This window comes from Burkholderia sp. 22PA0099 (genome assembly GCF_047497165.1).
Lineage (GTDB): Bacteria > Pseudomonadota > Gammaproteobacteria > Burkholderiales > Burkholderiaceae > Burkholderia.
This window is the reverse complement of record NZ_CP163164.1, coordinates 1,488,359-1,601,592: the sequence shown is the minus strand read 5'-3', so window position 1 is coordinate 1,601,592 and position 113,234 is coordinate 1,488,359. Positions and strand designations below refer to the sequence as shown.

Below are 113,234 nucleotides of genomic sequence, written 5' to 3'. Positions count from 1 at the left end.
CCGTCGAACACCGCGCACAAGCCCATCAGCAACGCCAGCCCGGCCGTGACGCGACGCGGGCGCACGATGTCCGCCGTCGGCGCGGGACGCAGCAGACGCCACGCGATCGACGCGCCGAACACCACGGCAAACACGCTGTTCGCAAGCGCCATCGCGGGCTGCCCGCCTCCGGCCACCGCCACGCCGCCCAGCACCAGCCCAAGCGCGACCACCGCGCCGGCCAGCGCCGGCCGATTCGGCTGCACGCCTGCCAGCCGCTGGCAGCCGGCGTAAAAGCAGGCAAGCGACGCGGCGCCGGCCAGCCCGGCCAGCACCAATGCGAACGGCGCGGCCACCTGCCGATGCGGCAACGGCAGCAGCACCGAAACGCTGATCAGCGCGGCGCAGGCGGCCCATTCACGCACGCCGGGCAGCCGGGCGCGCCACAACGAGGCGTGCAGCACTAGCGCGACGATACCGATCGAGGCGGCGAAAACGAGGAAAGGCGGGACAGGATCTGACATTCGGGTAGCGGCGGATCAGGCGCGACGGGGCTGAGGCCGGCCGGCGGCTCGCGCTCGGCGAACCCGCTTTCGGCAAACGACATGCAATGGCTCTGACGCGCCCCGGACACCCATGTGATTCTCTCGGTCTGTTGTCTTGTGAATGGCTTCGGCCGGCCGGCGCGGTCGATACGCGCGGTCACGGCAATCGGATTCGATGCGCGTGCAACGGTGTGCGCATCCCGCCTGGTCGGAGCGAAACCCGGCATCGTCGGCACGATCGCAGACGACGCGACGTGATTGTAGGGGGGCTTGCGGGCCGGTGGACGCCATGCCAAGAACTTTAACAATCTTTCGCCGGCGGACATGGACGTACCGAAAGCGGCCCGCCCGCCGAGGATTACAAGGACATTTCACCCGGGTCGTGAACAGCGGCGCGGCGGCCGATTGCACGGCACCGCGAACCACGCTACCCTAACTCCGATTCAGAAAGTCGGAGTGGACATGGCACATATCAGTACAGGGGTCGAATACGGGCTGCATTGCCTGCTTTATCTGATCGAACCGGCGCCGGGCATGCGCGAGGCCAGCGTGCGCGATCTCGCGGAATTGCAGGGCGTGCCGGTGGATTTTCTCGCCAAGCTGTTCACCAAGCTGCACAAGGCCGGGCTGGTGATCGCCACCGAAGGCGCGAAAGGCGGCTTCGCGCTGGCGCGGCCGGCCGAGCAGATTTCCGTGCTCGACGTGGTCAGCGCGATCGACGGCGATAAAGCGCTGTTCGAATGCCGCGAGATTCGCGACCGCTGCGCCGTGTTCGAGGGCGCCAAGCCGGCGTGGGCGACGAGCGGCGTGTGCGCGATCCACTCGGTCATGCAGCAGGCGGAAAAGAAGATGCGCGAATCGCTGGCCTCGCAATCGCTGGCCGAAATCGCCGGGCGGGTGTCGTCGAAGGCGCCGCGCAGCTTCGGGCCGCAGGTCGTCAAGTGGTTCGAGGATCGCGCGAACTCGCGGCGGCGCGAGCGGAGCGGCGGTTCGCCGGCCTGAGCGGGGGCGCCGGGGCGGTGGCCGCGCGGCGCGATTCGGGTCGATACAACGAAGAACAAAGGGCGGCACATGATGTGTCGCCCTTTTTACTGGATGTCGGGTTGCTGCGCGGGCCGTGCTTTGGCCGGTGGTTCGCCTTCGCTCAGGCCCGCCCTTTCACGCCACCACAATCCGCTGCGGATCGGCCGCGGCCAGCGCCTCGGCGCGGTTCGCCGCCGGCGGGTAGATCCATTCCGAATTGATCTGCGTCTTCAGCGCCTTGGCCTGCGCGCCCTCCATCTTCACGACGCGATCCCAGCCCTCCGTATACACCGCGCCCCACGGGCCGAGATCGAGACACGTCACGTACTTCGGCTGGCTGTACGGCAGCGGCGCCTCGCCGAGCAGATCGGCGGCCGCGTTGTGGCCGGCCGAGCGGCCGAGGTTCATTGCGTGCTGGCACGACATGGCCGCGTGGTTGCCGACCTCGTCGGTGGCCGCGTAGGCGCAGTCGCCCGTTGCGTACACCGCCTCCACGCCCGTCACCTTCAAATCGCGATCGACATGCAGGCGGCCGAAACGGTCGTGCTCGCCCGGCACTTGCGCGGTCAGTGCGCTGGCGCGCGCACCGGCCGTCCAGACGACGGTTTGCGCGTCGATCCGCTCGCCGTTGGCCAACGTCACGCCCTGCGCATCGACGAACGCCACGCCCGAGCCGAGCTTCCAGCGCACGCCCAGTTCCGTCAGCGCGCGCGTGATGACCGGGCGCGGGCCGGGGCCGAGGTCCGGCCCGAGTTCGGCTTCGCGGTCCACCAGGATCACGTCGACGTCCGCCGCGTCGCCGAGGATCGCGCGCAGGCGCGCCGGCAGTTCGGCGGCCGTTTCGATGCCGGTGAAGCCCGCGCCCGCCACCACCACGGTGTTGCGCGACTTGGCCGCAGGCCGCCCGGCCAGCGCGTGCAGGTGCGCTTCGAGCGCGGCGGCGTCCTCGACCTGATCGACGTTGAACGCGTGCGACACGAGGCCCGGAATCTCCGGACGGAACAGCCGGCTGCCGGCCGCCAGCACGAGCCGGTCGTAGCCGAGGCGCAGGTGTTCCGCACTGGCTTCGACGCCGCTCACGCCGACTTCGCGCCGCGCGACGTCGATCGCCTCGACACGCCCCGCCACGAAGCGCACGCCCACCGCGTCGAACAACGGCTGCAACGGCGCGCGCATCGCACGCGGATTGCGCTCGTAGAGGCGCGGGCGCACATGCAGCTCGGCGGCCGGCGCGACCAGCGTGATCTCGATATCGGTGCGGGCGCGCAGATCGAGCAGGCGGGCCGCCGCCAGCGCGCTCCACATGCCGGCGAAGCCGGCGCCGATCACCAGAATGCGTTTCGACATGATGTTCTCCTGTTGGACGAGATGGGGCGGAATCGCGCCAACCGCGACCGCGCCTCGGTTTCGAATAACTCGGATTCTATTGATCGCAGTTCATGAGAGCAAGCGGCGATCGAAGAAGCAATCAACAAAAGATTGTTGCGGCTTCCACACCCTCATCGAAACACACTATTCCGACTTGATAAATCGTAGTTGCGCAGTCGCAGGAAATGTCGCCGCCGTGCGACAATCGCTGTCCATCGAGCCGGCCGGCTCGTCCACCGGGCATCCCGATGAGCCAACGCGACCTCAAACTCGACATCGACCGCCGCCTGCAACTGCCCGTTTATTTGCAGATCTGCGAGCGCTTCCGGCAGGCGATCGGCGCGGGCCATCTGCGCCCCGGCGATCGCGTGCCGGCCGTGCGCGGGCTCGCCACCGAGCTGAACACCGCGCGCGGCACGATCGAGATGGCGTATCGGATCCTCGTCGACGAAGGCTATTTCCAGGTGCGCGGCGCGGCCGGCACCTATGTGTCGCCGTCGCTGCCGGCGGCCGCGCTGCGCCAAGCGGCGCGCGGCGCAGCGGGTGCGGCGAGCACGCCAGGTGCGGCAGACATACCGGGCACATCGCGCGCGGCGGACAAGGCGCGTCCCGTCATCGCCCCCCAGTACGACCCGGCCGGCACCCACGGCGGCGAAGCCTTGCCGCTGCAGCCGGGCCTGCCCGCGCTCGACGCGTTCCCGCGCAAGGTCTGGAACCGGCTCGTCGCCTACCGGCTGCGGCGCGCCGATCCCGCTGCGCTCGGCTACCCGTCGCCGCTCGGCTTGCCCGTGCTGCGCGAGAAGATCGCGACCTACCTCGGCGTGTCGCGCGGCGTCGAATGCACGCCCGATCAGGTGTTCGTGACGAGCGGCTATCGCGCCACGCTCGAGCTCGTGCTGCGCGCGCTGGCCTCGCCCGGCGACCGCATGTGGTACGAGGACCCGGGCTACCTGCTGGCGCGGCGCTTTCTCGGCGACGCCGGCATGCGGCTCGTGCCGGTGCCGGTGGATGCGCAGGGCATCGACGTCGAACGCAGCGTGGCGCTCGCGCCCGATGCACGCTTCGCGGTGGTCACGCCGTCGCATCAAAGCCCGCTCGGCGTGACGCTCGCGCTGCCGCGCCGCATGGCGCTGCTCGATTGGGCCTCGCAGGCCGGAAGCTGGATCGTCGAGGACGACTACGACAGCGAATTCCGCTACGTCGGCCGCCCGCTGCCCGCGCTCAAGCGCCTCGATCGCCACGACCGCGTGATCTATTGCGGCACGTTCAGCAAGGTCATGGTGCCGGGGCTGCGGCTCGCCTATGTGGTCGCGCCCGAGCGCGCCGCCGCGCGGATGCGGCAGATCTACCAGGGCATGAACGCGGGGCCGCCCGCGCTGTTGCAGGCGGGCGTGGCCGACTTCATCGCGCAGGGCCATTTCGCGCGACACCTGAAGCGGATGCGCGCGCTCTACGCCGAGCGGCGCGTGTGGATGGCCGACGCGTTGCGCGAAGCCTTCGGCGCGCGGCTCGATTTCGAATTGCCGCCGGGCGGCATGCAATTGGCGGCGACGTTCGCCGGCCATGCGTCGGCTGACGACGTGGCGTTCGCGGCAGCCGCGCGCGAAGCGGGGCTGGGGCCGAGCGCGCTGTCGGCGTGGTACGCGAACGGCCGCGCGAAACACACGCCGCGCGGCTTCGTGATCGGCTTCGCGAACGTCGCGAGCCGCGAGCAGGCGCACGCGTATGCGCGCACGCTGCTGCAGGCGCTTGAGGCTCAATGCGCTTAGTCTGCTCGGTTCGCCCGGTTCGCCCGGTGCGCTCGGTGCGCCCGGCCGACCCAAATCGCTCAGTTCCCCGAACGATGAACCGAGCCGCGCCTCAGCGCGCCACCACCACCGGCTCGGCGAACGGCGCGTACCGCGCGAGCGCCGCACGCTCGCGCGCGAGTTCGGCCTGCACCGCCGCCTCGCCCATCACCAGCCCTTGCAGCGGGAAGAAGTGCACGTCGCGAATCCCGATCGAGCCGAGCGCGTAGCCCAGGTACGGCGTCAGGAAATCGGCCTGCCGCGCGTTCGGCCCGCTGTGCACGCCGCCCGAGCCGACGATCACGAAGCTCGGCCGGTCGCGCATCAGGCCGATCTTGCCGTCGGGCGTCGAGCGGAACGTGCGATGGATGCGCAACACGTAATCGATCCAGAGCTTCAACGCGGCCGGCACCGTGAAGTTGTGCATCGGCGTGTTGATGACGAGGCAATCGGTGGCCTCGATCTCGCCGATCAGTTGCTCCGACAGCGCGAACTGCGCCGGGTCCGGCTCGCGCGAGGTGATCGCCACGGCATAACCGGCATCGACGGGCGGCAGCGGCGCGCCGGCCAGATCGCGTTCGATCAGGCCGAACGGTCGGCCGACCGCCGTCTCGCGTTCGCGCAGCGCCGCGATCGCCTCGTGCGCAAGCCGGTAGCCGTGGCTGGCCGCGCCATGCGGGCTGGCGTTCAGAAACAGCAGCTTCATCGTGCGTCCTCCTGCGTGGCGTGCGCCGCGAGCGGCTCGACGAAATGCATGCCGCGCGCCAGCAAGCCGTTGCGGAAATAGAAGCGCTGCGCGTGCGCCATGTGCAGGCCCGTGTCGAGCACGAAGCGCGCGCAGCCGCCGTCGCGGGCGATCGCGCGCACCGCGTCGAGCAGTTGCGCGCCGATGCCGTGCCCCTGCGCTTGCGGATCGACGACCAGGTCGTCGACATACAGGAAGCGGCCGTAGATCAGGTTGGTCTGGTAGCGATAGCCGGCCAGGCCGAGCAGTTGGCCGCCACGGCTGGCGGCCAGCAGCCGGTAGCTTTCGGATTGCTGCCGCGCGAGTTGCGCGACGAAGGCCTTGGCGTCGTCCAGATGCGGACGCAGCACGCGCATCAGCGCGAACGCGCCGGCCTGCTCGGCCGGCGTATCGAGATGGCGGAATTCGACAGCGGGGTTCATGCACGCTCCATCGTTCAGTGACGAACCACACGATAGCGCCGCCACGTCATGGCCCATAGAGCCAGAAAACGATCAAAACGACCGGGACATCGGGGAGCGCGCGATCGACCGCCTGGGCCGAGCCCGCGCGAAGGCTACGCCCTCAAAACGGCGGCACCGGGTTATGCCCCGACGACAGCACATACTTGCCGCCGCGCAACTGGTACACGGCCGTCTGGTGAATCTGGCGCGAGCGCGTGCCGTCGTCGGTGTCGGTCGATTCCACGCCGTCGAAGCGGATCTGCATCTCGCTGCCGCCATTGCCGCCGGTCACCAGCGCGAGCTTGCCGCTGATGTCGAAGCAGGCGGGCGGGTTGCTCGCGTCGGTGCCGACCGCCACGTCGGTGTCGCTCGCGGCCGCGCCCTTCGCCGCGCCGGGTTGCTGCAGCGCCGTTTCGCAATCGCCGCTCGCGCCGAGGTTGTTGCCGTCCACCGGCACCGTGCTCGCGTAAGTCGCGATGCGGCCCGGCGCGACGCCGTACACCGACGCCCACGTCCCGCAAAAGCCCTGCCAGCATCCACCGCCAGTCAGGACCACGCCGAACTCGTCGGCGCCGATGCGTGCGACGCTGGTGTCGCCGTAGGTGCCGGCCACGCCGAGGTAATCCACGCCGTCCACGCGCTTGTCGAGCAACCAGCCGGTCGCGTCGCGGCGGAAGAAGTACGCGCCGAGCCACGCGCCCGAGGCGTAGCTGTCGTCGCGCACGCCGGTGTCGGCCACGCCCACGCCTTCGGTCAGCATCACCGCGTGCGTGTCGTCGAGGCGGATCACCTGGCGCGGCGCGATCTCGACGCGGGTGGTTTCGGTCTTCGGTGCGGCGGCATGGGGCAGGCGGCCGGAATCGTCGCGCACCGGCAGCTCGACTTCCACCACGCGCGCGTTCGCGTCGTTGGTATCGCGCCACGCCGGGAACACCACATGCATCAGATCGGCGCGCTTCAGGCCTTGCGAGAACGCGCCGCTGCCGGAGGCCGCGTCGGGCGACGAGGCCTGCGCGGCGTCGGCCGCCGAGGCGATCGATGCTGCCAGTGCCGCCGCCGACGATGCGGGCGACACCGCCGATGCCGCGCTGCCCGGCGCGGGCGCGGTGGCGCCGCTTGCGCCGTTCGCGTCGTGCTTGCCGCATGCGCCGAGCAACAGCGATGCGCCGAGCAGCAGGGCCGGCATCGCGCCGCGCATCGAGGCGGCGGATTCGGCAGCGCCGGAAGGGAACGAACGGGACGGGCTGGCAGGATTCATCGGCGGAACGGGTCGGGGATCGGGTCGATGCAGCAGGCAAAAATACGGCAAAAGCGCCGCAAAAAGCGGTTCGCACAGCGCGCGGATGTTACCAGATATTTCGGCCCAAAACGGGGCGCTGCCTGTCCGAAACGGGCCGAACCCGGCATCGCGCCCCATGCGCAAATCACTTGTCCATCAAGGGTTTAACCGACTTCGATGCGCCCACTCCGCACGTGTCGTTTGCCATCGAGCGGCCCGCCCCCGCCCCTGCTCCACCGCATTTCCTCATCCCCCCGCCCCAACCGCAGCGACGGATTTCCCGCCCCGCTCCGTTCAAGTCAATACGACGCCGCTGCCGCGCGTCGTTTTGATGTCGATGTCGATCCAGGGAGAAAACCATGAACCAAATAAAACGACTGTTCCATCCGGCCCGGCTTGCCGCCGCGCTCTGCTTTACGCTCGCCACCAGCGCCTTCGCCCAGGCCGTGATCATCGCGCCGATCGCGCCGCCCGCGCCGCGCTACGAAGTGGTGCCGGGGCCGCGCACCGGCTATGTCTGGGATCACGGCCGCTGGCGCTGGGAACACGGCGCCTACGTGTGGGCGCCGGGCCACTGGCAGCCGGTGCGTGTCGGCTACCACTGGGTGCCGGGCCATTGGGTCGCGCATGGCCCGAACTGGCATTGGGTGCCGGGCCACTGGGCCTGATCCGCGCCACATCGCCGTCCGTCCCGACATGCCAAGGAATCCCCAATGAAACTGATCGCCATTCTCGCGCTCGTCGCGGCCACCCTGTCCGCCTGCGTGGTGGTGCCCGTTCGGCCGGTTCATGTGCGCCCGGCCGCGGTCGTCGTATATTGATCGCGCGCGGAACGCGCCGCGCCGCAACGCGCGCCCGCGTTCCGCCGCCCGTTCGCCATGAGCGGACCGACTGCCGCCATGCTCGCGCCCGCCGCGCTGCCGCGCCGCCATCGTCAGCCATCCTTACGGTTGGCACGGGGCCGCGCGAGCGCAGCGCCGGCCGAGCTTGCGTCACCCGTCGACTTGCAGGGAGCCGATTGCCTTGAAGCCATCCCGGCGCGCCTCGCCGCGCGCCCTACCGCCGCCGCGCCCGTGCCCGCGCACGCCGCGCCGGATGCCATCCGCCCTGCCGGATCGGGAGCCGCGAACGTGAGCGAACGCGATCCCGACGCCGAACTCGTCGCGCGTGTCGGCCAGCGCGACCCGGGCGCCGTGCGCGCGCTGGTCGCGCGCAAGCTGCCGCGCCTGCTCGCGCTCGCGACGCGGCTGCTCGGCGACCGCATGGAAGCCGAGGATGTCGCGCAGGAAGCGTTCATCCGCATCTGGAAACAGGCGCCGCGCTGGAAGGACGGCGAGGCGCGCTTCGATACCTGGCTGCACCGCGTGGCGCTCAATCTCTGCTACGACCGGCTGCGCAGCCGGCGCGAGGAACCGCACGACGAGATGCCCGACGAACCGGACCCGCAGCCGCGCGCCGACGCACGGCTCGAAACGCTCGAACGCGACGCCCGCGTGCGCGCGGCGCTCGAGGCGCTGCCCGCCCGGCAACGTGAAGCGCTCGTGCTCCAGTACTATCAGGAACTGTCGAATATCGAAGCGGCCGGCCTGATGGGCATCACGGTGGACGCGCTGGAGAGCCTGCTCTCGCGCGCCCGGCGCAATCTGCGCGCGCAACTGGCCAACGACGGCCGCAGCGAGGAAATCTGATGACACCCGAACGATTCCGCATCATCGTCGAAGCCTACGGCGCGGATTCGCGCCGCTGGCCCGACGCCGAACGCGACGCCGCGCGCGCCTGGGCCGGCACACATCGCGAGCAGGCGGGCGCGCTGCTCGCCGAAGCCGCCGAGCTCGACGGCTGGCTGGTCGGCGACACCATCGCACCGGCCAGCTCGGCGCTGATCGAACGCATCGTCGGCACCGCGCCCGCCGCACGGCGGCCCTGGACACGCGGCCGGCTGTGGTGGTCGGGCGCGGCGGTGGTCGGCATCGGCGCGGCCGGCGCGCTGGCCGGCGCGCTCACGATGTCGGCCGCGCTGCTCACCAGCATGCAGTCGGCCAGCCACGAAAGCAGCTACCTGACCACCACCTTCGGCGGCTCGCCCGACGACTGGAGCGGCGAATGAACGGCCGCACCGGCACCGTGGTGCTCATCGTCTCGATCGTGCTGAACGTGTTCCTGCTCGGCGCGATCGCCGGCGGCGCCTATCAATGGTTCGCGCGCCACCCGGGCGGCATCGCGGCCGTCAAGCCGGGCGCGAAGATCGCGCTGCGCTTCGCGGCCGACGGGCTGCCGCCCGAGCGCGCCGAGCAATTCCGCGAGGCGCTCGCCTCGGCGCGCCACGAAAGCCGCATCTTCGTGCGCGAGGCGCGCGAGGGCCGGCGCGACGTGCTCGATCTGCTGGCCGCCCCGCAAGTCGATCGCCCGGCCGTGGACGAAGCGCTGGCCCGCACACGCCAGGCCGATTCGTACCTGCGCGCGCAGGTCGAAAGCAACGTGGTGGATTTCGCGCAATCGCTGTCGCCCGACGAACGGCAACGCTTCGTCGACGGCCTCCGACGCAGCGGCCAATGGCGCATGCCGGCCGCGCGCAACGGCAAGCCGTCGCCCGAATGACGCGGGCGGCCTCAGGCCCGTTCGAGCCGGTAGCCGTAGTTGTAGACGGATGAAATCACGAGCCCGTTCCTGGGCCGCAAGCCCAGGCGCCGGCGCAACGTGCTGATATAGGTAGACAGCGTGGCATCGTGCTTGCGATCGACCACGCCCCACACCTGCTTGATCATCGCGTCTTTCGACAGGACCTGGCCGGCGCTTTCGAACAGCATCAGCGCCAGATCGAATTCGCGCACCGACAATTCAACGGGCGCGCCCTCCACCGTCGCGAGCTGCGTGCCGGTATCGAGCGCAACCTTGCCGAACTCCACCACCCTCGCCCGCCGCGCCTGCCGATAGCACTTGCGCGCCTGCGCGCCCACTCTCGCAATCAGTTCGCGTTCGCGCAGCGGCTTCGCGAGGTAGTCATCCGCGCCGTTGTCGAGGCCGAACACGATGTCGTCCTCGCCATCGTGCTGCGTGATCATGATGATCGGCAGCGCGTCGGAAAACTCGGCACGCGCCCAGCGCATGACCTCGATGCCCGACATGCCCGGCACATCCCAGTCGAGCAGCAGCACATCCACCCGCGTCGACCGTACGAGCTCGACGAAGCGTTCACCATCGTGGCATATCACCGTCTGGTAGCCGGCCTTCTCCAGCCAGCGCGCCACGACGCACGCCTGCGCCACGATATCTTCCAGGATTGCGATTCTCATGTTTCGGACTCCTTCAATCGGCTGCCGAACGCGCTGGCAAATCGCCCGGCGCGCTCGGCAAAAAAACGAACCGCCACGCGCGATAGGTGTCCCGATCGGCGAACTGCGCATAGCGGGCGGGAAACCCGCGCCGCTTCAGTGGCCGGCCGGCCGCTTCGCTGACCACGCCCATGACCCCGCCATCCGGCGCCTTGATGATTCCCCACGCGGCCGTTGCGTCGAGCGGGTCGGGATAGAGGCGCCGCAGATACCGCCCCGCCGGCAAAGTCCGGCGATCGTCCAGCAGCGCGTCGAGCGACGCCGGATAGCGGGTCTGGCCCGCCGCGCTGTAATAGCGGCCGATCGCGGCGCGATACTGATCGCCGACGAACAGCAGCCGGGCTTCGCGATCGCGCTGCTGAACAGTGCGCCAGACACGGGCGGCCTGGGTCATCCCTAACCCGATCACGGCAACCAATATCAGCACACCGAAATAAATAATGCCGCGCTGCGTGCGTGGGCCGCGTGCGCATCGGCGCAGATTACCATGTCGCATAATGGCTTCCATCGAGCGCGCGCCCCGTGGCACCGCTCCTCACATCCGCCACGCCGCCCGTGTCGCCGGCCAGCACCCGCCAGGAATTGCGCTTTCCCGTGATCGGATCGAGCGGCACGTCGCGCAGGTAGTGCATGTCCACCAGCGTTTCGAGCGAGGCCGGGTTGTCACCCGTATCGGCCCGAAAATCGTCGATCGACTGACGCAGCGTATTCAGGTTGTGCCGCAGCACGGTTTCCCGGGCGCGGTCGCCCTGCTTCAGATAATTCGGCGCCACCAGCGCGGTCAAGGTAGCGATGATCGCCAGGACCACGAGCATCTCGATCAGCGTGAAGCCCGCCGCGCGGCGGGCGCGGCTACCATTGGTCATACGGGATGCCATTGAGGCCCTCCTTGCGACTGGCCGAGCGGACATCGAAGACATCATCACCCGAGGAAAAATCGGCAGGATCGCTCGCATAACTGCGTGTTTCCCACATCGCGTCGGCCGCCTTGCCGCTGCAGTCGCACATCGGATCGTCAGGAATCCTGCGCAGGAAAACCAGCCGCGCACCGCCGGCCGAACGCTTGTCCTCCACGCCATCCACGAGCGTGCGCAGATCGGGCGGATAACCGCTCTCGCCGACAGCGCGCTCGATCCGGCCTTCGTCCGACGCGGCCTTGTAGGCATCGAGCGCCGACCGGATCGTGATCAGCGCACGGTTCAGCGCCGCTTCGTCCTGGCGGCGCTTGACGATCTCGGCCAGCGGCAAGGCCACGGTGGCGAGCAAGGCCAGCAGCGTCAGCGCCACCATCATTTCGATCAGCGAGAAGCCGCGCGCACGTCGCCGGGCGGTCATGCGCGCGTGCGCATCATGCCGCCGCCCGGCTTCTCGCGGTCGTCCGGCGCCTCGCCGCGCATGCCGGGCTCGCTGCCCGGCTGAGAGTCGGACTTCGAAGGCGCGAACGGAGGGGCCGGTTCGATCGGCGTGTCGAGATCCGGGCCGCCCGGCACCGCGGCGCCGGATTCGTGTGTCAGGGCTTCGGTCGTGATGTGTGTTTCAGTGCCGGACAGGAACGGCGTCACGGCCGAGGCCGGCAGGTCGAGATTGCGCTCGATATGCGGCGTGATCAGCAGCACGATCTCCGTGCGCTCCTGATTGCGTCCGTGCGCACCGAACAGCCGGCCGATCAGCGGCAGCCGCGACAGCCCGGGCAAGCCCGTCACGCTCTCGATCTCATTGCGCTTGACGAGCCCGGCCAGAACCTGCGTTTCGCCATTGCGCGCCGTCATCAGGGTTTCCGCATTGCGCGTGCCGAGCGAATAGGCCACCAACCCGCTTTTGGTGGTCTCCTTCGACAGAATGCTGCTGACCTCCAGGTTGACCTTCACGCTCACTTCATCATCGAGGCTGATGCGCGGCTCGACCTTCACCATCAAGCCCACATCCTGGTAACTCACCGATTCCGTGACGACGCCGTTCGCATTCGTGGTCGTGACGATCGGCACGCGCTCGCCAATCCGGATGCTCGCCTTCTCCAGGTTGCGCACGCGGATTTTCGGATTGGCGAGCGTGCTGGTCTTGCCCTGCTTCTGCAGCATGTCGATCGCCAGCGACAGCGCACCGGATTCGCCCGACACGCCAATCCGATCACGGTTCAGGCGCAGCAGGTCGCCGAGCGTCGGCGCAACGCCCTCCGCAGCGGCCAGCGCGTCGAAGCGAATGCGGCCCGGATATTCGACACCGAGATCGAGGCTGTCGTTGACGTTGACTTCCAGCACCTCCACATCGAGCGTGACTTCGGACTGCGCAATATCGAGCGCCGCCACGATGCGTTCCGCCACCTCGATCGTCTCGGGCGTGTCGCGCAGGACGATCGCGTTCACGCGTTCGTCCACGTAGATGTCCTTCGGCTTGATCATCTGGCGCAGCGCGGTCATGACCGATTTCGCGTCGGCGTGGGACAGAAAGAACGTCCGGATCGCGAATTCGGTATAGGTGCGGATTTTCTCCGGCTGCGCCGGGTAGACGAGCAGCGTGTGCGCGTCGATGACGGTCTTTTCGAGCCGGTTCGTGCGCAGCAGCAGGTTGATGGCGTCTTCGGCCGTGGTGCGCTCGGCGAACAAGGTCGTGGGCTGCGTCGTGTCGACATCGCGATCGAACACGACGTTCACGCCGGACACGCGCGAGATCACGTCGAAGATCGCCGCGATCGGCTGCTGCCTGAAATTGAGCGAAACCGGCTTGCGCAACGCGTCGGATAGTTGCGGACGCAATGGATGGCTCGCCTGCGGCGTCCCGGGCGCTGCATGCCCCGTGAGGCCGGACGCGGCGCGTTGCGGCGACAGCAGCAGGTCGAGGCGCTCGGCGATCGTTGCGGGGGGTGCCCCGGCTGTCGTGAGCGGGGGGCTCGCGCACCCGGCCAGCGCAAGCGCGGAAATCAGGATCCCTAAACTGACAGTTGGTTTCATTACTGTGTGGCCAAAAAAGTTTCGCTGCGAAATTCAGGGCGTGGGCGAGGCCGGCGCAAGCTCGACCTTCACACCGTCACGGATCATCACGACCGGGCCGGTATCGTCCAGGGCCTTGAGCAAGTAACCATCGGCAATCTCGCCGCCCGGGAGCACCGCATCAGGAACGCCGCAGCCATGCCCGCACAGCAGGAAGGTCTTGCCGCCGCCCTCCAGCACGACGATGCGCTGCCCCGGCGCGCGCCATTCGCCGGCCACGCTGAACGGCATGACCTGCTGCTGCGGCGCGGAAGCCACGTCGATCGGGTCGGCCAGATCCGGTGGCGCCTCAACGGGCGGCGCCGCGCCGGCTTCCTCGGCGCCGAGCGATGCCCAACGCTGGGCGGGAAAGAGATCGACGGGGCGGGACGGATCGGCGCTCGCCTGCGCGAAGCCGGCGCTCGCGGCAGCGGCTGCCAGCCATCCGGCCGCCAGGCGAATCATGAGCGGGCGCGTCACGTGTCGGGCCCCAGCATGCTGACCTGCAGGGCGGCGTTGATGTCCGCGCTGTCGATGCCGTCACGTTCGATCGTCACGCTCTCGATGCGCACCATCGGCTGGCCGGCGATCGCCCGGATCGCTTCGCGCAGGCCGAGGTAACTGCCATGCAACGCGATATCTATCGTCAGGCGCCGCAGCTTTCCCTTGACCTCCGCTGCGCTGCGGTAGGTTGCGTTCTTCCGTTCGAGCCCGTTCTGCGCGAGGATTTCGAACAGTGCATAGGCCTGCGTCCCGCTCTGCAGTTGCTGCACTTGATCGAGCGTCATCCCGCCGGTGCCGGCTTTCGCGGCCGGCACCGGCAACGCCGCGAACTGTTTCGCCAGCCCGTCGCGCATCGCGGCGAGCCGCACATGCTCCGGTTGCAGGTAAAGCGCATGCAGGCCCAGCAGCGCGACGGCCGAGGCGGCGGCGAGCAGGCCGGGCACACCCAGTTTCCGGGTGGCCACATAGGCGCCCCAGCGCAGGCGCGCGGCAAGCAGCGTCACGTTCAACATGTCGGGGGGCGTCATGGATGTTCGAGGCTCAGGCTGAAATAGAAGACCGGTTTGCCGTTCTCCGTGGCGGCCCGGTGTTGGAGCAGGCCGGTCCTGCGGTCGGGATGACGGTCGTTCAGGCGATCGACAAACATGTAGATCTGCGCCAGATCCGCCGCGCCGCCTTCGATACGCGCCTGGCGGCCGGCCTTGTCCACCGTCAGCGATTTCAATGCGACATGCGGCGTCCAGGCGTGTTCGATCCAGTCGATCACCGGCAAGCCCGAGTTCGTCTGGTTCGATTGCTGCGCGGCAAGCAGGCTCGCGATGCGGCGCTGCTCGGGCGTCCGGGCTTTCGCCAGCCGCTGCTCGCGTTCGAGGCTGCGCTGTCGCACATCGATCCGCTGCGAGAGCCGATCGACGGCGTCACGCACGGTATCGACACGCGTCCATTCGCGCCCGACGATCGCCATCACCATCAGGGCACAGCACAGGGCAATGGCCGCCGATGGCGTGATCCGCGCGCGCGTCGCAACAAAGTTCAATCCAGTGGTCCGCTTCATGCCGGCGTCGCCGGCGAGCAATCCATCGGCTCGACCGCCGCGATGTCGGCACCCGGCAGCGCACCATCGAACTCGACCGCGCCGATATCTCCGCACGGCGGCAATCCGGCCATCAGGGCCGCTGCGGCAAACCAGTCACCGTCGCGCGGCAACGTGACGACATCGCGCCACTGCCCCCCGCGCCGGAACACGCACGTCGCCACCGTCTGCTGGCAAAGCGCGAACGCGAAATCATCGCGGTCCCGCCAGGCGGGGTGCGCATCGAGCGACGCCGACAATGCGTCACGCACGCTCGCGAGCCGCCAGCCGGCGGCGCGGCTGGTCTTTTCCATTTCCATGAGGAATCCTTCGCTTATTCCAGCGGCAAGACGTGTCCGCCCCCAGCGTTCGTGTTCGATCAGGATGCGCAACGCGCCGCGCTGCGCGTGCTCGGCGAACCGCATGCCGGCGTATGCGCGCCACGCGGCATCCGAGGTCAGACCATCCTGCCAGGGCAACACCACGCCGTGCGCCCACGGATGCCCGACGACGATCCGCAGCCGATTGCAGATCGACAGGCGCGCTTTCGGCAGGCCGGCCAGCGCACTCGACAGGGCCTCGGCCACATGGCCCGTGTGCGCGACGACGACATGCGCGGCCCCGAAGCTTCGCGGCCTCCGGCCGGCATGCAGCCAGAGGCTCAGCGTGCCGGCATCGATCAGCGCGGTGGCGTCAATCCAGGGTGATCGCACGCTGCACCTCCTGGCACGTCGTCATGCGTGCGCACACTGCCGCCAGTGCGGCCTGGCGCATCGACCGGAAATCGGTGCAGGCATCGAGCGCGCGCGTGCGTTTTTCGATCGAGCGCTCCAGCAGCGCCGCCTTCATGGGCGCATCGAGCATCAGCACCTCGGCCAGCCCGATCCGGCCGTGATAGCCGGTGCCGCGGCACCGCTCGCAGCCCGCACCCGGCGTCACCTCGCGCCGGAGCACCTCGAGCGCCGCGCCGGCCAGGTCAGCGCCGTCCGTGGCGGCGTCACCGCAGCCCGGGCAAATGCGTCGTACCAGCCGCTGCGAGACAACACCGTTGAGCGCTTCGAGAAAGGTCGAGGGCTCCACGCCCATGTAGATGAAGCGGTCGATCACGCTGAAGCCGTCGTTCGCGTGGACGGTGGACAGCACGCGGTGGCCGGTGAGCGCGGATTGCACGGCAATCGACGCGGTGTCCTCGTCGCGGATCTCGCCGACCATCACCGTGTCGGGATCGTGCCGCAGGATCGAACGCAGCCCGCGCGCAAACGTCAGCCCCTTGCGCTCGTTGACGGGAATCTGCACGACGCCGTTCAGCGGGTACTCGACCGGGTCCTCGATCGTGATGATCTTGTCCTCGCCGGTATTCAGCTCGGACAACACGGCATAGAGCGTGGTGGACTTGCCGCTGCCGGTCGGGCCGGTGATGAGCATGAGCCCGTGGGGACGATGCGCGAGCAAGCGCATGCGGCGCGCGGTGAGCGCATCGAACCCGAGCATGTCGAGGCTGATGCTGTCGCCGCGCTGCGACGTGTCGAGCACGCGCAGCACGGCGTTCTCACCGTGCGTGCCCGGCATGATCGACACGCGGAAATCGATATCGCGCCGTTGCATCATGACCTTGAAGCGGCCGTCCTGCGGCACGCGCCGTTCCGCGATGTCGAGCGCGGCCAGCACCTTGATCCGCGAGAGCGTCTGCGTCGCCGCGTCGATGCCCGGTACGCCGCGAACCGGCTGCAGCACACCGTCGATCCGGTAGCGGATCGCCAGCCCGTCCGCCGTCGATTCCAGATGGATATCGCTGGCGCGGCTCTGCAGGGCGTCGTACAGCGTCGAATTGACCAGCCGGATGATCGGGCTTTCGTCCCTGGCGATGCTCGCCAGCGAGATCGATTCGGGACGCTGAGCGTGGGTCTCGCCCGAGGCGGCATCGATCGTGATGCTGTCGATCGAGCGCTCGTTCGACTCGATCTGCGCCAGCCGCCGCTCGACTTCGCCGGGCAGGCTCATCGTGATGCGCACCGGCGCCGCGCCGAAACGGGCGAGCAATTCGTCACGCACGCTGCGCGACAGCGGATCGGCCAGGACCATGACCGGTGTGCCGTCACGCTCGACCGGCAGGACCCGCAGCGCCAGCGCCTCGTGCAGCGAGAGCAGATCGAAGCGCGTGGCGGCGGTGCGCAACGCATCCGCGTCGATCGGCTCGATGCCGCAGCACACGGCCACCTCGGCAAGCCGGCTCGGGTCGGCACCCAGCAGCGCGTCGGCATACGCCATGAAGTCGGCACCGGAGTGCATCGATTCGCACTGCCAATCCTGGATGATCTGTTGCGGTTTCACGTTGTCTTGTCCCGTTGGTCGGCGCGATCCGGCACGCATGCCGTGCCCGGCCGGATTGTCATCCGATGCTGCCGGCCAGCTCGAAGATCGGCATGTAAAGCAGCAGCACCACCGCGCCCACGGTCGCGCCGACGGCCAACATCAGCACCGGCTCGAGGACCTGGCTGATGAGATCGATCGCGCGGTCGAGCCCGCCGTCGTGAAACTGCGCGATGTGCTCGCACATCCCGCCCAGATCACCGCCCTGCTCGCCCACGCGCAACAGGCGCGCCGCGACGGATGTCGTCAGGGCGTGAGCCGCGAACACGGTCGACACCGGCCGGCCTGCACGAAGCTCGGCCAGCGCAGCCGCGAGGCGCGGCTGAAACAGGTCGGGCAGCACCTTGCCGGACAGTGCGAGGGCGTCGATCACGGGCGTGCCGCCTGCGATCAGCAACCCGGCGGTGCGGTAATAGCGCGTCAGCGTGAACAGCAGGCAAACGTCGCGCAGCTTTGGCGCGCGCCACATCAGCCGTTGCACCAGGCGCCTGGTGCATGACGCGCGTATTGCGAGCCCGCCGCCCAACCCCGCCGCGGCCAAGGCCACGCCCACCGCCGCGCCGTGTTCGCGCAGCAGCCTGGCCCACCCGAGCATCACGCGGGCGGCGGGCGGCAACACCGTCAGCGACTCGAACACCACCGCGAAACGCGGAATCACGAAGAACGCCATGAACAGCAGGATCGCGGCGCCCACGCCGATCACGACGGCCGGATAGATCAACGCGCCCACCGCGCGCTTGCGCATCTGCGCGATCCGCACTTCGTATTGCTGGTAGCGTTTCAGCACGGCAGGCAACTGGCCGCTCCCCTCCGCCGAGGCGATCGTCGCGACCAGCAGCTCGGGAAACACCCCGGGCTGCCGCGCGAGTGCCGCGGAAAGCGGCTTCCCCTCGACCATCACGGCGAGGATGCCGTCGATCACATGCTGCGATGCACGGCCGGCGTCGGTCCTGTCGCGCAATGCCTCGAGCGCTTCGACCAGCACCAGGCCCGCATCGAGCAAGGCCGACAGCTCCTGCAGAAACAACGCGAGCGCGAACCTCGGCGCCCGCTTGCGGCCACCGGGCCGCGCGCGGCGCAGCGCGATCACCACGCCGCCCTGAGCAGCAATCCGCGCCCGCGCCTCGGCCTCGCTCGCCGCCTCGATCGTCTGCCAGGCCAGCGTGCCGCCCGCCAGCACGCGGAGTCGAAACGCAGTCACGGCGAAGGCCGCCAGGCATCGAGCGCCACGAGGCTGGCGCGCCGGTCGCGGGTCAGCAACCGGTATGCGCGCCAGACGCGCGCCGCATACGTCTTGCGCGCCGGCGCACGCGCAACCGACGAACCCGCGTTATAGGCGCCCACGGCATTCCAGGTATAGCCGTGGCGTTCGATGAATCCGGCGAGGATCGACGCGCCGGTATCGACCGACGTGCAAGGCTCGTCGATCAGACGCTTGCGCGTGATCCCGGCCCTGACCAGCCGCGGCAGATGCGAGCTGTTGATCTGCATGAGCCCGATGTCCACGGTGCCGTTGGCGTTGTAGTGAATCGCGCGGGCATTCATCGCCGATTCGACCTTCGCGATCGCGACCAGCAGCAGCGGATCGATGCGGTGCCGCTCGCCCGCCGCCGTGAAGCAATTCGCCGCCGAGGCAGCGGGCGCGGCGGCGGCCAGCGACGCCGCCACGACGAGCCCACGCCCCGCGCGCTTACAGGCCATGGACGAGATCGGCATCGACGCCGCTCCCTCCCACGCGGCCGTCACGTCCGAGCGAGACGATCTCCGCTTCGCCGTCGCGGCCCGGCACATTCCACTGGTAGGGGCGGCCCCAGCCGTCTGTCGGCACGGCCTTCGCGAGGTAGGGGCCATTCCAGCCGGCCGCGTCCTGCGGCGGCGTGACCAGCGCATCGAGCCCCTCCTCGGCACTCGGATAGCGGCCCGTATCGAGCCGGAACTGCGTGGCGGCATCGCCGAGCGTCTTGAGCTGCGCTTCGGTCGTGCGCACCTTGGCCTTGTCGACCTGCGTGAAGAGCTTCGGCCCGACATACCCCGCCAGCAGCGCAATGATCAGCAAGACCACCAGCAATTCCAGCAAGGTAAATCCCCGCTGCCGCTGCGCTGTTTTCCCTCTTCGAATGCCTACGTTCACGTTGTCTGTCCTCGATTGACCTGCCGATGCACCGGGCGGGCGCTGCCCCCCCTTGCACGACGCCGTCATTGTCCGAGGCAGGTTCGGACACAACAACCTTCCTGAAGACATTCTCAAGTTCCAAGTTCAGCACTCCTTTCCTATTTCGAGATTCATTCAATTTGCATTCAGATTGATTGGCGCCGGCGGCCAAAGCCAAAACAATGCGCGCGTCTGCTCAGACACTCTTTCACATCATTAAGGATGACGATCAAATTGCGCTTCAATCAATCCCATGCCCGTCAATCGAGCATCGCGAGCCTGCCCGGCCGATCGCCCAGGCTGGCGTTTGCCACGATCGCCACGGCCAGCCTGCTTTGCTTCGCGCATTCGGCCAGCGCCGCGCCGGGCACGCCCAGTCTTCGGCAATACGAAATCACCTCGAAGCCGCACGGCTTCGTCGAGATCGATCTGCAACGGGCCGGCGCCGCGCCCTACAAGGATCTCGTCAAGCTCAACAAGAAGGTCGACGTGCCGTTGCCCTTCGATATCTGGAGCAATGGCACCGCGGTCAAGGCGGTGGCGGTGGTGGACGGCACGATCGACAGCGCCTCGGAAATCAAGCTGACACCCGGCGGCGCGCAACGCGGAACCGTGGTGGCCAACGTCAAGACAGCGGGCGTGAAAAAGTTTCAGGTTCGCGTGTTCGATGCGGACGGCGCCTCGGCCGACAGCGCACCGCTCGACGTGACCGTGTTCGATACGATCCCGGAGCTGGCCGATACGCTGCCGGACAACGCCAGCAAGACCAACAAGCCGTTTGCAAAAGACAAGGATTCGGTGGTGGCAGCCTACTTCGCGACCTGGTCGATCTACGACCGCAAGTTCAGTGTGGACAACGTGCCGGTCGAGAATCTGACGCACCTGCTGTACGCCTTCGTTCCGATCTGCGGTGGCGAAAACATCAACGGCTCGCTTGCGCACGACGGGCCGAATGCATTCCGCGCGCTGCAACAGACCTGCCGGGGATTGCCCGATTACAGCGTGGCGATTCATGACACATGGGGCGAAATCGGCGTGACGCTGCCGGGGCAGACGGCCAACTCGCCGCTCAAGGGCGTGCTCGGCCAGATGATGGCCGCGAAGAAGCGCAATCCGGATCTGAAGATCCTGCCGTCGATCGGCGGCTGGACGCTGTCCGACCCGTTCTTCCAGATGCACGATCCGGCCAAGCGCAAGGTGTTCATCGATTCGACCGAACAGTTGCTGCGTACCTGGAAATTCTTCGACGGCGTGGATATCGATTGGGAATTCCCCGGCGGCAAGGGCGCCAATCCCGCGCTCGGCAATCCGGCCACGGATGGCGCGCTTTACGTCACGCTGATCAAGGAACTGCGGCAGATGCTCGATCGCCTCTCGGCGGAAACCGGCAAGACCTACGAGCTGACATCGGCGATCGGCTCGGGCCGGGACAAGATCGGCGTGGTGAACTACAAGGAAGCGTCGAAGTACATGAACTATGTCTTCGACATGAGTTATGACTTCTACGGCGCATTCAGCCTGACGAATCTCGGCCATCAAACCGCGCTGTATGCGCCGGCATGGCGGCCCGACACGGACTACACGGCGGACAATTCCGTTGCAGCGCTGCTCGCGCAAGGGGTGGATTCGAAAAAACTCGTCCTCGGCGCGGCAATGTACGGCCGTGGCTGGACGGGCGTGTCGGGCTACAGCGACGGCAACCCGTTCTCGGGTACCGCCACCGGGCCGGTTCCGGGCAGTTGGGAGCCGGGTGTCGTCGATTACAAGGCGATTGCCTCGAAGATGGTGGGACCGAACAACGCCGGCATCAACGGCTACGAATACCATTACGACCAGACGGCGGAAGCCCCTTATGTCTTCAACAAGAGCACGGGCGAACTGGTGACGTTCGATGATGCGCGCTCGGTGCTCGCGAAGGGCGACTATGTGCGCAAGCATCAGTTGGGCGGCCTGTTCGCATGGGAAATCGATGCGGACAACGGCGACATCCTGAACGCGATGCACGAAGGCCTCGGTCACGATCAGGGCGGCACGCACAACCACGCGCCGATCGCAAACGCGGGAACGGACATGACGGTAACCGGCCCCGCTACCGTGACGCTCGATGCCTCGAAATCGCACGACCCGGACAAGGACGCCCTGTCGTACCGATGGGAGCAGACCGGCGGCGCACCGCTAACCATCAGTCATCCTGACGGTGTGAAGGCCACGGTGGCGATCCCGGCCGTGCAGCAGGACACGCGCTTCGTGTTCCGCGTCACGGTGACCGACACGGCGGGCCTGAAGAGCAGCGCGCAGATGGCCGTCACGGCGAAGGCCGACGCGTCGGTCAAGCCGCCCCCGGCCGAGAACCGCCCGCCGGTCGCGCGGCTCACGGGGCCGGCAGAGGCGAACGGCGGCCAGTCCGTCACGCTGTCGGCCGCGCAATCCACCGATCCGGACGGCGATCCGCTCACGTTCCAGTGGACGGTTCCGGCGGGCATCACCGCGCAGCCGTCCGGCGCAACGCTGAACTTCACCGCGCCGAAGCTGGCGAAGGACCAGTCGTTCACGTTCGCGGTGAAGGCCAGCGACGGCAAGCTGTCGTCTTCTGCCCAGCACACGATTCGCGTCAAGGCGGCAGATGCGGGTCACGGTGGGGCAGGCAATGGCGGCGAGTCCGGCGGGGGAAGCGGCGGTGCAGGCGGAAGCGGCAGCGCAGGCAGCGCAGGCGGTGCAGGCGGTGCAGGCGGTGACTATCCGGCCTATCAGTCCGGCTCGCAATACAAGGCGGGCGATGTGGTGTCGAACCTCGGCAAGCTGTTCCAGTGCAAGCCGTTCCCGTACAGCGGCTGGTGCTCGATGGCGCCGGCGGCCTATGAGCCGGGCAAGGGCTTCGCATGGAGCGACGCATGGACGTCGTTCGGCGGCGGCGCAGGCGGCAATGGCGGGAGCGGTGGCGCGGGCAACCCCGGCCACGAAGGCAGCACCGGCGGCTCGGGCGGCACCGGCAACCCCGGCCACGAAGGCAGCACCGGCGGCTCGGGCGGCACCGGCAACCCCGGCCACGAAGGCAGCACCGGCGGCTCGGGCGGCACCGGCAACCCCGGCCACGAAGGCGGCACCGGCGGCTCGGGCGGCGCGGGCAACCCTGGCAACGAAGCCGGCACGCATCCGCAATACAAGGAAGGCACCCGATACGCTGCCGGCGACATCGTATCGAACCGCGGCGCACTGTACCGATGCAAGCCGTTCCCGTACACCAACTGGTGTTCGATGGCGGCCTGGGCCTACGAACCCGGCAAGGGCTCCGCATGGGCCCAAGCCTGGGACAAGTACGCGGACTGACCTCCGCCCGTGACGCAGGGCCCGTGGCGCATGCAACCGCGCCACGGCGGCTCGCGCGTCGCTCGGCCGGCATCGATCGATGCCGGTCCGCCCCCGCCTGGCGCGGGGGCTTTTTCGTTGCATCCGCAACGACTCAACCGGGCTCGCGGCCCTCCGCCCCGGCAACCGGCAAGCACACGGTAAAGCGGCTGCCGCGCCCCGGCACCGAGGCCACGTCGATCGATCCGCCATGACGCTCCACCACGGCCTTGACAAACGGCAGCCCGAGCCCGACGCCCCGACTCGCGTCGCGCTCCGCCCCGCCCACCTGAAAGAACGGCTCGAACAGGCGCGGCATCGCCGCTTCGGGAATGCCGCAACCCGCGTCCACCACCACGATCGACACCCTGCCATCGCCTGCGTCGATCCAGACGTCGATGGTGGTCCCCGCCTCCGAATATTTGATCGCGTTATCGAGCAGATTGATCAGCGCCCGCAGCAGCATGTTGCGATTGCCGAACACGAAAACTTCGCCGTCTGCCTCATCCGGCCATTCCAGGCGAATCTGCTTCGCGTTCGCCGCATGCCAGACCTGATCGACGGCCTCCATCACCCAGTCGCCGACCGACACCGGCACATAGGCCCCCTTGTCGAGATGTTCGGCACGCGAGAGCTGCGTGAAATCCTCGGCCACGCGCAGGCTGTAATCGACCAGCTTGTGCAGATCCGCCAGGAACTCCGGGGTCGGCGCGGCGTCGGCGACACCGCGCTGTTCGAGCAGCGACAGCACCGTCGACAGCGGATTGCGCAGATCGTGCGCCATATGGCGCAGCGTGAGGCGGTCACTTTCAACCGCCGCCTTGATGGTGTGAATATCGACGAGGCAGATCATGCTGCCCGTCGAACGCCGAGGATCGCCGCCGCCGAACGGCGTCACCATCATCATGTGGATGCGCGCATTCATCGTCAGTTCAACCGAATGAATCCGGCCGGTGTCCCGCGCCGCCAGGATCGTGTCACGCGCGATGTCCAGCACCCGCCGGGCGGCCGTGTCGCGGTCCGCATCGAGGGTGCCGAGCATCGCGTGCCCGCACGCATTGCACATCCGCAGTGCGCCGTCCTGCTCGACGAAGACCGGATACGGCAGCGTATGAATCACATCGACGTAGGTCGACTGCCACGCTCGGATGCGCGACATCGCCTTCGCAACGTCGCTGTCGTGGCGGTAGGCGCCCGGCGCCGGATCGTCGGCGGCCGCCGTTTGCGCCAGACCCGTCACCGCGTGCCGGTGCGCCAGCCCGCGCAAGCCGCGGTATTCACGCATCAACGCGGCTCGCAGCCAGTCCGCCCGCCGCCAGCCGCATATCGAGAAGATCGTCACGCACACGGCCAGCGGCGGCCCGACCGGCGCCCAGCACGCGCCATACACCAGCGCCACCACCGCCCCGGCGACGAACAGGGCCAGCCACGCCAGCACGAATCCATACATGCGCCATCCCGGCACGAACAGGCAGATCAGCAACACGCCGGTTGCAACGGCCAGACCGGCCAAGCCCCGCAGCGCCGGCGGCATGCGTCGTATCAGGTGCCCGTCGAGCAGCGCTTCGGTTGCGAGCGCATCGACTTCCGCGCGCCGCAGTTTCTCCGCGCTGCCCGGCGAGAGATAGAACACGCCGGCCAGATCGGACATCCCGTCGCCGATGAACACGATCCGGTTGCGCCACGCCGCGTCCGGCACGCGGCCTTTCAGGACATCCACGAACGAATAGCGGTCGAGATCGAAACGCGGCGGCAGGAACAGCAGCACCGACTCCGCACCGTCACGCTCCGCCTGCGCGATCCGGTCGCCGGTTCGCGCAGGCGCGGCCAGGCCGGGATGCCGCGCCTGCGCCACGCGGATCGCCTGCAGGCTGACATGGGCGAACGCTTCACCGGCGCGGTACGGGATGAACGGCACGATGCCCTGCACCAGTTGGTTGCTGCTCACCGTGACACGACGCTGGCCAATCGCCGCGGCCGCTTCGCGCAGCGGTTTCGACGGCAGCATCACCGTATCGGCACGGCCGTCGAGCAGCGTCACGTGCGCCGGCAGCACCACATCGCCGCGCCGCGCGATCACGGCCGCGAGTCCGGCATCGTCACGGGTCGGCGAAATCATCATCATGTCGAGCACGACGCTCGATGCTCCGGCCACACGCTCGAGCACGCCGGCGAAATCGGCGCGCACGTAACGCCGGATATCGCCCAGTTCGGCGAACGTCTTCTTGTCGATCATGATCACGGCGACCTTGTCGCGCGGCCCGTGATCGGAACCCGAGAACGCGAGGTGCCAGTAACGCCGGTCGAGCGGCGCCATCAGCTCCTCGACGGCCGGGGCGCAACCGAGCACCGCGAGCAGGGCGGTGCCGGCCAGTTGCAGCCAGATGGACGAGCGGGCCGCACCCCGGCGCAGTGAGCCAAACTTCGAGCGGAAGATCCCGGACATGGTGTTGTCGTTCCGATGCCGGCATGCCGCGAAAACAGGTGCGCTTCCGGCATGCACGACGGCTTTCGCGTCGCGCGAGCATTTGATGGAGGTGCGACAGTCTATCCCTTTCCATCTCCCATCATTACTAACAATTACCTTTCACATGACGACAAAGCCGCGCCGGACTGGCCTCGCCCAGGCGCTCGCGCGCACACCCCGGCACCGCATCCGCAGCCCCCGACATCCCGCACGAAAACATTGAACACAACAGCGTTTCGTTGCGTCACGTTGCGCATCGTTTAGTAAATCCAAGAAAAATATTACAGATGTGTTTATTCGATTGACGACGCCGGATCGCGACTCCTAGTCTTGTTACCGCTGCAAAGATTCGGAAAGAAAATGAAGCAAAAGATTCACGACGAGCCGGCGGTTCGTTCGCACGAGTCGCCGAACACGCAAGAAGCAGAGAAGAACGGAGAGAGACGATCATGAATCGATTCACGACGCTCGCCGCCACCTTGGCCGTGGCGTGCGCGTTGAGCGGGTGTGGGGGTGACGACGGCGGCTCAGGGGCCACGTCGGTGCTGGCGGCGCGGCCTTCGGCCAACGCCGCCGATACGGTCAATCTCGACGACGGCCGCGCGCTGTCGTTGACGCAGTATGTCGATCCGCTGATCGGCACGCTCGCGAGCAATTCGCCGAACCCGGTTCCGGCCGGCCAGGCCGGCAGCGTGGTGCCGGCCGCCGGCCTGCCGTCGGGCATGGTGCAATGGGCGCCGGACACCAACACCACGCCCGCGCCGAACAACAGCAAGGAGCCGGGCTCGCCGGCCGGCTATTACTACGACATCAACTCGATCCAGGGCTTCAGCGTCACGCACATGCCCGGCGCGGGCTGCGGCGGCAACGACGGCGAATTCCCCGTCATGCCGACCACCGACGCCACCCAACTGGTGCCGACCTTCAGTCATGCGAATGAAATCGCCAAGCCCGGCTACTACTCGGTGCTGCTCGATTCGCAGATCAAGGTCGAACTGACGGCCACGCTGCGCACCGGCTTCGGTCAGTTCTCCTACCCGTCCGGCAAGCCGGCGCTGCTGGTGCTCGACGCCACCCGCACCAACACGCGCACCGCCACGGCCGGCGCGATCACGCAGGTATCCGACAGCGTGATTTCGGGCAGCACCACCGGCGGCGGCTTCTGCGGCAACTCGGTGGCGGTGCCGGTGTACTTCTACGCGATGTTCGATCGGCCGTTCGTGTCGGGCACGTCCGTCTCGCAGGGCGTGGCGCATCTCGCGTTCGCCTCGGGCAAGACGGTCAAGATGAAGATCGGCATCTCGTACGTCAGCGTGGCGAACGCCAAGGCGAACCTCGACGCGGAAAACCGCGGCTGGGATTTCGACGGCGTGCGCACCCAGGCCGACGCCACCTGGAACGACGCGCTGAACGCGATCCGCGTGGCGGGCGGCACGGCCGACGCGAAGACCAAGTTCTACACCGCGCTGTATCACGCGCTGTGGGCGCCGAGCATCTTCAGCGACGCCAACGGCCAATACATCGGCTTCGACAGCCAGGTGCACCAGGTCGCGAAGGGGCAGGGCGCGCAATACTCGTCGTTCTCGGGCTGGGACATCTACCGCTCGCTGATCCAGTTGAAGGCGATCCTGAACCCGTCCGACACCAGCGACATGATCCAGTCGCTCGTGAACGACGCGGATCAGTGCGGCGCGATTCCGCACTGGGTCAACGACAACGTCGAGGACGGCGTGATGCCGGGCGACGCCGGCTCGCTGATCGTGTCGAACGCCTACGCATTCGGCGCGCGCCGCTTCGACACGCAATCGGCGCTGCAGCACATGGTGAAGATGGCCAACATCCCCGGCACGGCCTGCAACGGCGCCACCACCAACGGCGGCCGCGCGAGCTATCTGCAAACGGGCTACATCACCAGCGGCGAATGGGGGCAGGCGTCGTCCACGCTCGAATACACCAGCAGCGATTTCGCGATCTCGCGCTTCGCCGCCGCGATGGGCGACACCGCCACGCAGCGCATGCTGCTGGGCCGCTCGGCGTACTGGCAGAACCTGCTGAACACCTCGCTCACGCCGCCGCTGATCGCCGCGCGCCAGTCGAACGGCGCGTGGATCGCCGAAACGCCGAGCAGCGGCGACAACTACGTGGAAGGCAATGCCGAGCAATACACGTGGATGGTGCCGTACAACCCGGCCGGCCTGTTCGCGCAGCTCGGCGGCAACACCGCCGTGACCTCGCGGCTCGACACCTTCTTCACGGTGCTCAACGCCGGCCTCAGCCTGCCGAACTTCTACATGGGCAACGAGCCGACGTTCGAGGTGCCCTGGCTCTACAACTGGGCCGGCTCGCCCTCGGGCACGCAGCGCACGGTGCAGCAGATCATGAGCACCGCCTTCGGCACCGGCCCCGACGGCCTGCCCGGCAACGACGACCTCGGCGCCGTGTCCGGCTGGTACGTGTGGGGCGCGCTCGGCCTGTATCCGGAGATCCCGGGCGTGGCGGGCCTGGCGATCGGCAGCCCGCAGTTCCCGCAGATCGACGTGCGGCTCGGCAACGGCCGCAGCCTGCGGATTCGCGCGTCGGGCGCGCCGGCGTCGAGCTACGTGCAGTCGCTGTCGATCGACGGCCGTGCCCAGCACAGCCCGTGGATCGCCTACGACGAGCTGGCGAACGGCGCGACCCTGCGCTTCGCGATGGGCGATGCGCCGACCCAGTGGGGCACCAACGTGCCGCCGCCGTCGTTCGGCGTGCCGGTGGCGCTCGACGCGGCCGACAGCTTCAACAATCGCGGCTTCAGCGCCGACGGCGCCAGCAACACCGACGGCCAGGGCGCGGATTTCGACGGCAGCCTGTTCAGCTACTCGCTGAGTGCGCTGGCGGCGGCCGGGGTGCAGCCGGGCAAGCCGTTCCCGGTGGCGGGCGCGAACGTGACGATCGGCGGCGGCCCGCTCACGCTCGACAACGCCGTCACCGTCGGCCAGACCGTGATGCTGACGCCGGTGCCGGGCGGCAAGGGCGTGGTGGTGCTCGGTTCGGCCAATAACGGGCCGAGCACGGGCGTGGCGCAGTTGAACTTCGCCGACGGCACCAGCCAGGCGGTCACGCTGGCGTTCGACGACTGGACGCTGAACGGCGGCGGCGCCAGCCCGGCCTCGGCGATCGCCGTGACGATGGCCTACCGCAACGGCGGCGACGGCCAGAAGGACGGCGTGAAGACCTACATCTTCGCGCAGACGATTCCCGTGCCCGCCGGCAAGATCGTGTCGAGCCTCACGCTGCCGCGCCAGGTCAGCGCCGGCAAGATGCACGTGTTCGGGGTGGGTATCGCCTCCTGACCATTCGACCGGGGTTGCAGCCTGACCCGGTCGCGTTTCGACTCACGCGCCGCGCAGTGCCGTTCCGGCTGTGCGGCGCGTTGCTTTTGGGGCGGCCGGCGTGCCTGTGCGTCCCGATCGTCATAAATGGCTTGCGCCCGGTAATCGGCTGTCATTAAATGCGTCGAATAATCAATGTCGATGGCAGGTATTCGTGAAATTGTGGTCAGAGCCTAGTAATATGGCGCCCTATCGACACTTGCCGCCCACCTATCGCCCCGCCGACCCACAATGAGCAATAACCTCAACGTTCTCGAAGAACAACTGCGCGAACTCGACCGCCAGATCGCGGACGCGAAGGCGGACGGCAAACGCGCCCTGCTCGCGACGCTGCAGGACCAGGTACAGGAATTCGGCATTACCGAAGACGAACTGCTGCGCGCAGCCGGCTTCCGCCAGACGCTCAAGCCGCGCAAGGCCACCCCCGCGAAATACTACGATCCGTCCTCGGGCCAATCCTGGTCCGGCCGCGGCCCGCGCCCGAAGTGGCTGCAGGGCAAGGAACCGGACGATTACCTGATCGATCGCGCCCCGAAGCCGTGGTGGCCGGGCGAGGAATAAGGTTTCGCGGTCCGGCGCACGCCTTGTGCGCCGGGAGTTTGCGGTTGAACCTGGCGGCGCGATTTCGCACTTTTTTCGGCTTTCTTTCGCGCTCTCCGGCTGTTTCGCTTCTCCGGCTTCCGACGCGTCCCCCGCCTGTTCTCGCTTCTTCGGCTTCTTCGGCTTCCCCCGCCTGTTCCGCCCGCCCCCCGCTCTTCCCAACTCCGCTTCCCCGAAATTTTTTCGCCTCACGCGACGGATTCCCGCGCCTGCGCCGTGTAACGCTTATCTTCCACGCCGGCAGGACTCCGTATGAACGTTCCGTCCCGCGCCCAGGCGGCGGCGATCGCGCTGAACCGCTTCGGCCTCGGCGCCCGCGCCGACGACACCGCGCCGCCCGACCCGAAAGCCTGGCTGCTCGATCAGTTCGCGCGCTATGAGCCGCGCCCGGCGGCATGGGCCGACCAGCCCGGCGCGGTGGCGCTGGCCACGCGGTTCGGCGACGAACGACGCAACTTGCGCGCCGAAGCCGGTCAAACGCAGGCCTCGCAGCCGATGCCCGCGCCCCTGCCGGCACCGGCGTCCACGCCCGCGGCCGCCGCATCGGCACCGGCCAATCCCGCGCAGGCCGCGCGGCAGGCCGTCAACCAGGCGATCCGCAAGGAGAGCGTCGGCGTCTATCGCGACGCCGTCGATGCGCGCGTCGCGAGCGCATTGGTCACGCCCGCGCCGTTCGTCGAGCGGCTCGTGCACTTCTGGGCCAACCATTTCGCGGTGTCGGTGGACAAGGGCCAGGTGGCCGGGCTGGCCGGCGCGTTCGAGCTGGAGGCGATCCGCCCGCACGTGCTGGGCCGCTTCGAGGACATGCTGGTGGCCGCCGAGCAGCACCCGGCCATGCAGTTGTTCCTCGACCAGACGCGCTCGGTCGGCCCCGACAGCCGCGCCGCCCTGCGCGCCGAGGCGCGCGACCCGGCCCGCAAGCGCGGCCTCAATGAAAACCTCGCGCGCGAGATCATGGAGCTGCACACGCTCGGCGCACGCAGCGGCTACACCCAGGCCGACGTGACCGAATTCGCCCGCGCGCTGACCGGCTGGAGCGTGGCCGGCGTTCGCGGCCCGCAGCCGAACGACGCGCCGCCCGGCGCATTCGTGTTCCGCCCCGCGCTGCACGAGCCGGGCGTGCGCACCGTTCTAGGGCGCCGCTACGATCAGGATGGCGAAGCTCAGGCGCGCGCCGTGCTGCAGGATCTCGCCCGCGCGCCGGCCACCGGCCGCCATCTCGCGTTCCAGTTGGCGCGCCACTTCGTGGCCGACGATCCGCCGCCGGCGCTGACCGAGCGCATCGCGCGCGCCTTCGAGCAGAGCGGCGGCGATCTGCCGACCGTCTATCGCACGCTGGTCGAATCGCCCGAGGCGTGGTCGAGCACGCATGCCAAGTTCAAGACGCCGTGGGACTGGACCGTCTCGTCGCTGCGCGGGCTCGGCTGGACCTCGCTCGGCAACCTGAAGGCCGCACCGTTGCTGACGCAACTGGGCCAGCCCGTCTGGCGGCCCGGCTCGCCGGCCGGCTACGACGACATCGCCGCCAGCTGGGCCGCGCCCGACGCGCTGGTGCGGCGCGTCGAGGTCGCGCAGCGGCTCGCGGCGCGCACCGGCGACCGCGTCGATCCGCGCGCGCTCGGCACCACCCTGTTCGCCGGCACGCTCGGCGATGCCACCTCCACCGCGGTATCGCGCGCCGAAAGCACCACCACCGCGCTCGCGCTGCTGCTCGTCTCGCCCGATTTCCAGCGGAGATAACCATGCCCGGTTCACGTCGCCGATTCCTCGGCACCCTCGCCGCCAGCGCCGGCGCCCTGCTGGTCGCGCCGCACATCGCGTTCGCCAGCGTGGCCACCGAGCGCCGCTTCGTGTTCGTGATCCAGCGTGGCGCGGCCGACGGCCTCACGATCCTGTCGCCGTACGCCGATCCCGATTACGCGCGGCTGCGCGGCGAACTGGCGGTCGATCCGTCCAGATCGACGCATCTGAACGGCACCTTCGCGCTGCATCCGTCGCTCGCGCAAACCGCGCGCATGTATCAGGACGGGCAAGCGCTGTTCGTGCACGCGATCGCCTCGCCCTATCGCGACCGCTCGCATTTCGACGGCCAGAACGTGCTGGAGACGGGCGGCCTCGCGCCGTATCAGGTCAAGGACGGCTGGCTCAACCGCCTCGTGGCGATGCTGCCGGCCACGCGCGAGAACGCCATCGCGCTCGCGCCCACCGTGCCGGCGGCGCTGCGCGGCGCGGCGCGCGTGACCTCGTACGCGCCGTCGGGCCTGCCCGGCGCGCCCGACGATCTGCTCACGCGCGTCTCGGCGCTCTACGAACGCGACGCGCAACTCGGGCCGCTGTGGGCCTCGGCGATGGAAGCGCGCGGCCTGGCTCACGACGCCGGCGCGCGGCAGGACCCGGCCAGCGTCGGCAAGCTGGCCGCGAGCTTCCTCGCGCGCGACGACGGCCCGCGCATCGCGATGATCGAAACCGGCGGATGGGATACGCACAGCGCGCAGAACGCGCGACTGTCGAACGTGCTGAAGGGCCTGGACGCGATGCTGGCCGCGCTGCGCGACGGCCTCGGGCCGGTGTGGAACGACACCACCGTGGTGGTCGCCACCGAGTTCGGCCGCACCGCCGCCGCCAACGGCACGGGCGGCACCGATCACGGCCAGGGCTCGGTCGCGATGCTGCTCGGCGGCGCCGTGCAGGGCGGGCGCGTGATCGCCGATTGGCCCGGCCTGCGCAGCGCCGATCTGTACGAAGGGCGCGACCTCAAGCCCACCGCCTCGCTCGACGCGCTGATCGCGGGCGCGGCGGCCGAAACGCTGCGGCTCGATCCGCAACGCACCGGCGCGACGCTGTTCGACCGCGCCGCGTCGCGACAACCGATGACGGGCCTCGTGCGCGCCTGACGCACAACCCGCAACCGCGCCGGCCGGAACGCCGGCATTTTCACCACGACATCGATAACAGTCCTTGGGAGGACAACACATGAACAACCGATCGACATCGCGCGCCGCCCTGGCCGCCTGCGCCTGCGCGGCGCTGCTTTCCGCCTGCGTGGTCGCCCCGGCGCGGCCACCGCGCCCCGCTCCGGTGGTCGAGGTGGTGCCGGTGGCACCCGCGCCGGGCTATCACTGGGTGAAGGGGCATTACCGTTGGGAAGGCAACCATTGGGCGTGGATTCCGGGGCACTGGGTGGCCGCTTACTGACGTCGCGACGCGGCACCGGGCGGCAGCGCGCCGCCCGCTGCCGGCCGGTTCGGTCAGCGCGCCACGCGCGCGTCGCGATCGGCCGGCCCGGCGGCCGCCTGCGCCGGCTGGCCGGCCGCCAGCGCACGAGCGCGTGCGGCCAGCGCGTCCATCTGCGCATAGCCGTTGTCCATGCCGCTGTAGGTACGCACGATCCCGGCGGTCGGCAGCCCCAGCATGCAATCCTCCACGATACGGTTGCCGATCCGGTAGGTCTGGTGATGCGAGCTGCCGGTGCCGTGCACCATCAATTGCTCGACCGGCAGGCCGGCCGCCTTCGCGGCCTCCACGTAGTGGACCTGCGAGCCGGCATCCACATCGGTGTCCGAACCATCCGTGGTCACGAACATCCGGAAGCCCGGCATCGGATGCACGCGCGACAACTGGTCGATCGGATCCCAGACCCCCGATAGCGGCGTGCCTGTCCAGTCGCTCGACCGTCCGGCCGCGCGGGCCCGGTACACCACCGCGGTCACGCCCGACGACGACACCGCGCAGCGCACGTCCCGCCGCTCGGCAATCAGCGAAGCCACCAGCCCGCCGCCACCCGACTGCCCCACCAGCCCGAACTCGGCGATGCCATAGCGCGCCTTGATACGATCCAGCGCGGCGTTCACCACCTCGGTTTCGTAGCGCGTGCGCCGGCGGTTCTGATTGCCGCTGCTGCCGTCCACGCCGGGGCGGGCGAGCGACAGGTACGGCGTGCCGCCGCGCTGCTGCTCCTGTTGCGCGGCTTCCAGCACGCGGCGCGGCGTCCACTTGCCGTAGTTCGCCGACGCGCCGCGCAGCGACAGCACATCGCCATCCATGAACACGATCGCGCGCGCCACCCGGCCGCTCGCGAACGCGCTCGACGGGAAATAGCGGATGCATTCGCCGAACTCGGGCCCTTCCACCCAGACGGCGTCGGTCGTGGCCGCGCACTGCTCCGGCGTGGATTGCGATCCCGTGCTGGCCTCGCCCGGCGAAAAATGATCGTCGAGGCCGTAATTCCGGACCGTCGACGCGCAGCCCGCGAGCAGTGCGATCGACAGCACGGCGGCCCCTCTCCCCAGCAGCTTCCCCGTTCTCATGGCTCTCCTTTTTGTTAGTGAGCGGCCGCTGGTGGCAGCGCCGCGCCGCCATGGTAACGGATGCCGATCGCGTTAACGATCCTCCGGCGCAACCGCCCGAATCGCCGCGCTGAAGCGCGCATGCGCGGCCGGATCGACCGGCCGGTGCTTGACCGTGCCGCTCGCCGGATCGTTGCCGAGGAAGTTGCCGCCCTTCCAGTCCCTCGCCGGCCGCACCGGCCGCTTCTCGAAGCCACCGCCACAATTCGGACAGACGTCGTGCAGCACCTGATCGACGCACGACACGCAGAACGTGCATTCGTAGCTGCAGATGCGGGCGTCGCGCGAATCGGGCGCGAGTGCGACGTTGCAGTGCTCGCAACTGGGGCGGATTTCAAGCATGGCGGGCTGCCTCGATCGAATGGAGTGAACGGTTTGCCGGCTGCGGAACAGCCACGGCGATGCGCCATCCTAACGAATCGGCCAGCACCGAAACAGCCCGAAACCTGACCGGCATGGAAAAAAGATGCCACCATGCCGGCATCGTTTCCCTGGCTCGTCATCCATCATGCAAAAGGCATCGCCCCCGAATCACGCCGGCTTGTCGCGCATCTTCCTGGTGCTGCCGCCGCGCGTCCATATCCTCGATCTGGCCGGCCCGTTGCAGGTGTTCGGCACGCTGCCGGAGCTGGGCATCGCGCCGGTGGAAGTGCGTTGCGTCGGGCCGCAGAGCGAGTTGAAGAGTTACCAGGGGCTCGCGCTGACAGCGATCGATCCGCTGCCCGCGCGCCTGCGGCGCGGCGATCTGGTGGTGGTGATCGGCGCGAAGTTCGCGTTCGAGGCGGCGCCCACGCCGGCCCAGCGGCAGATCGTCGACTGGCTGCGCGCCGAGGTGCAGCCCCGGCTCGGCGAGGTCGCGCTGGCCAGCGTCTGCACCGGCGCGTTCCTGCTGGGCGCGGCGGGCCTGCTCGACCATCGGCCGTGCACCACCCATCATCACCATCTCGACCGCCTCCAGCAGCGCCATCCGCTCGCACGCGTGCTGCCGAACCGGATGCTGGTCGATGCGGGCCACGTCTGCACCTCGGCGGGCGTGTCGGCCGGCATCGATCTGGCGCTGCATCTGATCGCGCGGCACTTCGGGGCCGCCGTGGCCGTGCGCGTGGCGCGCGAGAACGTGGTGCCGTTCCGCCGCATGAGCCGCGATCCGGCGCTCGACCCGCCGCTGCGCCATCGCGATCACGGCAACGCGCTGGTGCACGCCGTGCAGGATTTCCTGAGCGATCGCCCGGATTGCACGCTGCCCTACGACGAACTGGCTGCCCGCTTCGCGGTCAGCTACCGCCATCTCGCGCGAATTTTTCTTCAGGAGTGCGGCATGACGCTCAAGCAATATCAGCAGCAACTGCGGATCGCGCTCGCGCGCAGCTTGCTGAAGGGCGGCGATGCGCCGGTCGAGCGCATCGCCGAGCTGTGCGGCTTCGGCAGCGTGCAGGCGTTTCGCAGCGCATGGCGGCAGGAGGAAGCGCTGCCGCCCTCGCAATGGCGAGCCAACGCCGTTCGCAAGCCACACGCATTGCCGCTGCAGTGACACGGGCCGGCCGGTAGAATCGTCCGGCCCGGCGCAGGGCGGCAGGCTCGAACAGCCGCCGCCGCGCCTTACATGCGGCTTTCCCGGAGATGCCCATGCCTCGCCTTCGTCACACCCTCTGCGCCGTCGCACTCACGCTGCCGCTGTGCGGCCTGGCCCGCGCCGACGTCATCGAATCCTGGAGCACGATCGCCACGCCCGCGCCCCCCGTGCTCAAGCCGGTGAGCGTGACCGACCCCGCCCACACCGCGCTGCTGCTGCTCGATTTCGACGTCAGCACCTGCAACGCCCAGGAGCGCCCCGATTGCGTCGCCTCGCTGCCGGCCGTCGCCAGGCTGTTGACCGAGGCGCGCGCGGCGAAGCTGATGACGGTCTACAGCCTGACCAGCACCGGCTCGCTCGCGGGCGTGCCGCCGGTGATCGCAGCCAAGGGCGACGAAACGGTCGTGCGCTCCGGCGTCGACAAGTTCCTCAACACCGATCTCGAAGCGGCGCTGAAGGCCCGCGGGATTCGCACCGTGATCATCACCGGCACGGTGGCGCACGGCGCGGTGCTGTACACGGCGAGCGAGGCGGCGTTGCGCGGCTTCCAGGTGATCGTGCCCACCGACGGCATGTCGAGCAAGGAATCGTTCGGAGAACTGTCCGCCGCGTGGGTGCTCGCCAACGCGCCGGCCGGCGTCAGCAAGAACACCACGCTGACGCGGGCGGCCATGATCGGGTTTCCGAATCATTGAGTGCACTGACCTCTACGGCCACCCTCAGCCGTTGAGCATCCGGCCGCCGTCCACCACGATCTCCGTGCCGAGCGTCCACGCCGATTCGTCGGCGGCCAGATACACCACCGCCTGCGCCACTTCCTCGGGCGTGCCGAAGCGCCCGGCCGGAATCGAGCCGACGATCTGCTGATCGACCTGCGCGCGATACGCCTCGGGAATCCCGAGCTTGTCGTACAGCGGCGTATCCACCGGCCCCGGGCTGACCGCATTGACGCGCACGCCGCGCTCCAGCAGTTCGCTCGACAGCGTCTTCGACAAGTTAAGCAGCGCGGCCTTGGTGGCGGCGTACACCGACGAATTCGGCGCGCCCACGTGCGCATTGATCGACGTGTTGAGCACCACCGAGGCCGGCTTCGCGAACACCGGCAGCAGCGCCTGCATCAGAAAATACGGCCCGCGCACGTTGATGGCGAACGATGCGTCGAACTGCGCCGGCGTCCACGCATCGAGCGGCTGCCACACCGATACCCCGGCATTGAGAAACGCCACGTCGAGCTGGCCGTAATGCGCCTTCAGCGTTTCGGCGAGCCGGCGCTGCGCGGCCACATCGGCCGAATCGGCGCACAGCGCGAGCACCTCGTCGCCGAGTTGCGCGCGGGCCTCGGCAAGGCGGTCGGGATGGGTGCCGGTGATGACGACGCGCGCGCCTTCGGCGAGAAACCGCTTCGCGGTGGCCAGGCCGATGCCGGTGGTGCCACCGGTGATGAGTGTGCGTTTGCCTTGCAGACGGGACATGGTGCGACTCCTGATCGTGAGCGCCCGGCAGCGGATGCGCCGGGCCGAAACCGAAGCATGGACTCATGCTTGAATCACGATAAGACAGACTCTTTGCATATAATCCATGCTTCGATTGCATGAATGGAGAGGCACCACCCATGGACCGTTTCCTGTTGATGACCTGCTTCGCACGCGCCGTGGAAACGGGCAGCTTCTCGGCGGCCGCACGCGACCTGGGCCTCGGCCAGCCGAACGTGAGCCGCTACGTGGCGGCGCTGGAGGATCACCTGCAAACCCGCCTGCTGTCGCGCACCACGCGCCGGCTGGCGCTGACGCCCGAGGGCGAGCGCTATTACGCCGAGGCGCGCCGCATTCTCGATGCGGTAGCCGAATCGGAATCGTCGCTGCGCGACGAGACCGCGCCGGCCGGCTTGCTGCGGGTGGCCTGCCCCACCGCGCTGGCGCACGCGTTCGTGATGCCGCAGGTCGGCGCGTTCCTCGCGCGCTATCCGGCGCTGTCGCTCGACCTGCAGATCGGCGATCGTTACGTGAACCTCGTCGACGAAGGCGCCGAGCTGGCGATCCGCATCGGCCATCTCGAAGACAGCGCGTTGCGGGCGCGCCGCATCGGCCTGTTCGAGCGAATCTGCGTGGCCAGCCCCGCCTACCTGCGCAAGCACGGCACGCCGCGCGACCCGGCCGGCTTGAGCGAGCACGATTGCATCGTCTACACGCTGCTGGCCTCGGGCAGCACCTGGCACTTTCGGGATGCCGAAATAACGGTGAGCGGCCGGCTGCGGGTCAACTCGCCGCAAGCCGCGCAGGAGGCGGTGCTGGCCGGCATCGGCATCGCGCACGGGCCGGCCTGGCTGTTCGAGGAAGGCCTGGCGCGCGGCAAGCTCAAGCGCGTGCTGCGCGGCCACGAAGCGCCGCCGGTGCCGATCCAGATCCTCTACGCGGCCAACCGTTTGCTGCCCAAACGCGCGATCGTGTTCATGGATTTCATCGCCGAAACGTTCGCCCGAATCCCGGCGCTGAACGTCGCGGGCACCTGAGCCTGCACGCCGCCCCTCCCTTCGCCGCAGCCCTCGGGTTAACACCGCCTGCCGCGCGCGCCGCTTTTCTGCCATAAAGCTGCCGGCCAGCCCGTGAATTCCGGAGCGAACCTCGTCCGGACGCGCTGGCAACGAGACGACAGAAAGGAAAGAATCATGCGGCGGATGCCTTCGCTGATAGCGTTGCGTTTTTTCGAGGAGACCGCACATCACCTGAGCTTCAACCGCGCCGCGGCCTCCCTGTGCGTGACCCAGGGCGCCGTGAGCCGGCAGATTCGCCTGCTCGAGGAAAGCATCGGCGCGCAGTTGTTCGAGCGCGATCACAAGGGCGTCAAACTGAGCGCCGCCGGCCTGCTGCTGTTGCCGTTCATCGAGCAGGCGTTCGACACCATCGAGCGCGGCATCCTCGAAATCACCGCCGTGCAGCCGGGCCGCAAACGGCGGCTGACCGTCTCGCTGCCGCCGACGTTCGCCACCCAGTGGTTCTCGCCACGCCTCGGTACGTTGTCCGAAGCGCTGCCCGAAGTCGATCTGTCGATCCGCACCGAACCCACCGACGATTGCCACTGCCATATCCGCTTCGGCCGCGCCGCGCGCGCCGACCTGCAATCGGAACGCCTGATGCTGGAGCGCCACGCGCTGGTGGGCGCGCCGCGCTATGCGGGCATGCCGCTCGATGCGTTGTTCGGCAAGGTGCCCTCGCTGCACGTGCTGCACGAAGGCAAGCGCCTGACGCTGTGGGCCGACTGGTGCGCCAAGGCCGGCGTGCCGCTCGCGCGCATCGGCGACGGCATCGAGTTCTCGACGCTCGAACAGGCGATCCACGCCGCGCGCAAGGGCGCGGGGCTGGCGGTGGTCGATCTCGGCATGATCGAGGAGGAACTGGCCGAAGGCAGCCTCGTGCCGCTCTCGCCGGTGGAGGCGATCGGGCCGTTCGGCTATTGGCTCGACATCGCGCCGGCGCGGCTCGGCGACGAGCTGGTGGTGGCGTTCATCGCGTGGCTGCGCACGCAGGCGGCGCTGCATCATTGAACCTGCGTTGCGAATGCACGCACGAAACCCGCGCGGTGGATTCACATCCGCCGCGCGGGTTCGTCGGCTTGAACGCTACGGAGACCTGAACGGTTCCGTCACGTCCGCTCAGTGGCTGCCCGACGCCTCGTCGAGCGTCAGGTGCTTGGTTTCGGGCGCCCACGCGATCGACACGATCATGCCCACCAGCAGCACGCCGGCCAGCGCGAACATCGTCACGTGAAAGCCGAGCGTCGCGATCCCCACCGGCAGCAGGAACGTGCCGATCGCCGAGCCGAGCCGGCTGCACGCGATCGCCAGGCCCACGCCGCAGGCGCGCACCTCGGTCGGGAAGCACTCGGGCGGAAATACGCCCACCAGGTTGCTGAACGCCGACATGGTCAGCGTGAACACGCCGAACGCCACGATCATCCACAAGGCCGCCGAATGCGGCAGCACGGCCAGCGCCACCAGCGATGCGCAGCACACGGCGAACGAGCCGATCAGGAAGCCGCGCCGCGACATCTTGATCGTCAGCCAGATGCCGATCACCGCGCCGAGCACCAGGAAGCCGTTCAGCAGCAGATCCGCGCCGAAGCCCTCGGACAGGCCGATCGCCTTCAGGATGGTCGGCAGGAACGTGTAGATCGCGAAATACGGAATCACCAGGCAGACGAAGAACGCGCAGTTGAACAGCGTGCGGCGGATCATGTCCGGGCGGAACAGCCGCGCGTAGCCCTGGCTGGCGTGCGGCGCGTCGCTGCCGTCGAGCACGACGTGCGCGCCGAAGTGCTTGGCGACGATCGCGCGCGCCTCGCCGGCGCGGCCCTTGCCGAGCAGCCAGCGCGGCGATTCGGGCGTGCCGAGCCGGGCGATCAGCACCACGAACGCCGGCAGCGCCGCCGAGGCCAGCAGCCAGCGCCACGCGTCGGGCGAGGCGTTGCCGTAGTACAGGCCGAGCACGTTGGCCACCACGTAGCCCACCGTCCAGATCACGCTGAACGAGCCGAGCAGCGCGCCGCGATGCTTGCGCGGCGAGAATTCGGCGAGGATCGCGTGGCCCACGGTGAAATCGCCGCCCATGCCGATGCCGATCACGATGCGCAGCAGCGCCAGCTCGGCCGGCGAGGTCACGAAGAATTGCGCGGCCGACGCCAGCACGATGATCACGAAGCTGGTCAGGAAGATCTTCTGGCGGCCCATGCGGTCGGACAGCCAGCCGAAAATCAAACTGCCCAGGAAGATGCCGATCAGCGCCGAGCTGCCGATCACGCCCATCCAGAACGCATCGAGCGGCATCTGCTTGCCGAGCGCGGCGAGCGCGTAGCCGATGGTGCCGAGCGTGTAGCCTTCGGTGAAATGCGCACCGAACGTGAGCCCGGCGATCTTGATGTGGAAGCCGTTGAGCGGCACGTCGTCGAGCCGCACTTCCCGCTGCGGCGTGGCGGCGGCGCGCGCCAGCGGCGCCGCGCCGGGCACTGCGCCCGTTTGCACATTGAGTTGATTCAAGCTGCCTCCGACATTGTTGTGGTTGTGTGCTGCCTGCCCCGCCCGCTCGATGCGGAACGGGCGGCCGCGCCCGAAGGCACGGCCGCCCGCCGGCGGTTCATCGGCCGAGTCCGGCCATCATCAGATATTTCAATTCGACGTATTCATCCATGCCATATTTCGAGCCCTCGCGGCCGAGGCCCGATTGCTTGACGCCGCCGAACGGCGCCACCTCGGTCGAGATGATCCCGTCGTTGATGCCGACCATGCCGCTTTCGAGCGCGGCCGACACGCGCCAGGCGCGGCCCAGGTCGCGCGTGTAGAAATACGCGGACAGCCCGAACGGCGTGTCGTTGGCCGCGGCGATCGCTTCGTCCTCCGTAGCGAACCGGAAGCAGGCCGCCACCGGGCCGAAAGTTTCCTCCTCGGCGATCAGCGCGTCGGCGGCCACGTCGGCCAGCACCGTGGGCTCGTAGAACGTGCCGCCGAGCGCGTGGCGGCGGCCGCCCGTCAACGCCCGCGCGCCGTGGCCGGTGGCGTCGGCCACGTGGCGCTCGACCTTGTCGAGCGCGGCGGCGTTGATCAGCGGGCCTTGATCGACCTCGCCCGCCAGCGCGTTGCCCACCCGCAGCTTGCGCACCGCGTCGGCCAGCTTGGCGGTGAACGCGTCGTACACGCCGTCCTGCACCAGGAAGCGGTTCACGCACACGCAGGTCTGCCCGGTGTTGCGGAACTTCGACGCCATCGCGCCTTCCACGGCGGCATCGAGATCGGCGTCGTCGAACACGATGAACGGCGCATTGCCGCCCAGCTCCAGCGACAGCTTCTTGAGCGTATCGGCCGATTGTTGCGCGAGCAACTTGCCGACCCGCGTCGAGCCGGTAAACGACAGCTTGCGCACCACCGGCGAGGCCGTCAGCACGCCGCCGATCGCCACCGCGTCGCCCGACACCACGTTGAACACCCCGGCCGGGATGCCGGCGCGCTCGGCCAGCACCGCCAGCGCGAACGCCGACAGCGGCGTTTCCTCCGACGGCTTCAGCACCATCGTGCAGCCGGCCGCCAGCGCGGGGCCGGCCTTGCGGGTGATCATCGCGAGCGGGAAATTCCACGGCGTGATGGCGGCCACCACGCCCACCGGCTCCTTGGTCACGATGATCTGCGAGTTCGGCTTCGGGCTCGGGATCACGTCGCCGTACATGCGCTTCGCTTCCTCGGCGAACCATTCGAAGAAGCTGGCGGCGTAGCCCACCTCGCCCTTCGCCTCGGCCAGCGGCTTGCCCTGCTCGCGCGTGAGCAGCTCGGCCAGCGCATCGCGGTGTTGGAGCATCAGCTCGCCCCAGCGCTTGACGCGCGCGCCACGCTCCTTGGCGGTCAGCGCGCGCCAGGCCGGCCACGCGCGTTCGGCGGCGGCGATCGCCTGCCGTGTTTCGGCCTCGCCGCCGCGCGCCACCTGCACGATGGTCTCGCCGGTGGCGGGGTTCAGCACCGCGTAGGTGGCCTCGCCCGGCGCCGCTTCATGCCATTCGCCGCCAATGTAGTGGCCGCGCTTCAGAAATTCGCTCATTGTTCCGATTCCTTATGAATGGGCGCTGCGCCTCAGGCGGCTTCCGGCACCGACGAGAAATCGCCGGCGAATTCGCCTTGCGCCGGGCGCGATTCGCGCGCGATGCGGCGCCCCGCCGTGTAGTCGTTGATCAGGTCGCACGGCGTGTAGTTGCGCTCCAGCTCGTACAGTTCATCGGCATCGAGCCTGGTATCGAGCGCGGCCAGCGCGCTGTCGAACTGCGCCACCGAATCGGCGCCCACCAGCATGCTCGACACGCCGGGGCGGCCCAGCACCCAGGCCTGCGCGACCTGCGCCGGCGCGACGCCGCGGCGGCGCGCCACGGCGGCCACCGATTGCGCCACGGCCAGCGAGGCCGGGTCGCCGTACATCTGCGCCGTGAAGAAATCGGTCTGGTTGCGCGTGGATTGCGCATCACAGGTCAGCAGGCCGCGCGCGAGCGGGCTGAACACCGACACGCCCACGCCCTGGTCCTGGCAGAACGGCACCATCTCGCGCTCTTCCTCGCGATAGGCCAGGTTCAGTTGCAACTGCATGTTGATCGGCTTGGCCCAGCCGTTGCGCTCGCACACCTGCATGATCTTCGCGAACTGCCACGTGTACATGGTCGACACGCCGATATAGCGCGCCTTGCCCGCGCGCACGATGTCGTTCATCGCGCTCATGGTTTCCTCGACGGGCGTGTTCACGTCGAAGAAATGCAGCATGTAGATATCGAGGTAATCCATGTCGAGGCGCTTGAGCGAGCCGTCGATGCCGTCGAAGATGTGCTTGCGGGAATGGCCACCCGCGTTCGGGTAAGCGCCCATGTCGTAGCCCACCTTGGTGGTCACCACGATTTCCTCGCGGCGCGCCGTGCGCTTCAGGATGCGGCCCACCACTTCCTCGCCCACGCCGGTCGAATAGAAATCGGCCAGGTCGATGAAGTTCACGCCGGCATCCAGCGCGCGGCGCACGATCGGCTCGCTTTGGGCTTCGTCGAAAATCCACGGCTTCCATTGCGGTGTGCCCATGTTCATCGTGCCGAGGCACAGGCGGGAGACCTTCAGGCCGGACTGGCCGAGGCGGACGTATTCCATGTTTCCTCCAGGGGCGGCTCGGGTCGGCCGCGTGCTGTCTGTTTTCTTGATAAGGGATGCTGATAAGCGCGGCGTGGACTCAGCCCTGCTTCGGCGTGTAGAACGGGTTCGACACGGCGCGTGCGGCGGCGAACACCGTGTCGCGGTTCGGCAGGCCTTCCATCGCCGCGACGATCGCGTTGCGGCAGGCGCGGTAGTTGTTCTCGAACACGGCGTCGAGGTTGTCGGTTTGCGGGTTCACCCAGTTCGCCGTCACCACCACCCAGTCGTTTTCGGCTTCGGGCGGCAGCGTGCCCTGCTCCAGCGCCTCGGCCACGGCCTTGGCGATGCCGGCCTGCGACGCGCCCCAGGTGGCGTTGCCGTGGAAATCGCTGCCGATCTGCGCCTTGTTCACGTAGAGCGTGAGCGGCTTGGTCGGCACGCCCGGCTGCGCGATCACGACGAACGGCGCATGGCCCGCCGACGGCGTCGCCAGCGCGGTCGAGAACGCCTGGCCGGCCGGGCCTTCGCGCGGGCCGATCAGCACGTTGATGTGCGCCAGGTTCACGCCGGGGCCTTCGAAGCCTTCGCCGATATAGAGCGACTTGCGGGAGGGTGCGGTCATTGCGGTGTCTCGTCGATCAGTTTGAAGTGCGCCGATTATCGGCAGCGCCCTCGCCGTGCATGAAGCGATGTTTCCTGATCGGCGGCTATGAGTCGGCGTCATATCCGGGGGACTACCGATGGCCGGTGGTGGCGGCGGCGACGCGCCCGGAAAGCCGCTTCGGGTATAGTCCGGCTACATCAAACCCGCGCCGCGACGGCGGCTCACACGACCATGCGCACGATTGTCAGGCTTTGGAAAGCCAACAAGGGATTCATCGCCTTCCTGCTGTTGATGGTGGTTTTCCGCAGCGCGGTGGCCGACTGGAACGTGGTGCCGAGCGGCTCGATGCTGCCGACCATCCGGATCGGCGACCGCATCCTGGTCGACAAGCTCGCCTACGACGTGCGCGTGCCGTTCACGCATATCCGCCTCGCACACCTGCACGACCCGCAGCGCGGCGACATCGTCACGATCGATTCGGCCGCCGCGCACGAGTTGCTCGTCAAGCGCCTGATCGGCCTGCCCGGCGACACCATCGCGATGCGCGACAACGTGCTGATCATCAACGGCAAGCCCGCGAGCTACCGGCCGGTGGGCGCGAACCTGCTGCGCAGCGATGCCGGCTCGCCCGGCGAATACCTGGCCGAGAAGATCGGCGGCCCCGCGCACACGGTGCGGCTCTCGCCCGACGCGCCGAGCCCGCGCGATTCCTTCGCACCGATCGTGGTGCCACCCGGCCAGTACCTGATGCTCGGCGACAATCGCGACAACAGCGCCGATTCGCGCTACTTCGGCTTCTTCCCGCGCGACGAGATCATGGGCCGCGCGCGCCGCGTGGCGTTCTCGCTCGATCCGGAGCGCGACTATCTGCCGAGGCTCGACCGCTTCGGGCGCAAGCTCGATGCGCCGCTGGGTTGAATGGATTGGGGATGGGATGGCGGTGTGCGAGACGCAAGCGCTTATTCAAGCGCGCGCGGATTCGGCAATCGATCGAATCGAGCACACTGCCATCTAACGCAGGGGAATCGGCGCGAACGCCTGATTCGCTGATCGCATAAATCGCCATCACAAATCCGAGCTTGCGTGAGCACTCGGAAAGTCACTCATCTGTGCTGTCCAATATCGCGGCTGTCTTCAATATTTTGCTGCCGATATACGACCCGTTCGAATTCGAGCAAACCCGTCATAACCGTCAGTCAAACACCCTGTGTCCGTTCAACGCTGACTGCGCGCTCCGACGGCGAAAACAATCTCAAAATTACGCGCTTGACGATTACAGTCAGCTTGCTCGATAATCCGGCGCTCAAACTCTGGCACCGGCAATTCAACGCCCTCCCTTAAGCGGGGATCGAGTTCGGTGCCTGAAATAAGCATCGTCCGCGCCAACGATTCGACAAGCGATGCCGCGCGACAGCCAGGCATCCTGAAAGACAAAAACATTCTGAGGGGAAGGGCAAGCCATGGCCGTGTGGCATGACGCAATCATCGGGAAACGCGTATCGAACGATACGTTCCGATTCAGTCCGAAAAAATCCCATCGAACATAGCGCTACATCGAAATCGTTTTCAATTTCGATGCGTCCGCGCCGTTCATCTTCGATTCGCTTCGAATTTCCCGATTTTCTCCGATCCGGCATTGCCGGCCTTTTGTTCCGTCAACCGACCATTCAAGTCAAACCATGAATACTGAAAAGCGTCTGCTTCCCGCATTTCTGATGTGCCTGTTTCTCGGCAGCCTCGGCTTTCACCGTTTCTATGTCGGCAAGATCGGCACCGGCATCCTGATGCTGCTGACGCTCGGCGGCCTCGGCATCTGGACACTCATCGACCTGATCATCATGGCTTGCGGCAATTTCAAGGACAAGCAAGGCAACAAGATCACGCAGTGGACCTGATCGGCCTGGCGTGAGCCAAGACTGCCTCGCATCGGCGGCGCCCGCGTGATTGCACGCGGGCGCCGCTGTCACGTCACGACATGAACATCGCGCCGTCTGCATGTGTCGGCTAATGTGATGCCCGCAAATCGCACCACGAACACGCGCCCCCATCGAGCCATGAAACCGAGTCTGCCCATCGCCGTCGCCGCCATGCTGCTGGCAGGCACCACCGCCGCGTTCGCGGCCTGCGACGCGGCGCCCTCGCGCTGCGACGGCAATCCGCCCTTGCCCGCCGCCGTGCAGAAGCTGATTCCGGCCGGCTACACGACGCTCGACCACCTGGCCGGCGCGCTGACCGATGCGGGGCGCAAGGATTATCTGGTGGTGGTGCATCGCGATCCGGACACGCAGCAGCAGGCGTCGGTGCGGCCGCTGCTCGTGATCACGCAGAACGCCGACGGCACCTACACGCTGGCCGCGCGCAACGACAGCGTGGTCATGAAGGCGGACGACGGCGGCATGTCCGGCGATCCGTATCTCGATCTCGACACCAATGGCCTCGCGATCAAGAACCGCTATTTCTCGGTGCAGAACGGCGTGGCCGCCGGCCCGAACCATTGGAGCGACAACGTCACGTTCCATTACGATCCGGCGCGGCGCACGTGGCTGTTCCATCAGGAAATCGTTCACAACAGCGAGATGAACCCCGACCCCAGCCCGAATGCCGAGGCGCTGCTGCCGGACCAGGCCACCGTCACGCGCGCGGACCGCAACAAGCCGGTGTCGTTCGACGCCTGGCGGCCAAAGCACTGAATTTGCCACCCCGTATCGTCAGCCATCCGAAATAATCGAATCGGCGATTCGAAAGCGAATTTCTCACAGTGCGGCACACGCGTTGCCGCACTGCAAAAAACCAATCAGGACTTCCACACAACGGCTATTGTTTGGTGATATAAATCGCTACGCAATTCCGATCCCATGTGGCTGAATTGGTAAAAAATGAAAGATTCGAGAGACCTTCCCCTGCCCTCCCGCTGACTCCGTCTGCATCGCGGCACATCTGATTTCCCCCAGCTTCCCCTGACTCTTCGACGAGTACCGGTATGAGCGATCCTGTGTCCAAGCCGAGTTCGGCCGATTCAAGCAACGCGCCGATGGATCTGTCGGCCTATCTCAATCCCGCCAGCGATACGCCGGCCATGCCCGATCCGGCGGCCCCGCAGCCCGAGCCTTCGTTGCCCGCGCTGGTGCCGCCCGAGATGCTCGCGCCGATGGCGCCCGAGGCGCGGCTCGTCGATCTCGCCTCGCTGTCGCCCGAGCAGCAGGCGCTGGCCCGCGAACGCGCGAGCCAGATCCGCTTCGACGACACCACCTCCACGCTGCGCTTCGTCGATCAGGCCTTGCAGCCGCTCGCGACCTCGTCGCGTCGTTTGCTGTCCGAAACAACGGTCGGCGAGGCCGGCGAAATCGGCCGCATCGCGGCGGCCGTGATCGACGGCATCAAGATCCTGCGGATCGAGGAATTGCAGCAGGACGCGCACGACGCCGCGCCGAAGGCCACCGGCCTGCTGGCGCGCCTCGGGCGCATCGGCAAGGTGGCGCACGGCGCGGTGAAATCGTTCCAGGAAAACCGCAAGGCGTTCCTCGCGCTGATGGACGACGAGGTCGCGCGGGCGCGCCGCATCCAGGGCGACCTGATGGTCACGATCCAGCAGCTCGACCAGCAATCGCAGGCGGTGCGTCACGGCGTGTCCGAACTGTCGCTGTCGATCGCGGCCATGCAGATCGCGCTCGATCGCGGCGTGGACGAGGCCGAAGCCTTGCGCCAGGCCGCGCTGCGCACGCGCACCGCCGGCGACGCGGCCATCGCGATGGATTACCGCAACACGCTCGCGAACTTCCGCGGCCGCATCGCCGATTTGCGCGAGGCGATGATCTCGGCCGCCAGCCTGATCCCGCTGATCGCGTCGAACCGCAAGGCCGCCGAAACCCGCGCCAGCAAGCTCGGCACCGGCATCATGGTGACCATCCCGCGCCTGATGGCGGTGGCCGCGCAAGCCGTGGTGCAGGCGGACACGCGCCGCGCCGGCGAGGAAAGCGAAAAGCTCGACGCCGCCGCGCGCCAGATCACCGCGCTGGCCGTGCAGGGCAGCCACGAAGCGGCGGTGGAAGCGGCGCGCAGCCTCGGCGGCGACCCGCGCAACATCGAGGCGCTGGCCGCCGCGGCCGCGCAGTCGGTCGAAACGATGAAGGAAGTGCTGGCGATCGAGCAGCAGGTGCAGGCGCAGGATCGCGAGCGCGAACAGAAGCTGATCGCGGTGCGCAACCAGCTCGTGGCCGGCATGAGCGGCGTGCAGGCCGACGCACTGGCTCGCCCGCTGGAGCGCTGAAATGAGCGATGCCGAACGCGTCATGAGCGCGGGCGACACCGCCCCGCTCGCCAACTTCGATCTGGATACCGCGTGGCTGCGTCATGCGCAGGCCGATCGCGCGAGCTTCTTCGAGCGCTTCGTCGTCATCGTCTCGCAGGCGCTGCCGCATCACGCGCAGGTGCATACGGTGCGGCGCGGCCTGCTGCGCAAGACCGAGCACGTGGTCGGCATCTCGATCACGTTCGATACCGAAACCTTCGTCATGCGAATGAACGACGGCCACCACCTGAGCACCGAGGTCGAGAAGAAGGTGCGCGGCGTGGTGCTGTCGACGCGCAGCCTCGCGCCCGGCGCATGGATGCAGGCCGTGATGGCGCAGGTGCACGCCAGCACCGATCACGCGCGCACCATCTCCGAGCTGCTGGCCGGGCTCTGATTTCCAAGCCATTCTCACCACTTCGAGGAGCGCTCGATGGGTTGGTTGAAATCGCTGTTCGGCGGCACGGGGCCGGCTACGGCCGGCACCGCCACACCGCCGACGTCATCCCGTGCGCCGCTGCCTCGCGCCTTGCCGGACGGCCCGTTCTTCGACGAGGACGAGGTGCCGTACCTGGTGCGCCAGCGGCTCGCCGATTCGAAGCGCGGCGCGCTGCCGTGGGTCTCCACGCTGACCGTCGCGGAACTGTCGCTGGCGCGCAGCCACGGGCTGCGGATGATCGCGCCGATCGCGGCCACCTGCTGGATGCACTACGGCTATTCGTGGACGGAAGGGCACGCGCAGGGCTGGCACCGCGCGCTCGACCGCCTGCGCGCCGAAGCGGCCGCGCTCGGCGCGAACGCCGTGATCGACACGCGCATGGTCAGCCTCGATCTGGAAGCCGGCGACAGCATGGATTATTCGCTGATCGGCACCGCCGTGCGCATCGAGGGCATGCCGCCGAGCCGGCAACCGATCGTCTCGACGGTGCCCGCGCTCGAATTCATCCAGTTGCTCGAAGCCGGCATCGTGCCGGTGGGGATCGCCGTGGGCGCGCATTTCGCGTGGAGCACCACGCCGCTCGACGCGCAGCCCGGCGACACCTGGAGCGGCAACCGCCCGCTCAATAAAACGGCCCAGTTCTGGGAACGCCTGCGCCGCCGCGCGCACACCGACCTGCGGGTGGACGCGGGCCGCCAGGGCAACGGCGTGCTCGCGCCGCTGCACTTCGGCCAGTTGTTCTACGAAGCGGAAGAAGGCCTGGGCCGCCTGCTCGGCCGGCACATCGTGATCGGCACCGTGGTCGATTGCGACGACAGCACGCCGTTTCCGCATCCGGTCGAGTTCGTGCTCGACCTCAGCGAACGGCCCGACAACCTGCGCAGCACGGGTGAACATCACCGCGCCTACGACAACAGCCTCTGAATCCTTCCCAGCGAGAGACCGGAATGAGCGACACGACCACGCAGCAAGCCACCCCGCAGCTTCCCGCCACCGCGCGCGAGCGCCTGCAGGGGTTGCGCAGCAAGGCGCATCCCAGCGCCGTCTTCACGTCGGATTTGTCCGTCAACGAATTCCTGCTGGTGCGCAAGGCCGGCTTCGAGCCGATCGGCCTGTGCGTGGGCAGCAGCATTTATCACGTCGGCATCCAGTACGGTGCCTGGAATAAAAATCAGGAGCTCGAAGTGTTGTCGCAGGCGATGTACCACGCGCGCGAACTGGCCATGTCGCGCATGCGCGAGGAAGCGCGCGAGATGGGCGCGCACGGCATCGTGGGCGTGCGGCTCGAGATCAAGCACGTGGAGTGGGACGCAAACATCCTCGAATTCGTGGCGATCGGCACGGGCGTGGTGCATCACCACGAGCGCGAGGGCTTCCGCGCGCACGACGGAGGGCCGTTCACGTCGGATCTGTCCGGTCAGGATTTCTACACGCTGCTCAACGCCGGCTACCGGCCGATCGAACTCGTGATGGGCAGTTGCGTGTATCACGTCGCGCATCGCGGCCTGCTCAAGGCCTGGGGGCAGGCCGGGCGCAACGTCGAGCTGGAGGAATTCACGCAGGCCATTTACAGCGCGCGCGAACTGGCGATCGAGCGCATGCAGGTGGAGGCGCAGACGGCCAAGGCCGAGGGCGTGATCGGCACCATGATCCACGAGAAATCGTATCGCTGGGAAAGCCACGTGATCGAGTTCTTCGCGATCGGCACGGCGGTCACGCCGCTCAATACCGAGATCGAGGCGAAGGACATTCCGGCGCCGACGTTCGTGCTGTCGGTCAACGACTGACGCGGCACGCGCACGCCGGTCGACCCGGCGCGCGCGGCCGGTGCTCACGACATGAACATGCCGCCGTCCACGTTGATGGTCTGCCCGGTGATGTAGCCGGCGTCCTCCGACGCCAGGAACGCCACCAGCCCGGCCACGTCGCTGCCCTTGCCGGCGCGCTTCATCGGGATGTTGTCCACCCACTCCGCCATCAATTCGCCCGGCTTGTAGTCGCCGAGCAGCTTGCCCCAGGCCTCGTCGTTGTAGGCCCACATGTCGGTGGTAATGATGCCCGGGCAGAACGCGTTGACGGTGATGCCGGTGGGCGCCAGTTCCTTGGCGAGGCTTTGCGTGATGCCCAGTACCCCGAACTTGCTGGCCGCGTAGTGCGGCGTGTAGACGAAGCCCTGCCGCGCCTGCCCCGACGCGGTGTTGATCAGCCGGCCGCCCTTGCCCGCGCGCAGCATGCGCGTGGCCGCTTCCTGGCAGCACAGGAACACGCCCTTGGTGTTCACCGCCATCACCTTGTCCCACTCGGCTTCGGTCAGGTCGGGCAGCTTCGCGATGGTGATCACGCCGGCGTTCTGCACCGAGATATCCACCTCGCCGAGCCTGGCGGACACCTCGTCGTACAGCGCCACCACGTCGGCCTTGCTGGTCACGTCCGCTTCCACGGCGATCGCGTCGCAGCCCATCTCGCGCAGCCGCGCGGCCGCGTCGTGCACGCTCTTCTCGTTGGCCGACACGCACACCTTCGCGCCTTCCTGCGCGAAACGCTCGGCAATGCCCAGGCCGATGCCACGGCTGCCGCCCGTCACCACCGCCACCTTGTTCACGAACCGCTTTGCTTCATTCGCCACCTTGCGTTCTCCTGAATACGTCCAACCGGGATTGATTCGATGCCGCTTCAAACATGCCTCACAGACGCTCGATCCAGCGCAGCCACTGCGCGTGGTTGCGCGCCGCCACCTCCACGCCCGCGCCCGGCTCGACGCGCCGCGCGATCACGCGCTGCGCGCGCCATGCTTCCAGCGAGCCGATCAGGCCGGCCTCCAGCGCCGCCAGCGCGGCCGCGCCCGAGGCGGAGATCTCGCTGAGCACCAGCGTGCTGACGGGCCGGTTCAGCGTGTCGGCGAGCGTCTGGAGCAGGAACGGCCGCTGCACCAGCCCGCCGTCGAGGTTCAACTCGCTCAGGGGCACGCCGGCCGCTTGCTCCATCACCGTGATCACGTCCTTGATCTGATAGATGATCGATTCGTAGGCCGCGCGCGCCACCTGCTGCCATGAGGTCGAGAAATTGAGGCCGACGATTTGCGCGCCGCCCGGGTATTTCCAGTGCGGGCAGCCGATGCCCGAGAACGCCGGGATCACGTACACGCCGCCGTTGTCGTGCTCGGTGAACGCGCGTTCGGCATCGGCGAAATCGTCGAACAGGTTCAGCTTTTCCTTGAGGAAGGCCGGCGTGGAGCCGGCGCTGATCACGATGCCTTCGAGCGCGTAATCCACCCGCTCGCCGGCCGCGAAGCACAGCGTGGACACCAGCCCGTGCGCGGGCGCCTGCGGCGCGGCACCGACGTTCATCAGGATCGACGAGCCGGTGCCCATCGTGGCCTTCGCCACGCCCGGCATCAGGCAGCCCTCGCCCACCGCCGCTGCATGCGAATCGCCGATCATCGCGACGATCGGCACGGCCCGCGCCAGCAGGCCGTCGAAATCGGTCGCGCCGAACGGCGAGGCCGACGGGCGCGGCTCGGGCAGCTTCAGGCCGTTCAGCCCGAAGCGCTCGACCAGCTCGCGATCCCATTCGAGCGCGGCCAGATCGAACAGCAGCGTGCGCGACGCGTTGGTGTAATCGGTGCAATACGAGGCGCCGCGCGTGAGGCGATACAGCAGCCAGCTATCCACGTTGCCGAAATACGCCTCGCCCCGCGCGATGCGCTCGCGCACGCGCGGCTCGTTCTCGTTGAGCCAGATGAGCTTGCTGCCCGAGAAATACGGATCGATCAGCAAGCCGGTGCGTTCGAGGATCAGCGGCGCCAGGCCGTCGCGCTTGAGCCGCTCGCAGATCGGCAGCGAGCGCTGGCATTGCCAGGACACGGCCGGCACCAGCGGCCGCCCGGCTTCGTCCCACAGCACCACGGTTTCGCGCTGGTTCGAGATGCCGATGCCGGCGATGCCGTTCACGTCGCCGCGAAACGATGCCAGGCACTGCGCCACCGCCGTCAGCACCGAGCCGTACAACGCTTCGGGGTCCTGCTCGACGAAGCCGGTGCGCGGATGCGTGCACGGCACGGCCGCGAAGCCGCGCGCATGCACCTGGCCGTGCGCGTCGAAGATCAGCGCCTTGGTGCCGCTGGTGCCCTGGTCGATCGCCAGTATGGTTTGCATAAATGGTCCGCTCCGCGTGCGTGGCTCAGGCCGTCAGGGAAACCATGCGCGATTGCAGGCGCTGCTGGAGCTGGTCCACCACCACCGCGAAGATGATCACGAGGCCCTTGATCACCATCTGCCAGAAATCGCTGATGCCGCACATCACCATGCCGTCGCCGAGGATGCTGATCACGCACGCGCCCACCACCGAGCCGAACACGGTGCCGCGCCCGCCCATCAGCGCCGTGCCGCCGAGCACCACAGCCGCGATCGCGTTCAGTTCGTAGGTCTGGCCGGTCAGCGGGTGCGCCGTCTGCAACTGCGCCGTGATCACCAGGCCGACGATCGCCGCGCAGAAGCCCGAGAACATGTAGACGAACAGCTTGACGCGATGGGTGCGGATGCCCGAGAACTTCGCGGCCTGCTCGTTGCCGCCGATCGCGTAGATGCGCCGGCCGAGCGGCGTCTTGCGCGCGATGAAAATGGTCAGGATCGCCAACAGCACCATGATCCACACCGGCGTGGACAGGCCCATGATGGTGCCGTTGCCGATGAATTCGAAGCCGGTGTTGCCGAGCGCCGGGTTGCCTTCGAGGTCGGCGAACGTGCTGCCGTTGTTGACCAGCAGCGCCGCGCCGCGCACCACGTACAACATGCCGAGCGTGGCGATGAACGGCGCCACGTTCAGCGCGGTGATCAGGTAGCCGTTCACCGCGCCGATCAGCGCGCCGAGCACGCAGGCGATCACGGCCACCCCGAACGGCGTGAAGAACACCACGTGATGGCCCACGTGCACGCCTTCGAGCAACAGGTAGCCGGCCGCCATGCCGCTGATGCCGACGATCGAGCCGACCGACAGATCGATGCCGCCCGTCAGGATCACCAGCGTCATGCCGATCGACAGGATCGCGACGATCGTGACGTGCTTGGCCATGATCAGCAGGTTGCTGGTGGACAGGAAGTTGTCGGCCGTGAACGCGAACACGATGATGATCGCGAACAGCGCGATGAAGATGCGCAGCTTGAGCAGGCCCACCGCGATGCGCGCGGCCGCGTAGGCGCCCTGCCGGTTCGGCGTGGGGTGGACGGGGTGCAGCGGCGCGTTGCTGCTGTCGGAAGAATTCATGATGTCTGCCTCGTTGCCTCGTTGGCGTCAGATCACGGCGGTGACGGGCGTGGAAGCCCGCACGATGCGCTCGCTGTCGAATTGCGCGCGGTCCATCACGGCCGACAGCTTGCCGCTGGCCATCACGAACACGCGGTTGGAAACCGCCATCGCCTCGTCCAGCTCGGACGTGGCGTAGATGACGGCGATGCCGGCGCGGGCCAGCAGGCTGATGGTCTGGTAGACGTCGGCCTTCGCGCCCACGTCGATGCCGCGCGTGGGCTCGTCCATCAGCAGCACCTTCGGCTCGGTCAGCAGCGCCTTGCCGATCACCACCTTCTGCATGTTGCCGCCCGACAGCGAGGTGATCGGCGCGTCGACCGACGCCGCCTTGATGGCCAGCCGCTTGACGATGTCGTTGGCCGCCGCCACCTGCCGCTCGCGGCGCAGCGCGCCGAACGACAGCAGGTTCGCGAACTTGCCGAGGCTCGACAGCGTCATGTTTTCGAGGATCGACATCAGTTGCACCATGCCCTGCTTTTGGCGATCCTCGGGCACCAGCGCGATGCCGGCCTCGATCCGCTTCGGGATCGGCAAGCGCTCGATCGCGCGCCCGGCCAGCTCGATCTCGCCCACCGCCAGCGGCTGCGCGCCGAGCAGCGATTCGAGCAGCTCGGTGCGGCCCGCGCCCATCAGCCCGTAGATGCCGATCACCTCGCCGGCACGCACCGAGAACGACACGTGATCGACGGCGTAAATGCCGTTCGGGCGCTTCAGCGAAAGCGCATTGACCTTCAGCACCTCGTCGCCCAGCGCATGCTGCTCGAACGCGAAGCGTTTCTTGGCAGAACCAACCATCGCCTCGATGATCCACGGAATGTCGATGTTGGCGATCTCGTCCTGCGCCACCAGCCGGCCGTTGCGCAGCACGGTGATGCAGTCGCCGATCGCCATGATCTCTTCGAGGCGGTGCGAGATGTAGATCACCGTCACGCCTTCTTCCTTCAACTGCCGGATGATCTTGAACAGGATCTCGACCTCGGTGCGCGACAGCGCGGAGGTCGGCTCGTCCATGATCAGCACCTTGATGTGCTTGGACAGCGCCTTGGCGATCTCCACCAGTTGCTGCTGGCCGACGTACAGATCGCCGAGCCGCGTGCGCGGGTCGAGCGGGATCTGAAGCCGTTCGAGCAGCACGCGGGCCTGGTGATTCTCGGCCTTCGCGCGAATCACGCCGCCGCTCGTCAGTTCGTTGCCGGCGAAGATGTTCTCGGCCACCGTCATGTCCGGGAACAGGTTCAGCTCCTGGAAGATGATGCCCACGCCGTGCGCCTCGGCGCTGCGCACGTCGCTGATCTGCGCGATGCGGCCGTCGATCAGGATCTCGCCCGAGGTGGCCGTTTCCGCGCCGGCGAGCAGCTTCATCAGCGTGGATTTGCCCGCGCCGTTCTCGCCGATCAGCACGTTGACCTTGCCGCGCCGCACCTGGTAATCGACCTCCACCAGCGCGGCGGTGCCGGGGTAGAGCTTCGAGAGCTTGCGCGTCTCGATCACGTTGGCGCCGTTGGCGAGCCGCGCGTCGTCGGCATCCACGGCCGGGGCATGAACGGGCGCGGTCATTTCCAGGCCACCGGAATCGCGCGGATCTCGCCGGCCGGCTCGCTCCAGCTGCTGTACACGGCGGCCACGTCCACGCGCTCGCCCACCTTCAGCTTCGATTGCTCCGCACGCGCCACCACCAGCTTGTTGATGGCCTGACCGAACGCCGCGAAGCGGGTCTGGTCGTCGAAATCGCCGTATTTCACGCCGGGAAAACCGTCGCGCACGCCGGTGCCGATCAGCACCGGGCCGGTTTCGAGCGCCACCTGTACCGGCTCGCCGCCGCCGCTGGCCGGCGCCACGTCCACTACCGCCTTGCCCACGCGCGAGGCGGTGTCGATGCGCGACACCGTGCCCTGCACGCGAATCCAGAAATTGCACGGAAACGCCGAGCTTTGCCGGAAGCCGTACTGCTTGCACGCGTCGTCGAAATTCTGGTTCAGCGCGCCGATCACCTGCGCGGCCGGCTTCGCGTTCTTGTCGGCGTACGGGATCACCTGCTCGGTGAAGATCTTCTCGGGATCGGGGCCGTGATGCTGGCCTTGCGCGCGAATCGCCGCAAGCTCCTGATCGCTGACCACATGACAGCCCGCCAGCGAGGCCACGCCGATCAGCAACAGCAGGCGCGTCATCGCGCGGGACGATGCGCCGCGCGCCGCGTGAATGGATGGAACCATGACATCCTCATCTGAATACGACTTCGGCGCAGGCCGCCGCGCACCGTGCGCGCCGCCTGCGCCATGCACCGGAACCGCTTACTTGGTGTAGTAGAAATCGTTCACTTTCGCGGCATTGGCCTTGGTGATCAGGATGCCGCGGAACAGTTGACGCTCCGGCTCGCCGGTCTTGCCCGTCTTCAGGTACTTGTCGAGCAGGTCCACGCCGTGGCCGGCGATCGCCTGCGCCTGCAGCATCACGCTGGCCTTGAGCTTGCCGGCGAGGATCGAATCGCGTTCGTCGTTGCTGCCGTCGATGCCCATCACGATCACGTCCTTGCGGTTCGCGGAATCGAGCGAGGCGATCGCGCCCAGCGCGACCGGGCCGTTGCCGCTGATCACGCCCTTGATCTGCGGGTGTTCCTGCAGGATCGAATCCATCGCCTGCTTGGCCGGCAGCAGCGCGCCCTTGGCATCCTGGCGCGCCACCATCTTCAGATCGGGGTACTGATCAAGCACCTGATGGAAGGCCTGCGAGCGCGTCACGCAGTTCTTGTCGGCGAGGTTGCAGGTCAGCTCCACGTATTCGCCCTTCTCGCCGATCGCCTCGACGAAGCGCTGCGCCACTTCCGAGCCGGCCTGCAGGTTGTTGTGACTGAGCTGTGCGATCGCAATGCCGTCCTTCGGAATCTCGCGATTGATCAGCACCACCGGCACCTTCTTCTCCTGCGCGGTGCGCACCGTGGCGACGCTGCTGTTCGAATCGGCGTTGTCGAGGATGATGCCCTTCACGCCCTTGCCGATCACCAGATTGACCAGTTCGTTCTGCTTGTTGACGTCCTCGCCGTGCGACAACACGATCGTGTCGTAGCCGAGCTTCTTCGCTTCCTTGTCCGCGCCCTTGGCTTCCGCCGCGTAGTACGGGTTGTCGAGCGCGTTCACCAGGATCGCGATGGTGCCCTTGCCGGCCGCGTACGCGCTGACCGGCTGCACCGCCGCCACCATCGAGGCGGCTGCCGCCGCCGTGACTGCAAGCTTCTTCCACATGTCTGTCGTCTCCGAATCGATTTTCTGTTTTTCAGGGAAGCGGCCGTGATTCGAGCGGGGCCGCGCCGCTACCGCCACTTCAGCAAATCGTGTAGCCGCCGTCGATCATGATGTCCGCGCCGGTGATCATGTCCGCGCCGTTCGACAGCAGGAACAGGATCGCGGCGGCGATCTCGTCGGTGTAGGCGAAGCGGCCGACCGGAATCAGCTGCTTCATCTTCTCGCCCTTCTCGCCTTCCCACGCCGCCGCGCCCATCGGCGTCAGCACCACCGTGGGCGACACCGTGTTGACGGTGATGCCGCGCCCCGCCCATTCCTTGGCGAGCACCTTGGTCATGCCGATCAGGCCGGCCTTGGCCGAGGTGTAGGCGCAATGCCTGTCGATCGCGACGGTGGCCGCCTGCGAGGCGATGTTGACGATCTTGCCGCCATGCCCGCTCGACAATACATGGCGCGCGAAGTGCTTGGCGCACAGGAATGGGCCGGTCAGGTTCACGCCGATCTGCTGCTGCCATTCGTCGATGCCGATCTCCTCGGCCGGCGTCAGCGTGATGCAGCCGGCGGCGTTGACCAGCAGATGCAGGTCGCCGAAATGCGCCAGCGCGGCGGCCATCGCGCGCGCCACGTCGGCTTCGTCGGCCACGTCGCAGGCGAACGCGGCCGCGTTGGCGTGGCCGAGCGTGTCGAGCGCGGCCGGCACGCGCGCGGCCTCGAACGCCGGGTGCAGGATCGCGACGCGCGCGCCCTTGGCGATCAGCGCGGCGTTGGTCGCCATCGCGATGCCGCCGAGGCCGCCCGTCACCACCGCCACCTTGCCGTCCAGGCGGAATTCGAAATCGACGCCGTGGCGCAGCGACATGTCGTATTGGATGCTCACTCGCTTGTCTCCTGTTGTCCTGAATATCGGGCTGTCGGGTAGCGTGGGCTCAGTCGGCCGACAGCGCCAGCACCGCCTGCGCGATGCCTTCGGCGTCGATGCCGTAATGGCGGCGGATGCCCTGGCGCGTGCCGTAATGCGCGAATTCGCCCTCGGTCACGCCGAGCGTGGTCAGGCGGCGATGCAACTGGCGGCGCGCCATCAGCAGCGCCACGGTGGCGCCGATGCCGCCGTGCAGCGAATGCTCCTCGACCGTCACGACGGCCGCATGACGCCCGACGATCGCGGCCAGCGCGTCCTGGTCGAGCGGGCGCAGCGACGACAGATTCACCAGCGTCGGCCGCAGGCCGTCGCGTTGCAGCCGCTCGCAGGCGTCCAGCGCCTCGCCCACCACCGAGCCGAGCGCGATCACGGCCACGCCCGAGCCCTGGATCAGCACGTCGGGGCGGCCCGGCGCGAAGCGGTAGCCGTCGTCGTGCACCACCGGGAACTTGGCGTTGTCGAGACGGATATACACGGGGCCGTCGACCGACGCCGCGTAATCCACCACCTGCCCGACTTCCACGTCGTCGCACGGCGCGAAGATCTGCACGTTGCCGAAGCCGCTCATGATCGAGATGTCGTCGATCGCGTGATGGGTGGAGGCGAGCGGGCCGTAGGCGACGCCCGCGTTCAGGCCCAGCATCTTGACGTTGGTGGCGCTGTAGCAGATGTCGTTCTTGACCTGCTCGTTGGCGCGGCCCACCAGGAACGGCGCGGCGTTGGCGGTGAACACGATGTGGCCGCCGAGCGCCAGGCCGGCCGCCATGCCCACCATGTTCTGCTCGGCGATGCCCACGTTGATCACGCGCTCCGGGTAGCTTTCCTGGAACGGGCCGATCTTGGAGGTGGAGGTGGAGTCGGCCACCATCACCACGATGTCGCGGCCCGCCGCCGTCAGCCGGCTCAGTGCGCTCACCGCGCCGTCGCGCAAATCCGCCTGCTTACGCATGATCGAGTTCCTTCAGTGCCTGTTCGAGTTGCTGCTCGTCGGGGAATTTGTGATGCCAGGCCGGCACGTTCTCCATGAACGACACGCCGCGCCCCTTGATGGTGTGCGCGATCACGACCTTCGGCTTTCCATTTGTCACGTCGAGACTTTCGATTAGTTTCCAAATGGCATCGACATCGTTTCCGTTGACGTCGTGCACTTCGAAGCCGAACGCCCGGAATTTCTCGTCGAGCGGGTCGAGATCCATGATCTTGTGGGTGAAGTCGGCCAACTGGAGGCGGTTGCGGTCGACGATCACGACCAGGTTGTCGAGGCTGAAGTGGGCCGCCGCCATCGCCGCTTCCCAGTTCGAGCCTTCTTCCAGCTCGCCGTCGCCGGTCAGCACGAACACGCGGCCGGGCGCCTGGCCGTCGCGCGCCGCGTGGCGCTGCTTGGCCATCGCCAGGCCGGCCGCGATCGGCATGCCGTGGCCGAGGCCGCCGGTGTTGACGGTCACCCAGCTCGGCAGCTTCTGCCTGACCGGATGGCCCGGCAGGCGGGAATCGTCGCGCAGGTAGGTTTTCAGTTCCGGCTCGTCGAGCCAGCCGAGTTCGGCGAAGCAGGCGTACAGGCCGCCCACGCCGTGGCCCTTGCTGAGAATGAATTCGTCGCGCCAGTTCACGCTCGCATCGTCGTTCACGCGGTAGCGCAGCACATGGAAATACAGCGCGGCGAGGATGTCCGCCTCCGACATGTCGCCGCCCGTGTGCCCGCTTTTCGCGGCGGCGTTCATCACGCAGATCTTCTTGCGGATTTCCTGGGCGCGCCGGTGCAAGCTCTCGCCGGACTGCTTGTAAGGGTTTTCCATTCCTGCTCCCGCACTTCCTGTTTGCGTGAATCGAAGTTTCTGTTTCTTTCTTTAGAAAGTCAAAAGGAAAACGAACGAAACAGGGAAAACACCGAGCCACGCCCTGAGGGTCAGGCAAATCGGGCACAATACAGCCCGTAATGTCGATGCCCGCGCGCCGCGGCGCTTTGCGGGGAAAGCCAAATGGATCAACGGACCAGAACAGAAAAAATCTTCGAAAGGGTGCAGGCGGCCAAGCTGGTCAAGCTCTCGGAGCTATCCAGCGAGTTCGGCGTGTCGATGCCAACCATTCGAAAGGACATCGACGAGCTGCAGCGCCTGGGGCGCGTCGAGCGCGTGCACGGCAACGTGCGCCTGAAGCCCGCGCAGCCGGCCGATGCCCCGCGCGCGGCCGTGCTGGCCACCAGCGAGGAAAAGGCGCAGATCGGCCGCAAGGCGGCCAGCCTGATCGCCAACGGCGACGCCGTGATCCTCGATTGCGGAGCCACCACCACCGAGCTTGCCAGGAACCTCGTCGAGCGCCAGAACCTGCGGATCGTCACCAATGCGCTGAACATCGCGATCCTGCTCGGCGCGGAGCCGACCAACCGGCTGATGCTGACGGGCGGCGTGTTCAAGGCCGAGACGATCGCCGTGTCGGGCGAGAAGGCCTCGCAATTCTTCGAGGGGATGTTCGTCGACAAGCTGTTCCTGGCGGCGGGCGGCGTGTCGATCGAGGCCGGCATTTCGTACCCGGACTTCATCGATCTGCACGTCAAGCACGCGATGATCGGCGCGGCGAAAACCGTCTACCTGCTCGCCGATTCGAAGAAGTTCGGCAAGCGCGAGTTCGCCACGTTCGGCGCGATGGACCGGGTGGATTTCCTGATCACCGATGCGGGCTTGGCGCAGGAGTATGTGGACTGGGTGACGGGGTTGGGGATCGGAATTATTTATGCGTGAGGGGCAATGCGCGCGCAACGGCGCGGGTTGCGACGGGTTTTATCTGATATTCGGATAAAGTTGGAATAGCTGATATACAGATATCTTGTAAATATCGGAATATCGGATAAAATCCGAATATCTGAAATCCGGATATCTCGAATGGCCCTCATCCTGTCGCCCCAGAAGCTGATGTCCGATCTGCAGCTCGGTCAATTGCTGAAGACGGCCCGCAAGCGGCGCAAGCTCACGCAGGCGCAGGTCGGGACGCGGCTGGGCCTGAGCCAGAACCGCATCTCCCATCTCGAACAGCACCCTGACGAGCTGAGTTTCCGGCAGTTGTTGGGGTGGTGCGCCATCGTCGGCCTCGAATTACGGCTGGGCGAGCGCGACCCCGCGCCGCCGACCGACGAGCTGGAGTGGTAAGCGATGGGACGCCGCTCGCACAGCCAAACGCTCGCGCTCTGGGCCAACGGCGAGCCAGTCGGCCGCTGGACCCTCACCACGCGCGGCGAGATGGAATTGCGCTACGACGATGCGTGGTTCAGTTCCCCGAGAGGACGGCCGCTCTCGCTGTCGCTGCCCTTCAGCGCCGGCAACAGCCCGCTGCGCGGTGATGCGGTCGCGCATTATTTCGAAGGATTGCTGCCCGACAGCGACACCATCCGCAAACGCGTTGCGGCCCGCTTCCGGACGGGCTCCACCGATGCCTTCGACTTGCTGGGCGCGATTGGCCGCGATTGCGTGGGCGCGCTGCAACTGCTGCCCGAAAACGAAGTGCCTCACGGCGTCGATCGCATCGATGGCATTGCATTGAATGACGACGACATCGAGCGCCATCTGCTGGAAGTCGTGGCGCCCGACCGCTTCGCCAGCACACGCGATCCCGACGACGATTTCCGGATTTCGCTGGCCGGTGCGCAGGAGAAGGACGCGTTCCTCTGGTGGGACGGAAAGTGGATGAAACCGCGTGGGGCCACACCCACCACACACATCTTCAAGCTGCCGCTCGGCCTGATCGGCGGCCGGCGCGCCGACTTCACGACGTCGGTGGACAACGAATGGCTGTGCCTGCGGCTGTTCAAGGCCTATGGCCTGCCGACCGCCAACGCACGCATTGCCACGTTCGGCACGCAGCGCGTGCTCGTCGTCGAGCGCTTCGATCGGATCGTCTCATCGGACGGCACGCGCCTGCTTCGTCTCGTTCAGGAGGATTTCTGCCAGGCTACCGGCACCTCGCCGCTGATCAAGTACGAGAACGAAGGCGGCCCGGGTCTGACGCAGTTGTTCGCACTGGCGCATCAGTCCCTCGATGCCGAGCGCGATCTTCGCACCCTGATGGCGACGCAAATCCTGTTCTGGCTCCTGCAAGCGCCGGACGGTCATGCGAAGAACTTCAGCATCCAGTTGCAGGGCTCCGCCGCCTCCGGTTTTCGCCTGACGCCGATCTACGACGTGATGTCCGCCTACCCGGTGCTCGGCAATGGCGCGAACCAGTGGGCCGCACGGGACATCAAACTGGCGATGGCGTTGCTGGGCAAGCGCCGCCACTACCACGTGCATACGATTCAGCGCCGGCACTTCAACAGCACGGCCCGGAAACTCCGCTACGGCGGCGACGCCGAGCCGCTCATTCAAGAGCTGATCGCGCGCACGCCCGCAGTGATCGAGCAAGTGCAGGCGGATCTGCCGTCGGGCTTTTCACAGCGTGTCGCCGACAAGGTATTGGGTGGGCTGCGCAGTGCGGTCCAAGCACTTGAACGGATGCCGCCCGATTGAGGCTCGCTGCGAGGCGGGCACGAGCGTCATGAGATGCCGCCCGCCCCGACGGGAATCCCGGCTCCCCCGCCCCCCTGCTCCGCCATCCCCGTCACCCACCGCTCGAACGCCGCCACCGCCTCGTCCCCGGCCCGTTCGGCGTTCACCATCAGCGTGAAATCCGGCGCGAGCCACACCGGCCCCGCGATCGGGCACACCAGCCGGCCGGCCGCGAGGTCGCGCTCGATCAGCGGCAGCGACGCCAGCGCCACGCCCAACCCTTCCTGCGCGGCGGCCAGTTGCAGATAGACGTGATCGAATTCCACCTGCCGCGCCGGTTGCAGCCCGGCCGCGCCCGCCTCCTTGAGCCAGCGCGACCACGCCGTGCGCGTGCTCGACGAATGCAGCAGCGTGTGATGACGGAGATCGGCGACGCCCTGGATCGGCTTGTTGCGCAACAGCGCCGGGCTGCAGGCCGGAATGCGCGCGTCGGCCATCAGCACGCGCGAGCTCACGCCCGCGCCGGGCTCCGGCCCGGAGCGCACGCCGATATCGAACGCGTCGCCGATATAGCGCAGCTTGCGCGAGGTGGTGGTCACGCGCACGTCGATCTCGGGGTAGCGCGTGTGGAAATCGGCCAGGCGCGGCAGCAGCCAGCACAGCGCGAAGCTGGCCAGCACGTTGACGCGCACCACGCCGGACACGCGCCTCGGCACCTGATCGTGGCGCAGCCGCGCCGCGCCGAACGCGAGCCGCTCGAACGCGCCGCTGACGTCGCCGAGCAGGGCGGCGCCGTCGTCGGTCAGCACCACGCCGCGCGCGCGGCGCTCGAACAACGGCACGCCGAACCAGTCCTCCAGCAGGCGAATCTGCTTGCCGACCGCCCAGTGCGTGACATGCAGCGCGTCGGCCGCGGCGGCGAAGCTGCCGAGCCGCGCCACCGCCTCGAAATGGCGCAGCGCATTGAGCGGCGGCAGCGCATCGCGCTCCGCGCCGGGTCCAGGGCCGATCGGTGCATTCGTGCTCATGACGTGACTTTTATTCCCGTGAAGCCCGATATTACGTCAATTGAGCGACGCGCCGCCGCGCCCTAGAATTTCCCTCGGATCGCCGTATTCGCCGCAGGCCACGCTTGAATCGGCGTGCCGATCCGGCTCCTCGACCGCCTCACGTGCCCCAACCCAACCGCCCGTCACCCGCGAAACCGCTCATGCGCTCCAGACTGTCCGCCGTGCTGTCGTCGTTTTCCCCGGCCCGCTCGCCCGCGCCGCCGTCATCGTCGACGTCGCGCCGCCGCGTGCTGTGGCTGTCGTGCGTGGCGCACGCGCTGCACGACGGCTACACGGACATGATCTACGTGCTGCTGCCCGTCTGGCAGGCCGATTTCGGCCTCGGCTACGGCGCGCTGGCGATGCTGCGCGGCATCTACGCCGGCACCATGGCGAGCCTGCAACTGCCGGCCGGGCGCGTCGCGCAACGCTTCGGCGCGCGCGCCACGCTGGTGGGCGGCACGCTGCTGGCCTCGCTCGGCTATGCATGCGCCGGCCTGTCGGGCAGCCTGCTCGGCCTGTGCGTGACGCTGGCGATCTCGGGCAGCGGCTCCAGCACCCAGCATCCGCTCGCCTCGGGCGCGGTGTCGCGCGCCTACGGCCGCGACGCGCGCGGCCCGCTCAGCGTCTACAACTTCGCCGGCGACCTCGGCAAATCGGCGCTGCCAGCGGCCATCGCGCTGCTGATCACGCTGATGCCGTGGCGGCATGCGCTGTGGCTGATGTCGGTGCTCGGCGTGGCGGTGGCGCTCGGCCTCGCGATCTGGCTGCCGAACCTCGCGCGCACGGTGGTGGCGGCCGATGCCAAGGCATCCGAAACATCCGACTCGCCGGCCCAGGCGGCGCACGGCAAGCGCGCGTTGCGCTACGGCTTCTGGCTGCTGTTCTCGATCGGCGTGTTCGACACCGCCGTGCGGATGGGCGTGCTGACCTTCCTGCCGTTCCTGATGAAGGCCAAGGGCGCGTCGGGGCCGCAGGTCGGCACGGCGCTGGCGCTGGTGTTCATCGGCGGCGCGGCCGGCAAGTTCGCGTGCGGATGGATCGGCGAGCGGATGGGCGTGTGCGGCACGGTGCTGGCCACCGAAAGCGCAACGGCCGCCTGCATCGTCGCGCTGCTGTTCGCGCCGCTCGGCCCCACCTGGGTGCTGCTGCCGCTGCTCGGCACGATGCTGAACGGCACCTCGTCGGTGCTGTACGGCACGGTGCCGGAGCTGTCGCCGGCCGACGGCACCGAGCGCGCGTTCGCGCTGTTCTATACCGGCGCGATCGCGGCCGGGGCGATCGCGCCGGTGCTGTACGGCGTGCTGGGCGACCGGATCGGCGTGACGGGTGCGACGGTGGCCACGGCGTTGACGGCCGTGGCGATCCTGCCGATGGCGCTGTTCCTGCGTGGCTATCTAGCGCCGGACAAAACGTCGCAGGCCTGAGCGCGCGGCGCGTCTCCATTGCCTGCGCCGCATGCGGCGCTTTCCCTCCCGCCCCGCTCCCGACACCACGGTGCGCTCCCGCGCCGTGGCCCGCCCGCCAAGCTTCTCCCGCCGATTCGCAAATGACTGCGCCACTGCGACACTTCATGCAATCGCATGGCCCACACATCTTCCATCAGCAAACCTCATAGGTCGAATCAGCAATATTCGCTTTGTCGAAGATATTCGCTCCGGCATAGTCGGAACACGCAGGCGGCCCCGCCAGCCGGTTCGTGATCCTGACTAACCGGCGCAGCCACGCCGCCGTGCGCACCTTGCCGAATTTTCGGTTTCCGAACCTTCGACTCATTCGCCACGACCATGGATCATCCGCTCCGCGCGGCGCTCGCCGCCGAACTGCATGCCCGGCCATTCCTGCGCGTGACGAGGGCCGTCACGCTGACGCACTTCGCCGTCTACAGCGACGCAGATCCGGCCCTGCACGAAACCCTGCTCCACACGCTCTGCACGGCGGCCGGCCTGCCCGCGCCGCCCGACGGCGCGACCCATCACGCCGCCGACAGCGCGCTCGGCTGGCAACTGAAATGGGAACGGCACACCGAGTTCTCCACCTTCACGTTCCTCGCCCCGCGCGACGACACCCAGTATTTCGACGACCTCGCCACGCGCCGCATTCCCGATAGCTGGTTCGCCCAACTGAACGGCGTGCGCTTCGTCGCCGCGCGGCTCGAACTGCTGTCGGGCGACGCGGCGCAGGCCGCGCGCGCCTCGATGCGCGACTGGATCGATGGCCCGGTGCTGACCGGCAGCAACGTGCTCGGCAGCGGCAGCGTGTTCTGCGACTGGACGGTGCGCGACGACGGCTTCATGCGCTTCCTGGTGATCGACGACGATTTCCGCGAGGAGCAAGGCGGCCGGCTGCTGCAACGGCTCTACGAGATCGAGACCTACCGCATGATGGCGCTGCTCGCGTTCCCGGCCGCTCGCGCGCTGGGCCGCGAACTCGACGGCATCCACGCGTCGCTGCAGGCGCTGGTCGGCAGCATGGACGGCCGGCTCGCGGCCGGCGACGACGCCGATCTGCTGATGAAGCTGACCCACCTCGCCGCGCGCGTCGAGCATCTGGCCGAAGTCAGCGGGCGCTTCAGCGCATCGCGCGCCTACGAAAAGCTGGTGCTGGCGCGCATTCACGAACTGCGCGAGGAGCGCATCGAGGGCGTGCCGACCATCTCCGAATTCATGGAACGCCGCTTCGCGCCGGCCATGGAAACCTGCCGCAGCGTGTGGTCGCGCCACGAGCAGATCGCCGCACGCATCGCGCGCGCCGTGGACCTGCTGCGCACACGCGTGAATCTCGCGCAGGAACGCGACGTCACGCGCCTGCTCGAAGGCATGGAACGCACCTCGCGCAACCAGTTGCATCTGCAACATGCGGTGGAAGGGCTCTCGGTGGCGGCCATTTCGTACTACGTGCTGTCGCTGGCGGCCACGGCCTTCAAGGCGCTGCACGTGATGAACCTGCCGATCGACCCCGAACTCGCCGAAGGCCTGCTGATCGGCCCGGTGGTGCTCGCGGTGGTGATGATCACGCGGCGCACGCGAGCGCGCATTCGCGCCGCCGATGACGCCCACGGCGGCCACGACCCGCATGCCGCGCCGGGCGGGCAACGCCCCGCCGGCGGCAGGCGGCTGCACACCGTGCGGCAAGCCACGCCCAGCGCCTGATCCTCAGGATTCCGATCGACTTACTTTCCAGTTCGACTGAACCATCATGAACGCCACCACCCAAGCCGCCGCCATCGCCGCCCCGTCCACCATCGAACACACGCCGGCCCAAACCGTCACGCCATATCGCGCCGTGCTGCAACACCCCACCTCGGCGCTGGCCGGCCATGCGGGCGATCACCCCGAAGTCGCCACCAGCGCGATCCTCGGCTACAACTGATCGCATCGCGGGCGCGAGGCGGGCTTCAGCGGTGAAACAGCGGTAAAGCGGCAGTCGGGCAACGCGGCGGCGGATGCCGCCCGAACGCTCAATGCCCGAGCGATTCGATCTTCTCGCCGCCCGGCACGGCTTGCTGCGGACGCACGCTCTGCTTGACCAGCAGCGCGACGCACGACACCAGGCCGGCCACGGCGACGGTGGCGAACACGTTGGCGAAGCTGACGTGGCGCGCCGTCAGGTTGGCGACCAGGAACGAGCCGGCGATGCCGCCGAAGCGGCCGATGCCGAGCATCCAGGCCACGCCCGTGCCGCGCCCCGCGGTGGGATAGAACGCGGCGGCCAGCGCCGGCAGCGACGATTGCGCCGTGTTCATCAGCACGCCGGCCAGGAACACGATCACCACCAGCGCGCCCACGTTGCCCGCGGCCTGCCCGATGAAATAGACGCTGACGGCCGTCAGCGCGTAGCACACCGCCACCACGCGGTTGGCGTTGAAGCGATCCATCAGCACGCCGCTCAACACCGCGCCCACGCCGCCCAGCGGGAACAGCGCGGAGATCAGCGTGGCGGTTTTCGGCGCGAGGCCGGCATCCTTGAGCAGGATCGGCATCCAGTTGATCGACGCGTAGAAGATCACCAGGCCCATGAAGTAGGCGATCCAGAGCATCACCGAGCCGACGATGTACTGGCGCGACAGCACCACGGCCGCGCCCTTGCCCGGCGTTTGCGGGGCGGTTTCGGTCAGCACGAAGCCGCCGGCTTCCAGCGCCGCCGCCGACACGCGCGCCAGCGTCGCGCGAATCCGCTCGACCGGCTTGCGCGTGGCCACCATGAAGCGCACCGATTCCGGCATCTTGGTCATCAGCGCCACACTGAGCACCAGCGGCGCGATGCCGCCGAGCATCAGCACGCTGCGCCAGCCGAACTGCGGAATGATCCAGGCCGCCAGGAAGCCGCCGAGCGCCGCACCGAGCGGGAAGCCGCAGAACATCAGGTTGATCACGGTGGCACGGCGGCGGTCGGGGCAGAACTCGCCCATCATCGTGACCGCGTTCGGCATCGCCGCGCCCAGGCCCACGCCGGTGATGAAGCGCAGCGTGGTCAGCTCGCCGATGCTGGACGAAAACGCCGAGCCGAGGCAGGCCACGCCGAACAGCAGCACCGAGCCGGTCAGCAGCACGCGGCGGCCGAGGCGGTCGGACAGCGGCCCCGAGGCGAGCGCGCCACAGGCCAGGCCGAACAGCGCGGCGCTCAATACCGGCGCGAGATCGGGCTTGGTCAGGTGCCATTCGGACAGCAGCGACGGCGCGATGAAGCCGATCGCGGCCGTGTCGAAGCCGTCGAGCAGCACGATCACGAAGCACATCAGGAAGATCAGCCACTGGAAGGCGCCGAACGGCTGTTCGTTGATGAACGTCTGCACGTTCACGACGGGGCTACGACTCATCTCGGGTCTCCTGCGGCGGTGGGGCGGACTGCGCCGCCTCTATCACGTTGATCGGCTCGGGTGCGCTGAAAATTCGTATGCCGAACTTCAGTTCCGAAGTTGAACACTTTAGTGTTGCAACGCAAGATCGGTCAACGCGGGGTAGTACCAATGGCAATCGTCATGTGAAAGAAAGCTTGCCGTGGGGTTGAGGCTCAGGCAGCGCTCGGCAGCCGAGCGAATGTCGATTTTCAGTTTCGTATTCGTGATGCGGCGGCTACGCGACGCGTCTGTCGACCCTGGGGAAAACAACAACCTCACCCGATCAAGGTGCGGCCAGGAACGTCGTGACGGCCTCGTTCAACGAATCGGCGCATTCTTCCGGCAACCAATGGCCGCAGCCGGGAAGCACCTTGCCGGTGACGTGATCGGCGTAGCGGCTGACGACCTGCTGCTCGTATTCGCCCAGGCCGCCGTTGCCGCCACCGCCGATCGCCAACATCGGAGTCCTGATCTTTTCCCGCGAAAGCTGCTTGTTGTCGAGCACCCCCTGGTTCAACACACGGTAATACTCGAACGCGGCATGCAGGCTCTGCGGCTTCGCGTATGACTTGCCATAGAGATCGAGAAGCTGCGGCGTGAAAACCGCCGTATTGGCGGCATGCACCTTGATGAAGTGCTCGAAAAAGACCCGCTCCTTGCCGGTGATCAGCGTTTCCGCAAGCTGGTTGTCCGCATCGAAGAAGCTGAAATGCCAGACCAGCGATTCGCCCTTGGACGTAAAGGCGGGGAAGCCATAGATGCTGTCGTCCGGAATGGGCGCTTCCATGTAGACGGCGCGCCGAATCGTGCCCTGATGCTTGACCAGCATGGGGTAGGTGTTCCAGATGCCGATGTCGTGCGCCACCAGATCGAACTGCTGGCCGCCGCTGAATGTCTCCGCCAGTCGATACAGCAACGGCGCCACGTCGATCGCGCGATACGACGCGGGAACCGCCGATTGTCCGAGGCCCGGCAGATCGACCGCCACGACGGTGTGGTTCTTCGCCAGCACCGGCATCAATTGATGCCACTCGTACCATGACTGGCCGAAGCCATGCACCAGATACACCAGCGGCCCGCTGCCGCCTTTGACGTAATGCAGGCGAACGCCGTCGACCGTCTGGTAATCGCTGGAAAAGCCCGGCGGAACGGGGAATTCGTCGGCGGCGAACGTCGGCGCGGCGAGCAATGCAGCAGCCGAGACGGCAAGCGTTGAAAGCAGTTTCTTTAACACGGCAGGTTTCTCCAACTAAACGAGGGGGATGAGCTTCGGTGTCGGCCATCGGCCGACAAGGGAAATTTTTTCGACGGGTATTACGGGGCCGCGCCCGCTTTCACAAGGTGATCGGTCATGGCCTGGATGCCTCAGTGTCCGACGCCGCGCACATGACGCGATCCGGCCTTGAAGCCATGCGTTCGCGCCGCTGCCGCGATGACGAATCCGATCGCCAGCAGCACCACCAACGCGGGCGGAAACGACGACGCACCCCACGTATCCAGCAGCACACCACCCACCAGTCCGCCACCCGCGATGGCGCCGTTCCAGGCCACGACGTTCATCGACAGCGCCACGTCTGCGCCGTCGCCGGCGGTATCGGCCAACGCGGTTTGCAACAGCGTCGCCGCACCGCCGAACGTCAGCCCCCACACCGCCACGCCCACATAGATCGCCGCCGGCATGCGCGCCAGCCAGACGAACAGCAGCGAGACGGCGGCGAAGATCGCCAGGCTGGCCAACACCGCGACGCGCAGATGGTGATCGACCAGACGCCCCGCGATCCCGATGGCAAGCAGCGCAGCCGCGCCGAAGGTCAGCAGCACCACGTCCACATTCGCCGCCAGGCCGGCCTGCGCCACGAACGGCGCGATGTAGGTGTAGAGAATGTTGTGCGCCAGCATCCAGGCGATCACCACGCCGAGCACCGGGCGCACGCCCGGCGTCGTGAACACCCGTCGTAACGGCAAACGCTCGTGGCTGGCTTGACCCGGATAATCCGGCACCTTCGCGAGCACCCACCCGATCAACACCAGGGTCAGCGCCGACATGACGGCAAAGGCACTGCGCCAACCGATCACGGTGCCCAGCCAGGTGCCCAGGGGCACGCCGAGCGACAGCGCGATCGGCGTGCCGACCATCGCCACCGCCAATGCCTTGCCCTGTTGATGAACCGGCACCATGCGGCGGGCATACCCGGCCAACAGGCTCCAGGCCAGCCCCGCCGACACGCCGGCGAAGAACCTGGCCGCCAGCGTCAACCCGTAATTCGACGACACCGCCGTGATCGAATTGAAGACGAGGAAACCCACGATGGTCAGCAGCAGCACGTTGCGTCGCCGCCAACCCTGGGTGGCGATGGTCAGCGGAATGGCGGCCAACAACGAGCCCAGCGCATAGGCCGTAACCATCTGCCCCGCCAGCGAGGTCGAAATGCCGAGGTCCGCCGCCATCTGCGGCAACAGCCCGGCCGGGAGGGTCTCGGTGATGATGCAGATGAAGCCGGTCATGGCCAGCGCCAGGAGCGCAGCCAGTGGCAAGCGGTCGTCCTTGGCCACGGTTGAAGACAGTGTTGTCATGGAGTTCGCTGTCGGTGAAGGAGGGTTTCGGGGCCTCGAACCTGATCTGTCGGCTACGATATATATCGATCGGTACATATTTAGGCGAAAGATTCCCCTGGATGCGAGCCGATGCCGGCATCCGAGGCGGGAATCCACCTTGCCCCTGTGACAGGCAACGCGTCTAGATATGTATTGATCGATACATTACTTGTCCGTCAGCAAGCTTGTCAACGACTTATGTATCGTTTAGTATTTTAGTCATCCCTACTTTCTGGAGTTCGGCATGGCGACAATGGGACGCCCACGAACCTTCGACCGGGACAAGGCGGTCGAGCAAGCGATGGCCATCTTCTGGCAGAACGGCTATGAATCGACGTCGCTGACCCAGTTGAAGGCGGGTATGGCCAACGGCATTTCAGCGCCGAGCTTCTATGCGGCCTTCGGTTCCAAGGAGGCGCTGTTCCAGGAGTGCGTGCAACGCTACCTGTCCACTCACGCGCAGGTCACGGAATGTCTGTGGGATACGCACCTGGCGCCGCGCGATGCCATCGAAACGGCGCTGCGCAACTCGGCGAAGATGCAGTGCGAACGCGGGCACCCGAAAGGCTGCATGGTCGGGCTGGGGGTCATGAGCGCGCCGTCCGAGGAACATGCGGCCGTGACCGAGCCATTGACACGTTCGCGCACGCGAACGCGAACCGGCATCACGACCTGTGTCCAGCGCGGCATCGACAGCGGCGAACTGCGTGCCGATACCGATGCGCGGGCGCTGGCCACGGTGTTCGATGCATTCCTGCTGGGGCTTTCCACGCTGGCACGCGACGGGGTTCGTCACACCGTCATGGAAATGGCGATCGGGCAGGTCATGGCCGTGTGGGATGCAGCCTCTGCCCGTTGATGCTTGAAACAGGCCATCGATATCGAAGGCCGCCTTACAGCGTTGCCTCCCCCATCCGCACCCGGCCGCGCATGCGCTTGCGATACCAGAACGTCCACGCCATCAGGCCGCCGAACGTGATGTAGCTGAGGATCGGCGTGACGACCAGCGTGCGCTCGATCGGCCAGACCCACGCGCACCAGCTGCGCAGCGCGCATTCGATGGTCAGGCCCAGCCCCCACGCCAGCGTGATCAGCCGCAACGCGGTGCGCACCGAGGCGCTCTCGTCCCACAGCGCCTCGAAGCGCGGCACGCCGTGCTCGCCCTGGCGCGCCATGGTGGCACGCGTCAGGTAGTAGGTGATCGGCCGCCGGAACGCAAGCGACACCAGGAACACCACGCCGATCGTGCCGGACACGAACGATTCGCGCACCAGCAGCAGGCGTGGGCTGCCGCCCATCGCCATCAGCGCGATCGACAAGGCGATGCCGAGCAACGCGATGGCCGACAGCGCATCCACGCGGCGCGTTCGCGCGAATTCGACGATGCCCCACGCGAGCGGCGGCACGGCCGACGCGTACAGCGCGCCCGAATCGCCCCAGACCGGCAGCGCAAGCCGGTAGACGACCCAAGGCAGCACGAAATTGACGACCAGTTCGGCAACGAAGGCAGCGCGAATTTTCACGGCGGAGGGGCCGCGCGGGCAAGCCGGCACGGCGAGGCAATGAGGGACGGGCCAGTATAAAGGCGAACGGCCAGCGAAGTGGCCGTGCCGGTAGCGCGCCCGCCGGGTGGCGGGCGGCGGCCGAAGCCGCGTATGCCGGGTTACGTCGGAGTCACGTCGAGGCCGGCGCGCGGCCTTGGCGCGGCGCGCTCACGAGGCCGCTGCGCTCCACCAGCGCGCCGAACAGCAGGCCGAGCGTGGTCCACAGGATCGCCTGCATGCCGATCACGGCCACGCGAAACTTCCACAGCACCACGGCCGGGAATGCGGCCGGCACCTCGTTGATGGTGGGCAGCGCATATTGCACGGCCGCCACGATCGCGAGATAGATCAGCCCCGCGACGATCGACGCGTTCCACTGCCCCATGCGCGCCGCGAACGCACGCCGCAGGTTCAGCGAGAACACCGCGGCGGCGATCGAGATCGCGATCATCAGGAAGAACAGCCCGGTGCGATAGCCGATCGTGTCGGGGTCGCCCACCGACGGCGGGTTCGCCGGGTACTTGAGGTTCGGCACGATCACGAGCGAGACGAACGCGGCCAGCGCGAGGCAGGCCGACAGCGTGCGCGGGCGCGTGCTGCCGATCCGCCCGTACGAAAACGCGAACGTCAGCGCGAACAGCCCGCCGAGCGCCGCGCCGTACACCACCACGCCGGTGCCGAGGCCGAGCCCCGCTTGCGTAGGACGGCTGACGAGTTCGGGTTCGGGCGCCTCGCCCTTGGCGGCGTCGATCTTTTCCTCGAACGAGATCGCCTGATCGACTTGCGGCTCGCCGGCGATGCGGGCGAAACCGAACGTGAGCAGCCCCGCGGCGATGCCGGCGAGCATCCCGCGTACCAACAGTTTTCCGACCATGGAGGCCCCCGTCAGTGGCAGGGGAAGCCGAGCAGATGGCGGGCGTCGTGCACGAACTCGTGCACGTACATGCCCGGCACGATCGAGGTCGCGCCTTCTTCCGCGCCGACGAAATAGAGCGCGAGCAGCATCAGCAGGCCGCCGAACACGATCCACGGCATCAGCTCGCGGACGGGGATGGGCGCCGGTGCGGCGACCGGCTTCAGGGTGACTTCGGACATGAACGGTTCTCCAGGGATGACGCGCCCCGACTGGCCAACGAAGGCAGTCAACGGAATCAGGGGGTGAATCGCCAAGGCAGGTCTGGCTCGGGCATACGGGGTGCCGCTCACAGTGGCGCGACCGCGCCGGATTCTCACCGGCTTCCGCTCCTGGCAACGGCTGGATTCTACGCGTGATGGCGGTGGAGCGGAAATGGGGGTGCTGGGGTGGCGCTGAGTGGTCCTGATTAGCTCGGATTGGCCCCGGCTGTCTCGGCTGTCTCGGCTGTCTCGGCTGTCTCGGCTGTCTCGGCTGTCTCGGCTGTCTCGGCTGTCTCGGCTGTCTCGGCGATCCCCGGCTGGTCCCTGACCCGCTCCGGCTGTCTCGCCCATCCGGCCGGCCCCGGCTGCCCCAATTCCCCCGGGCGCAACGACTGGGCTATGCTGCAAAACCGATGCGGCCGCTCCCGCCGCGCCCCGCCACCGAAGCCAGATGACCGTCACCGTCCGCCTGATCTCGCACGCCGCCACCGCCGAACTGCGCGCCGGCGCCTTCCCCGCCGACGAAGCGCTCGACGCACGCGGCCTTGCCGACGCCGCGCGGGCCGCCGCGCAATGGCACTGGCCGCGCGACGTGCAGGCGCTGTCGTCGCCCGCGCTGCGCGCCCGGCAAACCGCCGAGGCGCTCGGCTTCGCCGCCGCCGGCATCGAGCCCGCGCTGGCCGATCTCGACGCCGGCCGCTGGCGCGGCGCGAAACTCGCCGCGATCGTGCAGGACGCCCGCGACGATCTCGCCGCGTGGATCGCCAACGCCGCCGCCGCCCCGCACGGCGGCGAATCGTTCGTGGCCGTGTTGCAGCGCGTCGGCGCCTGGCTCGACAGCCTACCCGCCACGGTGGACCTCGTCGCCGTCACGCATGCGGCCGTGCTGCGCGCCGCGATCGCACACGCGCTCGGCACGCCGCCCGACGCGATGCTGCGCCTCGACATCGCGCCGCTCACGCGCATCGAACTGAAGCGCACGCCGCGCGGCTGGGTGCTGCGCCTCGACGACGCCGGCCTCGCCTGATCCACGCTTCGTCCGCCTGAGCCATTCACCCCGTTTGCGGGAACCCGATGGAACGCCTATGCTGGCCGGGCAACGCGCTGCACAGCATGCTTCGCCACCGCCGCCCGGTGCGTGCTCGCGGGCGCTTATCCGCACCCACGGGCACGCACCGGGCGGCGCTCTTCCCTTCCTGATCGAGGCCTCACCATGGCGTATTCGAACTATCACAAGAAGGATCTGAACGGTCGCCCGCTGCACCCCGAAACGCAAATGATGTCGTACGGCTACGACCCCTTCCTCTCCGAAGGCGCGGTCAAGCCGCCCGTGTTCCTGACCTCCACGTTCGCGTTCCGGTCCGCCGAGGACGGCGCGGCGTTCTTCGACATCGTGTCGGGCCGCAAACCGCTGCCCGAGGGCGAGGCGGCCGGCCTCGTCTACAGCCGCTTCAATCACCCGAACCTGGAAATCGTCGAAGATCGGCTCGCGCTGCTCGACGGCTCCGAGGCGGCCGCCGTGACGTCGAGCGGCATGTCGGCGATCTCCACCGTGTTCCTCGCATTCCTGAAGCCCGGCGACCAGCTCGTGCAATCCGCGCCGCTGTACGGCGGCACCGAAACGCTGATCTCGAAGATCTTCCCCGACTGGGGCGTGGGTGCACATGCCATCGACAACGGGCTCGACGCGCAATCGATTCGCGACGCGCTGGAAGCCGCCGCGCAGGCCGGCCCGGTGCGCCTCGTGCATGTGGAAACGCCGGCCAACCCCACCAATTCGATGATCGATCTCGACGCGCTGGCCGCCGAGATCGACGCCTTCGAGCAGCGCCACGGCTATCGCCCGATTTCGGTGTGCGACAACACGCTGCTCGGGCCGATCTTCCAGAAGCCTGCGGCGCACCGCATCGACCTGTCGGTGTATTCGCTGACCAAATACGTCGGCGGCCACAGCGACCTGGTGGCGGGCGGCGTGACGGGCGGCAAGACGCTGATCGCGAAGGTGCGCTCGATTCGCGGCGCGTTCGGCTCGCAGCTCGATCCGCATTCGTCGTGGATGCTGCTGCGCTCGATGGAAACCGTGGTGCTGCGCATGACGCAGGCCACCCGCACGGCAAGCCAGGTCGCGCGCTGGCTGGTCGGGAATCCGTATCAATCGGTGAGCGTGTTTCATCCCGAGTGCATCGAGGATGCGGCGTATCAGGCCGTGTATCGGCGTCAATGCACGGGGGCCGGCTCGACGTTCGCGTTCGTGCTGAACGGCGGGCGCGCGCAGGCGTTCCGCTTCATCAACGCGCTGCGGCTGTTCAAGTCGGCCGTGAGCCTGGGCGGCTCGGAATCGCTTGTGTGTCATCCGGCCTCGACGACGCATTCGGGCGTGTCCGCCGTTGCGCGCGAGAAGGCTGGCGTGAGCGAAGGCCTGATCCGGATCTCGGTGGGGCTGGAGCACGGCGACGACCTGATCGCGGACCTGGAGCACGCGTTCCAGGTGTGTGCGGAAACACGCTAACTCACGGCCAGCAAGATCCACCCCGCCACGAGATCGGCCAGCAGCAACAACGAGGCCCCGCCCGCGATCATGCGGGCGGGGCCTCGCAGCTTGAAGGCGGCCCAGCCCAGTACCACGGCCAGCCCGAGCGTGACCGGCCAATAGAGGCAGCCGAACAGCGGCAGCAGAAGATAAAACGGAATATCGATGCTGATATCGCTCATGGTGATGTCGAAGTCCTAAACGGAACACGGTGTTTCGAACGCCACCCGTAAATACGGGCTCCTCAGCAAACTCGCCGGCGTCACCGTGTTGCGTTGCCACGGAATCCGGCCGAAATACCAGAACCGCCAGAACCTCAGCTTCGGATCGGGATTGCGCCGCAGCAGGCACGCGAAGCTTTCCACCTCGCCGATCAGCACCTGCGTCGCCTCGCCGATCACCTCGCGCACGAATCGCGAGCAGAACTGACGGCGCGAATCGAGATTGAAGCCGGTATCGTAGAACGCGCCCAAGCGTCGGCGCATCGCGCAAGCGGCCGCGATGCCCCGCGTCGAGCGACATCGTGAGCCGCGCCAGCGCATAGCGCCCGTGTTCCGAGCGGCCCAGGAAACGCGCCAGCGGCGTGACGCGCGCGAACGGAAACGTGCTCTCCGCCACCAGCGGGCCGTCATAGCCGAAATCGACGATCACGCCCACGTGGTTCGTCCATGAATCCGTAGCGCGCGACACCTCCAGAAACGGCCGCGCCGTCACGCGTATGAACACCAGGTCGCCGATCCGCCAATCGTGCTCTGCGCTCTCCACGCTCATTCCGCCCGCCCCGTGTTCGACCGACATGTCGGCCTCCTCTCGTTGTGATGTGCGGGGCAGTGTCGTGCAAGGTCGCGCTTTTCGATTTTATTTCGATGGAATCTGCATAAAATGATGCGCCGAGTATCGATTTCCAATACCTCATGACCGAAACCGCCCAGCTCATCGTCACCATCAAGCAGCGCCTCAAGGCGGCGGGGCTGACCTATCGCGACGCGGCGCATGCGCTCGGCCTTTCCGAGCCTAGCGTGAAGCGCCTGCTCACGGGCGGCCGCCTGACCGTCGAGCGGCTCGCTCAGTTCTGCGGCCTGCTCGGCTTGTCGATGGCAGAACTGCTGCAGGAAGCCGAAGCGGCCGCGCCTCGCCTGCACCAGCTTTCGCGCGAACAGGAGGCGAAGCTCGTCTCGAACGACAAGCTGCTGCTGGTGGCCGTGTGCGCGCTCAATCACTGGTCGCTGGAGGAAATGGTGGCCGTCTATCGGCTGTCGAAGGCCGAGTGCATCAAGCATCTGCTCGTGCTCGACCGGATGGGCCTGGCCAGCGTGAAGCCGGGCAACCGCATCCGCCTGCTCGTCGCGCGCGATTTCGACTGGCTGCCGGACGGCCCGATCCGCCAGTTCTTCGTGCATCAGGGCCTGCCCGATTTCATGCGCAGCCGCTTCAACGCGAGCGGCGAAACGCTCGATTTCGCGCACGGCATGTTGACGGCCGCCGCCTATGCGCAATTGCAGGGCGACATGCAGCGGCTGCGCAAGAAGCTGGCCGCGCTGCACGACGAATCGGCCAGCGCGCCGTTGGCCGAAAAACGCGGCACGGCGTTGCTGATGGCGATGCGGGTGTGGGAGCCGGAAGCGTTCCGCGCATTGAAGCGCGATGCAACGCTTAATTCTCCTGAACAGGTGCAATCGGCACGAAGTGCGCGCCAATCCCGATAGCCAAAACACGGCGCTTGCGGCACGATAGCGGCATTCCCCGCCTACCGAATCCGCTCACCCAATGGATGTCCGTCAACTCCGCTATTTCGTCGCCATCATCGATTCCGGCAGCATGTCGAAGGCAGCGGAGCGGCTGTTCGTGGCGCAACCGTCGCTGAGCCAGATGATGGTCACGCTCGAAGCCGAACTCGAAGCGCCGCTGTTGATTCGCAGTCCGCAAGGCGTGACGGCCACCGAGGCCGGCAAGGCGCTGTATCAACTGGCGCGCGACGTGCTGCGCCGCATGGACGAAATCCCGCAGCGGGTCAAATCGGGCGGCGGCAGCGTGTCGGGCACGGTGGCGATCGGCTTTCCGACCACCATCGCGTCGGTGCTCGCCACGCCGCTGTTCATCAGCGTCGCGCAAAAATACCCCGGCATTCGCCTGCAGATCTTCGAGAGCATGAGCGGCTATATCACCGAGCTGCTCGCGAACGGGCGGCTCGATCTGGCGATCCTGTTCCGCGACACCGAAAGCCTCGGCGTGTCGGTGCATCCGTTGTTCGACGAGGATCTCTACGTGGTCGGCGGCACCATCGAAGGGCTGCCCGACGACGCAAAAACCTGCCCGCTGAAGCGGCTCGCCAACGTGCCGATGGTCGCGCCGGGCCGCTCGAACGGGTTGCGGCTGCAGATCGAGCGCACGTTCTTTCAAGCCGATGTGGAATTGAACATCGTCGCCGACATCGATTCCCTGCCCACCATGCTGGAGATCGCGGAATCGGGCGCGGCCTGCACCGTGCTGCCCGCTTCGGCGCTGGCGCGCCGGCATTTCCAGAAGCCGCCGCGCATCGCGCGCATCGACGAGCCGACCATGACGCGCGCCGCCAGCCTGTGCTGGTCGAAGGCGGTGCCGATGATCGCGGCCACGCAGGCCGTGCGCAACACGATGATCGAGTTGATCGCCGAGTTGCAGCGTCAGGGGGTGTGGCAGGGCATCACGTTGCGCACGCCGGCGTAAGCGCCGCCCCCGTCGAAGCTCGCAGAATGCGCTCGGCTTTGCGCGCCACCGGCGCATCGATCATCTTGCCGTCAACCGTGGTAGCCGCCCCGCCGCTGCGTTCGAGCGCGTCGATCACGCGCCGCGCCCAGTCGATCTCGTCAGCGCCGTATGCGAACGCGGCATGCACCGGCGCGATCTGCTTCGGATGAATGCAGAGCTTCGCGCCGAAGCCGAGGTTGCGCGCTCGCGTCGTGTCGTCGTGAATCAGGCGCGCGTCGTCGAGCGATTCGGCGATGCCGTCCACCGGCGCATCGAGTCCGGCCAGCACCGATTCGTAAGTCAGCATCGAGCGGAACATCAGCAACTCGTCGCCGGTGCCGCGAATGCCGGTTTCCACCTGGAAATCGAGCGTGCCGAACAACAGCCGCGCCACGCGCGGCGCGCGGGCCAGTTCGCGCAGCGCATCGAAACCGGCGGCCGTCTCGATCAACGGCAACAACGCCGCGTTGCCCGGCAATTGCGCCGCCAGCGCACGCAGTTGCGCGCCGCTGGCGGCCTTCGGCACGACCAGCCCATCCGGTGAAGCGGTGCCCGGAGCTGTCAGGCAGCGCACGTCGTCCGCGTAATACGGCGTATCCGCCGCATTGATCCGCACCAGCACCGGCCCCCCGCCCGGCTTCCTCTGCGCGAGCCACGCGCACACGGCGTCACGTGCGGCCGCCTTGTCGGCCAGCCCGACCGCATCCTCCAAATCCAGGATCACCGCATCCGCGCCGCTCGCGCAGGCCTTGTCGAACCGCTCGGGCCGGTTGCCCGGCACGAACAGATAGCTGCGCTCATGCATCGGCATCACCCGTTGGTTGCATAGTCTTCCTTCTCCGAACGCGCGAAGCCCAGCTCGCGCAGGATTGCTTCGGTGTGCTCACCGAGCGCCGGAATCGGATCCATGCGCGGCATGAACGAGGCCGGTACGCCCGGCGGATACATCGCCGGAATCTTGCCGGCCGGGCTGTCCACGGTGGTCCAGCGCCCGCGCGCCTCGAGTTGCGGATGGCGCCACACGGCCTGCATGTCGTTGACGTTGGCGTTGGCGATGCCGGCCGCGTCGAGCCGCGCGATGACCTGCGCCGCGCTCGACGCCGCCAGCGTGGCCGTGATGATCGCGCGCAGTTCGCTCTTGTGCGTCAGGCGCTTGTGGTTCGCGTCGAAGCGCGGGTCAGCGGCCAGTTCGGGCCGTTGCAACACCTCGCGGCAGAACACGCCCCACTCGCGCTCGTTCTGCAAGCCGAGCATGACCACGTTGCCGTCGCCAGCCTCGAACGGCCCGTACGGAAAGATCGTGGCGTGCGACGCGCCCGAGCGCGGCGGCGGCGCCTGGTCGTCGATTGCGTAGTACAGCGGAAAGCTCATCCATTCCGCCATGCTTTCGAGCATCGATACATCAATGCGGCAGCCCTCGCCGGTTTTCTGGCGTTGCAGCAGCGCGGCCATCACGTTGGTGAACGCATACATGCCGGCCGCGATGTCGGCCACCGAGCAGCCGGCCTTGGCCACCTCGTCGTCGTCGCCCGTCACCGACAGGAAACCGGCCTCGCTCTGGATCAGCAGGTCGTAGGCCTTCTTGTCGCGATACGGGCCGTCCGGCCCGTAGCCGCTGATGTTGCACACGATCATGCGCGGGTAGCGCGCGTGCAGGCTGTCGTAGTCGAGGCCGAGCCGGTCGGCCGCGCCGGGCGCGAGGTTCTGCACCAGCACGTCGGCGTCGGCCAGCAGCGCGTGCAGGATCGCCTCGGCCTGCTCGCCCTTTAAATCGAGCGCGAGGCTTTCCTTCGAGCGGTTGGTCCACACGAAGTGCGAGGACAGCCCCCGCACGCGCTTGTCGTAGCCGCGCGCGAAGTCGCCCACCTCGGGGCGTTCGATCTTGATCACGCGCGCGCCGAGGTCGGCCAGTTGCCGGGTGCAGAACGGCGCCGCGATCGCGTGCTCCAGCGCGACAACCTTGATTCCGTCGAGCGGCCGCATGCTTTCTCCTGTAGGGGTTGGGTTCGGTGCGAGGCAGGCGCGCGCGGCGCCCGCCGTCAACGCACGAACCGGTTGACGTAGTCCGCGCCGAGGCCGATGCGCTCGTAATGCGCGCGGCAACTTTCGATCTTGGTGAACACGTCCTCGTAGCCGATCGCCTTGCCGGCCGCATCGAGATACACGTAGCCGCCCGTCGCATGGAACAGCGTGATCATCTCGGTCACGTCCTCCGGCACGAACAGCGTGTGGATCTCGCCCGGCGGCTCGAACGCGTAACCGCCGGCCTCGGCCACCCAATCGTGTTCGAGGTAGTACCAGCGGCCCTTGATCGGAAACGCGTGAACCGGCCCGGTGTGGTGATGCACCGACAGCACACCGGAGCGCCGCACGCGCAGCAGGTTGATGAAATAGCCCTGTGTGGCGTGCAGCATGATGGGCTTGAAGCTGACGCCTTCCGACTGCGGCACCCACAGGTGCTCGTCCTCTTCCACGCCGGAAATGGCGTTCGGCAGCACGAGCCCGTTGGCGATGTGGAATTCGCGCGGATGCGCGAAGGCGGCGGGTTCGGGTTTGCCGTTGTTGCGGTTCATGGCGCGATCGTTCATGTTCGTGGGTCCTTTTTCTCTATCGATTCGATGTTCGTGAATGGCCGGCCTGGCGCTGCGCGTCAGGTCATCAGCCAGCCGCCGGCCACGTCGACAACCTGGCCGGTGACGAATCCTGCTTCATGCCGCGAGGCGAGATACAGGCACAACGCGGCCACCTCGCGCGTCGTGCCGAGCCGCTTCAACGGGGTTTGCGCGACGTAGGCGGCGTTGGCGGCCTCGCCCGCGACCGCCACCATCTCGGTATCGATGCGCCCCGGCGCGATCGCGTTGACGTTGGTGCCGAACGGCCCGAGCTCGCCGGCGAGCTGCCGCGTCACGCCGATCACGGCCGCCTTGGTGGCCGCGTAGTGCAGCGCGCACACGTCGAGGTAGGCCTTGCCGGCCACCGACGACATCGACACGATGCGCCCGAAGCCGCGGCGCTTCATGCCCGGAACGGCGAGCTTGCAGAAATGGAACACGCCGTTCAGGTTCACGTCGACCACGCGCTGCCATTCGTCCAGCGGGATCTCGTCGACCGGCAGGCCGCGGCCGTCGGTCTTCGGCGAGATGCCGGCGTTGTTGATCAGCGTGTCGATCGGCCCGATCAGCGCTTCGGCGCGTTCGAACGCGGCCTGGCACGAGACGAAGCGGCCCACGTCGGCCGCCACGAAATGCGCGTTGGCGTGCTGCGTGCGCAGGCGGCTTTCGGCGTCGAGCCCGAGTGCCTCGTCGTGATCGATGAACACCACGCTCGCGCCGCCTTCGAGGAACGCGCGCACGATGCCCAGCCCGATCCCGCGCGCGCCGCCCGTCACCAGCACGTTGCGCGCCGAGAACGGCATGGCGTCGCGTTCGCTTGCATCGAGGCTCACAGCACCACCACCATCTTTTCGACATCCTGAGGATGTTCGATCGAGTAATCCATCATCGCCGGCAGCGTGTCGAGGCCATGCGAGATCGAGATGATCCGCTCGACCTTGCCGATGTTGCGCTGGAGCAGCGCCACCGCGTCGGCGAACACGTTCGAGCTGTTGCGCGAGCCGATGATGTCGATCTCCTTCGCCACCACGGTGCTGATCGGGATCGGCAGGTTCTTGCCCGACATGCCCACCAGCACGTAGCGGCCGGCCGCGCGCAGCGCGTCGACGCCGAGCTTGATCGCCGGCTCCACCGCCACCGCGTCGATCACGGCCGTCACGCCGCCGTCCGACCAGGTGCGGATCGATTGCAGGTCGTCGTGCGCGGGGTTGAAGACGAAATCGGCGCCGAGCGCGCGGGCCTTGTCGAGCCGCGACGCCATCACGTCGGAAATCGCCACCTTCGCGCCGAGATCCTTGCAGGCCAGCACGGTAGCCAGCCCGATCGGCCCCGCGCCGAGGATCAGCACAAGGTCGTCGGCCACGATGCGGCCGCGCTTCGCGGCCTGCACGGCGATCGACAGCGGCTCGGCGAAGGTCGCCACTTGCGGCAGCACGCCGTCCGCCGCGTGCATCAGGTATTCGGGCACCACCACGCGCTCCTGGAACGCGCCGGGCCGGTGCACGCCGAAGATCGCGAGGCTCTCGCAGCAGTTGTAGCGGCCTTGCTTGCACGCGTAGCAGGCGCCGCAACGCAGCAGCGGCTCGATCACCACCTGGCTGCCTTCGGGCAGGCTTCGTTGGCAGTCCGGACCATATTCCAGGATCGTGCCGCAGAACTCGTGCCCCTGCACCATCGGCAGCTTCGCGTACGGATGATGGCCCAGGTAGATGTGGTGATCCGAACCGCAGATGCCCACCGCGCGCACCTGGAGCAGCACCTGCCCCGGCCCGGCTTGCGGCTCGTCCACTTCCGTCAGGGTCAGTTGCCGGGGCTGTTCCGTCACATAAGCTTTCATGCGTGTCGTCTCGTGTCTGGATGAAGTCGGGGAAGGCCGCTTACTGCGCGTGCCGGTGGCCCAGCGATTCCGCGGCGGCCGCAGCAGCGGGCAACGGGGTGGGACGGAACGTGTAGTACAGCCCCTTCACGCCGATCGCCGAGGCCGCCACCGCGGCGGGAATCGCCAGCGCCATGAAGATCTCGTGCGCTTCCCAGCCGCGCGACATCAGGATGCCGCCCGTCGACGCGCCGAACACGCCGCCGAAGCGCCCGATCCCGAGCACCCAGCTCACGCCGGTGGCGCGGTATTGGGTGCGATAGAACTGCGTGGCGAGAATCACCGTCTGCACCTGGCTGCCCATCGCGAAGCCGGCGAGGAACACCAGGAATTCCTGCATCGGCACATCGTTGAGCGGATGGAACGCGATCGCAATCAGGCAAAGCGCGGAGGCCGCATAGGCGCAGGTGATCACGATGTAGCCGCTGATACGGTCCATCAGCCAGCCCATCACGATGTTGCCGGCGGTGCTGCCCGTCAGGAACATGCCGGTGACGATCGCGGCCTGCGCCACGCCCACGCCGGCATCCTTCATCATGGTCGGCAGCCAGCCCGTCACGGTGTAGACGATGATCAGGCCCATGAAGTAGGTCAGCCACAGCATCACGGTGCCCAGCCCGTTGTTGTGCCGGAACAGCGCCAGCACCGGCGACGACGCGCCCGCCTGCGGAACGAGGCTTTCGGGCAGCACGAAGCGGGCGTCGGCGAAATCGGTCTTCGCGGAAATCTTGCGCAGGATCGCGGCGATCCGCTCGGCCGGCGCGTTGCGCACCACCAGGAAGCGCACCGATTCCGGCAGGATCAGCACCAGGAACACCACGCACACCAGCGGCAGCACGCCGCCGATCACCAGCAGGCTGCGCCAGCCGTGCGACGGGATCACCGCCGAGGCCACGAAGCCGGCCGAGGCCGAGCCGATCGACAGGCCGCAGAACATCAGCGTCGAGAGCAGCGAGCGGCGGCGGTGCGGCACGTATTCGCTCATCAGCGTGACGGTGTTCGGCAGCGCCGCGCCGAGCCCGAGCCCGGTGACGAAACGAAACGCCGTGAGCGACCACAGCGACCACGCCATCGCGCTCGCCAGCGTCATCAGGCCGAACAGCAGCGCGGAAATGACGATCACCTTCTTGCGGCCGAAGCGGTCGGCCAGCGGGCCGGCCGTCAATGCGCCGAACGCCAGGCCGAGCAGCGCCGCGCTCATGACCGGCGCGAGCGCGGCCTTCGACACGTGCCATTGCGCGATCAGCGACGGCGCGATATAGCCCATCGCGGCCGTATCGAGGCCGTCGATCGACACGATCAGGAAGCAGAGGACGAGAATCGTCCACTGGAACGGGGAAAAACGGTTGTCGTCGAGAAACTGCTCGACGTCGATTATCTTTTTGCTCACCGGCTTGTCTCCTCAAATGTCTTGAGAAATCGTTTTTCGAATCCTGCTCTGGGTCGGTATTTCTTCTATTTGTTATGTGATCGAAATACTAGCGGAGCAGGTCGCGGGCGAGGAAAGACGAATTTTCCATACCGGCTATTGCCTGGGCCTATTGCCCGGGCGGGAGGGGGGAGCGAAAAACGGGAGGGGGAACCGGGAGGGGAACGACGGAGCAGCGGCGCGGCGGCCGCTGGCGAGGACGTGATGCCATTCGGCGAAGGCCGTCGCCAGCGGTTCACGCCCGCCGGCGAGGCCCACGCCGTTATCGCGTTACCGCGTTACACCAGTTCGCCGAGCGAAGCCGGCGCGAACCCGCGCAGTTCGCCCTCGCCCGAGCGCACCTTGTTGGCCCATTGCGCATCGGTCAGCAGCGCGCGGCCCACCGCGATCAGGTCGAACTCGTCGCGCGCCATGCGTTCGAGCAGCGATTGCAGCCCCACGCTCGTCGAGCTTTCGCCGCCGAACGCGCCCATGAAATCGCCCGACAGCCCGACCGAGCCGACGCTGATGGTGGCCGCGCCCGTCAGCTTCTTGGCCCAGCCCGCGAAATTGAGGCCGTGCTCGCCGTCGACCTCGGGGAACTCCGGCTCCCAGAAGCGGCGCTGCGAGCAATGCAGCACGTCCGCGCCGGCGGCCACCAGCGGTTCGAGCCACTGCGCCATCTCGTTCGGCGTGGGCGCGAGGCGCGCGGTGTAGTCCTGCTGCTTCCACTGGCTCAGGCGGATCACGATCGGGAAGCCCGCGCCCACTTCGGCGCGCACCGCCGCGATGATCTCGGCCGCGAAGCGCGCGCGCTCGCCGATGCTCGGGCCGCCGTAGGCGTCGGTGCGATGGTTGGTGCCGGCCCAGAAGAACTGATCGATCAGATAGCCGTGCGCGCCGTGCAGTTCGATCGTGTCGAAGCCGAGCCGCTTGGCCGCGCCGGCCGCCTTGGCGAACGCGGCGATGGTGTTGGCGATGTCGGCATCGCGCATCGCGACGCCGCGCTCCACGCCGGGCGCGTCGAGGCCCGACGGGCTTTCCACCGGCGCCTCGGGCACCCAGTCGGTCATGAAACTCTTGACCGCGCCGGTGTGCCACAACTGCGGCCCCATCTTGCCGCCCGCGCCGTGCACGGCGTCGATCACGCCCTGCCAACCGGCCAGCGCGCGCTCGCCGTGGAAGAACGGGATGCCCGCATCGTTGCGCGACGCGGGGCGATCCACCACCGTGCCCTCGGACAGAATCAGGCCCACGCCGCCCTCGGCGCGACGCTGGTAATAAGCGGCGTTCGACGGCCCGGGGATGCCCTCCGGTGCGAACGAGCGCGTCATCGGCGCCATCACGATGCGGTTCGGCAGCGTCAGCGAACCGACGGAAAACGGCTGGAACAGGACATCGGAAGTCGAAAGCGACATGTAAAGCTCCGTGAATGAACGAACCACGATGGTATATTCCGGAAACCTGGTGTCAATTACGCACTTTTGTTCGCCTAGGTATCTTCGAGGAAACCATGTCCATTACCTGCGAGCGCTACACGTTCTCCGTCGATTGCCCGAGCCGCATCCTGTTCGACCAGATCGCCGACAAGTGGTCGATGATGATCCTGACCGTGCTCGACGCCGGGCCGCTGCGCTTCAACGCGATCAAGCGGCATCTCGAAGGCGTCACGCAGAAGGCGCTGACGCAATGCCTGCGCCGGCTCGAACGCAACGGGCTGGTCTCGCGCACGGTGATCCCCAGCTCGCCGGTGGCGGTGGAATACGAGATCACGCCGCTCGGGCGCTCGCTGCAGGGGCCGTTCAAGGCGCTGTATTCGTGGACGCTTCAGCATCTCGATCAGGTCGATGCGGCGCGCGCGGCGTTCGATGCGCGCGCGGAGGCGCAGGTTTGAGTTGAGGGAGACGCTGCGGGGCGGCCGATTCACCGCGTGTCAATCGCCCGCCAACCACCCAAACTCACCGCTCAAGCCCCGCAACTCGCCGCCTCGGCCCTCGCCGGCCGCAACCCCACCCACGCGATCAGCAAGCCACCCAGCGTCAGCACGCCGGCCACGACGGCCGCCGCATGCAGGCCGCCGGTCAGGTCGCCGAGTTCCGGCCGCACCAGCGCGCCGAACACCCCGACGCCCACCACGCCGCCGATCTGGCGCGCCGTATTGAGCACGCCCGACGCCATGCCGATCCGCGACGCGCCGAACTGCATCAGCACGGCCGTATTGATCGACGGCACCACCAGCGCCGTGCCCACGCCCACCGCCAGCATCGGCAAGGCCACCGTCAGCGCGCCGCTGTCGGCGTGGATGCGCACCAGCATGAAGTAGCCGAGCGCGGCCAGCGCCTGCCCCGCCACCATCGGCACGCGATAGCCGAGCCGCGCGGTCAGCGCGCCCGAAGCCAGGTTCGCGACGGTCACCACGGCCGTCATCGGCAGGAATGCGAGGCCGGTATCGAGCGGCGAATCGTGGCGCACGCCCTGGAAAAACAGGCTCATCGCGAACATCAACCCGTAGTAGCCGAAGTTCGCGAACAGGCCGACGACCGCGCTGACCCGCATCGCGGCATGACCGAACAGCGACAGCGGCATCAACGGCTGCGCCTGTCGCGCCTCGACCGCCACGAACAGCGCGCCGCCCACCGCCGCCACGGCGAAGCCGGTCAGCACCGGCGCGCTGCGCCAGCCGAGCCGGCCGGTTTCGACCAGCGCGTAGGTCAGCGCGGCCAGCGCCACCACGGCCAGCGCCTGCCCCTCGAGATCGAGGTGGCGCGACGCGTGGCGCTCGGTGTCGGGCGCGTGCGCGAGCGTCAGCCAGATCCCGGCGATGCCCACCGGCACGTTGATCAGGAAGATCGCCGGCCAGCCGAAGCCCGCCACCAGCACGCCGCCCACCAGCGGCCCCGCGCCGAGCGCCAGCGCAGCGGTGCCGGCCCAGATGCTGACGGCCCGGGCGCGCGCCCGCGGCTCGGGAAACGCCGCGCCGAGCAGCGCCAGCGACGACGGCACGCACAGCGCCGCCCCCACGCCCTGCAACAACCGCGACGCGATCAGCATGACCGCGCCGCCCGACAGCCCGCAGCCGATCGACGCCAGCGTGAACACCGCGAAGCCGGCCACGAACACGCGCCGCGCGCCGAAGCGGTCGGCGAGCGCGCCGGTGGACAGCAGCAGGCTCGCGAACGCCAGCGTGTAGGCGTTGACCACCCATTCGAGCGCGCTCGAATCGAGGCCGAGGCCGTCGCGCATGCGGCCCAGCGCGACGTTCACCACGGTGACGTCGAGGCAGATCATCACGAAGCCGAGGCTGGTGGCGAACAGCGCCAGGCGGGGCCGGAACGCGCGGGCCGGCGCGCAAGCAGAAGCAGACATGGGGACACCGTGCGAAAGAAGGCAATGCCGCGAACTGTATTGCGCAAGTCAGACTTGATAAACCACCGCCGGATAACAACAGAACCCACTATTATTTGCGGAATGGACCTGCTCAAAGCGATGACCGTATTCGTGCGCGTGGTGGAAACCGGCAGCCTGACGGCGGCGGCGGTGGCCTGCGATCTCTCCCCGACGATGATCGGCAACCACCTCAACGCCCTGGAGGCGCGGCTCGGCGCGCGCCTGATCCACCGCACCACGCGCAAGCAGCAACCCAGCGCGTTCGGGCAGGCGTACTACGAGCGCTGCATCGAGATCCTCGGCCTGGTCGGCGATTCGGAGCGGCTCGCGCTCGATCATCTGGCCGTGCCGCGCGGGCGGCTGCGCGTGACCGCGCCGGTGGTGTTCAGCAACGAATCGCTGATGCCGGTGATCGCCGATTACTGCGCGCGCTATCCCGAGGTGAAGCTGGAGATCGTGGTGACCGATTCGCTGTCGGACCTGATCGACGACGGCTTCGAGGCGGCGATCCGCATCGGCACGCTCGGCAATCCCGATCTGGTGGCGCGGCCGTTGCGGCCTTACCGGCTGGTGCTGTGCGCGTCGCCGGCGTATCTGAAGACGCACGGCGCGCCGGCCGCGCCGGCCGATCTCGCCGCGCATCAGTGTTTGAGCTACGCGTATCCGCCGCGCTCGGAGTGGTACGCGGCGCAACCGGAATGGGTGCTGCACGCGCGCGACGGCGAGTCGGAGCGCATCAGCGTGCCCGTGGACGGCCGCCTGAAGATCGACAATTCGGAAGCGCTGCGGCGCGCGATCCTGCGCGGCCTCGGCATCGCAATGCTGCCCGAGATGCTGGTGGCCGAGGATCTGCGTGCGAAGCGGCTGGTGGAAGTGCTGCCGGGGTTCGCCGCGCCCGATCGCGCGCTGAACCTGCTGTATCTGCGCGAACGGCAGACCTCGCCGAAGCTGCGCAGCTTCATCGACTTCATGGTCGAGCGATTTGGGGTGGAGGGTGCGGGAAACGCTGGGGGCGCTGGGGGCGTGGAAAGCTCGGAAGGTGTGGAGCGTGCAGCCGGCGGGGGAAGCGCGGCGGGCGTGAAAAGCGCGGCGAACGAGGAAAGCGCAGCAGGCCTGGAAAGCGCAGCAGACTCGGAAAACGCAGCAGGCGTGAAAAGCGCAGAAAGCGCGGAATACGCAGAAAACAGCGAAAGCGCGAAAGGCAGGAAACACGCGGCCGCGCGTGGCGAGGAAACCAACGGCAACCCGCCGCCCGCTCCCCCGCCCCGCCGCCGCGTACGTCGCGATCAGCCCAGGTAATCGGCCTTGTTGGCGTCGAAGTACTGCGCCAGCGTCTGCGGTGCGCGGCCGATCAGCGTTTCCAGGTGATCGGTGACGATCGACAGATTGCCGGCCCGCGTCTCCGCATCGATCGACACCAGCATCGCGATCAGCCCGTCGGGCAGGCCCGCGCCCTTGAGCCCGGCCGCCAGTTGCGCATCGTCCACGCGCACCACGGCGAGCGGCTTGCCGGTGGCCTTCGAGGCCAGTTCGGCCACCTCGGCGGTGGTCAGCGCCTGCGGCCCGGTCAACGTGTAGATCCGGCTCTCCGCTACCGGCGTGTCGAGCCCCGCGGCGATCGCCTCGGCCATCTCCTCGCGCGCCGCGTAGGCGATCCGCCCGCCCTGCGCGGCCGAATACCACTGGCCGCCCTGCAGCGAATGCGGCAGCGACATGAGCAGGTTCTGCTGATACCAGTTGTTGCGGAAGATCAGGTGCGGCAGGCCCGTTTCGCGGATCGCGCGCTCGGTGCCGGCGTGATCCGGCGCGAACGTGATCAGCGAGCTTTCCGGGTTCGGCAGCGACGTGTAGGCGATCCGGCCCACACCGGCCGCCGCCGCTGCCGCCACCGCGTTGCGGTGCTGCTTCAGGCGCGTGCCGGCGCCGTCGAGCGCGTCGGTGGAGACGATCAGCACCGTGCCCACGCCCGCGAACGCCTCGGCCAGGCCGGCCGAATCCTCGAAATCGGCGCGGCGCACGGTCACGCCTTGTGCCGTCAGGTCGGCGAGCTTCTGCGGATCGCGCGAACCGGCGACGATGCGCGCCGGCGCCACGCCGCGCGCGAGCAGTTTCTGGATCACCAGCTTGCCGAGTTGCCCGGCCGCGCCGGTAACGAAAATCGTGTTGCTCATGAGACAGCCTCATTTCGAGAGTTGCTCTCAAATCGAGAGTGCATCGATAATCGGGCTTCGGCGGTGCGCCGTAAAGAAGGCAGTTTTTCAGGAGATAGTTACCTAATGGGAACCACCCCCAAATCGGCCAGCGCGTTGCAGGCCAAACTCGACGAGATGCGCGTCACGCTGGGGTCGATCTCCGATTGCCCGGTGCGCGACCTGCTGAACGTGATCGCCAGCCGCTGGAGCTCGCTGCTGATGATGGCGCTGGCCGAGCGCCCGTACCGCTTCGGCGAGCTGCGCCGGCTGGTGCCGGACATTTCCCAGCGCATGCTGACGCAGACATTGCAGGAACTGCAGCGCGACGGCTACGTGCACCGCGAGGTGTTCCCCACCAAGCCGCCCGGCGTCGAATACAGCCTGACCGAATTGGGCGAATCGATGTTCGGCGCGCTCCACGTGCTGCTGCGCTGGACCGAGGACAACCAGGAGAAGGTGATCGCGGCGCGCGCGGAATTCGACGGGGCGCGGGAATCGGCTTCGGCTTGAGGGGCTTGAAGGGCTTGGGCGGTTGAATCGGCCGGCGCATCCGCCCCGGCCCGCAACTCACCCCCTCACTGCACCACCGCCGGACGCGCATTCCAGTGCGCCGCATCGGCCGAGCCACCATCGGCACTCCCCTCTTCCAGCGAAACATTGCGCGTCTCGCGCCCGTTCACCATCCACAGCAGCGCGGCCAGCGGCCCCGGCAGCGCGAGCAGCAGCAGCCCGATCAGCGCCGCCGACGGCGTGCCGGTGAGCGCGTACACGTTGGTCAGCATCAGCGGCGCGACCATCGCGCCCACCCGGCCCACCGCCACCGATACGCCGAGGCCCGTGGCGCGAATCCGCGTCGGCAGCACTTCCGACGACACCACGTAGCCCGAGATATACGCCCAGGTCACGCCGAACTGGATCAGACAGTAGCCGAGCACCATGCCCGGCAGCGTGTGCATCAGGTAGATCAACACGATCGCGGCCGTCGTGAAGCTGTAGCTGACCAGCAGCGACACGCGCCGCCCCCACGCCTCCACCAGCACCGACGCGCACAGCCCGCCGAGCAGCGCGGCGACGTTGCCGTACACGTAGTACAGCGACATGTCGGCGGCCGGCACCTTCATGTACGGCAGGATCACCAGCGCCATCAGCGACAGCACGCCATACACCACCGCCGCCTGCGAGAAATTCAGCGCGCTGGCGAGGCCGCAGCGCAGCCGGTAGGTGCCGAACAGCTCGCGCACGTTGCGCCAGAACGCGGGCCGCGACGGCGTGTAGAGCGCCGGCTCGTAGCGTCGGCGCGCCTGATCGAGATCGGCGGCGGAGGTGCCGGCACGCTCGGCGCTGGCGGCGATCCGGCCGACGATCGCCTCGGCCTCGGCGGTGCGGCCCTGTTGCAGCAGCCAGCGCGGCGATTCGGGAATCACGCGGCGAATCCAGAAGAACAGCAGCGCCATGGTGGTGCCCAGCCCGAAACCCACGCGCCACGCCACATCGGCCGGCAGGTGGTTCAGCACGAAGTACGAGATCGCGGCCGACAGCAGCGCGCCCACCGGAAAGCCCGACAGGATCAGCGAATCGGTCTTGCCGCGATGGCCGCGCGGAATGAATTCGCCCATCGTCGCCGTGACCGCCGAATACTCGCCGCCCACCGCGAGCGCCGTCATGGCGCGGAAGAACAGGAACGATTCGTAGTTCCAGGAAAAGATCGTCAGCACGCTGAAGCACGCGTACCAGAGCAGCGTGGCGAGAAACAGCCGCTTGCGGCCGAAGCGGTCGGCCAGGTAGCCGAACGCGACCGCGCCCACCAGCATGCCGAACACCCAGATCGTCACGGCCAGCGAGCCTTGCGCCGAACTGAGGTGCCACTGGCCCTTGAGCATGCCGAACACGCTGCCGATGATGTTGGTCTCGAACGAATCGAGCGCCCAGCCCACCCCGAGCGCGGCCACCAGCAGCGTGTGGAAGCGGGTCCACGGCATGTTGTCGAGACGCGACAGCGCGTCGGTCCTGACGGATTGAGGCGTAGTCATGAAGTTCTCCTGACGATTCACGAGGCGAGCGCGGGCTGCGCCGCCTGCGTGAAATCGAATTGCGGGAAGCGCGCCGGCGCGCCGATGAAATTGCGGCCGCGCGCGCCGTCGAAGGCGTTCGCAACCAGGTCCTGCCATGCGTGGGCGTCGAGGCCGTAGGCGGCCGGGTGGCACGCCACGCCGAGCGCGTCGAGCCACGCTTCCAGCCGGGCCGGCGCGCCGTCGAGCGTGCCGAACACCTCGGCCAGCGCGCGGTCGCAAGCCGGATCGGCACCGAGCGCCGAGCGCATCACGGCCGGCAGGCAGAACGAGCAGGCCAGGCCGTGCGCCACGCCATGCCGCAGCGTGATCGCGTACGAGATGTTGTGGGCCAGCGCGGTGCGCGTGTTCGAGAACGCCAGGCCGGCGCGCAGCGCGCCGAGCGCCATCGCCGAGCGCGCCGCCAGATCGCCGGGCGCGGCCATCACGCGCGGCAGCGCCGCGAGGATCTCGCGGGCCGCCTCCACGGCCAGGCCGCGCGTAACCGGGTTCGCGTTGATGTTCCACAGGCTTTCGAGCGCGTGCGACAGCGCGTCGAGCCCGCTGGCCAGCGTCGGTTCGGGCGGCAGGCCCGCCACCAGGCGCGGATCGACCAGCACCGTTTCCGGATAGAGATCGTCGCGGGCGAGCGAGAGCTTGCGGTCGCGCGCCGGGTCCCACACCGTGGCCCACGACGTCACTTCGCTGCCGGTGCCGGACGTGGTGGGAATCGCCACGATCGGCAGCGCGCGCGAGGCGACGCGCGTGCGGCCATCCTCGATCCAGGCCAGCACCGGGTCGAGCCGGCCATGCTCGGCGGCCAGCACCTTGGCCGTGTCCATCACCGAGCCGCCGCCCAGCGCCACCAGCACGGCCGGCGCCTCGGGCAGCGCGGCGAGCCCGGACAACGCATCGCAGGCCGTGCGCAGCATCGTCACGGAAGGGTTGGCCTCGACGTTGTCGATGCGCAGCAGCGCCGGCCCGGCGAGCCGCTCGATCCGTTCGCACAGCGCGACGAACGGCTGGCCCGGGTACGTGACGATCGCGTAAGGACGGCCGGCCAGCACGCTGCCGATCGCGTCGAGCGTATCGACGCCGAAGCGCACCCGCACCGGGTTGTGGAATTGCCAGCTCATTACGCGTGTTCCCCGGCCGCGAGGCGTTCGCCGATCGCGTCGATCACCACCGGCAGGTCGGCGATGCTGTCGATCACGTAGTGCGCGCCCGTCTGCGCGAGGCGCTCGCGGGCCGGGCCGACGCGCGCGTCGCGGCCGGCGGCGTCGAGCGCCTGCCAGGCGTCGAGCGACAGGCCCACCTCGTTGCCGCTCGCGGCGATGCCCACCGTCCACATGCCGGCCGCGAGGCCCGATTCGAGGCCGGTGGGGCTGTCGTCCACCACCACGCAGCTGCGCACGTCGGGCGCGCCGAGCGCCAGCGCATTGGCCAGGCACATGTCCGGGTACGGGCGGCCGCGCGCCACGTCGCTGACGGTGCAGCAGTGGTCGGGGCGGTAGCCGTGGCGCTCGGCCAGCGGCTGCAGGTTGTTCATGACCTCGCGCGGGTAGCCGGTGGTGCTGCCGATGCGGATGCCGCGCGCGCGCAGCGTGGCGATGGTGTCGAGCGCGCCGGGGATCAGCGCGCTGTAGCGCTCGACGTTGCGCTCGTCGGCCAGCAGGAACGCGGCGTAGAGCCGGTCGATGTCGGCGTCGGTGGACGCCGCGCCGAACGCCGCGCGCCAGCGCGACTGCACGGCCGGATCCTCCAGGATCAGCTCGATGTGCTCACGCTTGGCCGCGCCCATCGGCGCGCGCGCTTGCGCCTCGCTGATCGGCACGCCCGCCGCCTCGAACACCTCGCGGAACGCATGCACGGGCGCGAGGCAGCCGAAATCGAGCACGGTGCCGGCCCAGTCGAAGATCGCGGTGGTGACGGGGCCGCGATAGGCGCGCTGGGCGCGATTCGCGGTGTGGCTATCGAGGCTGACGGATCGTTGCAGCATGCTCGGCTCCGGGGGAAGTGGATCACGGACGCCAGCATAGTTTTGCAACATGACTCGTCCATGATCGAAATACCCGGTTCAACCGAATCGATCCATCGGAAAAATCGTTGGATTCCAGTTCGTTGGCCGAACAGTCAGGCGGTGCAAGGGTTTCGGGCCGGTTTGGGTCCGATGCGCGATGCTTGCGGGACAATCCCTTGAAATAAGGGGTGGATCGAGAAAGATCGCCGAAATCGCCTGCGCCGTCCGTCCCTGTTTTCAATCCGACAGTCCGAACTTCCGTATCGATCGATGACCTTGACCCAGATTCGCGCTTTCCTCGCCGTGGTCCAGCACGGCGGCTTCACGGCGGCGGCCCGCGCGCTCGCCACCAGCCAGACCACCGTCACCTCGCAGGTGCAGGCGCTCGAACAGGAGCACGGCGTGCAGTTGTTCCATCGGCGGGGGCGGCGCGTGGAGCTGTCGGCGGTGGGGCTGGATTTCCTGCCGCTGGCGCGGCAGATCAACGGGCTGGAGAACGACGCGCGCTCGCTGCTGCACGACAGCGGCGAGCTCACGCGCGGCGTGCTGCGGATCGGCGCGGTCAGCCCGTTCCATGTGACCGAGATGATCGAGGCGTTCCACACCGCGCATCCGCGCATGCAACTGGCCGTCACGCTCGGCAATTCGGAGAGCGTGCTCAACGATCTCGACGATTACGCCTGCGACGTCGGCGTGATCGCGCGGCCGTTCAGCGACGAGCGCTACGAGATGACGCCGTATGCGAGCTACCCGGTGATCGCGTTCGTGGGCGTGGCGCATCCGTTCGCGGCGCGCGAGGCGATCACGCTGGCGGAACTGGCCGGCGCGCCGCTGCTGATGCGCGAGCCCGGCTCGACCACGCGGCGCGCGCTGGAGGATGCGCTGGCGCGTATCGGCGCGACACCGCGCATCGCGATGGAGATCGGCAGCCGCGAGGCGCTGCGCGAGGCCGTGGCGCGCGGGCTGGGGGTGGGCACGGTGTCGGTGTCCGAGTACGTGCCCGACGCGGCGCGACTGCGGCCGGTGCGCATCGAGGGCGATCCGGTCAGCACGCATATCCACGTGTGCTGCCTGCGCGAGCGGCGCGAGAGCCGGCTCGTCGCGGCGTTCTTCGAGGCGATGCAGCGGTGCCGGCCGGTGGGGTGAAGCGCGGTGGGCTTGGTGGGCGCGCCGTTACCCCGTCACGCCACGCAGCGACGCCGCCGCGCGAACACCCGGCGCGTCAGGTCGAACGCCACCAGGTTGCCGGCCACCACCAGCGCCAGCCCGAGCACCGCGAGCGGCGACCAGCGGTAGCCCTCGAAGATCGTCGAGACGGTCAGCGCCACGAACGGAAACAGCACCGTGCAATAGGCCGCCCGCTCCGGGCCGATCCGGCCCACCAGCATCAGATACGACGTGAAGCCGATCACCGAGCCCGGCACGGCCAGATAGGCCAGCGCGCCGAGGTAGCGCGGCGTCATCTCCGGCACGAACGACAGGCCGGCGACGGCCGAGCCGATCGTCAGCGCCGAAGCGCCGATCAGCATCGCCCAGCTGTTGGTCATCAGCGGATGCAGGCCGATCGCCTGCATCCGGCTCGACAGCAGGCTGCCGGTCGAGAAGCACAGCGTGCCGCCCAGCGCGATCGCGAGGCCGCGCCAAGTGGCCGCGTCGCCGAGGTGGCCGGCCATCTGCTGATAGAACAGGCAACCGATGCCGGCCAGCCCGAGCAGCGCCCCGGCGATCGCGGTGGGTTGCAGCGGGCGGCCCAGGAACAGCCGGCCGTTGATCGCGTTGAGCAGCGGCGCGATCGAGAACACCACCGCCACCAGCCCGCTCGGCACCACGCGCTCGGCGTAGTAGAAGCACAGGAAGTTCAGGCAGAACAGCGCCAGCCCCTGCGCCACCAAGTAGCGCCAGGCCTCGCGCGGCGGCATGATCGGCCGGCGCAGCGCGCGCAGCACCACGAACAGCACGGCGGCGGCGATCCAGAAGCGCCAGGCGATCGAGATCGGCGGCGGCACGCTGTCGAGCTGCCATTTGATCGCGATCCAGGTGGTGCCCCAGATCAGCACGGTGACGGCATAAAGCAGAAGATTCATGGCAAGGCGGCGTGAGGTTGGCTGGCGTTGCCGGGGGCCGGCCGAGCGCTTCGGCGCCGGATCGTCCCGGATGACCACTGTGCCGCCCGCCGGGCCGGGCCACTTGTCCGGAATTGCTGTCTTTGCGCGACAGCGTGCCGTGCACGCGCGCGCGCAACCCCGCGCGACCCTATACTGCGCCCATGAAGCCCGTCAGCCCGCCGATCCTCGCCGCCCCGCCCGCCTCCGCCGCCGAACTGGCCAGCGCGGCGGACTTGCCGTTCGGGCTGCAATCGGTGTGCCGCACGCTGGCCGACGCCGATGCGCGATTGCAGCGCTTTGCGTGGCTCGGCGATCACCTCGCCATCGCCGAATGGACGCGCGAGACCGAGGTGGCGGAAACGGCCTACGACAACCCCGGCCACCACACGCTGTCGTGCTACGTGGCGGGCGGCTACCGCACCGAGCGGCAGAAGCTGCCGGGCCGCTACGGCGCGCCGAGCCGGCTGTGCGCGCTGCCCGGCGACCACGAATCGCGCTGGTGGGTGCGCGGCCAGATGCATTTCATGCACCTGTACTTCCTGCCCGAGCACTTCACGCGCCGCGCGGTGCGCGAACTCGATCGCGAGCCGCGCGAGCTGGAGCTGGCCGATCGCACCTATTTCGAGGACCCGCGCATCGCCGAGCAATGCCGCTCGCTGCTCAACGAGCGCTGGGACGACGTGGACGGCCGCCTGCGCGTCAACGAAACCGCGCACGAGGTATTGAGCGGGCTGCTGCGCGGGCAAAGCGTGATGCGAACCGGCGTGATGCACACGGGCGGGCTGGCGCCGGCCGTGCGGCGACGCGTACGCGACTACATCGATGCGATGCTCGACCAGCCCGTCACGCTCGGCGAGCTGGCCGACCTAGCCGCGCTGTCCGAATACCATTTCGCGCGGATGTTCCGCGTCTCGTTCGGCGCGCCGCCGCACGCGTGGATCGCCGAGCAGCGGCTGGCCCGCGCGCGCACGCTGCTGCGCACAACCGTGCTGCCGCTCGCGCAGGTGGCCGCGCAATGCGGCTACGCGAACGCCGCGCACTTCAGCCACCGCTTCCGCGACGCGCACGGCGCCACGCCCACCGCGTTCCGCAAGGCGCTGCAGGGCAGCTGACGCGTCGCGCCGGTTGCGGTTTTCCGCGATCTGCCTATCATCGTGACCGTGCTCCGCTCCCGATCGACGATGACGCTGCTTCCTCCCTGCCGCCCCGCCCTTCCGCAGTCCCGCCAGCCGCGCCGCATCGTGCGCGCGCGCCGCGCATGAACGGCCACGTCGCCTATACGCTGCTGGACCTGACCGGCACCTTCGTGTTCGCCATCAGCGGCGCGGTGGCCGCGCGCCAGCGGCGGCTCGACCTGTTCGGCGTGGTGTTCGTCACGTTCATCGTGGCGTGCGGCGGCGGCATCGTACGCGACGTCTGCATCGGCGCGGTGCCGCCGGCCGGGCTGTCGAACTGGCGCTATCTGCTGGTGTCGATGGTGGCGGCCGCGCTGACGGTGGCCGCCTACCAGCGTGTAAAGAAGCTGCGCTACCCGGTGCTGCTGTTCGATGCGATCGGGCTGGGCCTGTTCGCCGTGGCCGGCGCGCAGAAGGCGCTGGCCTACAGCGAGAGCGCCGAGGTGGCGATCCTGCTCGGCATGTTCAGCGCGGTGGGCGGCGGCGTGATCCGCGACGTGCTGCTCTCGCGCGTGCCGGCGATCCTGCAGCGCGAGATCTACGCGCTGGCCGCGCTGTTCGGCGCGACCGTCGAGGTGGTGTCGCTGCGCACCAACTGGCTGCCCACGCTCGCGCCGTGGCTGGCGATCGGCTCGTGCGTGGCGATCCGGCTGTCGTCGCTGTATTTCGGCTGGCGGCTGCCGACATTCGGGAATCGGCAGCGGGATGGGCGGTAGGGGGAGAAGCGGGTGCCGCCTCCGCGCATTCGCCAGCCAAGCCGCCGCGCTGCGGCAAAGACGCCTGTCGCGCAACGGCGTTCGCTCCACGACGAAAAATCTCCGCGCCGCGCTCGCCTTGATCCACCTCCTGCCACGATCCGTCCAGCCTGGATAGAGTCCGGTAACGTCGATAACCGGCTCGGGCCAAGGGTTTCGACTTTCTAGGGAAATCAAGTGAGGAAGGTGTCGGTGTTTGTCCTGTTCACGGTGGCGGGTTGCGTGACCGCGATCGCGGTTTCGCGGATCTTGCTCGCCTTCGATCGCAACCCCGGATGCGGTTTCGATTGCCCCACCCCTGGTTTGACGATGGCTTTGTCCTGGGGGGCGGCAATCGCGCTGATCTTCCCGGTCGCCGGGTTGGCGTGCGCCCGTTTCGCTGGATCCGAACCACGCCGCATCGTTGCCGTCGCCACCGCGCTGATTGGCGCCGCGCTATTCGGCGCGGGCGCGCGGTACGTGGTCGAGTTGCATGAGCACTATCGAGAAGCCGAAGCCGCACGGCCCGTCATGGCGGATGTCGATTTCATGTACATGGCGATTGCGACACGCGACGTGCGCACCTACACGCGGGCCGAGGGCGGCGCGTTGCGGGCTGCCGGCGTCATTCCGCAATGGCAACGATGCGCGATTGACGGCGCATCGTGCGACGGTCGAAACAAGCAGGCGCACATGCGTTGCAAGAGCGGCATCGTGTATGTCGATGAGCCGGACTGGAACGCATTTTCCTTGATCCCGCGCGAGAACCTGCCGGGCGCAGTGGCGATGAAATCCATGAATCTCTGCGCGCCCGATAACATGCCGGACGAATAGCGAGGCTCCGCAGTCGCGAGCTTTTCGGGCCGGTCGACAAGAATGATCACGCGGACACGCCACGGAGCCGTAAAGCGAACGATCCATTGCCTGCCCGTCGTCGGCCCATAGCGCCCTCACCCCGCTCACACCGCTCCCTCGCGCCCAACCGCCACGATCACCGCCGCCAGCGTGCGCGCCGCCGCCTCCATGCGCGCGTCGTCGAAACCGCCGAAGCCGAGCACCAGCCCCGGCCGCGCCGTGCCGGGCGCATACATCGGCGAGACGGGCCGCACCGCCACGCCGGCCGCCAGCGCCTGCGCGGCCACCCGGCGATCGTCGAAACCAGCCGCCAGCCACAGCACCAGATGCATGCCCTGATCGCTCGGCTCGCGCCAGGCCAGCTCGGGCGGCAGCGCGGCGTCGAGTGTCTCGATCAGCCGCGCGCGCCGCGCCGCATACACGCCGCGCACGCGCCGGATATGGCGATCGAGATGCCCCTCGCCCATGAACGCGGCCAGCACATGCTGGTCGGCCTCGGGCGGATGGCGGTCCATCAGCACGCGCGCGCCGCGAAACGCCGCCACCAGATCGGGCGGCACGATCGCATAGCCGAGCCGCAGCGACGGAAACAGGATCTTGCTGAACGTGCCCAGATACACCACCCGCGCCGGGTCCAGCCCCTGCATCGCCGGGAACGGATGGCCGGCGTAGCGCAGTTCGCTGTCGTAGTCGTCCTCGACGATCCACGCGTCGTGCGTGCGCGCCCAGTCGAGCAACGCCTCGCGGCGGCCGACGCTCAACGGCATGCCGAGCGGATATTGATGCGACGGCGTGACGAACGCCGCGCGCGCGTGGGGCGCGAGGCGGCGGCCGGCGTCGACGTCGAGCCCTTCCGCATCCACCGGCACGCGCACGATCGCGTCGCGCCGTCCGGTGCTTTCGAGGATCGCCGTGATGCCGCGATACGCCGGGTTCTCGATCCAGGCGCGGTCGCTGGCGTCGAGCAGCACCTGGCAGGCCAGATACAGGCCCTGCTGGGTGCCGGTGGTGACGATCACCTGGGCGGCGTCGCAGCGCACCGAGCGCGAACGGCGCACGTAGTCGGCGATCGCCTCGCGCAGCGGGCCGACGCCGCGCGTGTCGCCATAGCCCGACGGCGCGGCCGCGCCGCGTGCGCGCAGGCGGTTGCCGAGCCGCCGCCAGGCCGCGTCGGGCAAGGTCGGGCCGCCCGGCACCGAGACGGCAAACGGGATCGGCAGCAGCGGTTCGAAATCGGCGGCGACGGCGGCGAAGATCGCGGCGGGCGCGGGCAAGCGGCGTGGCAGGAGGGCGCCGGGGGAGGCGGTGGGCACCGATGCGACGACGCTCGATTTGGTGTTTCCTGTGCTTAAAACCCCCAACGCCCCCTCCCCCGGCGTCGACAACGCCGGCGCCACCCACGTCCCCGTCCGCCCGCGCGCGACCAGAAACCCCTCCGCCACCAGTTGCTCGAACGCCTCGATCACCGTGCCGCGCGCCAGCCCGAGCGCGGCGGCAAGCTGGCGCGAGGCCGGCAGCGGCTCGCCGGGGCGCAGGTCGCCGCGCCGGATCGCGTCGCGCAGCGCCTGCGCCAGTTGGCGGCTCAACTGGCCGGCCGCCCGGTCGAGCGGGCCGAGCGAGGGGATATCGGGGGATTGCGCGGTGCGGGCCATCGTTTCTGGTCCAGAAAAATTGAATAAAACTGGCCCTTCATCATAGGCCAGCAACGGCGCAGAATCAGCCATTCGATCAATCACGCCCCACCGCCTTCCCGGAGCCGCCATGTACCTGCCCGCCCATTTCACCGAAGCGCGCCCCGACGCGCTGCACGCCCTGATCACCGCCCACCCGTTCGGCGCGCTGGTCACGCACGGCGACGGCGGCCTCGACGCCAACCACCTGCCGTTCGAACTCGATCCGGCCGGCGGCACGCTCGGCGTGCTGCACGCCCACGTGGCGCGCGCCAACCCGGTCTGGCAGCAGGTGGCGAACGGCGCGCCGGTGCTGGCGATCTTCCGCGCGATGGACGCCTACATCTCGCCGAACTGGTATCCGAGCAAGCACGAGGCACATCGCCAAGTGCCCACCTGGAACTACGCGGTGGTACACGCGCACGGCCGCATCACCGTGCGTGACGACGAACGCTACGTGCGCGGCGTGGTGGCCAGGCTCACGCGCCGTCACGAGGCGACGCAGCCGGTGCCGTGGAAGATGGGCGACGCGCCGGCCGATTTCGTCGATACGCTGATGAAGGCGATCGTCGGCATCGAGATTGAGATCACGCGCCTGGAAGGCAAGAGCAAATTGAGCCAGAACAAGGACGCCCGCGACGTGCAGGGTGCAGCCGACGGGCTGCGCGCGCAGGGCCGCCATGCGATCGCCGATGCGATGCTGGCGGGTGGGGTGGCGCCGGGGGGCAGCGGTAACGGCAGCAAGCAGGACTGAGACGCCGCGGACGCCGGTCCGATCGGCATCAAGCCCCGGCCGAGCCGCCCGGCACCCGTTCGCCGCGCCGCCCGCGCTCGGCGATCCGCTCGCGCATCGCCGCAAGCGCTCCGGAAATCGCCTCGCGATGCGCCGGATCGGCCGCGATCTGCGCCGCCGTGCGCGGTGGCCCGAGCAACGGCAGCGCGATCGAGGCCGGCGCCACGCAATGCGCCGACATGGTGGTCAGCACCAGCCGCAGCGCCGCCTGCGCATCGGACGCACGCGGCGACGCGTTGAACAGCGCCACCGCCATCCCCGGAAAGCCGTCGCTGGCCACCAGCCAGTCGAGCGCGTTCTTGAACGCGCCCGGAATGCCGCGCGCGTATTCGGGGCAGGCGATCAGCAGCCCGTCGGCCCGCGCAACCGCGTCGCGCAATGCCTGCACGGGCGACGGCGGGTCGTCCTGACGCTCGGGGTTGAAAGGCGGCAGCGTGTCGAGGCCACGCCAAGCCTGCACGATCACGCCCGGCACGCCGATCGCGGCGGCGGCATCGAGCAGGGCCGTGTTCGAGGCAGCGCGCGCAGGCTGCCCGACATCGAAAGCAATCGGATCATGATTCTCGAAACGGTGAAGCGCAGCCGGCCGCCGCAGCGCCCGAAGCGAGGCCGGTCCGCGCGAAAAAACCCGGTGCGAGTGTCCCACGTCCGGCCCGATCGCGCCGCCATGTGCCTGTGCACATCCACGCCCGTATCCAGGCCCACCGCCCGTGCACCCCGCCCCGAAGCCGGATGCCGCCGTTCGCGCCATCCGGGGCTTCCTTTACAATGCACGGCATTTCTGTCCGTCGACGTTCGACGCTTACCGTATTCAGGGGCTTTCATGATCATCAAACCGCGCGTGCGTGGCTTCATCTGCGTGACGACTCATCCTGTCGGCTGCGAAGCCAATGTCAAAGAACAGATCGATTACGTGGTCAAGCAAGGCCCGATCGCCAACGGCCCGAAGAAGGTGCTGGTGATCGGCGCGTCCACCGGCTACGGCCTGGCCGCACGCATCTCGGCCGCCTTCGGCTCGGGCGCGGACACGCTGGCCGTGTGCTTCGAGCGTCCGGGCAGCGAAACCAAGCCGGGCACCGCCGGCTGGTACAACACCGCCGCGTTCGAGAAGTTCGCCAAGGCCGAAGGCCGCTACGTCAAGACGATCAACGGCGACGCGTTCTCCGACGAAGTGAAGCGCGTCACGATCGACACCATCAAGGCCGATCTCGGCCAGGTCGATCTGGTGGTGTACAGCCTCGCCTCGCCGCGCCGCACGCACCCGAAAACGGGCGTGGTGCACAACTCCACGCTCAAGCCGATCGGCAAGAGCGTCACGTTCCGCGGCATCGACACCGACAAGGAAGTGATCAAGGACACGGTGCTGGAGCCGGCCTCGCAGGAAGAGATCGACAACACCGTGGCGGTGATGGGCGGCGAGGACTGGAAGTTCTGGATCGACGCGCTGAACGAAGCGGGCGTGCTGGCTCCCGGCGCGAAGACCACCGCGTTCACCTATCTCGGTGAGCAGATCACGCACGACATCTACTGGAACGGCTCGATCGGCGCGGCCAAGAAGGATCTCGACACCACCGTGATCGGCCTGCGCGACACGCTCGCGGCCCACGGCGGCGACGCGCGCGTGGCGGTGCTGAAGGCGGTGGTCACGCAAGCCAGCTCGGCGATCCCGATGATGCCGCTGTATCTGTCGCTGCTGTTCAAGGTGATGAAGGAAACCGGCACGCACGAGGGCTGCATCGAGCAGGTGTACGGCCTGCTGCACGACACGATGTACGGCGCCACGCCGCACATCGACGAAGACGGCCGCCTGCGCGCCGACTACAAGGAACTCGATCCGCAAGTGCAGGCCAAGGTGCAGGCGCTGTGGAGCCAGGTCACCAACGAGAATATCTACGAACTGACGGATTTCGCCGGCTACAAGCACGAATTCCTGCGCCTGTTCGGCTTCGAGATCGCCGGCGTGGATTACGACGCCGACGTCAATCCCGACGTGGCGATCCCGGGCCTGATTTCGGTCGGGTTGTAAGCGCGCACGCGCCGCGTCAGCGGCGCGTACCGCCAAGGCCGGATGCGGGGGCGATGCCCCGGCATCCGGCCTTTTTCATGGGCGCGGCGGCCGCATGCACCCGCGCGCCATGGCAAACCGCGCATTGTGACTATCCGTATATCAGGTTTGTCTGATTGACCCTCGATCCGCCGATCCATAGCGTATCGCTCAGTCCCCATTGAGCGCCGCGTGGCTCCCACCGGCGATGTGCGAGTCGATCGGAAGCATGAATAAAAATAACCATCGCCTGATATTCAGCCGTGTACGCGGCATGTTGATTGCCGTCGAGGAGACCGCCAGTGCGTCGGGTGGCGCCGGCCGAGGCGAAGGTGCGCGGCGAGTGTCGCCGGCCTTTGCTCGCTTCGCGTTGCGTCCCGTGACGTTCGCCGTGCTGATCGTGGCCGGTGCGATGCCCACGTGGTCGAACGCGCAGATCGTCGGCGGTGGCGCGCACGCTCCTTCGGTCATCCCCACGCAAAACGGCCTACCCCAGGTCAACATCAACAAGCCCGGCGGCGCGGGCGTCTCCGTCAATACCTATCACCAGTTCGACGTACAAAAACCCGGCGCAATCCTCAATAACTCGCCGACGATCGTCAACACGCAGCAAGCCGGCATGATCAACGGCAACCCGAATTTCGGGCCGAACGATGCCGCTCGGATCATCGTCAATCAGGTCAACAGCAACAACCCGTCCTCGATCCGGGGATTCGTCGAGATCGCTGGCCGCAAAGCCGAACTCATCCTGTCGAATCCTGCCGGTTTGCAGATCGATGGCGGCGGGTTCATCAATACCTCACGCGCCGTTTTGACAACCGGCGTGCCGCAATACGGCGCGGATGGCTCCGTGGCCGGGTTCAACGTGAATCGCGGCCTCGTCACGGTGGCGGGCGCCGGGCTGAATGTCGCGAACATCGATCAGGTCGACCTCATTGCCCGTGCCGTCAAGTTGAATGCTGCGATCTACGCAAGAAAACTGAACGTGATCGCGGGCGCGAATCACGTCGATCACGCCACGCTTGCTGCGGCCCCGACTCACGCCGACGATGCCACGTCTGGCGTGGCGATCGACGTGGCGCTGTTGGGTGGCATGTATGCGAACCGCATTTTCCTGGTCGGCAACGCGAACGGTGTCGGCGTGGCAAGCGCCGGGACGATTGCCGCCGAAGCGGGCGACCTCACGCTGCTGTCGGACGGCCGGCTCGTTCTGACAGGGAAAACCACCGCCAGCGGCAACCTCAGCGCGAACGCGAGCGATATTCAGAACACCGGAACGATGTACGCGCAACAGAACGCGAACCTCGCCGCCAATACCGTCGCGAACAGCGGCACGCTCGCCGCGCAACAGGACCTCGACATCAAGGCGGGAACGTTGGCATCGACCGGCGCGATCGGCGCAGGGGTGAACAGCGACGGTGCCGTCACGCAAGGCGGCAATCTGCACATCGCCACAACGGGCCGGTTGAATGCCACTGGACGAAATCTCGCGGGCGGCAATGCAACGCTCTCGGGCGGCAGCGTTGATCTTGCCGGCGGCCAGGCCGTGGCTCATGGCCGCCTGGAAATGAATGCCCATGCCGGCGATCTCGATGTATCGAACGCAACGACGAGCGCCAGTCGCTCGCTCGCCGCCACCGCGTCGGGCGCGCTGATCAATGACTACGGCAAGCTATCGAGCCAGGGCGGCGCAGCGTTGACGGCAGGCACCCTGTCGAACCAAGGCGGCACGGTGTCGGCACAAGGGCCGTTGTCGGTTCGCACGTCCGGCGCGATGTCGAATCGGGCCGGCACGATGGTGTCGCAGAACACCACCGACGTGGCTGGCGGCGCGATCGACAATCGGCAAGGCATCATCCAGAGCGCCGGCCACATGAAGGTGGTTGGCGCGTCGCTGCAGAATAGCGCCGGGCGCGTCACGTCCCTCAATGGCGATGGCCTGTCCGTCTCGACCAGCGGCCTGCTGACGAACACAACAGGCTCGACCGCGAACGGCGCGCAAGGCGGTGTGATCGGCGGTGATGGCGACGTCACGGTGCAAGCCGGCACCCTCGCCAACCAAGGATCGATCAGCGCTGCTGACGATTTGAACGTCGGCGGGCAGTCCATCGACAACGGTGGTGGGTCACTGACGGCTGGTCGGAACGCATCGATCGATGCCGGTTCGCACCTGGCCAACGTATCCGGCAGCATCGCTGCCGGCGCATCGGCACAGGTTCGCGCGACTGACCTGGACAACCATGCAGGTTCCATTCAGGGCAGCCGGTTGTCGCTGTCGGCAACCGATCTCGCGAACCGCTCCGGCACGATCACACAAACCGGCACGAACCGGGCCGACATCGCCGTGTCCGGCACGCTCGACAATCGTTCGGGCACGGTACAGACCAACAGCGCCGATCTGAGCCTCACGCCGGCCACGCTGATCAACGACCACGGCAAGATCCTGCATGCCGGCAGCGGTACGTTGACCCTCGGCACCGGCGTGTTGTCGAACCAGGGCGGCTCGATCGCGACCAACGGCGCGCTGGCGCTGATCGCCACCGCCGTGTCGAATCAAGCCGGTGCCCTCTCCGCGCAGCGGCAGGCCACGCTCGGCGTTCGGTCGCTCGATAACAGCGCGGGTGGTTACATCGGCGCCGATCACGTCACGATCCAATCTCAAGGCGCAATCAACAACACAAGCGGTGCGATCGAATCGAATCATGCCTTGACGATCGCGGCCGACAGCCTGTCGAACGACGGCGGTGCCGTCGAGGCGCTCGGCACGGATGCGCTGTCCGTGACGACTGCGAATGCCTTGACCAACACCGCAGGCGGCACGATCGGCGGCAACGGCGACGTATCGGTGTCGAGCGGCACGGTCGATAACACGAACGGCTCGTTACTGGCGGCTCGATCGCTGTCCGTGCAATCGAACGGCCGGCTCGCCAATGCGGCCGGCCTGATTCAAGCGAACGACAAGCTCAAGCTTGCGGCGCTCGGCGCCATGCTCAACAACGGCGGGCAAATCGAGGCGAACGGTTCGACGGCCACGCTTGAATTGTCCGGCGCGAGCCTGGATAACAGCGACGGGCGGATTGCCAATATCGGCACCGGCGCAACGCGGATCGACGGCGGCGCCGCGATCACCAACACCTATGCATCCGGCAAGGCCGGTGCAGGCACGATCGGCGGCAATGGCGATGTGACGCTCACCGCGCAAACGCTCACGAATGCGCATGGCGGTCAGACGCTGGCCGGCCACGACCTGACGTTGAATATCGCAAGCAATGCGAACAATGCCGGCGGTGTACTGTCGGCTGCGAACAACCTGACGTTCAACGGCGCAAACGCAGCGCTGTCGAACCGAGACGGATCGATGCGGGCCAACGGCGCACTGTCGTTGACGGCGGCATCGATCGACAACACGTCCGGGAGGATCGGCAACGACGCCGGCAGCGGCGGCAGCGTATTGATCCAGGCCGGTGCGCTGTCGAATCAGGGCGGCGCGATCGGTAGCGATCAAGACTTGACGCTGAACAGCGGCACATTACTCGGCGACGGCGCCCTCATCGCGGGCCGCGACGGTTCGATTACGCTCGCGAACGACTACACGCAGACGGCAACCAACCAGTTGCACGCCAACGGCGACCTGAATTTCACCACATCGGGCGCGCTGACGAACCAAGGCGTGATGGATGCCAACGGCAAACTCACGGTGAACGCGGCGAACGTCGACAACCAGCGCGGCGCGGATTTGAATTCCGCGAACACCACCATCAACGCGCACGGCGGCACGATCGATAACGCCGGCCGCATCGAAGGCGATTCGGTCACGACCCATAGCGCAACGCTGAACAACACCGGCACCGTGATCGGCGCCAACGTCACGGCGAACGCGGCAACCATCACGAACACGGGCGCCGCCGCCGTTTTCGCCGCCGCGAATCAATTGAGCCTGCACGCAACGAATCGGTTGTCGAATACGGAAGGTGCAAACCTGTTCAGCCTCGGCGATATCCATATCGCCGCCAACGACCAGCGCGACGCGAACGGCTTGTTCGCGAACCGCACGCAGAACGTGCTGAACGATCAATCCACGATCGAAGCGCAAGGCAATATCGAACTCGCAGCCGGCACGTTCACCAACAGCCGCCCTGCGCCGACGGTTGCGACCGAAACCACCGCAACGACTACCTCGCACCAGACCAAGCGCCAGAAATACATCGTGTGCGCCACGATGAACGCGGCCCCGAACGGCGGCTGCTCGCAGGCGATGTGGGTGAATGGCTACAAGACGCCGCTCACTTCGAACTATCTTGCTTCGCAGGTCGTATCGGAATCGGCCGGCCCAAATGCGACCGACAAGGTGCTGGTCGTCGACGTCGACGGCAAGCCGCAGACGATTTACTACAACACGCTGACGAAAAACGCGGACGGGTCGGTTACGGTCAACTATTGGGACGCATACGACCCGCACGTCAACTACGCTCCGGACACGGAATACACGACGCGCAGCGACGGCCATCACGGCTATCAGCGCGTTGAAATCTGGCGCGATACCACGTCCACCACTCGGCAGGACAAGGTAACGAGCCAGGCGCAGCAGGCCCAGCTCGTCGCGGGCGGCAGCATCACGATGGCGAACGTCGGCACGATCAATAACGATTACAGCGCGATTGCGGCGGGTCAGGCGATTCGGATCGGTGGCAGTTATGGCGACACCGTCGTGAACAACGTCGGGCGGACGCTGTATCAATATCAGACCGACGACATCGTCTCGATGTACGCATGGAACGAGAACACGACGCGCGATCGCGGCACGATCGTCGAGCCAACCGTTGTGCATACGCCGGTCGCAATCGGTGGAACCGGCGGCACGATCATCGCGAATCAGTCGGTGAAGATCGACGCGCGGGACGTCAACAACCAGAACGTTGCCGCGCACGATTCGTCAACTGGGGCGACAGGCGGCACGCTTGGAAACAATTCGGATAACCAAGGTATTTCGGGAAATCAACCGTCCAAGGTTGGCGCGGCAAGCGGCGCGACGACGGTTCCCGCACTGCAATCGGTTGCGAGCGCAACCGGTGCGTTGTCGATCACATTGCCGACCAGCGGCATGGTGTCGATTCATCCCGCGCCGGAACAACCGTATCTGATCGTCACCGATTCGAGGTTGACGAGCTATACGACATTCATTTCGAGCGACTACCTGCTCGGCCAGTTGAACCTGAACCCTGCGAGCATCGAGAAGCGCCTGGGCGACGGGATATATGAACAGCGGATGGTGCGCGATCAGATCACCCAGCTCACCGGGCGCACCTTCCTGCCAGGCTATACGAGCGCCGAAGACGAATATCGGGCGCTGATGACGAACGGCGCGAACTACGCGAAGTCATTCAGCTTGGTGCCCGGCGTGGCGCTGACCGCCGCGCAGATGGATGCGCTGACGAGCGATATCGTCTGGCTCGTCAATCAGACCGTCACGCTGCCTGATGGCAGCACGACGCATGTGTTGGCCCCGGTTGTGTACATGGCGAAAACGCATGCCAACGATCTTCAACCGACCGGTGCGTTGATCGCAGCCGACGATATCGAGATTCATACGGTTGGCAGTACGACCAATTCGGGCGTGATCAAGGGCGGCACGAAGACGGTACTCACCGCGACCGACATTCTGAATCGCGGCGGCACGATTTCGAGCGATCCCAAGAACGGCACGACGGTCGTATCGGCCAGCAATGACGTTGTGAACGCGTCGGGGATGATCACCGGCAATCGCGTTGCCGTCAGCGCGGGCCGCGATATCGTCAACACGACACTGGTTGATGCGGTGGGTGCGATCGGTGCGTCTGGCGCAAGCAAGGTCAATACGAGCGTGATCGGCCAGCAAGGCACGATCGCGGCGACGGGCGACCTGTCGGTTCAGGCTGGGCGTGATCTCACGCTTCACGGTGCGAATCTGTCGGCAGGCGGTGACGCACTTGTCACAGCGGGGCGCGATATCAACGTCGATACAGTTCAGTCCACGACGAACCAATCGATGCATCTGAACGATCGGCATCATTGGGAAGAATCGAAGACGACGAACGTGACGAGCGGCATCACCGCCGGCGGCAGTTTGGGAATGCAAAGCGGCAACGGTACGACGCTCAAGGGCACGACTGTTTCGGCCGGCAAGGATGTGTCGGTGGTCGCGGGCGGCAACCTGACGGCAACGACGGTGACCGATACCGCCAAGCTCGATAACGTCGCGGCGGACAGCAAGACGCGAAAGGAAGTCGATCACCATTACGACGAACACACCGTGGGTACGCAGTTCACGGCGGGCGGCAACGTGAATCTGGCTGCCGCCAGCGCTGATGCGTCGAAGGGCAACGTGACGCTCACGGGTTCGTCCGTCACAGCCGGCATGACGAACGGTGTCGACAACGGCGCCGGTGCGGCGAACATCGTTGCAACCGGCAACGTCATCATCGACGAAGCCCGCGAGGAACACGATGCGTATCAGTCGGTAAAGGTCGCTCGTGGCAGTTTCGTCAGCAGTACGAAGACCGATTCGATGCACAGCACGCAGGCGAACGTCGGTGTCGGCAGCACGGTGTCGGGCAGCACCGTCAATATTCAATCGGGCCACGATCTGGCCGTGCAAGGCAGCACGGTTGTCGGCACGAACAATGTGAATCTCGCGGCAGCGAACAACGTCACGATCACGACGTCCACGGATACGGTCGAGCAGGACAACAGTTACCACGAAACGCATTCGGGCCTCGGCACCAGCGGCCTGACCGTGAGCATCGGCACGCAGAAGAAAAGCGATACCGATCATGCCTCGTCCGTTACGAACAATGCGAGCACAGTCGGGTCGCTCGACGGCAACCTGACCATCCGGGCGGGCGACACCCTGCACGTGACCGGTAGCGATTTGGTCGCCGGAAAGAATCTGACCGGCAGCGCCGCCAACGTCGTGATCGATTCGGCAACAGATACCTACAACACGACGCATCGAGAAACCACCAGCAGCAGCGGCGTCACGCTCGGCCTGTCGGGGAGCATCGGCGATGCGATCAATGGTGCGTATCAGCAGGCGCAGGCGGCCCGGAGCGGTGCTGGCGATAGCCGTGCAACGGCCCTGCACGCGATCGCGGCGGCCGGCGATGTGGCGATCGGTGTCGCGGGCGTCACGGGGGGCGCGCTTGCCGGTAAGGGAGCACCGAGCATCGGTGTTCAAGTCAGCATTGGATCGAGCCATAGCCGGCTCGATACGTCGGAGAACCAAACAACACAGCGTGGATCGAGCGTTGCATCCGGCGGTGCCACGTCGCTGATTGCGACCGGCGACAACACGCCAGGTAGCGGCAATCTCACTGTGGCCGGGTCGAACGTGTCGGGTCGCGATGTATTGTTGGCCGCGAAAAATCGGATTGACCTGAAAAACACGACGGATACCGATTCGACGCGCAGTTCGAACTCGTCATCGAGCGCGAGCGTCGGCGTGTCGATCGGTTCGAATGGGATCGGGGTGTCGGCAGCGATGTCGCGTGCGCATGGCGATGGCAACAGCGATGCCGTGATGCAGAACAATTCGCATGTAGCGGGTGCGAACGGCGTGACGCTTGTTAGCGGTGGCGATACGAACGTGATCGGCTCGAATGTGAACGGCGGCACAGTCATCGCGAATGTGGGCGGCAACCTGAACGTCCACAGTGTGCAAGACACGACGTACAGCACTGCGCATCAAAGCAGCGTGGGCGGCGGTATCAGCGCCAGCACGATGGGTGGAAGCGCGAGTTTCAGCGCGCAGAACGGCCACGCAGATGGCATCTATGCGGGTGTGAACGAACAGGCCGGGATTCAAGCCGGCAGCGGTGGATTCGATGTCACGATCAAAGGCAACACCGATCTGAAAGGTGCATATATCGGCAGCACGGCCGATGCAGCGAAGAACACGTTGACGACGGGATCGTTGACCTACAGTGATATACAAAACCACTCGCATTACGCGGCCAACAGCAACGGGTTCGGAGCGGGCGTGGGAGTGAGCAGCACCGGCAAGGCGATCGGACCGGGATCGGTCAGCGGCGCGGGCGGTGTGACACCGATGATTTCGCAATCGGACAGCGGCGACGAGGACGCGACGACGCGTAGCGGTGTCGGCGCGGGCACGATCGACATCACGAATTCGGCGCGACAGACACAGGATCTGACGAACCTGAATCGCGATACGTCGGATCTAAACGGAACGGTATCGAAGACGCCAGACGTGCAGCATCTGCTGGATAAGCAAGCCGACGTGATGAATGCGGCGCAGGCTGCGGGGCAAGTGGTCGCGCAAGGCATCGGAGCGTATGCGGACACGAAGCAAAAGGAAGCGCAACGTGTGGCCGATGCTGCCGGGATCGCGGGTGATAAGACCGCGCAAGCGGCCAATCAAGCCGAAGCGGATTCATGGAATGAGGGTGGGACCAACCGACTTTACTTGCACATTGCAGGCGGTGCGCTCATCGGCGGCTTGGGCGGCGGTGGCATCGGCAGTGCGGCACAAGGTGCGGCGGGCGCAGGATTGGCAGCATTGCTAGCCGATCAGACAGCGCAAGCGGCAAAAGAGGCGGCGGTTGCGACGGATTCGACACTGGCCGGGAAGGTGTCGGGCAACTTGCTCATCGGTGCGCTGGGCTGGATGGTCGGTGGAACGACAGGCGCGGCCACGGCTTCGAATGCCAACCTGTACAACCAGTGGAACCACACGGATACTGATGCGCTTGAAGAGGCCAGTGGGCAAGGTCCGTCCCGGAAGAAAACGACGGCGCTTGATCTGGTATTGCAGGGGATCGCCAACGGATTGAATGCGGTTGTTGGCGTGGGCGGTGGAAAACCGCCGACGGCGAGTCCGGGGGCGGTGCTGGTCGGAGAGGCGGCGGGCGGGAAAGTCGTTAAACTCGGTTTTGCGGGGGATGTGCCCGACAACGCGACGCTTGCTAGCGGTGGTAACAATAATCGCCTTCCGATCCCCGAGGCCGTAACCGCAGACAACGGCTTACAAGTCGAATCGAATCCAAAGCATACCCCGGGCATGCCGGGCAATCGCCCCAACGCGGGGACCGAGCCCGGAAATTCGCTTGATCTGTTCAATACCTCGATTTCAGGTGGCGAAAAGACGAGGTACGCCATCGATTCGAATGGCAATATCAATCGATATTATTCAGATGGCAACGGGGTCTATCATTGGACAGGTTCTACTGGCGATACCAGATCACCCGTCGACGTTTCGACCATCCCCATTACTGTTAAACGATCCCTTGGATTTAAAGGAAAGTAAATGCTAGTCGGAAACCCTGATAATTTCGCGATCTGGTGTGACGCCGTCGATTTATGGTCCACTGATCACTTCAAGAACGGGTGCTTTGCCTATTTTGTAGGGGGGGAACTTCTTTGGTCACTAAAGTCAACGATCGCGGTTGACCTGAACTTGTTATCTGGGCTGAACTGCTTGAAGCACAGCGTTGAAGATGTACGACTGTTTAACTTACCCACTTCAAGCGCATACTCAGAACTCGTTGCGCGAGCATTTCCTCCAATGGATTCGGACGCGGCAGATAGCGATTACAGTCATCTGGTTTCGATTGGTAGCTTGCTTGATGACGACAACAATGTCTTTTTGGTGGAGTCCGGAGAACAGGCCAAACTCATATTCGGTCGCCGTAGCGAAATGCCAACCCCGCGCGAAGTCATCCTGACGCGTGGAGAATTTCAATCAGTAG

102 protein-coding genes, 2 pseudogenes and 1 riboswitch (2 of these 105 running past the window's edge) are annotated in these 113,234 nt (G+C 67.5%); of the genes and pseudogenes, 45 read left to right on the top strand and 59 right to left on the bottom strand.

The features are described from left to right. Positions 1-503 carry the start of a GGDEF domain-containing protein gene (locus AB4851_RS07025; protein ID WP_414449015.1) on the bottom strand. Its footprint begins 643 nt before the window's first position, so only the first 503 of its 1,146 coding nucleotides appear in the window; its start codon is at positions 501-503; its stop codon lies off the left edge, out of view. Between the two features lie 483 nt (positions 504-986). Between AB4851_RS07025 and AB4851_RS07020 the strand changes: the two genes are divergently transcribed. After that, on the top strand, positions 987-1,526 hold the full coding sequence (locus AB4851_RS07020) for an RrF2 family transcriptional regulator (protein WP_414449014.1): 540 nt from the start codon (positions 987-989) through the stop codon (positions 1,524-1,526). Between the two features lie 156 nt (positions 1,527-1,682). Here the strand turns inward: AB4851_RS07020 and AB4851_RS07015 are convergent, their stop codons facing one another. Then, complete coding sequence (locus tag AB4851_RS07015; RefSeq protein WP_414449013.1) at positions 1,683-2,894, bottom strand: NAD(P)/FAD-dependent oxidoreductase; 1,212 nt, start codon at positions 2,892-2,894, stop codon at positions 1,683-1,685. A 269-nt stretch (positions 2,895-3,163) separates the two neighbouring features. Here AB4851_RS07015 and AB4851_RS07010 point away from each other — a divergent pair, with 269 nt between their 5' ends. Next, positions 3,164-4,684 carry a PLP-dependent aminotransferase family protein gene (locus tag AB4851_RS07010; RefSeq protein ID WP_414449012.1) on the top strand — a complete coding sequence of 507 codons (1,521 nt, stop codon included), beginning with the start codon at positions 3,164-3,166 and terminating at the stop codon, positions 4,682-4,684. A gap of 91 nt (positions 4,685-4,775) precedes the next feature. On the opposite strand, the gene AB4851_RS07005 is transcribed toward AB4851_RS07010, so the two are convergent. The 3 genes from AB4851_RS07005 to AB4851_RS06995 all read right to left on the bottom strand — a co-directional run bounded on the left by AB4851_RS07005 (position 4,776) and on the right by AB4851_RS06995 (position 7,148). Further along, positions 4,776-5,408 carry an FMN-dependent NADH-azoreductase gene (locus tag AB4851_RS07005; protein WP_414449011.1) on the bottom strand — a complete coding sequence of 211 codons (633 nt, stop codon included), beginning with the start codon at positions 5,406-5,408 and terminating at the stop codon, positions 4,776-4,778. After that, positions 5,405-5,869 (bottom strand): GNAT family N-acetyltransferase, encoded by a 465-nt coding sequence (locus tag AB4851_RS07000; RefSeq protein WP_414449010.1) that lies wholly within the window; start codon positions 5,867-5,869, stop codon positions 5,405-5,407. Before AB4851_RS07000 ends, AB4851_RS07005 begins: the two co-directional genes overlap by 4 nt. Positions 5,870-6,011: 142 nt before the next feature. Then, positions 6,012-7,148 (bottom strand): hypothetical protein, encoded by a 1,137-nt coding sequence (locus AB4851_RS06995; RefSeq protein WP_414449009.1) that lies wholly within the window; start codon positions 7,146-7,148, stop codon positions 6,012-6,014. 380 nt (positions 7,149-7,528) lie between these two features. On the opposite strand from AB4851_RS06995, the gene AB4851_RS06990 reads away from it, so the two are divergent. From AB4851_RS06990 to AB4851_RS06975, 4 genes are all read left to right on the top strand, one after another. Beyond that, on the top strand, positions 7,529-7,837 hold the full coding sequence (locus tag AB4851_RS06990; protein WP_414440253.1) for a hypothetical protein: 309 nt from the start codon (positions 7,529-7,531) through the stop codon (positions 7,835-7,837). A gap of 462 nt (positions 7,838-8,299) precedes the next feature. Continuing rightward, a complete protein-coding gene (locus AB4851_RS06985) occupies positions 8,300-8,857 on the top strand; it encodes an RNA polymerase sigma factor (protein WP_414449008.1) in 558 nt (185 codons plus the stop codon). Next, the gene (locus AB4851_RS06980) at positions 8,857-9,276 is read left to right on the top strand and encodes a hypothetical protein (protein WP_414449007.1); all 420 of its coding nucleotides are present in this window, start codon (positions 8,857-8,859) and stop codon (positions 9,274-9,276) included. Before AB4851_RS06985 ends, AB4851_RS06980 begins: the two co-directional genes overlap by 1 nt. After that, positions 9,273-9,767: a periplasmic heavy metal sensor gene (locus AB4851_RS06975; protein WP_414449006.1), complete on the top strand. Its 495-nt coding sequence runs from the start codon at positions 9,273-9,275 to the stop codon at positions 9,765-9,767. Before AB4851_RS06980 ends, AB4851_RS06975 begins: the two co-directional genes overlap by 4 nt. Positions 9,768-9,778: 11 nt before the next feature. Here the strand turns inward: AB4851_RS06975 and AB4851_RS06970 are convergent, their stop codons facing one another. The 13 genes from AB4851_RS06970 to gspG all read right to left on the bottom strand — a co-directional run bounded on the left by AB4851_RS06970 (position 9,779) and on the right by gspG (position 19,532). Beyond that, positions 9,779-10,462, bottom strand: a complete 684-nt coding sequence (locus AB4851_RS06970; RefSeq protein WP_414449005.1) for a response regulator transcription factor — start codon at positions 10,460-10,462, stop codon at positions 9,779-9,781. Positions 10,463-10,475: 13 nt separating this feature from the next. Further along, positions 10,476-11,009 (bottom strand): type II secretion system protein, encoded by a 534-nt coding sequence (locus tag AB4851_RS06965; protein ID WP_414449004.1) that lies wholly within the window; start codon positions 11,007-11,009, stop codon positions 10,476-10,478. Continuing rightward, entirely contained in the window at positions 10,984-11,379 is a 396-nt protein-coding gene (locus AB4851_RS06960; RefSeq protein WP_414449003.1) for a type II secretion system protein, read from the bottom strand. Before AB4851_RS06960 ends, AB4851_RS06965 begins: the two co-directional genes overlap by 26 nt. Beyond that, positions 11,354-11,836, bottom strand: coding sequence for a prepilin-type N-terminal cleavage/methylation domain-containing protein (locus AB4851_RS06955; protein WP_414449002.1), 483 nt, complete (start codon positions 11,834-11,836; stop codon positions 11,354-11,356). The genes AB4851_RS06960 and AB4851_RS06955 overlap by 26 nt, the downstream gene beginning before the upstream one ends. After that, positions 11,833-13,254: a secretin N-terminal domain-containing protein gene (locus tag AB4851_RS06950; protein ID WP_414449001.1), complete on the bottom strand. Its 1,422-nt coding sequence runs from the start codon at positions 13,252-13,254 to the stop codon at positions 11,833-11,835. The genes AB4851_RS06955 and AB4851_RS06950 overlap by 4 nt, the downstream gene beginning before the upstream one ends. Positions 13,255-13,482: 228 nt before the next feature. Next, entirely contained in the window at positions 13,483-13,932 is a 450-nt protein-coding gene (locus AB4851_RS06945) for a hypothetical protein (RefSeq protein ID WP_414449000.1), read from the bottom strand. 11 nt (positions 13,933-13,943) lie between these two features. Continuing rightward, on the bottom strand, positions 13,944-14,498 hold the full coding sequence (locus tag AB4851_RS06940) for a hypothetical protein (protein WP_414448999.1): 555 nt from the start codon (positions 14,496-14,498) through the stop codon (positions 13,944-13,946). Continuing rightward, positions 14,495-15,025: a hypothetical protein gene (locus AB4851_RS06935; protein ID WP_414448998.1), complete on the bottom strand. Its 531-nt coding sequence runs from the start codon at positions 15,023-15,025 to the stop codon at positions 14,495-14,497. Before AB4851_RS06935 ends, AB4851_RS06940 begins: the two co-directional genes overlap by 4 nt. Further along, on the bottom strand, positions 15,022-15,630 hold the full coding sequence (locus AB4851_RS06930) for a hypothetical protein (protein WP_414448997.1): 609 nt from the start codon (positions 15,628-15,630) through the stop codon (positions 15,022-15,024). Before AB4851_RS06930 ends, AB4851_RS06935 begins: the two co-directional genes overlap by 4 nt. Positions 15,631-15,736: 106 nt before the next feature. Further along, positions 15,737-17,332, bottom strand: a complete 1,596-nt coding sequence (locus AB4851_RS06925; RefSeq protein WP_414449148.1) for a GspE/PulE family protein — start codon at positions 17,330-17,332, stop codon at positions 15,737-15,739. Between the two features lie 100 nt (positions 17,333-17,432). Then, positions 17,433-18,614, bottom strand: coding sequence for a type II secretion system F family protein (locus tag AB4851_RS06920; protein ID WP_414448996.1), 1,182 nt, complete (start codon positions 18,612-18,614; stop codon positions 17,433-17,435). Then, entirely contained in the window at positions 18,611-19,129 is a 519-nt protein-coding gene (locus tag AB4851_RS06915) for a lytic transglycosylase domain-containing protein (protein WP_414448995.1), read from the bottom strand. Before AB4851_RS06915 ends, AB4851_RS06920 begins: the two co-directional genes overlap by 4 nt. Continuing rightward, positions 19,104-19,532 carry a type II secretion system major pseudopilin GspG gene (gspG, locus tag AB4851_RS06910; protein WP_414449147.1) on the bottom strand — a complete coding sequence of 143 codons (429 nt, stop codon included), beginning with the start codon at positions 19,530-19,532 and terminating at the stop codon, positions 19,104-19,106. The genes AB4851_RS06915 and gspG overlap by 26 nt, the downstream gene beginning before the upstream one ends. 255 nt (positions 19,533-19,787) lie before the next feature. Here gspG and AB4851_RS06905 point away from each other — a divergent pair, with 255 nt between their 5' ends. Next, positions 19,788-22,892, top strand: coding sequence for a glycosyl hydrolase family 18 protein (locus AB4851_RS06905; RefSeq protein ID WP_414448994.1), 3,105 nt, complete (start codon positions 19,788-19,790; stop codon positions 22,890-22,892). Between the two features lie 133 nt (positions 22,893-23,025). On the opposite strand, the gene AB4851_RS06900 is transcribed toward AB4851_RS06905, so the two are convergent. Continuing rightward, complete coding sequence (locus tag AB4851_RS06900) at positions 23,026-25,356, bottom strand: ATP-binding protein (protein WP_414448993.1); 2,331 nt, start codon at positions 25,354-25,356, stop codon at positions 23,026-23,028. A 470-nt stretch (positions 25,357-25,826) separates the two neighbouring features. Here AB4851_RS06900 and AB4851_RS06895 point away from each other — a divergent pair, with 470 nt between their 5' ends. The 5 genes from AB4851_RS06895 to AB4851_RS06875 all read left to right on the top strand — a co-directional run bounded on the left by AB4851_RS06895 (position 25,827) and on the right by AB4851_RS06875 (position 32,543). Continuing rightward, positions 25,827-28,709, top strand: a complete 2,883-nt coding sequence (locus AB4851_RS06895) for a GH92 family glycosyl hydrolase (RefSeq protein WP_414448992.1) — start codon at positions 25,827-25,829, stop codon at positions 28,707-28,709. A 270-nt stretch (positions 28,710-28,979) separates the two neighbouring features. Next, entirely contained in the window at positions 28,980-29,309 is a 330-nt protein-coding gene (locus tag AB4851_RS06890; RefSeq protein ID WP_414440273.1) for an H-NS family nucleoid-associated regulatory protein, read from the top strand. Between the two features lie 291 nt (positions 29,310-29,600). After that, on the top strand, positions 29,601-31,088 hold the full coding sequence (locus tag AB4851_RS06885) for a DUF1800 domain-containing protein (RefSeq protein WP_414448991.1): 1,488 nt from the start codon (positions 29,601-29,603) through the stop codon (positions 31,086-31,088). Positions 31,089-31,090: 2 nt separating this feature from the next. After that, positions 31,091-32,242, top strand: a complete 1,152-nt coding sequence (locus AB4851_RS06880; protein WP_414448990.1) for a DUF1501 domain-containing protein — start codon at positions 31,091-31,093, stop codon at positions 32,240-32,242. Positions 32,243-32,321: 79 nt separating this feature from the next. Then, the gene (locus AB4851_RS06875; protein WP_414440276.1) at positions 32,322-32,543 is read left to right on the top strand and encodes a hypothetical protein; all 222 of its coding nucleotides are present in this window, start codon (positions 32,322-32,324) and stop codon (positions 32,541-32,543) included. Between the two features lie 53 nt (positions 32,544-32,596). Here AB4851_RS06875 and AB4851_RS06870 read toward each other — a convergent pair whose 3' ends face one another. Beyond that, a complete protein-coding gene (locus AB4851_RS06870; RefSeq protein WP_414448989.1) occupies positions 32,597-33,655 on the bottom strand; it encodes an alpha/beta fold hydrolase in 1,059 nt (352 codons plus the stop codon). A 72-nt stretch (positions 33,656-33,727) separates the two neighbouring features. Then, positions 33,728-34,036: a DUF1272 domain-containing protein gene (locus tag AB4851_RS06865; RefSeq protein WP_414448988.1), complete on the bottom strand. Its 309-nt coding sequence runs from the start codon at positions 34,034-34,036 to the stop codon at positions 33,728-33,730. Positions 34,037-34,202: 166 nt separating this feature from the next. Between AB4851_RS06865 and AB4851_RS06860 the strand changes: the two genes are divergently transcribed. Then, complete coding sequence (locus AB4851_RS06860; protein WP_414448987.1) at positions 34,203-35,225, top strand: GlxA family transcriptional regulator; 1,023 nt, start codon at positions 34,203-34,205, stop codon at positions 35,223-35,225. A gap of 95 nt (positions 35,226-35,320) precedes the next feature. After that, positions 35,321-35,962, top strand: coding sequence for an isochorismatase family protein (locus tag AB4851_RS06855; protein ID WP_414448986.1), 642 nt, complete (start codon positions 35,321-35,323; stop codon positions 35,960-35,962). A gap of 24 nt (positions 35,963-35,986) precedes the next feature. Here AB4851_RS06855 and AB4851_RS06850 read toward each other — a convergent pair whose 3' ends face one another. Further along, entirely contained in the window at positions 35,987-36,739 is a 753-nt protein-coding gene (locus tag AB4851_RS06850) for an SDR family oxidoreductase (protein WP_414448985.1), read from the bottom strand. A 140-nt stretch (positions 36,740-36,879) separates the two neighbouring features. Here AB4851_RS06850 and AB4851_RS06845 point away from each other — a divergent pair, with 140 nt between their 5' ends. After that, positions 36,880-37,776, top strand: a complete 897-nt coding sequence (locus AB4851_RS06845) for a LysR family transcriptional regulator (RefSeq protein WP_414448984.1) — start codon at positions 36,880-36,882, stop codon at positions 37,774-37,776. 156 nt (positions 37,777-37,932) lie between these two features. Continuing rightward, positions 37,933-38,808, top strand: coding sequence for a LysR substrate-binding domain-containing protein (locus AB4851_RS06840; protein WP_414448983.1), 876 nt, complete (start codon positions 37,933-37,935; stop codon positions 38,806-38,808). Between the two features lie 108 nt (positions 38,809-38,916). Here the strand turns inward: AB4851_RS06840 and AB4851_RS06835 are convergent, their stop codons facing one another. The 4 genes from AB4851_RS06835 to fae form a co-directional block, all read right to left on the bottom strand. Beyond that, entirely contained in the window at positions 38,917-40,266 is a 1,350-nt protein-coding gene (locus AB4851_RS06835; RefSeq protein ID WP_414442023.1) for an MFS transporter, read from the bottom strand. Positions 40,267-40,393: 127 nt separating this feature from the next. Beyond that, the gene (locus tag AB4851_RS06830; RefSeq protein WP_414448982.1) at positions 40,394-41,842 is read right to left on the bottom strand and encodes an NAD-dependent succinate-semialdehyde dehydrogenase; all 1,449 of its coding nucleotides are present in this window, start codon (positions 41,840-41,842) and stop codon (positions 40,394-40,396) included. Between the two features lie 32 nt (positions 41,843-41,874). Beyond that, positions 41,875-42,921, bottom strand: coding sequence for an aldo/keto reductase (locus AB4851_RS06825; protein ID WP_414448981.1), 1,047 nt, complete (start codon positions 42,919-42,921; stop codon positions 41,875-41,877). A gap of 79 nt (positions 42,922-43,000) precedes the next feature. Then, on the bottom strand, positions 43,001-43,525 hold the full coding sequence (gene fae / locus AB4851_RS06820; RefSeq protein WP_414440286.1) for a formaldehyde-activating enzyme: 525 nt from the start codon (positions 43,523-43,525) through the stop codon (positions 43,001-43,003). A 213-nt stretch (positions 43,526-43,738) separates the two neighbouring features. On the opposite strand from fae, the gene lepB reads away from it, so the two are divergent. From lepB to AB4851_RS06785, 7 genes are all read left to right on the top strand, one after another. Beyond that, the gene (lepB, locus tag AB4851_RS06815; RefSeq protein WP_414448980.1) at positions 43,739-44,425 is read left to right on the top strand and encodes a signal peptidase I; all 687 of its coding nucleotides are present in this window, start codon (positions 43,739-43,741) and stop codon (positions 44,423-44,425) included. Between the two features lie 761 nt (positions 44,426-45,186). Continuing rightward, positions 45,187-45,402 (top strand): NINE protein, encoded by a 216-nt coding sequence (locus tag AB4851_RS06810; protein ID WP_414448979.1) that lies wholly within the window; start codon positions 45,187-45,189, stop codon positions 45,400-45,402. Between the two features lie 159 nt (positions 45,403-45,561). Further along, the gene (locus tag AB4851_RS06805) at positions 45,562-46,197 is read left to right on the top strand and encodes a hypothetical protein (RefSeq protein WP_414448978.1); all 636 of its coding nucleotides are present in this window, start codon (positions 45,562-45,564) and stop codon (positions 46,195-46,197) included. Between the two features lie 290 nt (positions 46,198-46,487). Then, entirely contained in the window at positions 46,488-47,774 is a 1,287-nt protein-coding gene (locus AB4851_RS06800; protein ID WP_414448977.1) for a toxic anion resistance protein, read from the top strand. Position 47,775: 1 nt separating this feature from the next. Beyond that, the gene (locus tag AB4851_RS06795) at positions 47,776-48,192 is read left to right on the top strand and encodes a hypothetical protein (protein WP_414448976.1); all 417 of its coding nucleotides are present in this window, start codon (positions 47,776-47,778) and stop codon (positions 48,190-48,192) included. A 36-nt stretch (positions 48,193-48,228) separates the two neighbouring features. Beyond that, on the top strand, positions 48,229-49,158 hold the full coding sequence (locus tag AB4851_RS06790) for a heavy metal-binding domain-containing protein (RefSeq protein ID WP_414448975.1): 930 nt from the start codon (positions 48,229-48,231) through the stop codon (positions 49,156-49,158). 23 nt (positions 49,159-49,181) lie between these two features. Beyond that, positions 49,182-50,021, top strand: a complete 840-nt coding sequence (locus AB4851_RS06785) for a heavy metal-binding domain-containing protein (protein ID WP_414440292.1) — start codon at positions 49,182-49,184, stop codon at positions 50,019-50,021. A 44-nt stretch (positions 50,022-50,065) separates the two neighbouring features. Here the strand turns inward: AB4851_RS06785 and AB4851_RS06780 are convergent, their stop codons facing one another. The 9 genes from AB4851_RS06780 to AB4851_RS06740 form a co-directional block, all read right to left on the bottom strand. Further along, entirely contained in the window at positions 50,066-50,860 is a 795-nt protein-coding gene (locus AB4851_RS06780) for a glucose 1-dehydrogenase (RefSeq protein WP_414448974.1), read from the bottom strand. 58 nt (positions 50,861-50,918) lie between these two features. Beyond that, a complete protein-coding gene (locus tag AB4851_RS06775) occupies positions 50,919-52,388 on the bottom strand; it encodes an FGGY family carbohydrate kinase (RefSeq protein ID WP_414448973.1) in 1,470 nt (489 codons plus the stop codon). 25 nt (positions 52,389-52,413) lie between these two features. After that, the gene (locus AB4851_RS06770; protein ID WP_414448972.1) at positions 52,414-53,496 is read right to left on the bottom strand and encodes an ABC transporter permease; all 1,083 of its coding nucleotides are present in this window, start codon (positions 53,494-53,496) and stop codon (positions 52,414-52,416) included. 27 nt (positions 53,497-53,523) lie between these two features. After that, on the bottom strand, positions 53,524-55,095 hold the full coding sequence (locus tag AB4851_RS06765) for a sugar ABC transporter ATP-binding protein (protein WP_414448971.1): 1,572 nt from the start codon (positions 55,093-55,095) through the stop codon (positions 53,524-53,526). Further along, entirely contained in the window at positions 55,092-55,751 is a 660-nt protein-coding gene (locus tag AB4851_RS06760) for a DUF2291 family protein (RefSeq protein WP_414448970.1), read from the bottom strand. The genes AB4851_RS06765 and AB4851_RS06760 overlap by 4 nt, the downstream gene beginning before the upstream one ends. A 78-nt stretch (positions 55,752-55,829) precedes the next feature. Continuing rightward, positions 55,830-56,777: a D-ribose ABC transporter substrate-binding protein gene (locus AB4851_RS06755; RefSeq protein WP_414448969.1), complete on the bottom strand. Its 948-nt coding sequence runs from the start codon at positions 56,775-56,777 to the stop codon at positions 55,830-55,832. A 79-nt stretch (positions 56,778-56,856) separates the two neighbouring features. Further along, entirely contained in the window at positions 56,857-57,654 is a 798-nt protein-coding gene (locus AB4851_RS06750; RefSeq protein ID WP_414448968.1) for a GolD/DthD family dehydrogenase, read from the bottom strand. Between the two features lie 49 nt (positions 57,655-57,703). After that, positions 57,704-58,645 carry a transketolase family protein gene (locus AB4851_RS06745; protein WP_414440300.1) on the bottom strand — a complete coding sequence of 314 codons (942 nt, stop codon included), beginning with the start codon at positions 58,643-58,645 and terminating at the stop codon, positions 57,704-57,706. After that, entirely contained in the window at positions 58,638-59,492 is an 855-nt protein-coding gene (locus AB4851_RS06740; RefSeq protein ID WP_414440301.1) for a transketolase, read from the bottom strand. The genes AB4851_RS06745 and AB4851_RS06740 overlap by 8 nt, the downstream gene beginning before the upstream one ends. Positions 59,493-59,675: 183 nt before the next feature. On the opposite strand from AB4851_RS06740, the gene AB4851_RS06735 reads away from it, so the two are divergent. The 3 genes from AB4851_RS06735 (at position 59,676) to AB4851_RS06725 (ending at position 62,192) form a co-directional block, all read left to right on the top strand. Next, the gene (locus tag AB4851_RS06735) at positions 59,676-60,434 is read left to right on the top strand and encodes a DeoR/GlpR family DNA-binding transcription regulator (protein ID WP_414448967.1); all 759 of its coding nucleotides are present in this window, start codon (positions 59,676-59,678) and stop codon (positions 60,432-60,434) included. A gap of 141 nt (positions 60,435-60,575) precedes the next feature. After that, positions 60,576-60,839, top strand: coding sequence for a helix-turn-helix domain-containing protein (locus AB4851_RS06730; protein ID WP_414440303.1), 264 nt, complete (start codon positions 60,576-60,578; stop codon positions 60,837-60,839). Positions 60,840-60,842: 3 nt separating this feature from the next. Further along, a complete protein-coding gene (locus AB4851_RS06725; RefSeq protein WP_414448966.1) occupies positions 60,843-62,192 on the top strand; it encodes a type II toxin-antitoxin system HipA family toxin in 1,350 nt (449 codons plus the stop codon). Between the two features lie 26 nt (positions 62,193-62,218). On the opposite strand, the gene AB4851_RS06720 is transcribed toward AB4851_RS06725, so the two are convergent. After that, positions 62,219-63,199: a LysR substrate-binding domain-containing protein gene (locus tag AB4851_RS06720; RefSeq protein ID WP_414448965.1), complete on the bottom strand. Its 981-nt coding sequence runs from the start codon at positions 63,197-63,199 to the stop codon at positions 62,219-62,221. 182 nt (positions 63,200-63,381) lie between these two features. Between AB4851_RS06720 and AB4851_RS06715 the strand changes: the two genes are divergently transcribed. From AB4851_RS06715 to AB4851_RS06705, 3 genes are all read left to right on the top strand, one after another. Further along, a complete protein-coding gene (locus tag AB4851_RS06715; protein ID WP_414448964.1) occupies positions 63,382-64,647 on the top strand; it encodes an MFS transporter in 1,266 nt (421 codons plus the stop codon). Positions 64,648-65,007: 360 nt separating this feature from the next. Then, positions 65,008-66,372, top strand: a complete 1,365-nt coding sequence (locus AB4851_RS06710) for a DUF3422 family protein (RefSeq protein ID WP_414448963.1) — start codon at positions 65,008-65,010, stop codon at positions 66,370-66,372. A gap of 46 nt (positions 66,373-66,418) precedes the next feature. Beyond that, positions 66,419-66,592, top strand: a complete 174-nt coding sequence (locus tag AB4851_RS06705) for a hypothetical protein (RefSeq protein WP_414448962.1) — start codon at positions 66,419-66,421, stop codon at positions 66,590-66,592. A gap of 88 nt (positions 66,593-66,680) precedes the next feature. Here AB4851_RS06705 and AB4851_RS06700 read toward each other — a convergent pair whose 3' ends face one another. The 3 genes from AB4851_RS06700 to AB4851_RS06690 form a co-directional block, all read right to left on the bottom strand. Continuing rightward, positions 66,681-68,039: an MFS transporter gene (locus tag AB4851_RS06700; RefSeq protein WP_414448961.1), complete on the bottom strand. Its 1,359-nt coding sequence runs from the start codon at positions 68,037-68,039 to the stop codon at positions 66,681-66,683. Positions 68,040-68,343: 304 nt separating this feature from the next. Beyond that, positions 68,344-69,309, bottom strand: coding sequence for an alpha/beta fold hydrolase (locus AB4851_RS06695; RefSeq protein WP_414448960.1), 966 nt, complete (start codon positions 69,307-69,309; stop codon positions 68,344-68,346). A gap of 116 nt (positions 69,310-69,425) precedes the next feature. Further along, positions 69,426-70,634, bottom strand: coding sequence for an MFS transporter (locus tag AB4851_RS06690; RefSeq protein WP_414449146.1), 1,209 nt, complete (start codon positions 70,632-70,634; stop codon positions 69,426-69,428). A 265-nt stretch (positions 70,635-70,899) separates the two neighbouring features. Between AB4851_RS06690 and AB4851_RS06685 the strand changes: the two genes are divergently transcribed. Beyond that, the gene (locus AB4851_RS06685; protein ID WP_414448959.1) at positions 70,900-71,514 is read left to right on the top strand and encodes a TetR/AcrR family transcriptional regulator; all 615 of its coding nucleotides are present in this window, start codon (positions 70,900-70,902) and stop codon (positions 71,512-71,514) included. 34 nt (positions 71,515-71,548) lie between these two features. On the opposite strand, the gene AB4851_RS06680 is transcribed toward AB4851_RS06685, so the two are convergent. From AB4851_RS06680 to AB4851_RS06670, 3 genes are all read right to left on the bottom strand, one after another. Further along, positions 71,549-72,178: a VC0807 family protein gene (locus AB4851_RS06680; protein ID WP_414448958.1), complete on the bottom strand. Its 630-nt coding sequence runs from the start codon at positions 72,176-72,178 to the stop codon at positions 71,549-71,551. 151 nt (positions 72,179-72,329) lie between these two features. Further along, positions 72,330-73,073, bottom strand: a complete 744-nt coding sequence (locus tag AB4851_RS06675) for a CbtA family protein (RefSeq protein ID WP_414448957.1) — start codon at positions 73,071-73,073, stop codon at positions 72,330-72,332. An 11-nt stretch (positions 73,074-73,084) separates the two neighbouring features. Further along, positions 73,085-73,294 carry a CbtB domain-containing protein gene (locus AB4851_RS06670; RefSeq protein ID WP_414440315.1) on the bottom strand — a complete coding sequence of 70 codons (210 nt, stop codon included), beginning with the start codon at positions 73,292-73,294 and terminating at the stop codon, positions 73,085-73,087. A gap of 80 nt (positions 73,295-73,374) precedes the next feature. Next, a riboswitch (cobalamin riboswitch) is annotated at positions 73,375-73,440 on the bottom strand. Positions 73,441-73,766: 326 nt separating this feature from the next. Here AB4851_RS06670 and AB4851_RS06665 point away from each other — a divergent pair. Next, positions 73,767-74,342 carry a histidine phosphatase family protein gene (locus tag AB4851_RS06665; RefSeq protein ID WP_414448956.1) on the top strand — a complete coding sequence of 192 codons (576 nt, stop codon included), beginning with the start codon at positions 73,767-73,769 and terminating at the stop codon, positions 74,340-74,342. 186 nt (positions 74,343-74,528) lie between these two features. Then, entirely contained in the window at positions 74,529-75,824 is a 1,296-nt protein-coding gene (locus AB4851_RS06660; protein ID WP_414448955.1) for a cystathionine gamma-synthase family protein, read from the top strand. On the opposite strand, the gene AB4851_RS06655 is transcribed toward AB4851_RS06660, so the two are convergent. Beyond that, positions 75,821-76,027 carry a hypothetical protein gene (locus tag AB4851_RS06655; protein WP_414448954.1) on the bottom strand — a complete coding sequence of 69 codons (207 nt, stop codon included), beginning with the start codon at positions 76,025-76,027 and terminating at the stop codon, positions 75,821-75,823. The genes AB4851_RS06660 and AB4851_RS06655 overlap by 4 nt on opposite strands. 15 nt (positions 76,028-76,042) lie before the next feature. Beyond that, a pseudogene (locus AB4851_RS06650) lies at positions 76,043-76,616 on the bottom strand (YebB family permuted papain-like enzyme). 143 nt (positions 76,617-76,759) lie between these two features. Here AB4851_RS06650 and AB4851_RS06645 point away from each other — a divergent pair. Beyond that, a complete protein-coding gene (locus AB4851_RS06645; RefSeq protein WP_414448953.1) occupies positions 76,760-77,551 on the top strand; it encodes a helix-turn-helix domain-containing protein in 792 nt (263 codons plus the stop codon). Positions 77,552-77,612: 61 nt separating this feature from the next. Further along, a complete protein-coding gene (locus AB4851_RS06640) occupies positions 77,613-78,551 on the top strand; it encodes a LysR substrate-binding domain-containing protein (RefSeq protein WP_414448952.1) in 939 nt (312 codons plus the stop codon). On the opposite strand, the gene AB4851_RS06635 is transcribed toward AB4851_RS06640, so the two are convergent. The 7 genes from AB4851_RS06635 to AB4851_RS06605 all read right to left on the bottom strand — a co-directional run bounded on the left by AB4851_RS06635 (position 78,529) and on the right by AB4851_RS06605 (position 85,886). After that, a complete protein-coding gene (locus AB4851_RS06635; protein ID WP_414448951.1) occupies positions 78,529-79,383 on the bottom strand; it encodes an HpcH/HpaI aldolase/citrate lyase family protein in 855 nt (284 codons plus the stop codon). The two genes, AB4851_RS06640 and AB4851_RS06635, sit on opposite strands and share 23 nt — an antisense overlap. Then, a complete protein-coding gene (locus AB4851_RS06630) occupies positions 79,383-80,555 on the bottom strand; it encodes a CaiB/BaiF CoA transferase family protein (RefSeq protein ID WP_414448950.1) in 1,173 nt (390 codons plus the stop codon). The genes AB4851_RS06635 and AB4851_RS06630 overlap by 1 nt, the downstream gene beginning before the upstream one ends. Positions 80,556-80,611: 56 nt before the next feature. Next, positions 80,612-81,160 (bottom strand): 2,4'-dihydroxyacetophenone dioxygenase family protein, encoded by a 549-nt coding sequence (locus AB4851_RS06625; RefSeq protein WP_241014768.1) that lies wholly within the window; start codon positions 81,158-81,160, stop codon positions 80,612-80,614. A 62-nt stretch (positions 81,161-81,222) separates the two neighbouring features. Next, positions 81,223-82,017: an SDR family oxidoreductase gene (locus AB4851_RS06620; protein WP_414448949.1), complete on the bottom strand. Its 795-nt coding sequence runs from the start codon at positions 82,015-82,017 to the stop codon at positions 81,223-81,225. Then, positions 82,014-83,021 carry an alcohol dehydrogenase catalytic domain-containing protein gene (locus AB4851_RS06615; protein WP_414448948.1) on the bottom strand — a complete coding sequence of 336 codons (1,008 nt, stop codon included), beginning with the start codon at positions 83,019-83,021 and terminating at the stop codon, positions 82,014-82,016. Before AB4851_RS06615 ends, AB4851_RS06620 begins: the two co-directional genes overlap by 4 nt. 40 nt (positions 83,022-83,061) lie before the next feature. Continuing rightward, complete coding sequence (locus AB4851_RS06610; RefSeq protein ID WP_414448947.1) at positions 83,062-84,450, bottom strand: MFS transporter; 1,389 nt, start codon at positions 84,448-84,450, stop codon at positions 83,062-83,064. Positions 84,451-84,767: 317 nt separating this feature from the next. Then, positions 84,768-85,886, bottom strand: coding sequence for an NADH:flavin oxidoreductase (locus tag AB4851_RS06605; protein ID WP_414448946.1), 1,119 nt, complete (start codon positions 85,884-85,886; stop codon positions 84,768-84,770). A gap of 95 nt (positions 85,887-85,981) precedes the next feature. On the opposite strand from AB4851_RS06605, the gene AB4851_RS06600 reads away from it, so the two are divergent. Further along, positions 85,982-86,362 carry a winged helix-turn-helix transcriptional regulator gene (locus AB4851_RS06600; RefSeq protein ID WP_414440323.1) on the top strand — a complete coding sequence of 127 codons (381 nt, stop codon included), beginning with the start codon at positions 85,982-85,984 and terminating at the stop codon, positions 86,360-86,362. 71 nt (positions 86,363-86,433) lie between these two features. Here the strand turns inward: AB4851_RS06600 and AB4851_RS06595 are convergent, their stop codons facing one another. Continuing rightward, positions 86,434-87,834 (bottom strand): MFS transporter, encoded by a 1,401-nt coding sequence (locus tag AB4851_RS06595; protein ID WP_414448945.1) that lies wholly within the window; start codon positions 87,832-87,834, stop codon positions 86,434-86,436. A gap of 102 nt (positions 87,835-87,936) precedes the next feature. Between AB4851_RS06595 and AB4851_RS06590 the strand changes: the two are divergent. Beyond that, positions 87,937-88,854, top strand: a pseudogene (locus AB4851_RS06590) (LysR family transcriptional regulator); the annotation flags it as partial. A 287-nt stretch (positions 88,855-89,141) separates the two neighbouring features. Here the strand turns inward: AB4851_RS06590 and AB4851_RS06585 are convergent. After that, the gene (locus AB4851_RS06585) at positions 89,142-90,026 is read right to left on the bottom strand and encodes an SDR family oxidoreductase (RefSeq protein WP_414448944.1); all 885 of its coding nucleotides are present in this window, start codon (positions 90,024-90,026) and stop codon (positions 89,142-89,144) included. A gap of 105 nt (positions 90,027-90,131) precedes the next feature. Between AB4851_RS06585 and AB4851_RS06580 the strand changes: the two genes are divergently transcribed. After that, complete coding sequence (locus AB4851_RS06580; protein WP_414440327.1) at positions 90,132-90,557, top strand: winged helix-turn-helix transcriptional regulator; 426 nt, start codon at positions 90,132-90,134, stop codon at positions 90,555-90,557. A gap of 65 nt (positions 90,558-90,622) precedes the next feature. On the opposite strand, the gene AB4851_RS06575 is transcribed toward AB4851_RS06580, so the two are convergent. The 3 genes from AB4851_RS06575 to phnX are packed head-to-tail and all read right to left on the bottom strand — an operon-like array spanning position 90,623 to position 94,094. After that, a complete protein-coding gene (locus AB4851_RS06575) occupies positions 90,623-92,077 on the bottom strand; it encodes an MFS transporter (RefSeq protein WP_414448943.1) in 1,455 nt (484 codons plus the stop codon). A 17-nt stretch (positions 92,078-92,094) separates the two neighbouring features. Further along, on the bottom strand, positions 92,095-93,231 hold the full coding sequence (psrA, locus tag AB4851_RS06570; RefSeq protein WP_414448942.1) for an iron-containing alcohol dehydrogenase PsrA: 1,137 nt from the start codon (positions 93,229-93,231) through the stop codon (positions 92,095-92,097). Continuing rightward, positions 93,231-94,094 (bottom strand): phosphonoacetaldehyde hydrolase, encoded by an 864-nt coding sequence (gene phnX / locus AB4851_RS06565; RefSeq protein ID WP_414448941.1) that lies wholly within the window; start codon positions 94,092-94,094, stop codon positions 93,231-93,233. The genes psrA and phnX overlap by 1 nt, the downstream gene beginning before the upstream one ends. A gap of 291 nt (positions 94,095-94,385) precedes the next feature. Here phnX and AB4851_RS06560 point away from each other — a divergent pair, with 291 nt between their 5' ends. Continuing rightward, on the top strand, positions 94,386-95,261 hold the full coding sequence (locus AB4851_RS06560; protein WP_414448940.1) for a LysR substrate-binding domain-containing protein: 876 nt from the start codon (positions 94,386-94,388) through the stop codon (positions 95,259-95,261). Between the two features lie 35 nt (positions 95,262-95,296). Here AB4851_RS06560 and AB4851_RS06555 read toward each other — a convergent pair whose 3' ends face one another. Further along, positions 95,297-96,199 (bottom strand): DMT family transporter, encoded by a 903-nt coding sequence (locus AB4851_RS06555; RefSeq protein WP_414448939.1) that lies wholly within the window; start codon positions 96,197-96,199, stop codon positions 95,297-95,299. 182 nt (positions 96,200-96,381) lie between these two features. Here AB4851_RS06555 and AB4851_RS06550 point away from each other — a divergent pair, with 182 nt between their 5' ends. The 3 genes from AB4851_RS06550 to AB4851_RS06540 all read left to right on the top strand — a co-directional run bounded on the left by AB4851_RS06550 (position 96,382) and on the right by AB4851_RS06540 (position 98,963). Continuing rightward, on the top strand, positions 96,382-97,332 hold the full coding sequence (locus AB4851_RS06550) for a helix-turn-helix domain-containing protein (RefSeq protein ID WP_414448938.1): 951 nt from the start codon (positions 96,382-96,384) through the stop codon (positions 97,330-97,332). Positions 97,333-97,478: 146 nt separating this feature from the next. Continuing rightward, positions 97,479-98,111 carry a trimeric intracellular cation channel family protein gene (locus tag AB4851_RS06545; protein WP_414448937.1) on the top strand — a complete coding sequence of 211 codons (633 nt, stop codon included), beginning with the start codon at positions 97,479-97,481 and terminating at the stop codon, positions 98,109-98,111. Between the two features lie 231 nt (positions 98,112-98,342). Next, positions 98,343-98,963 carry a hypothetical protein gene (locus AB4851_RS06540; protein WP_414448936.1) on the top strand — a complete coding sequence of 207 codons (621 nt, stop codon included), beginning with the start codon at positions 98,343-98,345 and terminating at the stop codon, positions 98,961-98,963. Positions 98,964-99,088: 125 nt separating this feature from the next. Here AB4851_RS06540 and AB4851_RS06535 read toward each other — a convergent pair whose 3' ends face one another. Then, on the bottom strand, positions 99,089-100,636 hold the full coding sequence (locus tag AB4851_RS06535) for a PLP-dependent aminotransferase family protein (protein ID WP_414448935.1): 1,548 nt from the start codon (positions 100,634-100,636) through the stop codon (positions 99,089-99,091). Positions 100,637-100,745: 109 nt separating this feature from the next. Between AB4851_RS06535 and AB4851_RS06530 the strand changes: the two genes are divergently transcribed. Further along, positions 100,746-101,408, top strand: coding sequence for an FMN-binding negative transcriptional regulator (locus tag AB4851_RS06530; protein ID WP_414448934.1), 663 nt, complete (start codon positions 100,746-100,748; stop codon positions 101,406-101,408). A 28-nt stretch (positions 101,409-101,436) separates the two neighbouring features. On the opposite strand, the gene AB4851_RS06525 is transcribed toward AB4851_RS06530, so the two are convergent. Continuing rightward, the gene (locus AB4851_RS06525) at positions 101,437-102,198 is read right to left on the bottom strand and encodes an NADPH-dependent FMN reductase (protein ID WP_414448933.1); all 762 of its coding nucleotides are present in this window, start codon (positions 102,196-102,198) and stop codon (positions 101,437-101,439) included. Positions 102,199-102,270: 72 nt separating this feature from the next. Here AB4851_RS06525 and fabV point away from each other — a divergent pair, with 72 nt between their 5' ends. The 3 genes from fabV to AB4851_RS06510 form a co-directional block, all read left to right on the top strand. Beyond that, positions 102,271-103,473, top strand: coding sequence for an enoyl-ACP reductase FabV (gene fabV / locus AB4851_RS06520; RefSeq protein ID WP_414448932.1), 1,203 nt, complete (start codon positions 102,271-102,273; stop codon positions 103,471-103,473). Between the two features lie 247 nt (positions 103,474-103,720). Then, positions 103,721-112,792 (top strand): hemagglutinin repeat-containing protein, encoded by a 9,072-nt coding sequence (locus AB4851_RS06515; protein ID WP_414448931.1) that lies wholly within the window; start codon positions 103,721-103,723, stop codon positions 112,790-112,792. After that, positions 112,793-113,234 carry the 5' portion of an immunity 42 family protein gene (locus AB4851_RS06510; protein ID WP_414448930.1) on the top strand. Its footprint extends 35 nt past the window's final position, so the window shows 442 of its 477 coding nt (coding positions 1-442); it begins with the start codon at positions 112,793-112,795; the stop codon falls past the right edge of the window.

Excerpts from the sequence above, each read along its gene's own strand:
- AB4851_RS07020 (WP_414449014.1), top strand. The coding sequence starts at position 987 with ATGGCACATATCAGTACAGGGGTCGAATACGGGCTGCATTGCCTGCTT.
- AB4851_RS07015 (WP_414449013.1), bottom strand. The coding sequence starts at position 2,894 with ATGTCGAAACGCATTCTGGTGATCGGCGCCGGCTTCGCCGGCATGTGG.
- AB4851_RS07010 (WP_414449012.1), top strand. The coding sequence starts at position 3,164 with ATGAGCCAACGCGACCTCAAACTCGACATCGACCGCCGCCTGCAACTG.
- AB4851_RS07005 (WP_414449011.1), bottom strand. The coding sequence starts at position 5,408 with ATGAAGCTGCTGTTTCTGAACGCCAGCCCGCATGGCGCGGCCAGCCAC.
- AB4851_RS07000 (WP_414449010.1), bottom strand. The coding sequence starts at position 5,869 with ATGAACCCCGCTGTCGAATTCCGCCATCTCGATACGCCGGCCGAGCAG.
- AB4851_RS06995 (WP_414449009.1), bottom strand. The coding sequence starts at position 7,148 with ATGAATCCTGCCAGCCCGTCCCGTTCGTTCCCTTCCGGCGCTGCCGAA.
- AB4851_RS06990 (WP_414440253.1), top strand. The coding sequence starts at position 7,529 with ATGAACCAAATAAAACGACTGTTCCATCCGGCCCGGCTTGCCGCCGCG.
- AB4851_RS06980 (WP_414449007.1), top strand. The coding sequence starts at position 8,857 with ATGACACCCGAACGATTCCGCATCATCGTCGAAGCCTACGGCGCGGAT.
- AB4851_RS06975 (WP_414449006.1), top strand. The coding sequence starts at position 9,273 with ATGAACGGCCGCACCGGCACCGTGGTGCTCATCGTCTCGATCGTGCTG.
- AB4851_RS06970 (WP_414449005.1), bottom strand. The coding sequence starts at position 10,462 with ATGAGAATCGCAATCCTGGAAGATATCGTGGCGCAGGCGTGCGTCGTG.
- AB4851_RS06965 (WP_414449004.1), bottom strand. The coding sequence starts at position 11,009 with ATGGAAGCCATTATGCGACATGGTAATCTGCGCCGATGCGCACGCGGC.
- AB4851_RS06960 (WP_414449003.1), bottom strand. The coding sequence starts at position 11,379 with ATGGCATCCCGTATGACCAATGGTAGCCGCGCCCGCCGCGCGGCGGGC.
- AB4851_RS06955 (WP_414449002.1), bottom strand. The coding sequence starts at position 11,836 with ATGACCGCCCGGCGACGTGCGCGCGGCTTCTCGCTGATCGAAATGATG.
- AB4851_RS06945 (WP_414449000.1), bottom strand. The coding sequence starts at position 13,932 with ATGATTCGCCTGGCGGCCGGATGGCTGGCAGCCGCTGCCGCGAGCGCC.
- AB4851_RS06940 (WP_414448999.1), bottom strand. The coding sequence starts at position 14,498 with ATGACGCCCCCCGACATGTTGAACGTGACGCTGCTTGCCGCGCGCCTG.
- AB4851_RS06935 (WP_414448998.1), bottom strand. The coding sequence starts at position 15,025 with ATGAAGCGGACCACTGGATTGAACTTTGTTGCGACGCGCGCGCGGATC.
- AB4851_RS06925 (WP_414449148.1), bottom strand. The coding sequence starts at position 17,332 with ATGCACTCCGGTGCCGACTTCATGGCGTATGCCGACGCGCTGCTGGGT.
- AB4851_RS06915 (WP_414448995.1), bottom strand. The coding sequence starts at position 19,129 with ATGCCGATCTCGTCCATGGCCTGTAAGCGCGCGGGGCGTGGGCTCGTC.
- AB4851_RS06905 (WP_414448994.1), top strand. The coding sequence starts at position 19,788 with ATGACGATCAAATTGCGCTTCAATCAATCCCATGCCCGTCAATCGAGC.
- AB4851_RS06900 (WP_414448993.1), bottom strand. The coding sequence starts at position 25,356 with ATGTCCGGGATCTTCCGCTCGAAGTTTGGCTCACTGCGCCGGGGTGCG.
- AB4851_RS06895 (WP_414448992.1), top strand. The coding sequence starts at position 25,827 with ATGAATCGATTCACGACGCTCGCCGCCACCTTGGCCGTGGCGTGCGCG.
- AB4851_RS06890 (WP_414440273.1), top strand. The coding sequence starts at position 28,980 with ATGAGCAATAACCTCAACGTTCTCGAAGAACAACTGCGCGAACTCGAC.
- AB4851_RS06885 (WP_414448991.1), top strand. The coding sequence starts at position 29,601 with ATGAACGTTCCGTCCCGCGCCCAGGCGGCGGCGATCGCGCTGAACCGC.
- AB4851_RS06880 (WP_414448990.1), top strand. The coding sequence starts at position 31,091 with ATGCCCGGTTCACGTCGCCGATTCCTCGGCACCCTCGCCGCCAGCGCC.
- AB4851_RS06875 (WP_414440276.1), top strand. The coding sequence starts at position 32,322 with ATGAACAACCGATCGACATCGCGCGCCGCCCTGGCCGCCTGCGCCTGC.
- AB4851_RS06870 (WP_414448989.1), bottom strand. The coding sequence starts at position 33,655 with ATGAGAACGGGGAAGCTGCTGGGGAGAGGGGCCGCCGTGCTGTCGATC.
- AB4851_RS06865 (WP_414448988.1), bottom strand. The coding sequence starts at position 34,036 with ATGCTTGAAATCCGCCCCAGTTGCGAGCACTGCAACGTCGCACTCGCG.
- AB4851_RS06860 (WP_414448987.1), top strand. The coding sequence starts at position 34,203 with ATGCAAAAGGCATCGCCCCCGAATCACGCCGGCTTGTCGCGCATCTTC.
- AB4851_RS06855 (WP_414448986.1), top strand. The coding sequence starts at position 35,321 with ATGCCTCGCCTTCGTCACACCCTCTGCGCCGTCGCACTCACGCTGCCG.
- AB4851_RS06850 (WP_414448985.1), bottom strand. The coding sequence starts at position 36,739 with ATGTCCCGTCTGCAAGGCAAACGCACACTCATCACCGGTGGCACCACC.
- AB4851_RS06845 (WP_414448984.1), top strand. The coding sequence starts at position 36,880 with ATGGACCGTTTCCTGTTGATGACCTGCTTCGCACGCGCCGTGGAAACG.
- AB4851_RS06840 (WP_414448983.1), top strand. The coding sequence starts at position 37,933 with ATGCGGCGGATGCCTTCGCTGATAGCGTTGCGTTTTTTCGAGGAGACC.
- AB4851_RS06830 (WP_414448982.1), bottom strand. The coding sequence starts at position 41,842 with ATGAGCGAATTTCTGAAGCGCGGCCACTACATTGGCGGCGAATGGCAT.
- AB4851_RS06825 (WP_414448981.1), bottom strand. The coding sequence starts at position 42,921 with ATGGAATACGTCCGCCTCGGCCAGTCCGGCCTGAAGGTCTCCCGCCTG.
- fae (WP_414440286.1), bottom strand. The coding sequence starts at position 43,525 with ATGACCGCACCCTCCCGCAAGTCGCTCTATATCGGCGAAGGCTTCGAA.
- lepB (WP_414448980.1), top strand. The coding sequence starts at position 43,739 with ATGCGCACGATTGTCAGGCTTTGGAAAGCCAACAAGGGATTCATCGCC.
- AB4851_RS06810 (WP_414448979.1), top strand. The coding sequence starts at position 45,187 with ATGAATACTGAAAAGCGTCTGCTTCCCGCATTTCTGATGTGCCTGTTT.
- AB4851_RS06805 (WP_414448978.1), top strand. The coding sequence starts at position 45,562 with ATGAAACCGAGTCTGCCCATCGCCGTCGCCGCCATGCTGCTGGCAGGC.
- AB4851_RS06800 (WP_414448977.1), top strand. The coding sequence starts at position 46,488 with ATGAGCGATCCTGTGTCCAAGCCGAGTTCGGCCGATTCAAGCAACGCG.
- AB4851_RS06795 (WP_414448976.1), top strand. The coding sequence starts at position 47,776 with ATGAGCGATGCCGAACGCGTCATGAGCGCGGGCGACACCGCCCCGCTC.
- AB4851_RS06790 (WP_414448975.1), top strand. The coding sequence starts at position 48,229 with ATGGGTTGGTTGAAATCGCTGTTCGGCGGCACGGGGCCGGCTACGGCC.
- AB4851_RS06785 (WP_414440292.1), top strand. The coding sequence starts at position 49,182 with ATGAGCGACACGACCACGCAGCAAGCCACCCCGCAGCTTCCCGCCACC.
- AB4851_RS06775 (WP_414448973.1), bottom strand. The coding sequence starts at position 52,388 with ATGCAAACCATACTGGCGATCGACCAGGGCACCAGCGGCACCAAGGCG.
- AB4851_RS06770 (WP_414448972.1), bottom strand. The coding sequence starts at position 53,496 with ATGAATTCTTCCGACAGCAGCAACGCGCCGCTGCACCCCGTCCACCCC.
- AB4851_RS06765 (WP_414448971.1), bottom strand. The coding sequence starts at position 55,095 with ATGACCGCGCCCGTTCATGCCCCGGCCGTGGATGCCGACGACGCGCGG.
- AB4851_RS06760 (WP_414448970.1), bottom strand. The coding sequence starts at position 55,751 with ATGGTTCCATCCATTCACGCGGCGCGCGGCGCATCGTCCCGCGCGATG.
- AB4851_RS06755 (WP_414448969.1), bottom strand. The coding sequence starts at position 56,777 with ATGTGGAAGAAGCTTGCAGTCACGGCGGCGGCAGCCGCCTCGATGGTG.
- AB4851_RS06745 (WP_414440300.1), bottom strand. The coding sequence starts at position 58,645 with ATGCGTAAGCAGGCGGATTTGCGCGACGGCGCGGTGAGCGCACTGAGC.
- AB4851_RS06740 (WP_414440301.1), bottom strand. The coding sequence starts at position 59,492 with ATGGAAAACCCTTACAAGCAGTCCGGCGAGAGCTTGCACCGGCGCGCC.
- AB4851_RS06735 (WP_414448967.1), top strand. The coding sequence starts at position 59,676 with ATGGATCAACGGACCAGAACAGAAAAAATCTTCGAAAGGGTGCAGGCG.
- AB4851_RS06730 (WP_414440303.1), top strand. The coding sequence starts at position 60,576 with ATGGCCCTCATCCTGTCGCCCCAGAAGCTGATGTCCGATCTGCAGCTC.
- AB4851_RS06725 (WP_414448966.1), top strand. The coding sequence starts at position 60,843 with ATGGGACGCCGCTCGCACAGCCAAACGCTCGCGCTCTGGGCCAACGGC.
- AB4851_RS06720 (WP_414448965.1), bottom strand. The coding sequence starts at position 63,199 with ATGAGCACGAATGCACCGATCGGCCCTGGACCCGGCGCGGAGCGCGAT.
- AB4851_RS06715 (WP_414448964.1), top strand. The coding sequence starts at position 63,382 with ATGCGCTCCAGACTGTCCGCCGTGCTGTCGTCGTTTTCCCCGGCCCGC.
- AB4851_RS06710 (WP_414448963.1), top strand. The coding sequence starts at position 65,008 with ATGGATCATCCGCTCCGCGCGGCGCTCGCCGCCGAACTGCATGCCCGG.
- AB4851_RS06705 (WP_414448962.1), top strand. The coding sequence starts at position 66,419 with ATGAACGCCACCACCCAAGCCGCCGCCATCGCCGCCCCGTCCACCATC.
- AB4851_RS06700 (WP_414448961.1), bottom strand. The coding sequence starts at position 68,039 with ATGAGTCGTAGCCCCGTCGTGAACGTGCAGACGTTCATCAACGAACAG.
- AB4851_RS06690 (WP_414449146.1), bottom strand. The coding sequence starts at position 70,634 with ATGACAACACTGTCTTCAACCGTGGCCAAGGACGACCGCTTGCCACTG.
- AB4851_RS06685 (WP_414448959.1), top strand. The coding sequence starts at position 70,900 with ATGGCGACAATGGGACGCCCACGAACCTTCGACCGGGACAAGGCGGTC.
- AB4851_RS06675 (WP_414448957.1), bottom strand. The coding sequence starts at position 73,073 with ATGGTCGGAAAACTGTTGGTACGCGGGATGCTCGCCGGCATCGCCGCG.
- AB4851_RS06670 (WP_414440315.1), bottom strand. The coding sequence starts at position 73,294 with ATGTCCGAAGTCACCCTGAAGCCGGTCGCCGCACCGGCGCCCATCCCC.
- AB4851_RS06665 (WP_414448956.1), top strand. The coding sequence starts at position 73,767 with ATGACCGTCACCGTCCGCCTGATCTCGCACGCCGCCACCGCCGAACTG.
- AB4851_RS06660 (WP_414448955.1), top strand. The coding sequence starts at position 74,529 with ATGGCGTATTCGAACTATCACAAGAAGGATCTGAACGGTCGCCCGCTG.
- AB4851_RS06655 (WP_414448954.1), bottom strand. The coding sequence starts at position 76,027 with ATGAGCGATATCAGCATCGATATTCCGTTTTATCTTCTGCTGCCGCTG.
- AB4851_RS06645 (WP_414448953.1), top strand. The coding sequence starts at position 76,760 with ATGACCGAAACCGCCCAGCTCATCGTCACCATCAAGCAGCGCCTCAAG.
- AB4851_RS06640 (WP_414448952.1), top strand. The coding sequence starts at position 77,613 with ATGGATGTCCGTCAACTCCGCTATTTCGTCGCCATCATCGATTCCGGC.
- AB4851_RS06635 (WP_414448951.1), bottom strand. The coding sequence starts at position 79,383 with ATGCCGATGCATGAGCGCAGCTATCTGTTCGTGCCGGGCAACCGGCCC.
- AB4851_RS06630 (WP_414448950.1), bottom strand. The coding sequence starts at position 80,555 with ATGCGGCCGCTCGACGGAATCAAGGTTGTCGCGCTGGAGCACGCGATC.
- AB4851_RS06625 (WP_241014768.1), bottom strand. The coding sequence starts at position 81,160 with ATGAACGATCGCGCCATGAACCGCAACAACGGCAAACCCGAACCCGCC.
- AB4851_RS06615 (WP_414448948.1), bottom strand. The coding sequence starts at position 83,021 with ATGAAAGCTTATGTGACGGAACAGCCCCGGCAACTGACCCTGACGGAA.
- AB4851_RS06605 (WP_414448946.1), bottom strand. The coding sequence starts at position 85,886 with ATGTCGCTTTCGACTTCCGATGTCCTGTTCCAGCCGTTTTCCGTCGGT.
- AB4851_RS06600 (WP_414440323.1), top strand. The coding sequence starts at position 85,982 with ATGTCCATTACCTGCGAGCGCTACACGTTCTCCGTCGATTGCCCGAGC.
- AB4851_RS06595 (WP_414448945.1), bottom strand. The coding sequence starts at position 87,834 with ATGTCTGCTTCTGCTTGCGCGCCGGCCCGCGCGTTCCGGCCCCGCCTG.
- AB4851_RS06585 (WP_414448944.1), bottom strand. The coding sequence starts at position 90,026 with ATGAGCAACACGATTTTCGTTACCGGCGCGGCCGGGCAACTCGGCAAG.
- AB4851_RS06580 (WP_414440327.1), top strand. The coding sequence starts at position 90,132 with ATGGGAACCACCCCCAAATCGGCCAGCGCGTTGCAGGCCAAACTCGAC.
- AB4851_RS06575 (WP_414448943.1), bottom strand. The coding sequence starts at position 92,077 with ATGACTACGCCTCAATCCGTCAGGACCGACGCGCTGTCGCGTCTCGAC.
- psrA (WP_414448942.1), bottom strand. The coding sequence starts at position 93,231 with ATGAGCTGGCAATTCCACAACCCGGTGCGGGTGCGCTTCGGCGTCGAT.
- phnX (WP_414448941.1), bottom strand. The coding sequence starts at position 94,094 with ATGCTGCAACGATCCGTCAGCCTCGATAGCCACACCGCGAATCGCGCC.
- AB4851_RS06560 (WP_414448940.1), top strand. The coding sequence starts at position 94,386 with ATGACCTTGACCCAGATTCGCGCTTTCCTCGCCGTGGTCCAGCACGGC.
- AB4851_RS06555 (WP_414448939.1), bottom strand. The coding sequence starts at position 96,199 with ATGAATCTTCTGCTTTATGCCGTCACCGTGCTGATCTGGGGCACCACC.
- AB4851_RS06550 (WP_414448938.1), top strand. The coding sequence starts at position 96,382 with ATGAAGCCCGTCAGCCCGCCGATCCTCGCCGCCCCGCCCGCCTCCGCC.
- AB4851_RS06545 (WP_414448937.1), top strand. The coding sequence starts at position 97,479 with ATGAACGGCCACGTCGCCTATACGCTGCTGGACCTGACCGGCACCTTC.
- AB4851_RS06535 (WP_414448935.1), bottom strand. The coding sequence starts at position 100,636 with ATGGCCCGCACCGCGCAATCCCCCGATATCCCCTCGCTCGGCCCGCTC.
- AB4851_RS06530 (WP_414448934.1), top strand. The coding sequence starts at position 100,746 with ATGTACCTGCCCGCCCATTTCACCGAAGCGCGCCCCGACGCGCTGCAC.
- AB4851_RS06525 (WP_414448933.1), bottom strand. The coding sequence starts at position 102,198 with ATGGCGCGAACGGCGGCATCCGGCTTCGGGGCGGGGTGCACGGGCGGT.
- fabV (WP_414448932.1), top strand. The coding sequence starts at position 102,271 with ATGATCATCAAACCGCGCGTGCGTGGCTTCATCTGCGTGACGACTCAT.
- AB4851_RS06515 (WP_414448931.1), top strand. The coding sequence starts at position 103,721 with ATGAATAAAAATAACCATCGCCTGATATTCAGCCGTGTACGCGGCATG.